This window comes from Acinetobacter lwoffii (assembly GCF_022967985.1).
Lineage (GTDB): Bacteria > Pseudomonadota > Gammaproteobacteria > Pseudomonadales > Moraxellaceae > Acinetobacter.
In genome coordinates this window covers 1-107,534 of sequence record NZ_JALJVC010000010.1, presented here as the reverse complement: position 1 = coordinate 107,534, position 107,534 = coordinate 1, and the positions used below count along the sequence as shown (strand labels likewise).

Sequence of the window (107,534 nt, the reverse complement as noted above, 5' to 3'; positions counted from 1 at the left end):
TTCAGGATTTCAGCAGCACGGACCTGGGTAATACGATGATCTCTAACGTCTTGCAGAACTGCAAGACGTTGAATTTCTTTATCAGACATAGTGATCAGCATCTATATTTTATATCCAGTCCATGGTGATAAAAACCATCATAAACCAGACATTTTTATTGGTGAGAATATAGACACTTTAAATGGGTTCTAACATGGATAGTTCGTATAACGCGTATTATGTTAATTTTAGAAAATCGTAATAGGATAATAAAAATCTATATTGTTTTAAGAAAACTCTCTTATGATTAAATCTCTATAGTTCTTTTAATATTTGCTATGTATCAAAGAATCAAGCAATGGGCTAAATCAATTAAAAAAGACATCTTGGTTGTTTGGCTTATTGCAAAAGACAAGCGAACGCCCAATTCTGTAAAGTTTTTAGCTTTAATTATTGCTGCTTATGCCTTCTCACCAATTGATTTAATTCCAGATTTTATTCCCGTACTTGGGTATTTAGACGATATTATTATTGTACCTTTAGGTATTTTATTAGTTATCAAGCTTACCCCACAAAACATTGTAGATGATTGTAGAATTCTTGGAGAAACCTTAGTTGAAAGGCCTATAAACCGTTGGGGAGCAGGAATTATTATCCTGATATGGCTTCTAGTATTAGGATATTTAACCATGTACTTCATGAACGATTCACTGTCTATACTGCCTATTTTTGACAAGTGAGATTTAGATACCCTCTCTCATTTGCACCCATTTAATATAATGGGCATTATTCGAAATTAAACTTTAAACCAAAATAGAAATGAAATATCTGCTTTCAGAGCATGACATTAGTTCTGTCGTTCAACTTTAAAAGTGACATTGGCCATGTCGATCCCGAATGATGATATGTAGGATAGCAGTAACTAGTTTCTTGGATTCTATTCACTAAAACTGACAACGTATGTATCGCATGAAGCAATGTTAAAGAATCTGGTTACTTTGTGCATAAGTATCCAGTTCACCTTGAGTCACGACACGCACCGCCTGCATTTCATCAATACGTACCAGTAGCAAGCCACCTAAAGCAGGCTGATAACGACGGGCACTGCCGAAAGGCGTATAGGCCACTTTCGACTGAATACTAAAGCTCAACCAGTCTTCATGTCCCAACATCACAGCAACCGGCTCAAGTCCCTGCTGCTGCATTAATTCAATTTGCTGATTCACATAGTCTTCAATGGTTAATTCAGTCATGGTGCGGGTATTCAGTTTGAAAATTACATTTCAGACAGTATAAAGCATGCAAATCGAGCTGAAGATCAGAAAACCAGCAGCCGGTATTCTTTTAATAAATAAGTCGATTGGATTTTAATTTTCTCATTCTAGATCTGAAATTTTCTATTTCATACGATTGATAAAATTAGGAAATAACCTGTTTCACTAATAAGCTATTGAATTAGAAAATTAATTATCCAAATTTATAGCTTATAAAAACTTAATATTTAGTTACAACCTATTCAATATGATAAAAATCATTTACTTAACGTTTAAATTGATTTTTTCTTAATCAACCGATGTTCACTATATACACAAATTCATTTAAATTAATTTAAATAAAGGCATTTGCCCTTTAAAAGATAATTTTTCACCCTTATTTAAGATTTAACAATGATGAAGGAGTGATCTCGTGAAAAAAGTGGTTAAAGCGAAAAATTTGATTGCATTTCGACTATGGTTAGAAAAATTAGGATATTCGGTACGCACCCTGGCGGATGATCGTGGTTTCAGTTTCAGCTTCAAGAAAGAATATGGCCTGGTGACCTGTGATCTGGCAGGTAATGCTCTGGCACTACAGTTAGGCGAGGAATTTGAAGATCATTTAAAAGCCTGATTGCTTCTATTTAAGAGAAGAAAAATAAATTAATCTTTCCACTGATTCAACAGCGCTATTCTCCAGTTATTCAGCCCATTTCGATGGGCTTTTCTTTGTTTAGTAAATTTGAGGCAATAAAAAAGCAAGGCATTTGCCTTGCTTTAATATGATGGTGGGGACGGAGAGACTCGAACTCTCACACCTCGCGGCGCTGGAACCTAAATCCAGTGCGTCTACCAATTTCGCCACGTCCCCATCAGGGTACCAACTTAGCGTTGGATTTTTTTCAAACTTTGGCAGAGGATCAAGGATTCGAACCTTGACGAACGGTTTTGGAGACCGTCATGCTACCATTACATCAATCCTCTACTTCCACCCAATATCCAGTTACCCAAATATCGATTGGTGGGGACGGAGAGACTCGAACTCTCACACCTCGCGGCGCTGGAACCTAAATCCAGTGCGTCTACCAATTTCGCCACGTCCCCAATGGCTGTGTATATTATAGAGATAGACCGGCATTGACAAGCGATTTTACAAGCAATCACAATCTATTCCGCTATAAAATAAACAGTTAGTTTAATTTTTTATAAAATTTATGTCGAAAATTTGATTGATTTGAAGATATGACTGCCCATTCGTTATTTTTAATCATTTCGATTCAATTCCAACATTTCAAATTAAAACTCAAATAAATTTCTAATCTTGATCAACATGAGCATTCAAAATACTGAAACTATTATTCATAAATTATTTTTGAAGCAGTGCATGGAATCAGAATACAACACAGCATAAATACAACGGCTTTGCCAAATTTCAGGCAATAAAAAAGCAAGGCACTCGCCTTGCTTTAATATGATGGTGGGGATAGAGAGCATATCGCCATTAAACTGAAACCCTTATCCTGTAAGGGTTTTTCTTTTAACTATTGATTTTTAATAAATTAATATTGTATTAGAATGTATTACAATGTGATTTAATACATCAATCAAATATCTGATTTGCACCAAATCTGCACCACGACATTATGAAGATACCAAAGGCTATTCAGCGCGGTGATAGTTGGCGCATTTGCGTCAATCATCAGAACAAGCGTCACACCTCTACCCATGATACAGAAAAAGAAGCACTGGAGTGGGCAGCTCGAAAAATTATCGAACTTAAGGATGCGGCAAAAGCGTCAAAAGGTGAATTACCTAAACACACCTATCAAGAAGCAATTGAATATTACCTGAAGAATGTGACACCAAAAAAGAAAGGTGCGCGCTGGGAAACTTTGCGCTTAAGAAAGCTGATCCGCGATAATCCTCAGTTAGTGTCAAAAAACCTTACAGATCTCAAGTCATTTGATTTTGTGAAATATCGTGATGCCAGAATCAAGGATGTAACCGCTACGACTGTTTCAAGGGAAATGGAATTGCTTAGTGCTGTACTGCATTGCTGCATCCGTGAATTGGGATGGTTACACTCCTCTCCCCTCACTACGGTATCCAGACCAAAGTTGCCACCACCGCGAAATAGACGTGCAGCAGATCATGAGATTGAAGCTATTTTGAATGCCTGCTCTTATGTTGAGGGTGAACCGGTTAAAACCAAAGGTCAGGAAGTGGCTTGGGCTATGCTTTTTGCACTTGAAACTGCAATGCGGCTTGGTGAAATCACAGCAATGACCTGGAAGAATGTTCACATTGATAAAATGTATGTGCATCTGCCAGACACCAAAAACGGCCTTACTCGGAATATTCCATTATCTGAACGTGCTGAAGAATTGCTACGCCACATGAAGGGCGTGAATAGCCCTCGCGTTTTGAGTATTGATTCAGATTCCCTTTCGGCTTTATTCAGACGGTACCGGGATAAGTGTGATATTCAGGATTTAAGATTCCATGACTTGCGACATGAGGCCACTACTCGCATGGCCCAGATTATCCAGAATCCGGCTGATCTAGCCAAGATTACCGGACATACGGATATTAATATTCTGGTGAATACCTACTACAATCCAACTGCTACCGAGGTTGCACAACGATTAAGAAACGGGCTTAGGGGATAATAATGAAAACATGGACCTACTTTTATATAGAGCACGCGATAAAGAATGGAGAGATTTTTAGGAAGGAATCTGGGTGGGGATTAAAGAAGTAATTTTGTTATAAAAAGGAAAGATACATGAGTAAAAAACAAGACGCTGGATCATCGGATATCGCACTATCTACCGCTGACGGGCTAGTTAAAAAAGTTCTTGAAGATGTCACAACTGGGGTTGGAGGAGAAATCTTAGCTGAAATTCCTTTTGTTTCTTCAATATTTGCTGTGGGCAGGGCTGTTTCTGCACTTAAAGATGCAAGGTATCGCAAAAACCTAATCGCCTTTTTTTATGAGTCTGAAGAAAATACAGAATTTATGAAGAGGTTTTTTGAGGACAAAGCAAACGCTGAAATTGGCTTGGAGATCTTAGGCTTGGTAGAGCAATCTTATCTAGAACGCCAGGCTGAGATGATCGCTAGAATAACCAGAATGTGGAAAGAAACCAAAGAAATTAGCAAGGAAACATTTGATGAATATGCAAACATAATATTGAATTTTGACAGTCACCTTATTCGTCAATTTGAAGAGTATATTAATTATAAAAAACCAACAGCTTCAAATTTGGATTATGGGTTGAAGATTGACGCAAGTGGAACATACGTTAATCCTTTATTATTCGAAACAAATTCTATGTTTTACAACCCGCCAATGGATTTTGTTAGCTTTGGCTTTTTAGAAAGGGAATTTATACCAAATCATTTTGAAGCAAATGGCTTAAAGAGAAAAGATTATTACTCGATAACTCAAAAAGCTCATGATTTCTATAACTCTATCTTTAAACAAAATCCTAAATAAGCTGTGCAGCCCTCACTTAGAGAGCCTTCACACATATCCCCACATTAACATTCGTCGTAATCGAATGAGCTGTGCAGCCTGATAGGAGGAGGCACAGCGTTAAAATCTTAATTACGCTTTTCATAGTCGATCAGCACTTTAGCCACAGCCTTAGCAGCCAGCCAGTAACGTGCATTAAATCGGGCAAGTTCGTCTTCATTGGAAATAAAACCAAGCTCTATAATCAAACCACCGGCATTCACGTATGCCAGTCGTCCACGCGCTGATTTAGATTGATCAATCCAGCCATTATCCCCACGTAAACGACTACCCAATGCATCTGCTACAGCTTTTGACAAATCCTGAGCCAGTTTCTTATCTTTTGGCAGTGCAATGGTTTCAATACCATTGGCCTGCTTTGATGTAGCAGCATTCATATGGAATTCAACCGCAACACTGGAACCTTTAATCAATTTGATCGCAGATGAAAGTGGATCATTCTTATTTCCAGCACCATCAGTTTTGACTTGCAACCCGGCTTCTCGCAAATAGTAAGACACAGCATTGCGGAAATTAACTACAAGATCAGCTTCTTTTACCCTGCCATTCACTGCACCTGGATCAGAGTTGCTATGACCAGCTGTCACCGCAACAAACTGATTAACCCCATGTAATTCGGGCTGTTTCTTCAAGCGTGCTAACACCATCGCCACACCTACAAACATTCCGATCCATTCAGCAATATTCTCAGGAATCTTGTTTTTTAGTTCTTGTGGAATCACATTCCAGATATTCAAAAACTGTTCTGATAATAAAATCAGAGCATAGAAGAATGCGCTTAACGCACCAACCTGCACTGACTTAAGTTTCCATGCCTGTTTCCAGTCATCAATTAATTTCATTTGCCTTCCCTCAGACGTTGTAAAGTTATTTCATGAAGTTCTGTTGCTCGGTGATTTTCCAGTCGCTTGTAGTACCAGTTCACCACAAAGCCACCCAAGGCAATGGTGATACCTAGCCAAGCCAGTACATCAATTGACGCAAGGTATGCCACAAAACCAGAAGCCGCCCCCGCATACGTTGTTTTTGATGCAGCGGAAGAAACAGTTGCTGCCATTTCCATTACTGCTGTTTTCTGATCGGACATGCCGCCCCCAATTATTTTTGACATTAAAAAACCCTGATCTAATTAAAGATCAGGGTTAAATGTGGTTTGTTGGGTGTTAATTAGGAAAAGTTATAACCATTGCCGTAAATAAAAATATTAGAAATAAACTCTATAGACTTATATGAGAAATAGAGCATAACTATCAACAGCATTAAATCCATTTTGTTTTTATAGTATAAGACCAAGCCAACATATAAAATAAAAGCAAGCATACCTATTCGGTCTGAACCAAGGAAATAAGCAAGAATGATTATTGGTAATCCCGCAATAATCGCTATCGACTTTCTTATTGATATAGCAGCAAAGACAATGAATACTGCTGTCTTTAATGCACCCATAATCCCAATGCTTCCACTTTCTAGAGTGCTATATGCGCTATATTTTGCTTGGATATGCCCTTGTAAGAAATAAAACATCCCACCAAAGAGAACCAAGCCGCCCAATGAAACAACTAATTTTGTAGGCCACCGGGTTTCTTTTGCAAAAATTCTAGATAAATAAAGCGGAGCAATCATGATTGCAACTTGAGCATGCGTCAATATAGCCAATATAAATAAAGCAATCCTTGACCTGTTAGCATATAGCAACCCTAGCACTAAAAAAATAAAGCCAAATTTTAGGCGTTCAGCCGAAAAAAGCATCACAATAAAATAATAATTACTCAATACTAAAAGTAGAAAAAGATGTCTGTGCCAAACAGCCTTGTAATATCTAAAAATAAGAATAGTTGAAATAAAAGTCAAAATGGTATTTGCTATTGCAATAAATATGTCTTTACTTATTGATATTGAGTTAAAAATTTTTGATAAAACAAAATAACCAGGCTCGGAAGAACCTAAGGTATTTTGAAAACAAAAAAATTGCTGCTCAAGAGTATATGCATCATAAAAACAATACCTATAGAAATCCCTATAGTGTGATTGATCTCCATTTGTAAAAAAAGGCATTACAATAATAGTGAAAAAGAATGCGATTATTGAATAGAGCGTTGCGAATACTATTGATTTATTTATCTTCATTACATAAACATTAATGTTTTGATTGGGGGAATTATCAACATAGTCCCAGTCTTTTGCAAATTAAAAAACTGAGACATGGTTATTTTTGATAAAAAGCCCCGAAGGGCTTTCTATTTAGTTAAATAGCCTTGCAAACACTGATCCACTCTTTGTGGTGGTATCTGTATTCGTGTCGCTAAAATCGAAAGACACACCGATAAAACGGTCGGTATGCGCCGAAGAGTTAAACAACTTCGCCGGCATTGGGAAGCTACCAAAAGCCGCCGCCGGATAGGACATCACCTCAATACCTGAAAAGTTTCTATTCCCATCGGTGCAGTAAAACTGTGCGCGCTTCGGATCACTGTTCAGTGGCTTCAAATAACAAGTCAACTTTTGATCAACGATAATCTTGTTATTAGCAAAAAATGGGGCGTTAGTGATAGACCCGAATCCTGAGATACCAGCAGTGATGTTAGTTTGACCATCGAACGTGAAAGATAGTTTATTCCCTTTCGAGTTATCAGGGTCAACAACACTGAAAGAACCGCCTGTGCGTGAAGGCAAACCAGTTGGATAGGTTTGCCCAATATGGTTCTCGAAGGTACATCCATTGAGGCGATGTACATTTAACTCAAGTATTGGCTTTGTGGACATTGCACCAGAGTAATCAACCGTGTTGTTCTTCCAGATGTAGTTTTTAATTACATGCGGGAAGTCCACACCCAAATGCGTAAACTGGTTCTTGATAGTGAATAACTTAGGTGTCTTCATGTAGTTGTCAAATATATGAATACCTTCATTCATCAGGATTTCCATATCATAAAACTGCTCTTCCAACTCAGGGCTAAAACTAGCAAAGAACTTGTTATCATGAAACTGGAGTGCCTTCTGCACAGTCATCTCGTAGTCTTTGGCAATAGCATTATTCGTTGACAAAAATGCACGCTTTAAAAGTTTACGCATATCCACAATACTGGCTTTAACGCCTGCTGCTATTAGTGCATCTCTTGATATGTATGGCATAGCTGTATGCACGTTATCAAAGGTATCCATAAAGCCATAAGGCTGGAAAGCTCCGCCTTTGTACCACAGTTGCATGAAGTACCATGATCTAGAGTTGTTGCCGTAGACGAACATATTATTTTTGGTGGGTTGGTTTGTAAGATCCCAGCCGTAGGCACATTGCAGAACGGACACAAGAAAACCGTCCACGGTGTTGTTATAGAAATAGTGCTCATTACCATGCGACTCAAAAGCGCACATTTGAATCTGTGCTTTTGGTGATGAGTCTGTAAATCTATTATTGTAGACTTTACAGTCCGGAGCGGTGGTCCAGATCGAACTATGGTCGTGGCTGCTTGAAGCGGTGACTGTTGTGTCTTTAACGTGGTTGTTGTAAAAACGAATCCCTTTAGCTTTGTTTCGACCCACAACAATATTGCCGTAATCACCACCAACAGTTGTCAAACCATACATATGGAAGTTGGTACAGCCGCCCAAAAACACCAAGTAACGGTTATTGTAATGTTGCGATGCCATGCTTCCAGCTTGAGTGCTATCAATCGTACCAGCACCGAATAGGTGGACATCATCTTGCGGAAAGAAGTCTGTCCAGTCGCTCGGGTTACTAGGATTCGCAGCACAGAAAACCTGAGTTTCACTATTGTTAAAATAGCTACCGATCTTTATTGATACTCCCGACTGAATCTCATAATGAACCCCACCAACAAGCCGGACACCACATTTAATCCCTGTAGACACATGCGTCATGCTTCCGGTACGCGGAAGTTCACTATTGATAAAAATGTCTTTATCGAATACCACGCGCCCTTTCAGTTTATTGTATTGTAATGCGTAGTTTAGCTTATCAAGCTTCTGTGCATCATCGGTCACGCCGTCACATGCGCAGCCTGCCATGTATGGTGAATAAGTATCAGACTCTAGGAATCGCTCCCAACCGTTAAAGACAAATACGCCATCGTTTTCAGCCGCTCTGGAAGACTTATAGATAAAGCAGTTACCGCCCTTGTACGGGGTTGCCTCGCCTAAGTACCCAACGCCATTACCAGGGCGGTAAGATTTTACAAAAACGCGCATGCCGTTGAATGGGTTTTGAATCGCCAACATTTCTGCGATTGAATCTAAGCCATCATTTATTTTTTTCTGAGAAATACCATGATAAACAACAAAAGAAGCATTCCATCCTTTATCAACGGCAATTTGTGCTAATCGCTGCATCAAGTAATTGTAATAATCATCTAGCTGGTCTAAAGCTACGCCCTGCTTGCGGATCTCCTCCATAAGATAAGCCCGCAGCTCATCATCTCGATCATCCACATAGTTTTTAAGAGCATCAATGCGATTACCTAGAATCCAATCCGCTACCCCTAACTCCTGAAGCTTTAACCAGATCCAATCGAAATCCTTGTTTACAGCAGGTGGACGGAATGAATTGTTATAAGACTGGTAATCAACTGTACGGCTGAATGGTGTATTTCGCTGTAAAATAATTTTGCTACCGGAAGCTGGTGCAGTGGTGAATACTATGTTGCCACCGGTTAAACTCCACGTTGCAATCGGTGGTTCAATTTCATCCACCAGCACAATTAAATGATCTTTTGATTCACACTGGAATTTCAGCGCGAAGCTGGTTGTGACACCATTTCCAGTATGTTCGATATACGGCGTTTGTTCTGGAACTGTCATGATCTGCCCCTTAATTTTCAAAATCTAAGGTGGCTTCAACAACACCACCGCTTGTCCTCCAATTAGGGCTTTCATTGACCTCATTATTTCTGTGTATTTTGCCTACTCGTTCCGGCTGGTCTACGATTGCACCTGCTGCTGAGTCCATGTAATCGTCAGGTTGGTTGGCAACGGCTGGATTCCATTCACGCATCTGTTTAGCTGCTGGTGCATCTTCTTCGGTGTTATCTGGATTTCTTACCACAAGGACAGAGATATGCGCCCAAAGTAGACCGGACATAAGCGGCCCTTCAAAACTTTCAAGAATGCGCTTATTTTTATTCTGGGATGCATGCCGTTCTTCCACGCCACAACGAAGTTTTCGCTTCTTCAAAGCCGCTTTAAGTGAGGAACCTGCAAAGCCACCAATACCATTGGTCTCAATTACAATTTTCGGTACATGGAATTCTTCTATCAAATCGCAAAGTTGCCATACCTGACCACCAATAATTTCACCATTTTCATTGGTAATAATATCGGGACCGGTCAATGCAATGGATCTGTGCCAGTACTTGTTCCCCAGGTCGTCATGCAGCACCAATGCAGTGGATGAAATATCTGATTTAAGCTTGCCTGATGATGGGTCCCACTTAGCGGACATACCGACAATACGGCGTTCCCCTAGCATCATGAAGTATTCACCATTGGCACGTTTCAGCACCGGCTCACAGTCATAAGCCAAAATCTTGTCTGGATCTAGACGTACATCACCAATCGGCTTGGCATGCATCTGGTACTGTGAATCCCATTCGTTCAGGGTTTTACATTCTTCGCGCCGGAACTCCATTTCTTCAGGTGTGAAGCGTTCTTCCCATAGCCCTTCAGAATAGAAATCCACAACATAGTTAGATTCAAGGAATGTAATTTCCCAGACATTTTTTAGCTTTCGGCATTCATAGTGTTCGCCTTTATGCAGATACTTTGCACCAACGCCAATGCCTGAGAATCCATGAACCGGCTCAAAATCAAGTAAAACCTTCTGGCCTTTCTGTGTATCCTCAAAACGCTTTTCGTGCTCAAACATTTTGAGAATTAATTTATCTACCTTTCGTTGTTTTTTGATTTTTTCATAAAGTGAATCGTGGGTATGTGGTGTACCGATCCAAAGCTTCTTTGCACCTGGTATCGCAATGTGTGTCTGCTCAGATAGTTTTTTCGGCAGCTTTTCGCGTTGTTCCGGATTGGCCGTGGTTTGCGGTGTCTCAACGTCATCATTCTGGATAAAGTGTGCACGGTGACCTGTTACACCTGAAAGAATTCCTTTGGCCAACATAGTGCCGTATCGAACATCTAACGTGCCATTTACAAACCAGCGTTCAATCTCACCCTGACGGATGCTGACATTATGATTATCAATACACAGTGGATGCTTTTCGAGGACATCACGCGTACCTTTTGAACACTTATATGCATCTGAGTCGGTTGTGCCCTGGTGTAGAATCTGTGTGTGTGGCCAGCAGTAAATTACCCAGGCGTTAAATACGTCCAGAATGCTGGACTTGGAATGCCCACGCGGCAGCATAAGCAAACCTGTACGACCTTTAAGATAGAAATCTTCAAGGAATATACAGACCTGAACATGAAATAGCGGAACCTTCCAGCCTTGTAGCTCAGCCCAAAGCAGAAAGAACGCTAAGAATGAAATCTTAGGTTTAGTCATTAGCTAAGGCGTTGTTTAAGTTTTGCGGCTGCTTCTTCGGCTTTTTTAATCAGTTGCTGTTCGTATTTCTCCTGAGTTTCTTTGGTGGCACTGATCGGCGGAATCTTGCCTGACTTCACATCTAAAACACGTTGCAGAGTCGCCATGACGCCAGCCTGATTTTTCACGATGCCATATAAAAAAGCTTTATCCCCACGTCCTACTTTTGTTCCGATATTGGTATCAATTGCAGCTTCCGCAGTACTGACCATGTCGTCTGCAATTTCTTCAGAAAGTAATTTGATTCGTTCTACTTGGTCATCACGCATAAAAAAATCCCCCGTATATAAGCCATATATACAGGGGGTTCGGTTGAGCTTAATTGGGTGTCCTACTTACTGCACGACACGTTCAAAATCAGGCATCTGAATGTCACCTACATCATCACCCCAGAAGCGTGTCCGGTCGTGCTGACGTTCGGCTTTACGCAATAATTTTTCACGGTAGTCTGGGGCAATCATGTCCTGAATTTCATCAAAGACTAGGCGATTAGTCGCGGCTTTGGTGTACCACAAGTTTTGTGCAGGGATCTTGTTCTTGAGTAAGCGGAATGCTTCATTAGATGCATTAGTGTCCTTGTCATCGTAGTACTGCGTCAGGTTGCCTACAGTCAAACCGAGCACAGCTTTAACGTCTGACCCCAATGGACCTACCATAAAATCTGAGGTACTACGCCCTGAAGTATCAGTACCCGCCACCAGAATATCACCAAGGATGGATAAGCCACCGCCTTGAACCGCTGAACGTGTCCAGAAATTCATAGCCTTTTGTGGATCATCACTATCCCACATGGTAGAAGGGTCATTACCATTGGCTAGCTCTTTAAGCTGCACAGCCAGTGCGCCAAGTAATGTGGTCATGGCAAATAATGAAACGCCATAAGCTGCTTTACCTTTCACCCCATCCTGCGCCATTGCGCGTGAACCATGGCGCATTAAAAATGCTGCTGGGAATGACTTAAACTGAAGCATAGACTTCACAAGTTCACCCATGCCTGTTCCTTTTCGCTGTCCTGCGCTCATCCATGTACGTTCACGCAATCCGGCTTCAACTACGGCCATCCCCTGTTCATCCAGCAAGTGTGCCTGAAACTGTGTGGCTACTTCGTCACGTACCTTTTGTGGGTCGCCAAACCTAGTTAAATCACTATCTGGAATTTCATAGATAGAACGCGCAGACATCAACTGATTGCCTTTACGATCCACCACCGGATCAGCCAGGCGCATGACTTCCCAAGCTCGTTCATTCAGTCCCGTTTTTTCTATGAGTTCACGGTCCATGGCATCCAGATCGGCCCATGCTTTATTGCGGGTCAAAGTGCCATATTTATGCATAAGCATCTTGGTAAAGCCGACTTTTGAAGCTGCTGTGAGTGCATTCAGGCCAGATATACGCATAACTTGTGAAGCAATACCACTGGACACACGTGCCAGTTTCTGTGACTTGCCATGTACGGAAGTCAATCCATCATCCGACCAACGTGCGATAGAGCCAAGCATTTCCTCTGTGGCCAGACCTAGGCTGTGCGCCAGCTCCCGATCTTCTTTATTTTTCGGATTGAGCTGTGAAATCAATTCACCAAAAGTTTTACGGTAGGCAATACCATGGATCGATGCAGTCTTTGCAATCATGGCCTGATCGGTGACGGATGAAATTGTGGTACCACCCAGCATGGATGCCACGTTCATAGATCGATATGCCAGACCAAGATTGGCGAGTACTTCGGATTGCGGTGTATTCTGGCCCGAGAACTCATCAAACATGGTCTGTGCACGTTTACGACTCTTGCCTGTCGTGTTCTGGTCTAAACCCTTTAACCAGTCCTTTTGCTCTGCTGCATCCATCAATATGCGCATGGCATTTTTAGGACTACTGCCCAGATTTTCAACCATAGCAATATCTTTAGATAAGCCATTAATATGCGCTTCCACCAGGTCTACAAACGGCATGCCACCGAACTCAGCCTGATATTCCATCCACGATTCAGCATCTTTAAAATGCAGTACCCGGCTTTCAGAATGACGGCTGGTGACTTTGGAATTACCACCAAAGGACTGACGGCCAATTTCAGTTTTATTTGCACCGTTGCTACTCAGGGTATCGAATGAATATTCGAGTAGTTCGCGGATCTCTTGCTGTGAATAGTACGTGCCATCCTCATGCGCGTATTTTGAAGTGTCGATTAAGCCTTCTGCCTTTTGCACCCAAGCTTGTTTGCCGGCTAATACAATCTTTTCCAAGCTATGTGTCTGCGGCAGTCCCCAATCATCCAGTTTTCCAATGTCACCGCCGGCACGGTTGAAGCGTTCGCGCATGCCTTCAAAGACTTCACCCATTTTGTCTGAAATCTTCTTGGCCAACGGATCACCGGTACTGTCATTGAATCGTTCACGTACGATCTTCTGAACTAGTTCTGCATCGGTGAATACACCTAAACCGCCTTTAACATTGGTATAGAAGTCCACCAGTTCACCACGGTAAATGGCTGCAATCGCGCGGGATTTAGAATCAATCGATTGAATGCCGGACATATCACCATGCGGTGCCACCATACGATCTACCACTTCACTGGCCGATAATGTTGGATGATCTAGCAAGGCAAGGTTCTTGTTTTGAGTCAGAATGTCACGTGCTGCAATGGCATGTTTTCGTTTTAGTTGTGCCTGAATATCTTCCGAGACAAACTCACCGGCTTTCACTAACTTTTCAGCATCGGATAAATTGCGCCAGTTCTGAATATCTTTTTTGGCCAAAGACTTCATTGCATCTTTAATGCGGTTTTCAATATCGGTTGCTTCTTGCTGGTTTAGTGTGGCCTTGCCGAGTGCTTTTGCTACGGCGGCCTTGCATTGGTCTTTCATAATAAAAATGCCCAGATAATTTTCATCATCTGAGCATTAATAAGAGTGTGGTTTGTTGGGTATGAATTAGGAATTAAACTCTGCTTCTGTCATTTCACCCAGATAAGAAACTGAATTAATATACACGTCATAAATTTCCATTTCAGGGTGTTTCTTCTGCGTTTCAGTTTGAATTTCTTGGGTGAAATTCTTTAGAAAAGATTTTGTAATTTTATTCGTTGGAATAGTAAAATTTAAACGAATATCTTGATTAAATTCATGTCCAGATTTTTTATCTTTGAAAGAGGCATGACAAAGATAATGATGTAACTTTTGAGCAACTGACATTCAAGTCTCTCCAAAATTCAAATTTAGAAAATTAATTTCAAACTATCCCATATATAAATTATAAAGTGAATAAAACATGTCTTTAAAGTTTGAAAAATAAAAATTATTCCCCAAACTGTAGAGCACAACTAATGGCAGTCTGTGCGGCCAAAGTATCTTCTTGTGCCTGACGTGCTTCAGCTTGCATTTCATCCAGTCGTTCACGCAAGGTCATTGTGATTTCTTCCATTTCCCCATCTGGTCGCATACGGCTAACAGAAATCTGCTGATCAGGATTCTGCATGATGATATCTAAAGCGGCTGACTCTTCTGGACCATCACCAAACAATGAACCCTGACGCGGATCGCCCATACCCTCGATCCGGTCAATCTCACTTTGAATATTGTCTGAAATGGCCTTAGCACTACGTTTGTTCTGATCAAAGACATTTAAGAAGTCACGCGCACCAGGTGAAAGTCCATCATCGATGAGCTGACCCTGATTTAAATAATCCGGTACGGTCTGGCCATTGGCTTTCAGGTCACTGAGCTTTTGCGCTGCCTGAGCCAAATCCTTGGCCAAAGTGTTTTGATGACGGCCACCTTGTTTCACCAGGCTATCAAGCTGTGCCAATTGTGGTGCAGCACGGAGCAAGGCATTCAATACTGTCTTACTGTCATCATCCAGATTCTCAGCCATACGGCCAATCAGTGACGAATCATCATAAGCACGTTGCATGATTGCAGATTCAATACGGCGCTTTCCTTCCTGGCTTAAACGTCCGTCACCGGTAATGACTGTGCCCTGTTCTGACTTTGGTAATGAGCCTACAAAGCCGCGCACAAAGTCCATCGATCCATCAAGGTTAATTGTGCCGTCATTATTGATTGTCAGCAAAGAAGCATCAGGCAGACGATCTGAGTCGCTCACAGCGCGTTCGGTTGCGGAGTACTGCGCAACATCGGATTCATTGGCCAGTTTTGCGAATTGCGTACGGTCTGTATCGGTTAAACGTGTTCGGACTAAAACAGGATTATTGATCCAGGCAATATCAATGCCGCGTTCTGCTGCATATTGCTCCAGGAATGCCCGATATTCTTCAGCACGGCCAGATTCATAAGCCTTTGCAAGGGCCAGTGTACGACCGTTGCCAGACTCCACCACATTATCCATGCCGATAATCGGTGCACCATCAGATAGCTTTGGAGATTCGCCAAGCAACTCAGGTCGTAGATCCTCGGCCATACGTTCAATCTGTTGGCGTGATGCTTCCCGGGTACGGTCACGCGGTTGCAGTTCAGCTGGATAAAGCGGATTAACCCCATAGGCCAGATCATTCGATGCAATCAGTTCATCCAGTGATTTGACCTCATAGGCCATGTCATAGCTTGAGCCATCCATGCCGATTGCAGTACTGGTACCATTACCACCATATCGAGCGCTTAGACTGTTCCACTTATTACGCCATTTGCCAATAGCCTGCCCGACTGTCATGCCCTCCATGGCATTGTTTTTCACAATGTCATTGGCATTCTTTGGATCATATTTGCGGACGACATCGATCAGCTTTGCATTTGGATCTGCTTTTAAAACTGCACTTGCTCCACCTGGTCCAAGTAAATGCCCTAAATAATGCTCATGTGGTTGCAGCTCACGGCCAATACTTTTCTTGATATGGCTTTCTGCCTGCTTCATGTGCTTGAAGCCGATACGGATCTGCTCATCAATATTGGATCGATCACCGCCGCCCAAGTTACTCCACGACTTATCCAGCACCTGAAACAGACCATGTGCGGATGATGTTGGATTCTTGGCTGTATGGCTGAATGAACCGCCCGTTTCAATATGGGCAATGGTTAAAGCTACATTTGGAGGAATCCCGGCCTGTTGTGCTTTAAGTGCAATCGTTTTGGCATTGGTTGGTAAGGCCATAGTGTCGTAATTGACTGGCTTCTGTTTATCCTCACCTTTCACCGGATGCACCACGTTTACCGGTCGACCCATGCGAATTGCTTCAACTGATGCATCTAGGTTTTTTAAATGGTTGTTGTGCTGGATTGGATCGGCTGGGTTTACTGGTGTCAGCGTTTCCTCAAACTCCAATTCATTTAAAACCAGTGCTGCCTGCTGCTGTTCTGGTGTGACATCGGGATTATTAAAATACTTGCCTGCACCACGTGCTGCACCGAAAAACATAGTATTCAGCAAGATATCCGTCGTGACTGATTCGGCTGTGACTTCGTATTTTTTAGCCTGTTTGTCGTAGCCTTCAGATTCAAGAATTGCACCGGATACAGCTTGGCCACCAATGGACAGACCAGATGCACCACCAACGGAAAGTAGGCCATCTTTAATCACGCCACCTGTGCCTTTAAAACCATAGGACATAGGCAATGCAGTTGATACCGCAGCCACAGCACCATCAGTCAAAGCGACTTTTAAAGCGGTTTCTTCGTCCACCCCGTCACGGGTTAAGTCACCATAGACATAGTTGGTCTCAGATCCACCGGTTACAGCCGCAGCACCAGCGATACCACCAACGGCGCTACCAACCACAGCACGTGTTGCATAGTCGCCCAGACTGAATGCGATATTGCCGACTGTGCCGGTATTCTCTTTGTCTTGCAGATAATCAATCGATTCATAGACCAGATCATCACGCGCCTTTTGCTTGCGCTCCTTATAGGCAGAATACGGCTCGCTAAATTCCTCCTTGCCCACATCATCAAGGGAATATGAAACACGATCCACAACGGCATCAACTGGTGCAGCAATCGCATCACCGACCTTGGCAAAGCCAGCTGCCGCACCACGAAACGGTGCAGCCACTTTAAACAGTGCGCCAGATTCTTCTTTTTGCTCAAGCGGCTTAAACGCCACACCTGGTGTATTCAGCTGATCGACCTGCTTTTGGTCATCAGTAGAGTATTCAGATAGCCAGTTACTCATTACTTGGTTGCTCCCTGCATATTGATCCGCCACATCACGCCACCCACTTGCAATGGCGCACCACGTTCATTGATCAAGTCATATTGGATCTCGCCTTTTTTAGATCGCTTGTCAGATCGGCGTAGGCGTAAATCTTGCAGTTCGGCCGTGCTGATACCAGTGGCCTGAGAAATCGCGGCATAGCCTTTGCTGACTTCACTTTCAAAACGGTCATCATCCATACCGTATGGCTTCGATACCTTCCATGTCTTTTGGTTGCCGTACTTCACGCCTTGTTCATATACGCCACCAGTCGCCATGCTTAATGCAGTCTTGGCCAGATCCTTGCTCATATCGTCTTTGTCTTTGTGCTGGTAGCCATTGCGCTCAGATAGATGCACATAGATCGACTTGAATGCCGAATAAGACATATTTGCCGTTTCTCCGGAGACAGAATTACCCACGTACTTATTGAACTCAGAACGTAGTAAATCATCCTTTGGAACAACCAAGGCTTTATTCTTTAATGCCTGAGTACCGGAAATAATCGCTGCTGCTACATCTTCACCATCACGTGAACGATAGTTATTAGCACGCGCTACACCCGCCATAAGGTATGTTAGATCACCACCCCCTAGCTGCCCCATGGTTGCAGACCAGATCTTACTGCCATTCGGTACGCCTTTTGATTGGTTGATCAGCTCCCCAATAAAGTCCAGTTTGTCATTCACAGACTTGGCTTCAAACGCTTGCTTGGCTTCTGCTAGATCTTCTGCAGCAATAGGTTTCACCACAATGTTTGGGTCTTTAAGCGCCAACTGACTCACGCCGTTATCAATCGCTTTCGCAGCAAATGATTTTGGATTGGCTTTTAGTTCACCAGCATTCAGGCTATGTGTTTCTAAACCTGCTTCGCGTACCGCCTGATTTGGATTATTTTTTAATGTTTCTGTCTTTTCCTTATGGATGGATTCATATACGCCTAAAATCTTTTCCTCATTCACAGCATCAGCGGTCTTGCTATTCTTGGCACGCGCCTTCTGTTCATTGATACGCTTTAGCTGCTCAGATGTAGACAGGTTAGAAAACTGCTGAAAATTATTGGACTGTGATTTGTAGAAGTTATATTCGGCCTCATGTTCAGTACCGACCACTGCACCGCCTACACTTGCCAGATAGTTATCATCCAAAGCACGACCAGTCAGCACCTGAGATTTAAAATCATTCAGAACTTTGCCGGCTAATTGCAGACGTTTATTTTCTTCTACCTCAACCTGTTTATTGATTGCATCGATCCGGCTGAGTGCCTGTGCTTTTTTCTGTTGCAGTGTCGGGCCGTCTGTATAACCAAAACCACCGTTATCCATTTCAGTGACAAGCTGCTGCAGGCTGGCCGTGTCCTTATTTTCAATGGCACTGGTGATACGTCCGTCAATATCTTGCAGATCACGTGTGCCTTGGTATTTATAAATCAGTGCCTGTTTTTGTGCTTCCGGTATGTTCAAGCTTTGAATATTGGATTTGACGTATTCCTCACCGGCTTCACGATCCATACGTGTACCAATCTCAAGATAACGATCAGCCAGTACTTCACCTTTTTTGTTATCAGCACTCAGCTGCAGCGGCAGGAATGCAGTAGCATTACGAGTCACATTGCTGGACCAGTGCTGACTTAATGCCTGGTGTGCATGCCCGGGCAGCTCACCTTCCATATCTTTGAAACGCTTTTCAGACCATTGCTGTAATGTTTTATTGGCTACATCTGCATTCATTGCGCCGTTGGCCACATCGTTTTTAAGCAATGTTACCTGCTCTGATAGCTCGGTAGTCAGTACATCATCTAGCTTAACCTTGGCTTCTTTCTCGGCCAGATCATTGTGATAAAGCTCTGCACGTTTGGCAGATACATCGGCTTCATCAGATTTTCTTCTGCGCTCCTCAATGATGCCGTCTACTGCCTTACCAATACTTCCGAGTCCGGTCATCGGCGTATGCTGCTGCATGACTGGTCGAGACACATCCCGACCTTGAGATTTTGGAATTAACGCCATTATTTCCATCCTCCTGATGATGCTGCACCCATAAAGTCAGAGGCGGCTTGCATTGCATAATTGTTACGTTGCATTTTGCCCTGCATGCGAACCTGTTTAGCCTGATAACCTGCATCTGAAATATTGAGTGATGCGTTATAGGCTGCATCAGAAATATGCTCATCCTGAAGCATTGCTGCTGCACCTACATCAACATTCACACCATTTTCCGCAGCCTGTGCACGCGCCGTTGAAGCATTGCTTTTGCCTTGCCGCTTCATCTTTTCGGCTTCTGCACGTGCGACTGAGTTGATAGTTTTGGCATTACCTTTGGACACAGCATCCGCCATTTGGGCATTTGCCATGTTTTGAACGCCTTGCATGATTCCGCCTGGATTGCACATGATTAGACCTCCATTTCCAGAACATAGCCGACCAGTTCAAAGCCTAGAGATTCATACAGCTTCACAGTACGTTCAGCATAAATGCCGGTGGTTGTACCGACTTGAATACGATCTGCTTCATTCATCTCTGCCCATACCTTAAATGTTTCAATCAAGTCACTGGCTGCACCTGATTTACGATACTCAGGCAAAACATAAAGACCCTGCTCATAAGCAAGCTTCTGGCCTGTTCGCCAATCAATATCAATCGCACCAATTAATGTGCCAACTGGATTTTCATACTCATCGATCACGATCAGGATAGACTCAAGCTCATTAATTAAATGCGCAAATACATTACGCGCCCGCTTTTCATCAAAGCCCTGTTTCTTAAACCGTGGGGATTCATTGGTTAGACGCTTGCCCCAGTCAACAAGCGTGTCTAAATCTTTTAGTGTTGCTGCACGTACAAGCATCTTTATCTCTCATTCATTGATACCAACATAGCTACACTCTGGACGTGGAAAGGTAGCGGTTTGTTGTGTGTTATTTTTAATTCCATTTCGTGCAAGGTAGCCCAGCCATTCATGCTGACACTGACCGGCCCTGTGTAGGTCAGGTTCTGGAATGCAGACTGATTAAATGACTTATGTTCCAGATCGTACTGATTACACTGGCCACCAATCGAATTACGCACATATAAGACCGTTTCATGCGCCTGAATCTTATGGAACATTGCAGTATTGGGAACTTGACTGTGATCCGGTGGCAGAAACTCAACTTCCATATTGAACGGCTGACCAGCAAACCAAGTGCTGGATGTTGGCTGATTGTCATCGTAGAAATAGCCATCTGCATTCTGGAATCGGTACTGTGTGCTGTTATGCAGGTTTCTGTTTACCAATGCGCCGTTATGCGCAATCTCACAATCCATGAATGATGTTTCGTCCAGCTGCTCAAGCACAACCGCTGATTTACGCGCAACCAGCATGAAGCACAGATCATTGCCGGCAGCTTGAGGCAAGGCACAGATTGAGCGAACAGCTCCACCAAAGTCATGCTGTGCCCAGGCATTCATCTCCTGATCGCGGTTTAAGGTAATACTGGCCACCTTGCCATCATTGAGCACCATCCAGACCAAGCTGTACGGCGTTTGCTGATAAGTCAGTTCCTTGATACCGCCATGATCCTCTGCAATGTGTGGTGCAATGGCTGACAGTTCAGGACTGACCAGACCATCTACCTCATAGCGATAGGACAAAGCACGCAAGCGGTTACCGCCACGCTGGACAAATAGCAGCTCATTGCCCACCAGACACGGACGGACGTTGGATTGTGCGCCGTAGGTTGTGTGCTGTTCAATCTGGGCAGATGCTGGTGTAAATGCACCGGCTGAACTGATCAGGAACTCAGAGCCACCAGTAAGTGCTACCACACCACCACGTTGTGCTAGATGCAGAATGTTGTCTGCCTGTGCAGAAGATGAAGCCATGCTGAATGCACTGGCATCGTCCGTTGCTTCCAAGAAATCACCATCATTCCCGATTGCACTAACCCATAACTGGTTCGGATTGTTCTTTGTATTGGCAAAGACCAGGCGCTGTTTGAAGAATGTCACCGTGGATGGGTAGCCAGTCTCTGCAGTAAACGCTGCAGTATTTAAGATCCATGATTTGGCAATGGCTTGAACGTCTGCATTCAGCTTAACAATGACTTCTCCCAGCACACCCGTTGGAGAAACATAAGAAGTAATTTTGACTTGGCCACCATTAATCGAAATGATTGCCCCCACATGCGCAGGAATGAATACAGACGCATCACCTGCAGTCACAGATTCCCAATCGGTACTATCGACTGCTGGAACCTTACCAGTGCTATCCGCTATTGCACGCCATGTCTGGCCAAGATAAATAACACGCTCACCAATGATGTAGTTTTCTGTTGAACTCCAGTTCGGAAAAGCAGCTGCATTCAGTGAAATGGTTTTACCCACTTCCACGCCAGTCGGCGTTAATGCCACGTTAGGTGTGGTATTGATTTCATCCACCGGTGCGGTGACAAAAGTGAATTGATCAAAATTCCAGTTGTCAAAGTCCTTGCTACATACCAGACGATGTACCGGATGATCGCCCTGGACAAAGAACATGCGATAGCGTGAGTGTGCCACCTGGATCTGTGAAACTTTGGCCACTGTGTTATACGGCGTACTGCCTGTATGGACCACAGATTGCGTTAAAGGGTCATACACCTGCAGTGTATTAATGCCCAAGATCAATAGAAATGGATTATCTGAGTTCGGAACAAAAGGAATTAGGCGCAACGCACCAGCGAAGATGCCGCGAAACTTAGTACCTGGTCGTTTCTTTGCGCCACCTTCTACCAATGGAATTGCATTTAATAGTTTTTTAGCGCCGTTGGCATATTGCTGCACATCAGTTCGCGTATGCAGTAACGGTGACAGCTCACCACTGGACAGGTTATTTTTGAGTAGCCATTGCTTCATTAGTAGCGACTCCCGATATAGCGTGATTCCTCATACACGATGTCTTCAGAAGGTCGTTCTTGCGCATTGATCGTACGTGCACGCTTGATCAGATCACGATATTGCGCTTCTGCCGATTGTCCTGCTGCATCGCTACCAGTATTCGGTTTGCATAGCTTGGCGGCCATTTTAAGTGACATGGCTTCCACCAGCATCGAATCCCAAGAATCTTCGTTATCGTTGTCAAAGATATATTCAAGGTTGATCTGCTGCTGATTGGCCAGAATGTAGCGATTCTCTACTTCATATTTTTCAGTATTGGCACTCACGATCCGGATGTAATCACGCGGCAAAGGAAAGGCATGCTTATAGCCAAAGGCCGGATAAGTGGTCACTGGTGCCAGAATGGTACGCGCTTTCGCACATGACCAAGGATGATCACGCAGGATGGATTTGCGCACCTGGTCATAGATATTCCGGCAGCGCTCAGCACGTGCTGTGTTCTCATCAAATGAAGCGATATTCTGATCACCGATCAGGCTTAAAGCATGGTTGCAGATAGAAGTTCTGGTTGTAATAGACATAAAAAAGCCCTCAAGTTTTAATGATCTTGAAGGCTTTTAAGGACTGGTTTGTTGGGTATCAAATACCGGCTGGCTGTGCTACGGCGCGAACTAAGGCCATAATTCCAGTCTGAATATCAGTCTTACCAATCGTTGCCCAGCGTTGTGGTTCTGCTGCTTTAAATCGGTTGAACTCTTGATATTCAACGCTTGCAAAATCATTTGGAGCGACTTGCGAGCGAATAGCATTAGCTTGTTTGTATTCGAAGTCAGTGCTTAATCGATTAGCTAGTTCATTTTGTAAAGCAAGTAATTCCGCACCTTTCTCTTTGATGCGATTCATTAGATCAATTTCTTCTTTGGTTAGCTCACGATAACCATTAATTTTACGATGTTGATTTTCCATATTCTTATTCCAGTTCTTTCAAACAATTGCGGCACTCTGGCTTGGTATCAGTTCCAATCTCAGTCGCACCATGAAAACCAAAAAGACACATCAGAAGTTGAATCATTTTGGCTGCTCCTTATAAAAAAGACCCGACACCCCATGCCCAAGATGCCGAGCCAAAGCCCCTTAATTAGGCTGGTGTGTAGTCGATTGCTACGACTTTCAGTTCATTGGCACGTGCAGCACCAAATGAATGAACACCACCAACCTGTTTTGCGTTCTTCTTATCCGGACGATTCGAGATATCGAAGCTTGTAATATCTGCATCACCGAAATGGACAGCAGACTTACAGTACATTGCTAGACGCTTGGTTCCGACTGTAGCGCCTTGACCTACTTTTTCATAAGCCACCCAAGTCACACCTAACCACTTGTGACCTATGGCACCATTTCGAAGCATCTCAATGTTTAAGTGATCCGAGCTGGTCAGCACGGTGTCATTTAAGAACTCATTCAGCACATCCGAGGTGTACGTGATAAAGATTTCTTCGCCATTCTGTTCATCACATTCGTTCGCACGGAATAATGTTTTTGCTTTGGTGATCTGCTTTTTCAGCGTACCGAAAGCCGGCGCAATGATTTGACCCGCTGGCAGGTTCACTGTTGAAACAGTTGTGGCACCGGCATCGTCTACTACTTTGCGAGTCACTGGACCAACAAGCGCTGCATAAATAATGTCGTCAATCTTGCGCTCACGTGCGCTGATCAAAAGCTTCATGTATTTGTCTTGCGGCATTGCCTTCAGCTTAGGCAGGTCACGCGGTTCAATTGGAATGAATAGATCCCAATCAGACATTAATGCAGTACGCACACCTACATCTGGATGACTCCAATTAGTGTCACCAAAGCGAGCACCAGAAGCCTGCATTTCCACTGAGCCCATGTCATTGACGGTGAATGACTCACCTTCAATTTTTCCACGGTTCACAACGGTTTTAAGTAGTCGTGATTCGTTTTGCTGTGCCGCAACGTCGTATGTGTCATGGAACTGTTGAACAAACGCCGCTGTGATTTTGTTTTGGTTAGCCATTGGCTAAATCCCCCTTATTGATATTGCTTCGCATAAGCCTGTTCAACCTGCGCATAGACGCGTTTATGGTCTGGATGCTTGTCGTTCAAGTAGGCTTCCGACTGCATTAATTGTTGAATGGATTCTCCACCGTTTTGCTGTGTGTTAGAAGGTGGTAAATCTTCCTGAATGTGCTTACCAATAGCGGCTGCCAGCTTTAACGCACCGATTGGTGAGTCTAGATCCGAAGCCTGAAAACCCAATGCTTCAATGGCCTGTTTGGCCAAGTTCACATTTGCGCCAAAGTCATTACCCCATTCTTCCTGTAAGGCTTCCATTTGCACGGATTGATGCTGTTCATAGGCTTTAACGACTGCTTCAACCTGCTTATTGGTCATGCCTTCATCATGGAATGATTGCAGTACTTCAGCGTTATCCGCTTTAAATGCATCAAAATCGAAGCCATCAATTGAAACGCTATAGGCATCGGCAGATTCTGGTACCGCTTTTGCTGGATCTGTTTCAGTTGTTTGCGTTTCTTGCTCACCAGGGTTCTGCTGTGTTGTCTCAGTACCCGGCACCGTTTGCGTTTCTGTTCCTGCAGGTGGTGTTGTAGTGTGAGTTTGTTCAGTTGTTTGAACGTCTGGTGTGTCTGTTGTCTGTTGTTCATTCATTGTTTTGCTCCATGTGTGCTAGTTCTAGGCTCTCGTCATAGCGAGGGTCGTTTGCTGTGTTAATTCGGTTGATAATGAAGTCCACGACTTCGGCACGGCCCAAACGGCGGCATGTCTCACGTTCGTTGTCAGTGAAAGCATTGCGTTTAAACCGCACGGTGAGTTCTTCTAAAATTCGCTGGCCATTAACGTCCATATCAAAGTGAATCTGGTAGGTTTGCGCCGTTGGCTTTCGATGTGAGCGCCATTTGACGTGGTGACCAAAACCTAATTCGTCCTCTTGCTCCTGAATCAGTTCTTTGAAGTCAGATTCAGGATTAGATAATTGTTCCTTGAGAGTCGATAATTCCTCTCTAGCTTCATAGAGGAGTATGGAAAGCTCATTATTTCCCTCCCTCTCCTTGATCAATTGACTGCGAAACTCATTTACTTTGTTTTCAGCCGCATAAAGCAAAGCGCAGGCAATCAGCGCAAGAATGGCCATTACTGCAAAACCTAAAATCATTGCATCACCTCACTGACCATTTGCGCTTCCAAGCCTTTACCCATACCTTGAGCAACTGCGCCTGTCATCTGCTGCGCCATAGCTGCCTGTTGCTCCTGTGCTGCTGCCTGTTGCTGTTGCTGGGCTTTCTGTTCACGGTATGCCTGAAGTTCATCTGTGGTACGCATGATTGAAGTTGGTGCGCCTAGACCAGCTGCTAGTACTTGTGGTACTGCATCAAGATTGATGTTGTCCAGTGCATCCGGTGCGACTTCAATAATTGATCCAAGTGAAGCCATCAGACGTTCAATACTGGCCACTTCCTCAAGCTTCTGAGCACGTGCCAGTGGTGAAATAAACTTGAATGAAAGGTTACGACCTTGTAGATCCTCTGGTGCTTCGCCTAATGCTTCTGCCCGATATGCCAGACCAAAAGCACGATCAAGGATAGGAACAAGTAACTCAGCCTGCGCACGGCCATACAATGGGCCAAGCTGCTGCCGGATCATATCGACACGTGCATAAATCTCTGCTGCTGTAGGCGGTGTGTTGTAGTGTTGCTGCAGGCTGTCCGCCATCAACTTACGGCGTATGCTGGACTGAATGCGATCCAGTAACGGATCTGCGACCTGAAAGCCCCGACCACTATCCAGACGTTTCATTGCATCTACTTTTCCTGCAGTAACGATCTTGCCGCCACCGATACGTACAGTACGTGGGTTTAAAATCCCGTCATCCTCAGCAATCCAGAAACCCAACACATCAATCTCAGCACTGCGCAAGGTGTCACGCATCAAAGCATTGGCTGATTTGGCATCTGGTAACGCCGTAGACATGATGCCGATTCCGTACACGCTGCCCGGGATCTTTCTAAAACGTGGTACCGCACAAGGGAATTCGTTATAGCCAGATTCTTTCAGGATATTTTTTCCATCTACTTCCACATGATATGAAGCGAACGGCATATTCTTTGGCAGCAATACACGGTTGGTCATTGATGCTTTGACCTTGCGTGGTTCGATCACATGCACAACCTTGAAACGATCATCTGGCCGAGTCTGGTAAGTGTTACGCACTGCATCACTTACTTTGTGTTCACCAAATTCACTGACCAGCTGTGCAGCGGTTTTAGTGTATTCACGATAAATCGTATCCACTTGACCATCTGGACGTGTAGACTCAATAAAGCACTCCCCAATTGGCCAGCACTGATAAGTGAAGCCACCGCCTTTCTCACGGTCAATGTCTTGATAGACCACACCCCAACCAGCAACGGCGAAATCAATGATCATGTCGTAGATTTCACTGTCAAAGTTTGCGCCGTGGATATTGCGGAATAAGAATTGTGCGACCTGTTCAAGCCAATGTTCACCTGGTGTGAGTTCGGCTTGATCGTCCATGCCATCAGGCACAGCTTTAAACCAGATCGCGTTTGCAGGTGTGGTACCTGCAATCAGGTTAGATACAAAGATCAGGATTGATTCGGCAGCAGTAGAATCCAGCAAATCAGCACGCTGTTTCTCTCTGGTGCCTTCAGAACCTGAGCTACCACCAAAACACTGTTGGCGCTCAGGTGCTCCGTACTTGTAGCATTCAGTCCAGTGCGCTTCGTATTTGGCACGTTCTGCCCGAAGCTCACCTAACCGTTTGCAAATTTGACTTGCTCGATCACTCATGCCTTATCCGCCTAGTGTTGATTTCTTTTCATCATCAGATGCAGAAGAAAGCACCTCAGATGCCTTACGCTTTTTACGCTGTGCAACCTGTTCGTTTTCTGCTGTCTGTGCCTCTGCTCGGGCTTTGGCTTCTGCTGCCTGAGCGTCATAGCCTTTGGATGCTGCCTTGGTATCTGTCAGGCCAATGGCATCCGTTACGGTGCTAATGGCCTTGCCTACGAATCCACCACACATGGTTAGTACTCCTCGGTGATCCAGCCGTTAGGGCCTACAACTTGGCGCGTACGCTTTGCTGTCGGGTCGGTAGGTGCATGCTGTGTAGCTGGTTGTACTGCTTCACCTTTGTTTTTCCGCCATTGAAGGAATTCTTCATATTCCTTTTTGGCTGCCAGATCTTCGACAGGTTCAACTGGTGCACCTAGTGAACTGGTTTCATTAGTAGACTGGTCTTGTGGTACTTCAGGTGCTGGATCGTTGCCAGTGATATGCTCTAACGCTGCATCGGCCTGTTCGGCTGTGCTGACTGGTTCCGGTGCCTTCTCTGTTGCACCTGGTGTATTTACTTTGCGAGTACCCATAAAAAACCCTATTCAGTGGTTGATTGAATAGGGTTACTGTGGGGGTATGGGTGTTGGGGTTTGTTGAGTGATTTCTATGTTAGATAATGAGAATTTAATTATGTAATTGTCTAATTTGAATTTAGCAGACATAATGAAATAGGATCACCCATTATTATCAACCTTTAAATTTTTAAGCTTTAATAAATATTTTCAAAGAGGGCATATGGCTACTATAATTCGTGGAATTGATCCACGCTATATTTCCACCCTACCATCTTTAGAAGAAAGAATTGAACAACGTTATAAGATTAATAACGAAACAAAAAAACCTTTCAACATTCAAGAGCTATCTAAACGTATCGGAGAGAAACCAAGCCTTCTATTATGTGCGATGCTATCGGATCCGCATTGTAGTAAGTTTGGTGTTGAATGCTTAATTGAAGTGCTTGCTGGTATTGCTGATAATAATCCAATATATGTTAGTAGTCTTGATTATGGTCCAAATCAAACTAGACCATTTAATTTCACGCTAATGACCCAAGGCTTCCTAAATGAAGAATTTATTAATGTTAACAATCTATTAGGTGAGCGCGATCATGCATGTTTTAGTTTTACGTTTATACCAGAGAATAAAATTTCACAGTCAGATTTACGAAATGGTCAATCAAACATCAAAGGAAAATTTTCGCTTGATTTGACAATAGAGCTACATATGACAATTTTTGCTGATCAAATAAATCATAATACAAAGCAACATGAAAGAATAGTCGAGGATTTTTTAATAGGGAAAGTGGTCATTGAGTTTGATGGCATAAACCACCTTAATGATGAACAAGTTAGAAAGGATAAGCTCCGTGACTCAATGATTCAGGGTGAAGGTTTTACTGTTTTTCGTATTCAAATGCCATACCAACATGCAGGTAAAGGTAGTAATAAAATTAATAAAGAAAATCTTTCAATTTTACTCAAAGGTCAAATTGAAGATATAAAAAATTACTTTAAAAATACATTTCATAATGCTATTTCTGTCAACTACTTACTACACTCATTAATTAGAGAGGGATTTTTAAAAACCGCCCCCCCTATTAAATGATATGGCAAATGATCCCTTAATTAGAACGGATCTCCTGATCCAACTCATCAATCACCTGGTCACATAGGCCGCCGTCTTCAAAAATATCCATCTGGCCAATCTTGTATTTGTATGTCATCCATTCACCTTCCAGTGGGTAGCGTACAATGCCTGTCTCTGTTTGCCATAGCAGAATGAATGCATGGCCATTGTCATAGTTCGGAACGCCACCACGCGCCCATTCTGAAACTGTAGAAGCACCAGACACCGGCAGAACGTCTGCAATCTTTTCGTGTGTCCAGCCGCATTTACCTAAGTCCAAGATCATGCGATTGAAGTCTGGACGCTTGTAATTTCGAAGTTTTAACTTGAACTCTTTGACCTTCTTTTTGGTATGCAGATTGATAAAACGCGCGCGCGCGCGAGGGGAGTTCGTATATACCCCATCTCCACACTCACCACCGACTAGTTGCAGCCCCATAGAACTTCCCATAGCAACCCCTATATTCATTAGATTTCCATCACTTTTATTTTGAGTAATCCGCCTTTAACCACATTGCCCCGGCGTACTATCAGCTCATCAAACTGTTCGTCATCTACGCAAAATTCACACTTCACCAGGCTATCAATCGTTGCTTTCAAGTAATTATCGATATCCCGTCTTAACCGATTTGGAAAATGAAATGTCACCTCCAGTTTTAACCGTGCTGCTGTTTTGATTCTTGGTACCAACATGCTCACCAGGTCATGAAAATCTCTTGCCTCATCACTCAACTTGAAACCGCGTCCAGATTTCTTCCAGTAGTGGTTTACGCTTGGAGGAATGGCCGGCAAATTAAAATCTAAAATAACTTTTTCACCCCCTACGCTATTTCGCTCTAATTTCGCGTCTACGGCGTTTTTTTCTGCTTCATGTATCTTTGCTTCAATTTTGTTTTTAAATTGCACTGTCGCGCATTCCTTGCGCAAATTGTGCTTATTCAAGTGAACTTCTAACTGTTTTTCGCTCCAACGGGTTCCAGTCATGTACCAGCCTCAAATAATTGTTTAGCTTTTTCGGTTGGCAGGAATCCTTGTGGGTATTTTTTATCGCCTGTGATGTATCCAAGCTTCTCAAGTGATGCCAGATACTTCTGCACAGTTCTTTTGCTTACGTCTGAAACCACATCATCCAGAACATCCTGCACATAGGTTTTCTGCCTACGGAACGTAATGAACAAAACGATTTCAATCGTGAGTTCAAACATGTGGCCGTGTGATTGACTGATACTCATGCTGCACCACCTGTACGCTGATCATTCCAATTGCATTCGACTACGCTTAAACCACCTTGCTGAAAACGAGACCAAAGACGATCACCTAAGTCTTTTTGCAGTTCTTCCAGGGTTAAATTTGAAATCAGCATGGTCGGCTTCATGCGGTCATAGCGTGCATATAAAACTTTGTGCACCAGCTCCCGGCGCTTATCACGGTCATGCAATCCATATTCATCCAGAATTAATAAATCGTATTGAGTGAAATCATGGATTACAGATTTCTCTGTAGCGTCTGGTGCATCCCATGCGTGCATGATTCGTTGTGCCAGATCCTCACTGGTGATGTAGCGTGCGTATTTGCCATTTTTCAGCAGTGTTTTCGCCGTTGCGCAGCTCAGATGGGTTTTTCCTGTACCTGTAGGGCCAACCATCACCAGATTGTTTTTATGACCATCCAAGATGTTTTGAGCATGAGAAACAACAAGTCTTAAAGCGTTCTGGTGGCCAGCGTGTTGAACGTTGTAATTCTTAAAACCTGACTGAGCATGACGCTCTGGCAGTTGAGCACCTGCAAAATGCTTTTCACGTACCTGACGATCCACTTCGGCCTGTGCTTGTGCGAGTTGTTCTTCATGGAACTCTACGGCGCATTTAGGGCACTTGTGATATGGACCTGCTTGAACCATGGCGACCTGATGCTTGTTGCAGATCTCTTGAACTTTTTTCAGTCCAAACGAAAACGATGACATTGCGTTCATACGAAGTCCTCCGGGATATCCACTTGGAAGTTTTCAACAGGTGCGTGATAAGTTGCCTGATCTTTCCATGCATCATTCACGTTCAGATTTGCGTTAGATTTCTTGCTGGCTTTTGGTTTTTCAGTCTTCGGTTTTGCAGGTTGGTAATTGCGTAACCAGTTCAACCAAGTGGTCATCCACTTTTGAGAAATACGTTCAGGTTGACCAACTGACCATTGCGCCAGCTCTTTGAGTTGTTCAAGTACGATGTCTTGTGACAGCTTTGGAAAACTCAGAGCTGCTTGCGCCATGAAATCCTGTTTGATTGGGTAGGTCCCAGAAAGATCTTTCAGCGTGTACAGCTTTGGATCCTCAGAGTGGTAATCAATAAAATTCAAAGCACCACGATCCTGAGGAACAAATTCAGACGGCGCTTTATTCTTATTATTTTCTAAAGATTCTATTGGAGTATCTATTGTGTGTTCGGTTTCCGAACTAGTTACTGGTTCGGTAGTCGAACTAGTATGGTTCACTTTCCGAACTGGTTCGGTAGTCGAACTAGTCCTGTTAGTGAACTGATCTTTTAGTGATATCTCATTTAAAACGTATTTTTTTACGCCCCTTGAACCAGTACCAGCAATTGAAACAACCTTGAGTTTTAATAGCTCATCTATGCCATTCCTAACAGTTTCACGGCTTAATTTACGCGCACCTGGTAAGTCACCACCCTGAAGTTGTGAATAGCTGACAAAATCAGACTCCTTGTTATGTCCGTTAATGCGGTTTTCCAGCTCCGCATAGACGTTACGTGCAGCATCACTAATGAATGGCCACACTTCTTTTCGATACAAGCGACTAGACATAACATAGCCCTGATCGAACTTATCGCTATACATGTTCTTTCCAGCCCCTTGTGCTGGTTGTGAAGGCTTCTTAAACGGAATTACTTGTGCAGTATTCATAGCTTCACAACCTCCCCGATACGTGTTAAATTCAACATTCGTTACATGCCTCATTTACTTTCTGAGTGAATGGCAAAAAAAGCTCATCTGGTCGCACACATGGGCTTTTTTTGTGCCGGTAGGTTTCATCAATGGTTCAGGTGTTAATTCAAAAATAGGCGTGTCTACGGTATCTGTGGTCAGACGCATAAGAGATGCGAGATTATTTAAACGTTCCCGAACTTCAGAAATATTTGATATGCCTAAACTTCTAATGTGCTCAGACAAAGTTTTGTTTTCAGATCTAGCAATTGCCTCTAAGTCACGTTTTTCTTCATACGTGCATTTGAACGTGATACTTTCAGTTAATTTCTCGGACATGCCTTCTACCTCACACAGCCTTATCACGCAGCTCAATCCAAATATCTTGATAGGTATCTGGAAAAAGTTCTTTTCTGGTCGAAAGGCCACGATCCTCAGCAATAACAGCAAGTCTGATTTTTCTTTCAGTAGGGATTTTCTTCCATCCACTTACTGATGGAACTCTGATCCCAAGTAATCGAGCAACGGCAGCTGGTCCACCAAGAGCTTCTATAAGCTGTGCATCATTCATGTTGTTCTCCTAAATAATTATCCAATTATTAGGCATTCCTTATTTTTATTCAATAGGAATACCTAATTTATTTCGTGTTAGGATTTCCTAATGAAAACACTTGCTGAACGTCTTAAATATGCCATGGAAGTTTTACCACCTAAGAAAGTTAAGGGGGTCGAACTTGCACGCGCCGTTGGGGTAAAGCCACCATCTGTTAGTGATTGGCTTTCTGGTAAATCGAAAAATATGGAAGGCCCGAACCTGATTCGAGCGGCCCAATTTCTAAAGGTAAATTCAAAATGGTTAGCTACCGGTATCGGCAAACCTACTGATGAAGAAATAAAATCTGAGTTCAGCAACGTAAGTTTTAATAACCTGCCAGTTATGGAAATTCCTGTTTTGGACTTTGTTCAAGCTGGTCTATTTGGAACCGTTGAATATGACGGACTCAATCCTAAAGATAAAACCTATACGACTTATCAAAGTGCAAAACCTTCTGATGTCTTTGGTTTGACGGTTGAAGGAATGAGTATGGCACCCGAGTTTTTACCAGGTGACTCACTTGTAATTGATGCATCTTTAGCACCACAACCCGGTTCATTTGTAATTGCCCAGAATGGATCCTATGAAGCAACTTTCAAAAAGTACCGGGTAATTGGATATGATGAATATGGCCGCGAAGAATTTGAATTGGTGCCATTAAACCCGGATTATCCAACACTATCTTCAAGAGAACATAAAATATCGATCATTGGTGTCATGGTTCGTCATGAACGGAGTTATAAATAATTATGAAAACTAAATTAATTATTGCAGCAATCTTAGGTTTTATATTTTTACACATTATTGATTTCGTTTATTTTAAAAATGAAAAATTCTCTCCTTTTGATGATGTTAATTATCTTGATCAGCAAATATCTTTAAAGCCGGTAATAGTTGATAAAGAAGTAAGTAAATAATATTAATTCTCAATATCGAGTCAATAGAATAAGTTGTTTTTAAGACCCACTGGATTGTGGGTTTTTTTATATCTAAAAAAATAAATCAAAAAAATTAGGAATACCTATTTACTTATTTATTAGGATTGCCTAATATTTGTCTCGTACCTAACAAAAAGCCCGCAGGGACTGGAAATCTAGCGGGCTTGCAAATATGCGAGATAAGTATGGAACAAAACCCTATTCAAAGCAACCTGCCAGAGTTCGGCCAATCGCGCATGACTTCTGAGCACCTGTATCAACACCCAGAGCCGAAATCAGTAGCGAAAGAAATCGCTTCAAATGTCGCTGCTTGGATGCTCCTGTTTTCAATCTTCTTTGGTCTGTCAGTCATGATTTTGCATGCAGCGGAAAAGCAGTCTGCGTATCAGGCGGAAGCGATTGTTAAAGCTGTTGGGGGTGCAAAGTGAATGCCTTTATCGAACTACCAACGGCACAGCTCATTGAAAAAATGAGCAATGATGAATATCACGCTCGTCCTGAGTTCAGTTCAAGTCAGTTAAAAGACATGCTGCGTTCTGGTGCCCACTTTTATTCAAAAAATATCATCAAGGAAGTTGAGCGCGAAACTAAGAAGCACTTAGATTTTGGAACCTTGGCCCATACGTTATTTCTTGAGCCTGAGCAGTTTCATAATGAATTTGCTGTTATCCCTGCGGATGCACCGAAGCCACCAACGGACGTAATGCGTAATGCAAAGAATCCATCTGAGGATTCAATGAAGCGTGTGCAGTGGTGGGATAAATTTGCGGCTGAACATGGCACAAAGATCACCATCACGGAAGATCTTCTCGAAGGCGCTCAACGCATAGCAAATAATTTGTGTTCATTGAGCTCATACAAAGACATGCAAAATAATTATGGCATGGCCGAAGCAAGCATTTTCTTTACAGATCCAACCTACGGTTTAAAGCTTCGAGTCCGTCCTGACTACCACATTGCGCCTTGTTCAGCATTCCCGAACGGCCTGATTCTTGACTTGAAGACCACAACGGATGCACGTGCACACGGATTCGCTAAAAAGTGCGGTGACTTTTGTTATGACCTATCAGCGGCCATGTACCGCGAAGGCTTCCAGGAGTACTACAGCACAGCAGAAAAGCCAGACTTCATTTTCCTTGTGGCTGAAAGTGCTTTGCCTTTCAACGTCAAACAGTACAAGGCATCTGACCTGTTTTTAAGTGTTGGTGAAACCCGATACAACAAGTCCAAAGCCCGACTGGCTGAGTCGCTACTCATTGATGAATGGGACGGCTACCCAACCGAAATGGAAGAAATATTCTTGCCGTCTTACATGACCAAACAAGCTTTAGAAAACGATTTTAACTAATTTAATTTATAGGAATTTTTATCATGAATACTCAAACTCAAGTATCTGCTGCTCCACAAATGAATTCTGTTGGCCTGTTAAACCTTGAAGCGTTTGAACTATCTCAACGTGTGGCGAAAATGCTGGCTAGCTCTACCCTGGTACCAGAACAGTACCGCGCAGTGATTAAGGTCAAAGCCGGTAAAGATCAAAACGGCAACTGGCAGTACCGTGATGAAGAAAATCCGAACGGCCTGTCGAACTGTGTGATTGCACTTAACATGGCAAATCGTATGGGTGCAGATCCGTTAATGATCATGCAGAACCTTTACCTGATTGAAGGTCGTCCGTCTTGGTCTTCACAATTCATCATGGCATCAATCAATAGCTGTGGTCGCTTCTCATCCCTACGTTTTGAAATGCAAAATCTAGGCGAAAAGGAAGTCGAATATCAGGAAACAGCTTGGTCAAATGGTCGAAAACAGAACGTAACCAAGAAGATCAAAATCCAGAATCTGACTTGTGTGGCTTGGGTAGTTGAACGCGAAACTGGTGAACGTCTGGAATCTTCAAAAATTAGTATTGAAATGGCTGTGAAAGAAGGTTGGTACGGTAAAAACGGCAGTAAGTGGCAAACGATGCCTGAGCAAATGCTTCGCTATCGTGCTGCTTCATTCTTTGGCCGTGTGTATGCACCTGAATTATTGATGGGCTTACGTTCTGCAGAAGAAGAACAAGACCGTATTGTTGACGTTACACCGGATCAGGAGGTTGTGACCAAGGCAGATATCAATCAGCTAAAGCGTGCAATCCTTGCAGTGAAATCCCCTGCTGAATTAAATGCTTTGGAAGAACAGGTATTTGATATTGCAGATGATGAACCACGTAAGGAATTGATGAAGCTGGTACAAGCCCAGGCTAATAAGTTCCAACCCGCAAACACTATTGAACAACCAGCTGTGGAAGAAAAGCCAAAAGCTAAACGTCAGCCTAAGGCTGTGGAAGCAGCACCAGTCGAACAACCTGAAAATGCCCGAAACCAAACATCAAATGCGGCAGTTGATGGTGAATTAAGTGTTGATGAACTCAAACGTCTACAACAAGAAGCTGAAGCACTGGTTGAGCAAAAGAAACAGCCAAGCTCTGCGGAAATGAAAAAGGAATATGCCAAAGCTCTAAACACAGCTAAATCACTGGGCGATATTCTGGATATCGAAGAACAGATCGAGAATGACAGTGCTTTGACCCAAGCAGACTTCCAGAACCTGCAAGCCAATATCGAACAGGTACGCGCCAAGTTTGAAACATCACAAGCGCCAGCTGTAGATCCAATTAAAAGTGGATCAGTTAAAAACGGTCTTACCCTCCTGATATCTGATGCCAAGAACGGTGAAGACATTCGACAAGTTGCACAGCAAATGAATGCAGCTAAACCAAACTTGACCGATGAGCATCAACAGGAATTACTGCAAGCCTACGCGCAGAAAAAGAAATTGATCGAAGATCAGTTCGATATGTTCCAAAGCAACTAATACGGATCTGGCCACTCCTTCGGGAGTGGTCTACAGGAATAAATTATGAAAGTTATCCCATTTAATTTATTGACTCCGTTTAGAAACTGGCTGGTGAGAAACGGATACCGTGGCGTGAATCTTGGCGACCACATGACAGCCTGGAAGCCTAAGCACAAACAGATTGAGATCATCGGACTGCAAATGAATAAACCTTGTCAGCCGGTATTTAAAACGTTCTTGGGTCAGTACTTGGAACGCGGAAAAGAATTTTTAGAGGATTTGGAGTGATGGATATTCTGGAAGAAATAGATGTTTTTTTAAGTGCATGTCAGCTGACACAGGATGAATCCAATAACTTAGTTTTTAACGGTAAAACTGGTTGTTTTGAGTCTAAATATCTTGCTGATTGGTTTGTAAACCAGATTAATTTCGGGTGGAAATTATGGCAAGCAGCCAAAGTTAAAACGGTGCCGGAATGGACTGAGTATGAGATGAAGTCGCCACGTATAGATGGTCGTTATCAAATCTTTATTGATGGTGAGCAAATAGCAGCCGACTGGGAGTGTGGTTTTGGATTTTCATGTCCAATTAGTGGTGAAGCATTGATTCAGAAAAAATTACGCATTGGTCTGTGCTAGGTGGAGATCCAAAGGAGCCAGCCAATGAACTTTGATGAGGCTCAATTTCTCTGGTGCACCAACTGGTGCAAAGAACAAGGTTTAAACCCATACGATGCAAAGAATTGGGCAGCGGCAAAAGCAGAATATTTAAAGGAGGTGTCATAATGGAAATTGGCTCAAGCCGATGGATGCCTGAGATTTTTGCAATGTTCGAGGAGCTTAAATCTCAGAATCAATATCTGGTTGAGAAAGTCGAGCGCCTGGAAGAAATTGTAGACAAGAAGCCTTTGACACTAAATACTGCTGAAGCAGCAAAAGTTTTGGGTTATTCAGCGGAATATATCAGAAAGCTTGATCGTGATGGTAAAATGCCAAAACGTGTGTCGAAGGATGGACAGCGCTCTCGATGGAATCGATCAGATATTGAAAAAATGGCTAAATCTAGAAAAACTGGAAGACCGAGAAGCAACTCTTAAAACTGAGGGTTGCACCAAAACTGCACCAAAGAATTATAAGTTATTGATTTTATATGATGTATGGTGGGGATAGAGAGACTCGAACTCTCACGCCCAGAAGGCGCTGCGACCTGAACACAGTGCGTCTACCAATTCCGCCATATCCCCATGGCTGTGTATATTATAGCGATCAGACCTGATTCACAAGTAGTTCTATAAAAAGCTAAATACTTTTATATCAAAAATTAATCAGTTAATTCCCTATTAAGCAAATACTGCTCTATTTAGACCAATATATAAAATTGTTAGACACCATGGGACTGATCCATATAACATTTAAATTATTGAATATACAGATCGCATGAATTATTGCAGCAATACAATGAAATTTACTAAAGCCCTGCCCTTGCAATCATTCGCTAGATAATTTAAGCCCAGAACGCATTGATGTTCATCAATCTTGACAGCAAAAATCTGATACTAAAAAAACCGCCCTCAAATTTCAGGCAATAAAAAAGCAAGGCATTTGCCTTGCTTTAATATGATGGTGGGGACGGAGAGACTCGAACTCTCACACCTCGCGGCGCTGGAACCTAAATCCAGTGCGTCTACCAATTTCGCCACGTCCCCATCAGGGTACCAACTTAGCGTTGGATTTCTTTCAAACTTTGGCAGAGGATCAAGGATTCGAACCTTGACGAACGGTTTTGGAGACCGTCATGCTACCATTACACCAATCCTCTACTTCCACCCAATATCCAGTTACCCAAATATCGATTGGTGGGGACGGAGAGACTCGAACTCTCACACCTCGCGGCGCTGGAACCTAAATCCAGTGCGTCTACCAATTTCGCCACGTCCCCAATGGCTGTGTATATTATAGAGATCATTTCCAGCTGACAAGCCGTTTATCATAAAAAAACACTCGTTTGATTAAATAAGAAACAATCCGAGTTTTATTGTATTTTTCTCATTCAATTTCAGTCATTAAGTAGTCTTTAACCGCTTGAAAATCGGCCAATCTATGCTGCTTCTGCTTACTTAACATTTCTTCTAATAAGTCTTGAAAAGCCTGTAAGTGCTGCGGTAACTTAACTTTCAGACGCTGACAATGCAAAAAGGCCCAATCCAGATAATCTGTCGCCTGTAAACGCTGACCACTCAACCACTCATAAAAAATAACACCCAAAGCATAAACTTCACTTTGTAAGCTTTTAGCTTGGCCTTGAAACAGTTCAGGTGCCATATAACGCGGTGTCGCATTCAGTTCATGCAGGCCATTCTGATGGAGTGTTTGAACATGCTCAAAATCAAGCAGGCAGACCCTGCCCTGATTATTTACAAAATGCTCCTGCTTTAAATCGGCATGCAAATAACCCAATTCTTGCAGACAGATTAAAGGCTCCACAGCTTGCAGCAAATGTTGCCAAATTTGCGTGATAGATTGCTGATGCGGCATGACCTGAAAATGCGCCGGCGCATCGACCAGAATCAAGGCCTGTTCAAAGTTTTCGTGATTAATCGTGAAAGGTTGTTGAATAATTCGATGCGGAAGGAAAAAATTCAGATCCCTTGATCTGGCATAAGCCTGATAAAAATCCAGCTCATATTGCCAGCCTAGTTCAGCATGTGGAGATGATATTAAACTATCAGATCTATGCGATATCTGGGTTTTTAGCCAGAGCGCATTTCCCTTGGCATAATAAAGACGCCGACCAAAACCCAGACTACGGGCTTTGGTTCGTAGTTCAAAATCAGAAATATCGAGATGATCTAAATTAAGTCGTGGCAATGTATTCAGGTATTGGATTAAGTGTATGCTGATAATTTAGCAGCTCCAGACAATGCTGAATAGTTTTCCCGACCCGTTCCTGAGTCTCAATGAGGGAGATTTTTGGCCAAGTAGCCCGCTCCCCTTCACGCTGTAAAATTTTAAACAGATACGGCCGCGGATTTTGCAACATATAGCTATAGTGGCGTAGGCTATATTTACCGACAATATTCACATCACCATAATAACGCTGGTCAACTACACCATAGCCATGATCCAGTAGACGGCGTACAGGAGGCAAGCTACCGGCATGTTCCCGGGCGAAATCCATCATTCCTTTGGTAATCACCGCGCCCTGACGGCGAACAATTCGTTGTGGCCAGCTCAAAGTACCTTTACGGAAACGTGAAATATCATCCTGCATGAATGGCACGATATGCGGGTTGGTCTGACTGGCAATGGTATAATTGATATTATACAGGCGTGCCATTTTCTCCTGCGGAAAATCACTGCGCACGCTGCCATCCACCCAGCGGGTTGAACCCATATAAGGCGTATATTGATCATCATAGCGCTTACTGGTCAAACGAACCGGTGGAAACAGAACCGGCACCGCACAAGACGCCAGTACCGCACTCCAGACCAGCAAATCCGGAGAAGTATAGGCATTTAAAATGCGTGCATCCTGTCCAGCATCATAAGGTGCAACCGCAATATTGATATGCAGACCTGAGGTTTTGAGTGCTTCTTCGAAGGTCAGATCACCCAGATTTTCGACCAGAAATTTTTTTAGATATTTTACATCCGCCAGACCACCATTACCTTTCATCAATTCACTCATGGTGCGGAAATGAAAAGCCTCATGAAAGAAATTATGGCCTTTCAAAATATCAATATATTGCGAAGGTTTGGATACACCTAACATGGCGGTCATGATGGCACCCGCACTTGAACCGGACATTACCTTCGGCAACAAGTCCTGCTCCATTAAGGCTTTGCATACACCAGTATGAAACAGACCCAGCGTCGAACCACCGGAAAACATCAGGGCTGGCTGGCCATAGGCGCGCTGACAATGCTGAAAATATTCGATTTTTTCTTCCATACTGAGACAGGTACAGTCTATTGAAGCAATATAGGCTAAGCCTTGGCTGACTTCTTCGACATAATCTTCAATAATTCTTTTAGTGCCCACATAGGCTTCGGTAAACAGTAGAGGATGGGCAATGTTGGCAATATCGTAGCTCAGGCCTTCGCGCAAAATATACATCAGGTCACGGGTGCGCTTTTGTTGTCGATAGCGTCGTAATTTACCCAGACGATGTGCGATCACTTCTGCATCAAAGTAGGGTGAACTGTTATCAAATTTCCATTCCTGTGCACCTGATTCTTCATCTATTTTCAGGGCAATATATTTCCATTCCTCATAGGACTCAGCCTGTTGCAGCTGCTGCTTGAGCTTTTTAATACGATAGGCCTGATGTGGATTAATATCCTGAGTAAAATCTTTAAACAGCATCTGCCTTTTCCCTATATTTATTCTTGATACAGCTCGTACCCAGAGCCAGAAAATGTGTACAAATTTTCTATCCTCTACAATAACGAAAATTCTCTACTTTAAGCAAATTATCATACTTTTCTGGCTTTGACTGTGAATTTTGCAATGGTACTATCTTAGCCATAATTTTAAATCTGTAATGTTAAATCATGGCGAAAATTGAGTTACCTGACCATATTTTAAATGCCCTTTCGACTGTTCTGCAGCAACTTCAGCAAAGTCTGCCCGAACTAAAACAAATTCCTGATTTTTCTGCTCATGCCTATAAATGGCAACATGGTGAACTCAAACCTATTCATCAGCTTAGACAGATGGAACTGGCCGATTTAAAAGGGATTGAGCGACAAAAAGAAAAAGTCATCCAGAACACGTTGCAGTTTTTAAACGGCTTACCTGCCAATGATGTCTTACTGACCGGTTCACGCGGTACGGGTAAATCCTCCATTGTTCGTGCCCTACTCACCGAGTATGCAGATCAAGGGTTACGATTAATTGAAATCGAACGGGATGATTTATCCGATCTGCCTCAAATTCAGCAACTCATTGCAGAGCGTCCAGAGAAGTTCATTGTCTACTGTGATGATCTGGCCTTTAATGCCGAAGATGAAAATTATCGCAGTTTAAAGAGTGTTCTGGATGGTTCTTTACAGTCCGGTTCCAGCAATTTTGTGATTTATGCGACCAGTAACCGTCGTCATTTATTACCCGAATTCATGCATGAAAATACGCCCGTTACCCGAGTTGATGTGCCGCAATATACTGAATTACATCCTCAGGAAGCGATTGAAGAAAAAATTTCACTGTCTGACCGCTTTGGTTTATGGCTGTCTTTCTATCCAATGGATCAGAACCTGTATTTGGAAATTGTCGAACATTACCTCAAAAAGGCAGGCATGGAACTCACGCCAGAAACCCGTGCTGAAGCCCTACGCTGGTGTCAGGCACGCGGTCAACGTTCAGGACGTGCTGCCTATCAGTTTTCCAAGCACTGGATTGGTTCAACCCAACTAAATGCCTCTTAACAACTTAAAAGCGACCGGCTCAGGTCGCTTTTTTCATATAAATCATTTATATAATGATGATACTCAAAAGAAAATTAAAATTATGGATGTCGGCGCAGTTCTCATTCAACTTAAGCCCTTACACATGCAGCAAGTTCATGACTGGCAGCGTACTTTGAAAGCACGTCAAGACGAAGTAATTGAAACGCTTAAGGCTGAACAGGTTCATGTCGAGTCCTGGTTTTATCTGCAACTTCATGGTCAGGACTATTTGATTGCATATATGCGCGCCGACAATATTCAAAAAGCGCAAAATATTGCAAAACTCAGTACTTTCCCAATTGACCAAGTGCATAAACAGTTTAAAACTTCATGGCAAGCGGTTTATCCCGCCGAATTGTTATTGGATGCTACAGTTACCTGATTTATTAGCACGGCTATTCAAAATAGTTTTGTAATAAAGACTTCTCCCCAATCAATAATAAAAAAAGCCCTGGAAATACAGGGCTTTTTTGACATCTCGAATTATTGTTTATCACCGATAATGGTAGACCATAGCAGGTCATCAATTTCACTGCCATTGAAATAAACAGTAGCCTTCAATGATTCAGGCTGGTTCTGTTTGACCTCAATTACCTGATCATCGCTGTCCTTAATTCTAAGCACGCCCTCTTTTGGCAAATGCTTATAGTTATTTAATACGGTTTCATCCATTTTAAATGGTGTCGTGGTATTAAAATCAAAACTGTAACGATAATCTGCCAGATCAGGCTGACCGATAATCGTACCACGACTGGTTAAGGTACGAATCCCATTACTGCCACTGCCATAATCATCGACCAAGCTGTAATTATAATTACGCACCTGCAGATATTCTTTGCTCTTTGTATCAAACGCGATTCCAGAAGTACCTGCCTGACCGGTCTCGGCGATACGCTGAAATTCCAACTGATCGATTTGATAAGATTCGGATTCACCCATTTCATTTTTAGTTTTACGATGCACAATTGTGCCAGAAATCAGGTAGTCGTCCTTGAGATTAAAATCTACATTTGAACCATAACGGACATTGCTAAAGCTTAAAGTCGTCGTGTCACCATTCACCGTCTGAGTAATGTTTGAGCCTTTACGGTAAGTTTTATCCAGAATAATACAGTTATCTTTATCTGTTTTTAATTTCAGGGTTTTGACCGAACCAGTGGTATTGACTTCCGAACAGATCAGATTTGGATATTTAATACTATTGATGCCCAAATTATAAATTTTGATAATACGTGCAGTACGCCCATAAGGATAATCTGCGAATACTTCTCCAATCATGTGACCTAGAGCAACATTATAGTCGGTATCATTACTGGTATTTCCGGAAATTTTATCGCGAATTTTCTTTACAATATCCTGATCTTCAAACGGGACAAACTCCTCTGAAAGCTCAGGGGAAATACTTTCCTTAGGAACATTTGGAGGTGTAGTGACAGTAGGACTGTCTGAGCTACTTCCCTCACCACCGCCACAGGCACTCATTAAACCCGAAACAAGAGCAAGTCCAAAGATAGAAATCTGCTTTTTCATAAAATTTATTCCCTAAAATTTCTTTGCATTTTTATTTGGTGATCACTAAAGATTGGCCTTCTCGAAACTGAACAGCTCAAATGCTATTTCTGCCGGTGATATTTTTTCTTGGCAGCCAGCTTTATCCTTCGATATCGCTTTATCCTTAAACAAAGAAATTTTTGGTTCTATAATTTTAATGTATATTTCAAACAACAATTATCATAAGAAATGAAGTGCTTATTTGAATCTTGTTCCTTACCAGTGTCACTTTTCAATACAATTAAAGCGCATTTAATTAAATCAATTTACTTTGCAACAAAGCTTATAAAATTTGTAATTGTTAAGTTAAAGATGGATTGAATTTTCTTTTTATGGAGAATCATGTTCAACTTTTATACAGAGCCATGAAAGAGAATATTGAAAGATAGGATGACTTTAGAGCATATAAAATGATCATTTTTATGATATGAAATACTTAATTATTTACAGAAGATTTAAAGCGTCGATTATTTTAGATTGGTCACGGATTCACTGAATTTTTTCCGACGCTTATATTCAAACATATTCTGATCCGCTTGTGCGAGCGCTGCAAATAAACCATGACCAGGATGACGCATCGCCATACCAATCGCTGCGCCAATGTTTGCTGCTGCAAAGGCATTAATTAAACGATCCACTAAACTTTCAGTACCCGTTTCATCATTTTCTACGCTAAGAATCACAAACTCATCACCACCCAAACGGGCAACAATATCGTTGATCCGTACATTATCTCGTAATACTTGAGCCGCATTTTGAATCAGCCTGTCACCTTCATCATGACCCAAACTATCATTCACCTTTTTTAGGTCATTTAGGTCAATAAATAATACAGCGGCGGGATGACCATATTGCTTGCAACGCTCTTCTTCTGCTCGCAGCAGTTTTTCCCAGGCACGGCGATTATAGAGCCCGGTCAATTCATCTTTACTGGCTTCTTCCTGCAATAATTCATGCTGTCTTATCTGCTCACTCTGACGTAATTCTGCCTGCAATATCGAACTGAGCAATTGTCCCAACAACTCGACCAGTTGCATATCTTGCACAATAGCTTCCGATTTGGTTTCTGGATCAATCGCACAGAGCGTTCCAAACAAACTACCATCTTCTTTAAGGAGTGGCTGACCAATATAAGATTTTATACAGACCTGCTGATTAATCGGCGCTGTGGCGTATAAAGGAATTTCTTCAGAGCGGGGGGCAATTCTCGGGGCCTTACCTGCGACCATATGAGAACAAAAAGAATCAGCCCACTGAAACACTTGACCGGGTCGTATATCATAACCATGATCTTCACTTTGCAGCACAATCCAGTCTTGGCCTTCTACCCGGGTGATCATCCATAAATTAAAGCCAAAATGCTGATGCAGAAACTTTAACACTGCCTCTCCAGCATCCTGAAAACTTTTGAAATTTATATTTTCCATCCGAGATTGCCTCTGCTACAAACCTGTAAAAATATGCATGATATAAACTTAAGCTATTAAACTATTTTTCCGGTTTCAATAGAATATACAAGCTCTAAATACAGGTATAAAACTATATATTTACAACATACCGTTGCTATAAGTTTTCATTTAAAAATTCACAATAAAAAAGAGGCCTTAGCCTCTTTTTTTCAAGCCTGAAATCTATGCCTCTGTCGGATTAGTCAATTCCGTCATTGGCCAGCGTGGTGTGGTGGTCACCGCCAAGCCATCATGCTGCCCTGCTTTTAAACGCTGATAGCCCGCAAAAGCAATCATTGCACCATTGTCTGTACAGAGTGCAGGTTCAGCATAATAAACAGATGCACGGATCTTGGCTAAATCTGCTTCTAAACGCTCACGTAAACGCTTATTGGCACTGACACCGCCCGCAATCACCAGACGTTTAAGCCCCGTTTGCTTCAATGCTTTCACCGACTTTTTCACCAGAGTATCGACAATGGCTTCCTGAAAACTGGCAGCGATGTCGGCATCGCGGTTTTCATCACCCAGTTTTTTCATCTGTACAGAAACTGCCGTTTTTAGACCACTGAATGAGAATTCCAGACCTTGATGCAGCATTGGGCGTGGGAATGCAAATGCATTTGGATCGCCCTGTTCCGCCAATTTAGAGATATTCGGACCGCCCGGATATGGCAAGCCCATCATTTTCGCGACTTTATCAAAGGCTTCGCCTGCCGCATCATCAATGGATTCACCGAGCAATTCATACTGGCCAATGCCATAAGCAGCCATGAGCTGAGAATGTCCACCCGATACCAATAATGCAACAAATGGAAACTCAGGCGGAGTTTCTGACAACAAAGGTGCCAGCATATGACCTTCCATATGATGCACACCAATTGCGGGTTTATTCAGTGCAAAGGCCAAAGTACGACCAAACAATGCGCCTGTCATGAGTGCGCCCATCAGACCCGGGCCACGGGTATATGCGACTGCATCAATTTCTGATTTTTTCACGCCGCTCTGTTCAAGCAGCTCATTGATGAGTGGAATCAGTTTACGCACATGATCACGTGACGCCAGCTCTGGAACTACACCGCCATATTCTGCATGCAGTTTAATCTGGCTATAAAGCACCTGTCCGCGCAAACCCAACTCGCTGTCATACAGCGCAAGTCCTGTTTCATCACACGACGTTTCCAAGCCTAAAACGATCATTAAACTGCCTATAACCTGTATCAATTCTATTGCAGCAACTATTATAGACTTGTGGTATGAGATGTAAATGAGTAAAATACTGACCTTCACTTGTGATTGAGGGCAATTCAGCCCGAGATCTTACCCTAACTGATATGAGGATTCTTCATGCCACAAGTTAAATTGAAAGAAGGCGAGCCAGTAGACGTAGCTATCCGTCGTTTCAAACGTTCATGCGAAAAAGCGGGTGTTCTTGCTGACGTACGTAAGCGTGAATTCTACGAGAAACCAACTCAAGAACGTAAGCGCAAAAAAGCTGCTGCTGTTAAACGCTACCAAAAGAAATTGGCGCGTGAATCAGTACGTACGACTCGCCTTTACTAAGATTAATTTGTGATTGATTGCCTGGAATAAATAATGACGACTTTAAAAGACCAAATCACGGATGTTTTGAAAGCAACAATGCGTGCCAAAGAAATGTCCAAGCTGACGGTCATTCGCAGTCTACAGGCAGCAATTAAGCAAATCGAAGTCGATGAGCGCAAAGAACTTGACGACGCTCAGGTTCTTGCGGTCATTGAAAAACAAATTAAACAACGTAAAGAATCGGTTAAAGCCTTTGCAGGCGCTGGCCGAGATGATTTAGCTAGTAAGGAACAAGCCGAAATTGAGATTTTGTCTCAGTTTCTACCAGAAGCTATGACTGAGGAAGAACTTGATTCCATGATTGCGCAAGCTATTGCAGCGCAACAAGCTACTAGCATGAAAGATATGGGTAAGGTGATGAATTCTCTGCGTCCGCTCATAGCCGGGCGCGCCGATCCTGCACAAGTTTCCGCCAAAATCAAAGCGCAACTTGCTTAATCCCTACTTTCTAGCATCTTGTCTTTAACGTTGAACTGCCTTTAATCATCAAAGACAGTTCTTGACGTATTCTTATTACAAATTACAATCGACCTGATAACGCTTAAGTAATTGCATCTCTTTAGACGATTTCACTTCTACAATTACATCCTGTTTACTCATATTTTGAAACTGACGATCCAGATAAGCACGATTCTGGTCAGCGGCCTGATATAAACGATCAACATAGCGTCCTACAATTCCACAAAATTTTGCATTCTGCTCAGGACTAAATCCCTGTTGCTGCGGATTTAACCCACTTAAAAATTGACGCGATTCCTTTTTATAATCTGCATTAATTCGCTCTATCGCTTCTATATATTCAACTGCACTCGCAGCAAAAATCCCATAACTCCACCCCAGTAGACACACACCCAATAGTATTTTTTTCATATTATGCTTCAGTTTGATTCACGCTGATCTTTCAAAAAGATTGTAGCCTGATTGAATATATTCTTGCTATATCATCCTGATACAAAAACTTAAAACCCAGTGCAACCTTAAATCTTGTATTGATGTGCCTGCTGCATCTGTTTCAGACGCTGGCGAATGGTGGACGATAAAGATTGATTGTTTTTCACGCTACGCTGGGCATGTAATAAGGATTTGATCGCGGTTTCTTCATATCCCGACCAATATTCTACTTCTGCACGATAGCGCAGTACATTAGCAGCCTTGATCGGCGAATCTGGCTCTGCATTGGCAGCCACTTGCATCAGTCGCCAGCCACTCACATCACGTGAATTGGCATTTAAAAATCGCTGCACTAAAACTTTTGCTTTATCGGGTTGCTTGGCACGAATCAACACTTCTGCATATTTATAATTGAGCGCTCGATTCTCTGGCATGATCCGCGCTGCTGACGCTACACTTTTCAAAGCTGCATCAAGCTGGTTCTGGGCTAAATAAATATCAGTCTGGAATAAAACCTGTAAAGGATGCTTCTGGTTATGCTTTTTTGCTCGATCTAAAGTAGCCTGCGCGGCCTGAAAATCACTTTGCTGTATTTGATAGGCAGTTAAGGCAAGCTGGCCTGCAAAATTATTTTGCCGGTCCATCAGGATAAGCTGCTCTGCATTGGTCTGACCAGACAACACCCTGCTATACCACTTGATAATTTCAAAGTCTTGATCATTGAGATTACGTTTCACCGCAGGAAGCTGGTTGGCACGTAAACGCGCTTCACTCATACGCTCGGTGGTCAGCGGATGAGTAAACCAGAAATCCGGCAGAAAGCTTAATCGGCTGGTCGAGCGATGCATGACCTCAAAGAAATCTGCCATACTATGCGGGTTATAGCCGGAACGATACATATATTGCATACCAATCCGGTCTGCCTCACGTTCCTGATTACGACTATAAGTGAGCTGTTTATCCAGAAGTGCTGCCTGTGAACCCATCATGACCGCTGTGCCGACATCGCCATCTGCCTGAGAAGCGACCAAAGCACCGACGAGAATTCCGGCTAGCGCCAGTAAACCTTGCCCTTTAAATGCATCCTGAGAGCGACTGTAATGACGTTGTGTGACATGTGCAATTTCATGCGCCATCACTCCTGCCACTTCATCCATGTTTCGGGCTGAATTAATCAGACCAGCATTAAGTGCAAAGAGGCCACCCGGTACGGCGAAAGCATTAATTTGGGGATCATTAATGACCAGCAAACCGATCGGCTGTTGCAATTGAGTCTGACTCAGGATATGAGAAAATACTGAAAGCAACTGATCTTCAAGCCATGGATTTTGCAGGACCGGCATTTGTTTATGCACTTCACGATAGACTTTTTCACCGATCATTTTTTCTTTTTGTTGATCGAGTAAGCCGACGCCTGTACCAATATCAGGCACAGAAAATTGTACATTTACTTGATTAAAATCATGGTTAGAGCCGTGCCCTGCTACCATATACAGACTTAAGCCACACGCCAGCGCCAATCGTTTCAATGAAAAATCTCTAATCCTGCCGATCTAATTTATCTTGAATATAGCATTAGAACAATGAGCAGAGACGCAAGAAAATGTTATTTTTTAATACCATTTAAACGACGAATCAGATGCATTTTAAAATTCCGGATTGACCACATAACGGGGCACTCGTCCTTCCAAGGCATCAACAAGATTCTGATAAGCCAGTTCTGCCATTTTTTTACGGGTGGCTGCAGTGGCCGAACCCACATGTGGCAATGTAACCACATTATCCAACTGGAATAATTCCGATTCCTTTAACGGCTCTTTCTGATACACATCCAGACCGGCAGCAAAAACCTGCTTGGCTTTTAAAGCTGAAATTAATGCCTGTTCATCAATGACCGAGCCACGTGAAATATTGACCAATACTGCATGGGATTGCATTTTAGCCAATTCCGCTGTCGCAATCAGCGCCTTGGAATCCGCATTCAAATCTACTGCAACGACCACAAAGTCAGAACGCTGTAACAGTTCCTCAAGCTGGCAATATTTCGCATTCAACCCTTGAGCAAGTTCTGGTTTTTCCCGACGATTATGATACAGAATATTCATATTAAAACCGTAAAAACCACGACGTGCGATTGCAGCTCCAATATGACCGAGACCAATAATTCCGAGGGTTTTTCCAAAAATATCCATACCAAATTGTGCTTCGCCCACGGTACGCTGCCATTGTCCCTGCTTGGTCCATTGATCCAGGTAAGCCACTTTGCGTGCTGCTGACATCAGTAAAGTGAAAGCCAGGTCAGCAGTGGTTTCAGTCAGTACATGCGGCGTATGACTGAGATAAATTTTCTTTTCATTTAAATAATCCAGTTCATAGTTGTCATAACCGACACTGACACTGGAGATAATTTTTAACCGGGTGGCACTGGCCAGATTATCGCGATTCAACAAGCGCCCTGCGCCAATCATGCCATCAGCATCCTGAACCTGCTGCAAAAGCTGTTGATTCACATCGCCTAGCTTCGGTTGTATATAACTAACCTGATAATTTTGTTCCAGCTTGTTTTGAATATCAGTATCAATTTGACTAAATACAACCACTTTTTGTTTCATCTATTTTTATTCCACAGCAAGATTATTCCAGACTGGCAGTCCTATTTTGCATAAACTGCCATAAACGTTTTTTTAGAATCGGCTGATCCAGCATTTCTTGTAAAGATGCCAACTGGATCATTTTCGTATTTGATATATGCGCTACAGGCCCGAGGAAAATAATATTTTTCTCTGCACTCATTCCATCCAGAAAACCCTGAATATAGGATTCTACACCACGTCCATCCTGAACATTGGCCCAGGGAAATGGCCAGTTCAGCTCATGAAACTCACCTAGGACTGCACGCTGGATATTGCCCCATAGATTCTGGGTGTCTTCGGTCATTTTAGTTGCATCAATCATGATACTGCAATGCGCCAGACTTAAAGCCTGCAAACTGAATGGCGGGATCTGTACGATTTCACGCTGTTCCTGAACAGGTGCAATGTGAGTCGGTGCCGCAGGTGGTGTATCAACCTTAAGCGTAACAATTGGCTCTGGCTCAGGAATCGGTAGATCAGCCAACGCCTCTACGGAAGCAGGCTGTGGTAAGACGATATCGGTGTGAAATTCAGGTGCAGCCTGATCACGCCAGATCGAAACCTGGTGCGGCTGACATGCGCTGTCCCTAGGAATCCAGAGATCGATTCCTAATGTTGCCAGTATGTCACGCTGATGCCCAATCATCTTTTCATCATCACCAATTTCAGGCTGAACATTTTAGCCGGATTGCCTGTGCTTTGCCGAACTTTTTCAGCTTTTCTTTTTTATCCTGATGGATTCTAGTACAAAGTTTAGCTGTCTGCTAAAAACCGTGCTTTTAATACACAATTAAACCATTCCTGCTGTTATAACAGATTCCGGCTAAAGCTGCGCGTTCTCATTTATTTTCTACAGAATGGTTAAACTGTTCTTCTTTAACATTTGCTGAACGACCTGTTCTGCCTCAAAACCCAAGCGCCAATACAACAGCTCCATCACGTCCAACTCATCCTGTGTCACGATACGATCACTCCACAAACAGGCCTCTGCAATACCTAAAATACTGAGGCGATCACGCAATAACAGCCCCGCAATATCATTCAGGATTTCTGCTAGATCAATCGGCTCATCAGAAATTTCATTATATAAGTCCAGTTCCTGAGCGGTCAGAATCCGGTTTAAAATCCGCTCCCGCACCTCAAGCTGGTTGCCGCTATTAATCTGCTGTACATGCAGCAAGGCGTCGATCAAACGCACAATCTGTGGCTTGACCTCATCGAGTGCTGTAGGCGTATGTGCAGGAAGCAAATTCAGTTCGTATTTCACACATTCCAGTAATAATGCATCCAACAGGCCAATTTCGCCATCTTCCTGAATAATCCGTGCCAGCTTCATCAAAAACTGGCGTGCAACAGTTGTCGGCATGCCACCAATATTGTTACAAGCTTGCTGGAAAATCGAGATATGCACCCGCCCGTCCAGATTGAGCAATGAATCTACAATGGCACGGCTAACTTCAGCCTCAGTCGGAATAAATTCACGATATTGACGGATCATTAAAATGGCGACCATCACTTCACGAGAACCAGTTGCGGTTTGTAATGCACGCTCAATCAGTTCCGGACGTGGCATCTTGAGCCGAAGTTCCGGATTCAGTGGTTTGATCGCATCTTTAATCGCAAAACTGATCGGAGACAGCCGCAATAATGGCAAAGGCTGTGGCGAGCTCCAGCTCATTGCAGTTTCAGGCACCACTTCTTCTAAAGAACGGAACAAACTAAACAAAGGCTGATTTTTGAGTTTTTTCAGATTCTCAAGCTGTAAGTCCTGAATCAAGGCAGGATTTAATTCATAAATCCGCTGATTGATATTGGGATGAATATTCAGCCAGTTTTGTGGGCTCAAGGAATTGGCAAAGCACATATGTGAAATGGATTCAGCATATTCACTATAAATCTGGGAGCCAGAATGATGCACATGGATTCTGAGTAAAGTCTGGATATTGGCATCATTTTGAATCAGGCGACGGGTCTTCCGATCATTTTTATAGGTTCGACCACCCAGTGAAATATATTTAATAAAACGGGAAATCAAAACACCCAAACTACCAATCAGCCAGATCACCGCGCCCACTGAAACATAGAAAGTTTCGAACTTGTTTTCACGAGGACTACCCGCTCGATAAAAACCGGACTTGGCAATCTTACTGCCACACTGACTAAACGTAGTTAAACTGCTATACAGAATTTTCAAACGGGTATTTTCCGCAGCTTCACCAGACAGGATTTTATTGAATTCATGGCTGAGCAAGCCATACAGCTCGACTTTATCCAGTGTTTGTATCGCACCCCAAGTCAGGATAATTGCGGTATCCCGCGGACTAAACCCTGCCGTCAGCGCATTAACACCGACTTCATCGGGCAACACATATACCGCCGGAACATCAATCAGAAAAATCTCTGCCAGCTGCTGGTTAATGTGCAGTACAGCACTTTCTTCTGGAATACTGTCCATCGGACTCAACCGACGTGCACCCAACTGCTTCGCCAGCGAATAACCACCATTCCGAAAAATATAAAATTCATAGATGACCGAGATCATCATGGCACATAACAGCAAAGCAATCAGATAGGGACTCAACGTATGCCAGAAGATCGACTGGCTAGGATCAGTATAAAAAACAAAGAGACCAACAACGGTATTAATAATAAAAATAGTCAACAGAATTGCAATCAGGCAAAAACTTACAGGCAGTACTATATTTTTGTTTTTTATAAAATCGTATCCTACGTTTCGCAATGCAGAACCCTAAAATGATGATTTTCAATGGGCTCATCATAAAACAAAAAAGCGGGAAATTCCCGCTTTTTCATGATGATTTTAACTACTTAGACTTCACGCACACCGGTCAAATCCACTGAGGCTGCATCAATATTGACATCAATATAATTGCTTTCTTTCATGGCGCTGTCACTACGTTTTTGCTGAAGATCATCCAGATATTGCGCATCAATGCCACCCGAAACATAGATACCATCAAACACTGAACAATCAAAGTCTTTGACGTCCGGCACCTTGGTGGTTCTTACCGCATCTTTCAAATCTTCCAGATCTTGGAAAATCAGACGATCAGCACCAATAATTTCACGGATTTCTTCTACGCTACGTTCCGATGCAATCAATTCTGATTTTGCTGGCATATCAATACCGTAAACGTTTGGATATTTCACCATCGGTGCTGCAGAAGCGAAGAATACTTTTTTCGCGCCAGAATCACGAGCCATCTGGATAATTTCATTACAGGTTGTACCACGGACAATCGAGTCATCCACCAACAGTACGTTTTTACCTTTAAACTCAAGCTCAACCGGGTTCAGTTTCTGACGTACCGATTTTTTACGCAGCTGTTGCCCCGGCATAATGAAAGTACGACCGATATAACGGTTTTTCATGAAACCTTCACGGAATTTCACGCCCAGCATATTGGCAAGTTCCAGTGCAGAAGTACGTGAAGTATCCGGAATCGGAATTACCACATCAATATCATGCTCTTCACCCCACTCGCGCAGAATCTTTTGCGCCAGCTTCTCACCCATTTTCAAACGTGCTTTATACACTGAGATTCCATCAATGATGGCATCTGGACGGGCAAAATAAACATATTCAAAAATACAAGGACGATATTCAGCATTCGCCGCACATTGCTTGGTAAAGAAATTACCTTCCAAATCAATAAATACTGCTTCACCCGGTAGAATATCACGCTCAACTTTAAAGCCCAGCGCAGTAATCGCAACAGACTCAGAGGCAATGATATATTCCATACCCTGTTCAGTTTCACGTGAACCGTAGATCAGTGGACGAATACCATTTGGATCACGGAAGCCCACCAGACCTTGACCGGTAATCATCGCCACCACGCCATAAGCGCCTTTACAACGCTCATGCACACGTGTCACCGCATGGAAAATATCTTCTGACGTTGGCACCAGTTTGCCATGTTTTTGCAATTCATGCGCAAATACGTTTAATAGCACTTCTGAATCAGAATCAGTGTTCATATGACGCAAGTCAGTTTTGAACAAGTCATCATGAATTTCTTCGGCATTGGTCAGGTTACCATTATGTGCCAAGGTAATCCCGTACGGTGAGTTCACATAAAACGGCTGTGCTTCAGCACTGCTCGATGAACCGGCTGTTGGATAACGCACATGACCAATACCGTAATTTCCTTTCAAAGCACGCATATGACGGGTATGGAATACATCACGCACCATGCCGTTGTCTTTGCGCAGGAATAAACGTCCTTCATCACATGTCACGATCCCAGCTGCATCTTGTCCACGATGTTGTAACATCGTTAATGCATCAAACAACATTTGGTTAACGGGTGATTTACCAGCTATACCAACTACTCCACACATAGCAACCTCGCAGACAAGCTAGGATTAATAAAAAGGATTATTTGTAGACTCATCTGCAGCTCCAGACTTGGACGATGTTTCAGATGATGAAGCTGAAGGTTTCGATGTCCCTTCAGGCTTGATATGTTGTAGTGCGCCATTCGCGGCTTCTTTCGACATTTGAGTCGCCCAAGGTGCATAAGGCAATAAGGCTTGAATAAACTTGGACTGTTTCCAGTGAGGTGAGCTTTCTACCCACGGGCCAATTCCCTGCATGGTAATCAGAACAATCAGCAAACCTTTCAGGCTACCAAAGACACCACCCGCCAGACGGTTGAGAGGGCCCAGTTTAAGACTCTTTAAAATACGGTTCAACAGTGCAGTAACGATCCAGGTCAGAACTACAATCAGCAGGACGATAAAAGCGAAGGCCGCAATCTTTTGTACGACTGGATCTGTACTCAGAGCAACCATAGACGGCGCAAGTAGCGTTGAATATTTTGCCGCAACAATCAGGGCAAAGATCCATCCCACTAAGTTCGCAAAGGCTTTAATAAATCCTTGACGCAAACCGTTGAGCCCTCCAATGAGCAAGATAATCAGTAGAAAGATATCAATGGCATTCATAGGATTTAAAGTGCGTCTACACAATCTTTTACAAGTTTAGGTCCAGTATAGATGAGGCCACTATAAACTTGTACAAGGCTGGCGCCTGCCTGTTTCTTGGCAGCAGCATCTGCACCTGAAAGAATACCACCCACACCAATCAATGGAATTTGTCCTTTTAATACCGCAGCAAATGCAGCCAGACATGCGGTACTTTTCTCAAATACTGGCGTGCCAGACAAACCGCCTGCTTCCTCTGCATGCTCCAGACCCTCTACACCTTCACGTGACAGTGTGGTATTGGTCACGATCAGGCCATCAATCTTGAATTGCAATAATTGCTTGGCAATAAAGGCAATATCGCTGTTATCCAGATCAGGCGCCACTTTCAGTACCAAAGGTACATAATGCTGGTATTCCTGAGCCAATTCAAGCTGACGCTTCTTCAGTGTTTCCAGCAGTTCGGTGAGTGCATCACCACTTTGCAGGCTGCGCAGGTTTTTGGTATTGGGAGAAGAAATGTTGACGGTAATATAAGAAGCATAATTATAGACTTTTTCTAAACAGATGAGGTAATCATCTACTGCTTTTTCTACCGGAGTATCAGCGTTTTTACCGATATTAATACCGAGAATGCCTTTAAATTTGGCCGCTTTGACATTTTCAACCAGCTGATCCACGCCATCATTATTAAAGCCCATACGGTTAATAATGGCTTTGGCCTGTGGCAAACGGAATAAACGCGGATGAGGATTGCCGGCTTGCGGTCGCGGGGTAATGGTACCAATTTCAATAAAACCAAAACCTTGACCGGCAAGGGCGTCAATATAGGCACCATTTTTGTCCAAACCTGCCGCAAGACCTACCGGATTGGGAAATTCGATTCCCATACAGGTCACAGGTTTCGCAGCAACGTTTTGACGCATCAAGCCCATTTTATGGGATGATTTCAATAGTGATAATGTCAGCTCATGTGCACGCTCTGGTGCTAAAGAAAACAACAAAGGGCGGGCTAGAGAATACAACATATCCAGAAAAGTCTACTGCTTTTTAAGTCGGCATATTATAGGCATAGGCTGACAAAAAAACCATGCTTTGCAAATCTTTATTTTTACCGTTTATTGTATGGTCGCCGTTAATTTAATCTGTCCTGCCTCATTATTTAGTTCCATTTTCTCGATACTTAGCCCCATTTGCGCCAGTTGAGTCAGGAAATTTGCCAGCACTGCATAATTTTCATGCATGACTGCCAATTGAATTTTTCCTTCCATTTGCTGGGAAGCCACCGACAATCCTTGCTGCTGTGCGACCCGCTGTACTTTTTCTGCAGCATCCAGTTGCGTGTCCCCAGCCGGTTTCATGGTTACTGCATTACTTTGCATCCAGACAATGGTATCTTTCAGCTGATTTAAGCGTTTTTGCTGGGTGTCTGCCGCCTGATGCATATACCAGAGTGCAGAACCGACTGCCGCCACAATTACAAAAACAGTGGTAAAAATCACCAGAATGCGTTCACGTGCTGACAAACGACCCAGATAATCGGTCAATTTTTCAATTTGCAGATCCATGCGGTTCTGTAAGGTTTCAATGGCTTTCATTATTGTATTTTCACCAGTCCTACGGCGCCTGTTCCATTCGCCTGTATATTCCCCAATTCTACTTTAAAGCCCTGTTGCCCCAGCTGCTTGGTCAAAGTATTTAGACTTTCAGATGAATTGGACTGTAATTGTAGACTCAATCCTGACGGGTCATAATTGACGCGCTGTGCCACAATCTGATTTTGCATCAAGACAGGCCCCACCTGACTAATCAGCTGTAATGCATGCGTATCTGCGATCTGGCTTTGACGCAACTGCCCTTCAAACTGACTTTTGATATTCTGCTCAGTGACCGGATAATTTTGTCCAAACCAATATTTAAACTGGTCAATGGCTTGCGCGGCGGTCTGATTTGCCACTTTCTTATATTGATACCAGCGCACAGCATCATAACTAAACTGCAATACCCAAATACCCAGAAAAACTGCCGCGCAGGCTTTCCAGTAGCCGGAAATAGCGCCATCGGATTTTGCTTTAGGCAATACATTAAATGGATGCTGTTTCGGTTTTTTCAGTACAGGAATACCATATTGGAAAGACTCCAGTTGCTCCTGAGTGATGCGTGCTTCAAGACTACGCAACTGCTCCTGATTCAGGTTGCTCACCTTATAGCTGAGATCCTTGGGCTGATAATCCAGATAAAGGCTTAGATCATCTAGCGACTGGCCGATATATTCCGACTCGCGCACCAGCAAACGTCCACCGATTTGCGCAGTCACACGCTGATTGACCTCAGGAATCGGCAGCACTAAAAAGTCCGGCAACAAAGCTGCCAGCTTGACTGGAATCAGGTTTAAAACGTGTTGCAAGGTTTCAAGCGTAGAATTCGCAATCCCCATAATGCTGATCTGATCCGGCTGCTGAAAATGATGCAGCACTTTCATGGCATCTACCGGCAGCACCACGTATTCTTCGAGCAAATATTTGATGCCATCATTGCCCATTTTCTTATATTGGCTCTTGGGCAGGGTCTGCTGCAAAATTTGCACATGACGGCTCGGGAAAAATACTACCGCCTCTTCGCCATGATGAGCCTGTATATCCTGAATCAGCTGTTCTAATGTGTCCGCAGTGTTCCAGAATTCCCCAGTTGACCATTGCCAAACCCCATTGGCTTCAGGCATCCATAAATACAACATTGATTGTGTTCTGCCGTTTTAATTAATTTTTTATAGTGTAGGACTAAAGCTTTTTATCTGTGTGGATAAGCCAGGGGCAATCACCGCCTGATCATAAATACGTGCTTCTGCCAATGCATAAGGTTGAAAAGATTCAGCCAGCAGAATGGAAGACATATGTGCCACCACATTCATATGGCATACCACTGCAATCGACTCATAAGGCAGTTGCGACAACCATTCCACTGCGACTTTGGCATCATCATCCGGTTTGATGGTATTACAGATCACCACCGGCACATCTTTAAAATACTGCTGCAAATGTGCCAGAGTTTCCTGCGCACGCAATAACGGACTGACCACAAAGACTTCAGGCTTAATCAGATCCTTTAAGAACTGTGAAGTCTGCTCAGCCTGTTGATGACCACGCTCCGTTAAAGGTCGCTTGGTGTCATTACCATTGACCGGTGGTGCGGCCTCGCCATGTCGAACTAAAGTCAGTTGCATTTGATTTCCTTATATTCTTTTGCCTGCATGTTAACTAGCTGATATGACAATTCGCAGACAGTCCCTGTGTTATAGATCAGACTTGATGATGTGGCAAGACAAATTCAACATCACTGCGATGACCATTTTTCATCAATGACAAGGCAATATTGAGTGGCGGCGCACCTTCAAAAATCACATCATACAAGGCCGAAGTAATCGGCATATACACATCGAGTTCTTCCGAACGTGCCTTGACCTGCAAAATGGTATTAATCCCTTCTGCCGTTTGACCCAGTTCAGTTGTTGCCTGCTCCAAAGTCTTACCTTTACCAAGCGCATAACCCACCTGATAATTACGGCTGAGCGGGCTGCTACAGGTTGCAAATAAATCACCCACACCTGAAAGCCCAAGAAAGGTCAGCGGATTGGCACCGAGTTTTACTGCAAAACGGCTCATTTCGGCCAAAGCACGGGTCAGGATCATACTCTTGGTATTTTCACCCACGTTATACGCAGCGGCCATGCCCATCGCGACAGCATAAATATTTTTTAATGCGCCCCCGAGCTCTACGCCATGCACATCATCACTGGCGAATACGCGGAACAAGGCACTATGTAAGGCTTGTTGTACCGCATAACGCACCAGCTCGGATTGGCTGGCAATCACGGTTCCTGCTGGCTGTCCTGCCACAATTTCTTTGGCTAAATTCGGTCCTGATAACACGCCATAAGGCACTTCAGGCAACACTTCACGAATAATATCGCTCATGAAACTAAAGGTTTTGGCTTCAATACCCTTGGTCAGCGAGATCACGGCTTGCGAGGTAATAAAAGGTTTGATTTGCTGCAAGACATCCCGGAAAGAATGGCTCGGAATAGCGACTAAAATAATATCTCGATCACGCACAGCCTGTTCTAGTTCTGACACCGCCAGCAGATTTTCTTCTAACTTAAAGTCTGGCAAATAGCGTTTATTGATATGCGTGACATTAATATCTGCCGCAACTGCTTCATCACGAATCCAGATCATGGTATTGCAACCATTACGCACTGCAGTATTGGCCATTGCAGTACCGAAGCTGCCCCCACCCAATACCGTGACTCTTAAAGCTGTCTTATGATCAACTGCAACCGGTTCTACCAGTTTTGAGAAATTTAATTCTGACATCTTATTTTTTAATATCCTGTTATACCGTGCCAACTAGCTGTTCTGGTTCCAATAACTTACAAAATCACTGGTTCGAATCTCTGCACGTGCTGGAATTGCTTTTGCTGCAGTGCCAATATAAATAATACCCGAGACCAGATCGTCTTTTGAAATTCCCAATGCCTGCTTAAACAGACCAGACTCGACTACAGCACCACTACGCCACATGGTCGAGAAACCCTGAACCTGAAGTGACAACAGAAAATTTTGAATAGCTGCGCCTGAACTCAGGATTTGCTCAAAATGCGGAACTTTAGGATGATCCTGCAAACGCGTTAAGGCAAGCACCAATAAAGGTGCACGAAATGGATGATTCTTGACCCGCTCAATCTGCGCTGTTTCAGTTTCACCCAAATCGACGAGCGCCTGTGACAGCAACTCTCCAAAAGCTTCACGCTGATGATCTGGAACCACCACAAATGTGGTCGGCTTGAGCCGATGATGATCGGGTGCAGTTAATGCTGCCTGAAAGGCTTTTTCCAGTTGTTCTGCATTCGGTGCCGGTGCCAGCAGATGACCAATCGATTGCCGTTGGTGAATATTTTGATGAACGATGTCAATCGCAGATTCCGTCATTGCCTTGTATATCTACACTTAAAAAACCATACTCAAGATTAGCATATTCAAAGAAAAATACGCTAGAAACTTCATAGGGATTCAGCACGCTCATCACCACTCGAAAATAAACTTGTTTGGTTTTTCAATCCCGTACTGCTCTATTTTTCACCTAACTCACATAGAGCTACACCAAAAATTGCCAAACCTATACAACAGCTACAAAATCTGCGCTGCTTGCTGTGTTGAAATATTCAGCATCGTATTTACTTGAGATTTCATGATGAAAAAAACAATCGCTTTCAGCGGATTAGCTATTTCCGCATTACTGCTTACTGCCTGTGCCTCAAATCCGACTGCATTGGCAGTGCAAAAGGAAAATAACCAGTATGAGGTGACCGGATTAGGTAAAAATCAACTGACCTCGAAAAACAATGCGATTACTGCGGCCAATAAAGCCTGTGGCTCTCGATCAACCCCCATTATTGTGGATGAAAAGACAGCTTATAACGGCGCTTTAAAAGGCGTAGTCGATGAACAAACAGGTCAGATGATTCAGGCAGCCGCCACTGTCCTTGGCAATATCGCAGGTACCAATACTGGTTTAAACCAGAATGATGATTATCAGACGGTGCTTACATTCCGCTGTCAGGCCAAATAAGCCTTAAACCATAGCGCAATAAAAAACCGCTCTTCAAGAGCGGTTTTTCTATGGTCTGGATTAACAATAACCTTCCAGACGGGTCAAAGGCAATTTTTGCCCAATGGCTTTTTCAATTTCTGGCAGATAGAACGCATCATCCTCTGCAAGGAAACTGATACTCACACCGCTGGTTCCCGCACGACCGGTACGGCCAATACGATGCACATAATCATCCGACTGTTCCGGCAAGGTGAAGTTCACCACATGCGATACACCATCGACATGGATACCACGACCTGCAACATCCGTTGCAATCATAATATTATGTTTACCATTTTTGAACTGATCCAGCATTTTCAGACGTTTGTCTTGAGCAATCTCGCCCGACAACATTACCACCTTATAACCATCACGTTTTAAATGATCATAAAGTTTGCGCACCTGATCACGACGGTTGGCAAAAATCATGACTTTTTCAATCGGCTCATCACGTAGGATTTCTTGCAATAATTTATATTTGTCCGCCTTGGCGACCATATAAACCCGCTGCTCGACATCGGCATTGGTTTTCTTTTCCGGTTCAATTTCAACTGTAACCGGTTCAAATAACCATTGCTGCGCAAGATTCAATACATCGTAGCTAAAAGTAGCAGAGAACATCAGAGTCTGACGTTGTTCTTTACGCGGCGAGAAACGTACAATGCGCTTTACTGAAGGAATAAAGCCCATATCCAATAGGCGGTCGGCTTCATCAATGACCAAAAATTCAATCTGATCCAACCAGACTTCTTTTTGTTCTACAAAATCGATCAAACGCCCCGGTGTAGCCACCATAATATCGACAGGCGCTTTATTCAGCTGGTTCTTTTGCTTGTCAAAATCCACACCACCCAGCAAGGTCACCACATTGAGACCAGCATATTTCGCCAGATCCTGTGCATCGCTTTCGATCTGTAACGCCAGTTCACGGGTCGGTGCCAAAATCAGCGCGCGTGGCTCACCACGATAGCGTTGTTCCTGAATCGGATTATTTAATAGATCATTCATGATACTAATTAAAAAGGCAGCAGTTTTACCTGTACCTGTCTGTGCACGGCCAATGGCATCATGTCCTGCCAGCGTGAATTTTAAAACCTTCTGCTGGATAGGCGTCATGGTGGTAAAGCCTAAAGCATCAATCGCTTTTTTTAGATTGGGATGTAAATTTAAGGTTTCAAAACCAGATGACATAAAGCGGTGCTCTAATTGGGTAATCACTAAGATAGGGATAGTATAAACAAAAAACGCCCCAAGTTATATTGGAGCGTTTTCTTTTTAGCTTAATCCGAAGATTAGTCTAATGGTTGAACTTCTTCAGCTTGAAAGCCTTTTTGGCCTTTAACAACACTGAATTCAACACGTTGGCCGTCACGAAGTGAACGGTGACCGTCACCTTGGATAGCACGGAAATGAACGAATACGTCATCGCCGCCGTTACGTTGAATAAAGCCGAAGCCTTTAGTATCGTTAAACCACTTAACTACGCCTTGTTCGCGAGCAGCTGTCATAAGTTAATCCTCATTGAAACTAAAAGAAGGACCACCCGGTGTTGCAAACAGCAGAGCAAACAAGTTTGAAAATATTATTTTTAAGCTTGTAATCATTCTGTAAAACTATCAACAAAATCCCGGTTACATCCATTTATGTAATAGGGTGAAAAACAATCACTTTGTTTATTCAAAGTCCCAAATACGCAACGAGCTTAACATGGGTTTATCACAATTAATAGATTTTTTTTAGCATGTTCTGTTTGATTTAGTTATTTTTTTCATGAAAATTGTCAAAAGACTTTATAAAGTCATTTAGATCTTCTTTTTCTTAAACTAGTTTGGTTCTGGCATCATATTTGCTACTATTTATAGCCTTTTCTGCTACCTAAATGAAACCGTAATGCTCGAAGATCCAGCGCATTTCAGCCTTATAGACGCCATGGGAAAACCGTGCCCGATGCCGCTATTAATGTTAAAGCGCGCATTAAAGGCCGGAAATCAGAAAACATTCCTGCTGAAATCATCTGATCCGCATAGCCAGACGGATGTCAGCCGCTATTGTCAGCTGCATCAGCTCAAGCTTGAATTTAAAAAAATTTCTGATACAGAGTTTCACTACTTAATTGAATCTTAAAAAATTTCAATTAAACTGTTGATCCTCACTTTCGTATACTTTTTTACATTTCTCTACCCAAATATCCATTATTTGTGGAGAGATTGGATTAAGATAAAACCTAGTTTAGGGTTATCCCGCACTTCAAGGAGAACACATGAGTGACAGCCGCAATCAGTTGATGCCCCTGTCATTATCGGCGCCAGGTGTCAACCTCGGTGCTTATATCAGCACTGTCAATCAGATTCCGATTTTAACAGCCGAACAAGAAAAAGAGTTGGCTGAACGCTATTACTATGACCAAGATTTAGATGCAGCGAAAATGCTGGTCATGTCGCACTTGCGTTTTGTGGTACATATTGCGCGTAGTTATGCAGGTTATGGTCTGCCACAAGGTGACCTGATTCAGGAAGGCAACCTGGGTCTGATGAAAGCTGTGAAACGTTTTGACCCGAATATGGGCGTACGTTTGGTGTCATTTGCCGTGCACTGGATCAAGGCGGAAATTCACGAATACGTGATCCGTAACTGGCGTATCGTGAAAATCGCCACCACTAAAGCGCAACGTAAACTGTTCTTTAATCTGCGCAGCCTGAAGAAATCATCGAAAAAGTTGACGCTCGAAGAAGCCCAGTCAATTGCGAATGACTTAAATGTTACTCCAGAACAAGTACTGGAAATGGAAGGCCGTCTGACAGCATATGATGCTGCTTTTGATGCATCAAGTGATGACGACGATGAAGGTTCCACCCATGTAGCACCAGCGTTGTATCTTGAAGACAACCGCTATGATCCGGCTCGTCTGATTGAAAATGAAGACTATGAAGAACAAAGTACTTCTGCCCTGCACGAAGCCATGGACCAACTGGATGATCGTTCACGGAATATTCTGCAACGCCGTTGGTTAGACGACGAGAAATCGACCCTGCATGAGCTTGCAGCCGAATATAATGTTTCTGCGGAACGTATTCGTCAGCTGGAAAAAAATGCCATGGAAAAAATTAAAGTAGCAATGTCATCCAATTAACACCAAATTCTGTTACTGATTTATTTTTAAAAAGCCTTCCTTCAGGAAGGCTTTTTTATGTCCGCATTTTGAATTTATGCTAAGGTTAAGCGCAAACTTTATCAGGAAGATCAATTCAAATGTGGATTGCGATTTCAGCACTCAATCTGGCCCTGGCAGTCATGCTCGGTGCTTTTGGTGCACATGGTTTAAAAGCACGTGCAACTGAGGTACAGCTCGGCTGGTGGCAAACGGCAACAGATTATTTTTTCTATCATGCCTTAGGACTACTGATTCTTTCTCTGCTCGCGAAAGTCATTCCTGCACTACCGATTCAGTGGAGCTTCGGACTGATTCAGGTTGGTATTTTACTGTTTTCTGGCTCACTGTATATCATGGCCTTAGGATTACCCCGCGGTTTAGGGGTGATTACACCTATTGGCGGTGCTTTAATGATTGCCGGATGGTTAATTCTGGCCTGGAATGCTTTAAAATACGCCAGATAAATCTGAACAACACTTAATCATGGAGGGTTGCTAGAATGGTGATTTACATCAATGGCGAACAACAGGAAACTCACTGCAAGAATCTGCTGGAACTGATTCAGAGTATGGCGCTTGAGGGTAAGCGTTTTGCAGTTGAAATCAACGAAATGATTATTCCTAAAAGCAGATTGGGCGATACGCCGATTTGCGATACAGACAAAATCGAAATTATTCACGCAGTCGGTGGCGGCTAATACTCGGGACAATTATGCAAGATTTATTACAGATTGGTTCACGCCAATTCCAGTCACGCCTTTTGGTAGGCACAGGCAAATACAAAGATTTAAATGAAACCCAGCAGGCCATTGAAACCAGTGGTGCAGAGATTGTCACTGTCGCTATTCGCCGGGTCAATATTGGCCAAGATCCTGACCAGCCGAATCTGCTATCAGTGATTTCTCCGGAAAAATATACCATTTTGCCGAATACTGCAGGTTGCTTCGATGCCAATAGTGCCGTCCGCACCTGTATGCTGGCGCGTGAGCTGCTCGATGGCCATAATCTGGTCAAACTGGAAGTATTGGGTGACGAAAAAACGCTTTACCCAAACGTGACCGAAACACTAAAAGCTGCTCGTACCTTGATTGATGATGGCTTTGAGATCATGGTCTATACCTCGGATGATCCGATCGTGGCGCAAGAACTGGAAAGCATGGGCTGTGTCGCGATTATGCCATTGGGTAGCCTGATCGGTTCAGGTCTTGGTATTTTAAATCCACACACCCTGTCAATCATCAAGGAAAATGCCAAAGTGCCGGTTCTGGTCGATGCCGGTGTCGGTACAGCAAGTGATGCCGCGATTGCGATGGAACTGGGTTGTGATGGTGTACTCATGAATACAGCGATTGCAGCTGCACAAAATCCGGTATTGATGGCATCTGCGATGAAAAAAGCCGTTGAAGCAGGCCGAGAAGCTTTTCTTGCAGGCCGTATGCCACGTAAACGTATGGCCAATGCCAGCTCGCCGGAAACCGGCTATTTCTTTAAATAAATTTTCATAAACAAAAATAAAGGACTCGATTGAGTCCTTTATTTTTTCCAGTAATTAAGGAATCAGACCTTCATCACGCATGGCAATCTGGACAGATTGACGTTCTGCCACTTTATTACGGATATGAATAATATTTTCATATGGACTCAGATCATGCTCAATCTGGTTCGACCAGTTGGTCAAGACAAATAGATAGGCATCCGCAGGCCCAAAGTTATCATCCACCAGATAATCATTGTCCGATTCACCGATAGCTTTATCGATATAACTCAATAGTCGATCAATCTCTGCATAGGCTTTTTTCTTTTCATCTTCGGATAACTTGCCACCGAAGAACACCGCATAGGCATCATGTAGTTCAGAGTTCAGATAACCTAACCATTCCAGCACTTTGGCACGTCCCATGCCCGATGGTGGAATCAGATCTTGTTTTGGATCGTGTTGAGCAAGAAACGGTAGAATTGCAACATTTTCTGTCAGGATCAGACCAGGGTTAATTTCTAACGCTGGTACATAGCCTTTAGGATTAACTTCGTAATAATCCGTACCTTTTTCTGTTTTATGTGTTTTTAAATCAACACGTTCCAAATCAAAATCGACATTAATTTCATTTAAAATAATATGAGCTGCCAGTGAGCAGGCACCTGGCGAATAGTAAAGCTTCATTTCTGATCCTTGTTATACACTTCTCAATGTTTTAAATCGCTTCTGACAAACTTTCAAGTGATCAAACCTGTAAATTGCAAAAAAGCGTAACTGTGATCTCAAGACAGTTACTCATTCAATATTCAGGATATTCCGGGCTTTTGCAAGTCAATCTTGTGTAGATTTTTATCTCTATCTGTTTAACATACACAGGTTTTCCAAATTTAGATGATATTTCGTGATTAGCCTGAAAAAAGAAGAATGGTTTTCCAATATCCGCACAGATGTACTGGCAGGTCTGGTGGTGGGACTTGCCCTGATTCCTGAATCAATTGCCTTCTCTGCCATTGCCGGTGTTGATCCGCAAGTCGGTTTGTATGCCTCTTTCTGCATTGCAGTATCCATTGCCTTTTTTGGCGGCCGTCCTGCCATGATCTCTGCGGCTACAGGTGCTATGGCGCTTTTGATGATTACCTTGGTAAAAGAACATGGTCTGCAATATCTGTTGGCTGCCACAATTCTGACCGGTATCATTCAGGTCATTGCCGGTTATTTTAAAGTCGCTAAATTAATGCGCTTTGTATCGCAGGCTGTGGTCTATGGATTTTTAAATGCCTTGGCGATCCTGATATTTGTGGCACAAATCCCGGAAATTAACCGGATGGATAGCACCGGTTATCTGTTTATTGCGATTGGTCTGGCGATTATTTATCTGTTTCCTTATATCCCTAAAATCGGTAAAGCCATTCCCTCACCTTTAATCTGTATTATAGTTTTAAGTGGGCTAGCGCTGTTGTTGGGTGCAGATATGCGTACCGTGAGCGATCTGGGGCAATTCCCGGATACTTTGCCAGTATTCCTGATTCCAGAAATTCCACTCAATCTGGAAACCTTGCAAATTATCCTGCCTTATTCCTTTACCTTGGCAACTGTCGGTTTGCTGGAAAGCATGATGACCACTACGGTCATTGATGAAGTGACTGGAACTGAAGGTGACCGGCATCAGGAATGTCGTGGTCAGGGTATGGCCAATATTGTCAGCGGCTTTATGGGCGGGATGGCCGGTTGTGCCATGATCGGCCAGTCAATTATCAATGTGTCTTCAGGGGCACGTACCCGTTTATCGACTCTGGTCGCTGGTGTGTTTCTACTCTGTCTAGTGGTTTTTTTGAAAGACTGGCTGGCTTATATCCCAATGGCAGCGCTGGTTGCGATCATGATTATGGTGGCATTTACCACCTTTCAATGGGGAGCGATCAAACAGTTTGGCAAGCATCCACTGGAATTTAATATCGTGATGATTGCCGTGATTATTGTCGTGCTTGCCACTCATAATCTGGCACTCGGTGTATTTGTGGGCGTATTACTCTCTGCTCTGTTCCTTATTAATAAACTGGAAAAAAGTGTCCATGTCGAAACCTATTTAAAAGATGAATACTCACGTTGTTATGTGATTTCCGGTCAGATTTTCTTCAGCAGTACAGAAAAATTCTATCAGTTCTTTGATTTTAAAGAGGAGCTTGAACACGTGGAACTGGATCTGACCCACGCGCATATCTGGGATGTGACCTCAGTGAACATGTTGAATAATGTGATCCAGAAATTTAAAGCCCAAAATATAGACGTAACAGTGATCGGTTTAAATGAAGCCAGCAGTACACTGATTGACCGGTTTAGTAGCTGATGAACGGTGATTAATAAAAGAGCCTCAATTGGCTCTTTTATTTTATCTGGAAGATCTCGCCAATTTTTATGGAGAAATACCGAGAAAAGTTTGACTTGCTCGGCTCAGGACTTAAAATACCGCATTCTGAATTTTTAGATTTGCCAAAGTTATGTCGAACGATCAATTAGACCAGCAAGTCGTGGAGCTGGAAAACTTAAGCGAGCACCGTGAAATCGTGACGTTTATGCGCCGCTCAATGCCGTTAAACACCTCTCAACGTACTGCGCTTGAACAATATGGTCACTTAATTTTGGAATATCCAGTGGGTGATTTGCGTCAGCACTTTGAACATCCAGAGCGCCCTTTGACTGTAGAAATCGGTTTTGGGATGGGCCGTTCACTGGTATTGATGGCCAAAGCCAATCCTGAGCGTAACTTTGTCGGGATTGAAGTGCATGTACCGGGTATTGCGCAATGCATTTACGAAGCAGGTGTTGAAGGCCTAACGAATTTACGTGTACTGGATGCAGATGCAATTCAGGTATTACGTGAAATGCCAGACAACAGTATCAATACTGTGCAATTGTACTTCCCTGATCCATGGCAGAAAAAGCGTCATTTTAAACGCCGTTTTGTTTCGCATGACCGTATGCTACTGGTGGAGCAAAAGCTGGAGCTTGGCGGAACTTTCCATGCTGCAACGGACTGGGAACCGTATGCAGAGTGGATGATTGAAGTATTGGAAGAACGTCCACGACTGGAAAATCTGGCGGGCAAAGGCAACAGCTACCCTCGTCCAGAATGGCGTCCGCAAACCAAGTTTGAACGTCGCGGGATTGAAGCCGGTCACAAGATTAATGATTTTATCTTCAAGAAAATTTCTTAATCCAAGATTCAAAAAAAGCGCTGATTAATCAGCGCTTTTTTATGGGAGAAATTTTGCAATCCACTTATATATAAAGACAAATGCACCCGAAATAACACTTAAGAAGAAAAATAGATTTTCATCTTTATACTATTTCCATTTTTTATTATTTTTTCTTTTCATTTTTCACCAAAATTAAAGAGGAAAAAGAATTGAGTATTTTATTTTAGACTAAAAAATCCGGCTCTTTTATTTTCGATGACGTTCTAGGATTTGCTGGCTCAACAACTGATAGACATTTTGCAAATCTTCCCGCTGCATATTAGCTAACATCTGCTGATGCATATTCAAGATATTCTGATCACCACGCATCGCTGGGCCGGTCTGCATTTGTTTGGGATCATTCTGCGTGGCTTTACTGGCGGTTTCCAGCATCAAGGGATACAACAAACTAAAATCGACCTGTTGTGCATCAACCACCTGCTTGCCCATGTCATAACAATAATTGGCAAAGTTACAGGCAAATACCGCTGCAAGATGCAAACTGAGACGTTGACTAGAATTATAAATATAAACACGATTGCTTAGGCTATTTGCCAGTTCTAATAACAGGATTTGGTCCTGTTCATTCTCCGCCTCAATAAATAGTGGCGTCTGCTGCCAATCAATCTGGCGTTCCAGACTAAAGGTCTGTAAAGGATAAAATACGCCTGCACGCGCATGCACATTTTTCAGTAAATCGAGATGGGTACTGCCAGAGGTATGTACGATCAGATTCTGCTGCAGATGCGGATGAATCCGTTCAATGACGCTGGCAATCGACTGATCACTGACCGCGATAATGACCAGATCCACCTCATGATCCAGCTGTTGAGGCTGAGCGATGGCCTGAGCGTTGAATTGCTCAGCCAGATATTGTGCTTTTTCTAGGGTTCGACTGTAGATCTGTACGATCTCATGGTGTGCTGAAAATACACGGGCAAGATGATATGCCACTCGCCCTGCCCCAATCATACTGATCCGCATCTTGTGCTGTTCCTGACTCATTGCGCACAGCATGCCAATAAATACAGATTGAGGCAATTGGCCTTGATGTTTTTGAATAGGCTTTAGAACTTTCGCAGGGTCAGAATCTGTTCACTTCGGCCAAAAGGTCCATGAACATCATGCAGAATCCCGCTAGTCAGACCGATACCATCTTCACCATATTGCTGCACCACTTCCAGTCCCAGCCATTTACCCTGCGGCAGACGGTGCATATGAATCTGCAGGTCCAGATTCGGAAATCCCCAACCGGAATTCGGGTCCTGACGTGGCACAATGCCATTGGCCGTATCGACCATACCGAGCAAACGACTAAAGTCTGTCGTCGGTTGACCTTCTACCATGTCCAGCGAATTTCTTAGCCAGACAATGCCCTTGCCTGCACGATGGTCAGCATGTGCCCGGGTTTCAATACTCTGGATATAACCGCCCGGCCAGCAGCGCATACCCTCCCAAACCGGTAAATATTCTGGACTTTCGATCGGAAAATCTTCCACTCCAGCAATGGCCGTGGTATTTGAAGTTAGCATTCTCCACGCGCGTGCCACGATACAGGTTTTACCATTGGCACACATTTCAGCTTCAACCAGTTCAATGGTTTTACCCGGACGGATCATGCGTGTGGTAATCGAAAATTCACCAAAGGCTATAAGGCCAAAAATATCCAGCCCGACCCGACCAATACGCATGTCAGCACGTGGCTGAAACTGTTCCAGTTCGACGCATAGAATACCGGTGGCTGGCGCCATGTGCTGCTCATGCGGATTCCACGCACCTTGTGCATGAATATTAGAACGGTAATAAGCCGTAGTACTGCCATCTGCATGCTGTTCGCGCTGAATAAAACTGTAATATGCCGACATTGTTTTAATACTTCCCTGAATATTCTCTTAAACTTTAGAATTTGCAAAAAGTTCTTTGATCTTTATTTTCTGAGCAAAAAGCCATGATAATTCATGATTTGACAATAAATTTTGCACTGTTTAAATCCGACTTTGGTTAAAAGTGCTGTAAAATTTTGCGCAGATAACAAGTGAAAATCCTGCTCCAAGCGTTCAATCATCTTGCCACTTTGCACCATGCTTAACCCTGTCTGCTGTGCCAGCTTCTGCATAATTTTGATGTCTTGCTGATCTTCGGGTTGCATCAGGTCATAGGTCAATGCAAGACCGTTGGTTTTAAGACACTGATGGATAGCCTGAAAAAATCCGTTTTTTTCGGAATTTGGAATGAAATGAGCCACCAGAATGGCCAATGCGGCATCGAAAGTATCCGGCTGATTCAAATCTTGAATCGTGCTTTGGATGAATTGCACCCTTTGTCGATCTATAGAATTCAGATTTTTACTAGCCTGTTTCAGCATGGCTGCTGATGGATCAATTGCAGTAAAGGTCCAGTCTGGATGTTGCTCTAATAAATACGACAATTCATAACCTGTTCCGCAACCCACTATTAATATATGTGCGGTTTCTGGGAGTTCAGTGCTGAGAATTGCTTCAATCTGCTGATGCACCAGTTCATAACCGGGAATCAGTTTACGGATATGATTGTCATAACTGACGACCACGACTTCACTGTGAAAGTTTTTTGCCATATTTTTACTCTAAATCTATGCACGAATCTAAAACTCAGGCGGGTATTTAGATAGATTGAATATTTAAATCTTGTAGCTTGATCTTATTTACTGTTTTCTTGAAATTTGATCATAGACCCGGCGACATGGATGTCGCCATTTTGCTGAGGGACATGGAAGTCCCTTCAGCAAAATAAAGGGATTTTGCTTACTTTTGGCCCATCAAAAGTAAGAAAAGCCTAAACATTGATATCGAAACCGTTATACAAATGGAGGCAATGCATGCATTAAATACTGCTTTGCCCCATTTAAGAATCACATCAATACAATTTAAGCAATCTCTTTCAAGTTCAGCTCTTCACGCATAAATTCACGCAATTTGAACTTCTGCGCCTTACCGGAAGCCGTCATTGGAAATTCCTGGAAGAAACGCACATAACGTGGCACTTTATTGTGAGAAATATGCTCCTTACAATACTGACGGATAGTTTCCTCAGTACACGGATCATTTTCATGCAGGATGATGCAAGCACAAAGTTCCTCACCATATTTATGGTCTGGCACACCGATCACCTGTACATCTGAAACGGCAGGATGGGTATAAAGGAAATCTTCGATTTCTTTCGGGAACAGGTTTTCTCCGCCACGAATGACGACATCCTTGATTCGACCCTTGATTTTCACAAAGCCTTCATCATCCATTTCAGCGATATCACCGGTATGCATCCAGCGTGCAGCATCAATCACTTCCTGAGTTTTGTCCTGGTCTTCCCAGTAACCGAGCATGACGGAATAACCGCGTACACATAGCTCGCCCAATTGACCGCGTGGCACCACCTTGCCATTTTCATCGACAATTTTAACTTCCAGATGCGGATGTACTCGGCCAACCGTACTAACACGTCGCTCGACACTGTCTGCCGTTGAGCTTTGTGCACTCACTGGCGCAGTTTCGGTCATGCCATAACAAATCGTGATTTCAGACATATGCATGCGTTCAATCACGCGCTGCATAATTTCCTGCGGACATGGACTACCCGCCATAATCCCGGTACGCAGACTGGACAGGTCAAATTCGTCAAACTGTTCATGCTCAAGAATAGCGATAAACATGGTTGGCACACCATAAGCCGCGGTACATTTTTCCTGCTGAATGGCTTTCAAGGTTTCCAGCGGATTAAATACAGCTGATGGATAGATCATGGCAGAACCATGCGTAATACAGGCCAGATTACCCATCACCATACCAAAGCAGTGAAATAAAGGAACTGAAATACAGACGCGGTCTTCTGGACCTAAATGAATCGCTTCACCGACAAAGTACCCGTTATTTAAAATATTATTATGGGTCAGCATGGTGCCTTTCGGATTGCCCGTAGTGCCCGAAGTAAACTGGATATTAATCGTTTCATCGAACTGCAATTCACTGGAGATCTGTTGCAGTTGTTCCAGCTCTTGGGCGCTTGGCGAGCTTAGTAAATCCTGAAAACGGTGGATACCGGTATGCTGCTGATCATCAATTTTAATCACATGCTTTAAATGCGGCAAGCGCTCTGCATTGAGGAATTTACTTTCAGTCTGCATCAGCTCAGGTGCAATTTTAGTCAGAATTTCCTGATAGTCCGTCGTCTTAAACTGCGCTGCAATCACCAGTCCCTTACAGGAGACCTTGTTTAGCACATATTCAAGCTCATTGCTTTTATAGGCCGGATTCAGGTTCACCAGAATAATGCCTGCCTTGAAGGCCGCAAACTGGGTAATGGTCCATTCCACACAGTTCGGCGACCAGATTGCCAGACGGTCACCTTTTTGCATACCCAGTTTCAGCAGCTGACAGGCAAAGGCATTGACCTGATCCTGTAGCTGCCGGTAACTGAGGCGTATGTTCTGATGCAAACTCACTACCGCATCACGTTCTGCATACTGCTCGCAAGCCTGATCAAATTTTTCACCAATCGTCATGCCCAATAAAGGCTGGCTGCTGGTTCCATAGGCATAGCTTAACCGTACTTGTGTCATTGAATCGATCTCCTTGATTCTTTGTAATTCTGATTTTCAACTTTACTAATTGTTTTATGACCACGACGACCTTGTCTGTGTACCGGTTTTTTGTGTGTTTATGCTTGTAAATTTTCCTCCTGCCCACGTACTGCGTTGACACAAAAATCGGCAATCTGTTTGACAAAGTGATCCTTATACTTCTGATCAAACATGACATTTCGGGACGGATTTAAAGGTTCAATCACGACAAAGGTCATGGCACCAACCACACCTAATGCTGCCGTATTCAAATCTTCAAATTCGAATTCTCCATTGACCTTTCCTTCGGCCAGAATTTCCTTAATGCTCTGCTTGAGCAGCTGCTTACTGCGAAAACGCTCATGTTCCATTTCCGGATCGACCGGTTCGAACATCAGTGAATACGCCAATTGGGGGCTATTCATGGCACGCTTGACAAAAGTTGTAACAGATTTTTGCAATTTCAGTTTTGGCGATAAATCTGACTCGGCAATATGGTTCAGAATTCCGACTTCATGCTGAATCGCGGCCGACAAAACCTCAATTAAAATCTGGCTTTTGCTTTCGAAATATCGATAGACCAGCCCTGTAGAAACGCCTGCGCGTTCTGCAATCGCCTGAATCGATGCCTCCTTCAAGCCCCCTTGAATAATCAGTTCACGAGCAGATTCCAAAATCGACAGGCGATTTTGTTCCATTCGTTCCTGCATCAATGATGATCTTTTATAACTCATAAAATTAATCTCAACAAGATAAAATGAATTGTAAATCATTTTGTGAATATAGATTCACTTTTTTATTTTTTCGTTGTATGTTAAAACCACAAGCACAACAACAATGCTTTTTTGGACACAACAAATATAACCTCAGGATGGATGAAGAATGAATTTACAAAGCTTGGATTTCGGTTTGGATGAAACTCTTATTGCGCTTCGTGATTCAGTGGCCGCATTTTGCACCAAGGAAATTGCCCCAATTGCCCAGCAAGTTGACCGTGACAATGAATTCCCGGCTCACCTCTGGAAAAAATTTGGTGATATGGGTCTACTTGGTTTAACGGTCAGTGAGGAATATGGCGGTACCAATCTGGGGTATCTGGCCCATATTATTGCCATGCAAGAAATTTCCCGTGCTTCAGCATCCATTGGTTTGTCCTATGGTGCCCATTCTAACCTATGTGTAAACCAAATTAAGCGAAATGGTAATGAAGAACAGAAGCAGCGTTACCTGCCAAAACTGATTTCTGGCGAATATGTCGGTGCATTAGCAATGTCTGAGCCAAATGCCGGATCAGATGTAGTCAGCATGAAACTGAAAGCTGAAGATAAAGGCGATCATTATCTACTCAACGGTTCCAAGATGTGGATTACTAATGGTGGTGATGCCGATGTACTTGTCGTCTATGCCAAAACCGATTTACAAGCAGGTGCCAAAGGTATGACCGCCTTTCTGGTTGAAAAAAATATGCCAGGTTTCAGTCATGGCACGCATTTGGACAAACTGGGTATGCGCGGTTCCAATACTTATCCGCTGTTTTTTGACAATGTCGAAGTACCGAAAGAAAACGTCATGGGTGGCGTCGGCAATGGTACCAAAGTGTTAATGAGTGGGCTGGATTACGAGCGGGCTGTATTGAGTGCTGGCCCACTGGGGATTATGGATGCCTGTATGGATACCGTGATTCCATATATTCATGACCGTAAACAGTTTGGTCAGGCGCTGGGTGAATTCCAGTTAATGCAAGGCAAAATTGCCGACATGTATTCGACTTGGCTGGCATGTAAGGCACTGGTTTATGCGGTCGGCGCTGAATGTGACAAGGCCGAACATAGCCGTAGCCTGCGTAAAGATGCTGCCAGTGCCATTTTATATGCTGCTGAAAAAGCAACCTGGATGGCGGGTGAAACTATTCAGACTTTAGGTGGTAACGGTTATATCAACGAGTTTGCTGCAGGCCGTTTATGGCGCGATGCCAAACTGTATGAAATTGGCGCCGGTACTTCAGAAATCCGTCGCATGTTGATTGGCCGTGAACTTTTCAACGAAACAGCCTAAATCTTAACACTTAGAATAAAACAAGGATGTTCGTCATGAATCAGTTATCGAGCAAAATTAATACTCGTAGTGAAGAGTTTAAAACCAACCAGACTGCCATGCTGCAACTGGTGGATGACCTAAAACAGAAAGTCGAAAAGATTGCTCTCGGTGGCGGCGAAACTGCCCGCCAAAAACATTTAGATCGCGGCAAGCTGTTACCACGTGAACGGATTAATCACCTGATTGATCCAGGAACCGCTTTTCTGGAAATTGGTCAGCTGGCTGCCTATCAAGTCTATCAGGATGATGTTCCTGCCGCAGGTGTGGTCGCGGGTGTTGGTCAGGTCAACGGTGTGACCTGCATGATCATCGCCAATGATGCTACGGTGAAAGGCGGTACTTATTATCCATTAACAGTGAAAAAGCATTTACGTGCCCAGGAAATTGCCGAACAGAACCATCTGACCTGTATCTATCTGGTGGATTCAGGGGGTGCATATTTGCCTTTACAGGATGAAGTTTTCCCGGATCGCGATCACTTTGGCCGTATTTTCTACAATCAGGCACGTATGTCAAGCCAAGGTATCGCCCAGATTGCAGTGGTAATGGGTAGCTGTACTGCGGGCGGTGCGTATGTTCCCGCGATGTCGGATGAAACTATTATTGTGCGCAATCAGGGCACGATTTTCTTGGGTGGCCCTCCTCTAGTTAAGGCAGCTACTGGTGAAGTGGTTTCCAGTGAAGACTTGGGTGGTGGTGATGTGCATACCCGTTTATCGGGTGTAGCTGATCATCTGGCTGAAAACGATGAACATGCGATTGCGATTGCCCGCAACATCGTGGCCAACCTGAACAAAAAGCCAAACAAGACCGCAGATGAAATCGAAGCGCCGCTATTTGACAGTTCGGAACTGTACGGCATTGTGCCGAGTGACGCGCGTAAGCCTTTTGATATCCGTGAAGTGATAGCCCGTATTGTCGACGGTTCACGTTTTGACGAGTTCAAGGCACGTTTCGGCACTACCCTGGTGACCGGTTTTGCCAAGCTCTATGGCATGCCGGTCGGGATAATTGCCAATAATGGCATTCTATTTTCCGAGTCTGCCCAAAAAGGCGCACATTTTATTGAACTGTGTACCCAGCGCAATATTCCGCTGATTTTCCTACAAAACATTACCGGCTTTATGGTCGGTCGCCAGTATGAAAATGAAGGCATTGCCAAAAATGGTGCCAAGCTGGTGATGGCCGTCGCCAATGCCAATGTTCCAAAACTGACCTTGGTAATTGGCGGCTCTTTTGGTGCCGGTAACTACGGTATGTGTGGCCGCGCCTATTCGCCACGCTTCATGTGGACCTGGCCAAACTCGCGTATTTCAGTGATGGGCGGTGAACAGGCCTCTAGCGTATTGTCGACTTTGAAACGCGATCAGATTGAACAAAAAGGTGGAACATGGTCTGCTGAAGAAGAAGACCAGTTTAAACAGCCGATTCGTGACCAATATGAACGCCAAGGCCATCCTTACTATGCTTCTGCGCGTTTATGGGATGACGGTGTCATTGATCCAGCGCAATCGCGTGAAGTCCTAGCCTTGAGTCTGGCTGCGGCACTGAATGCGCCAATCCAGCCAACCAAATTCGGCGTGTTCCGCATGTAAGGGGTGACAAAATGACATATCAATTTTTACAGCTCGAACAGCAGGATCAGGTCGCGACAGTCTGGATTAACCGTGCCGAACTGCACAATGCTTTTAATACCCAGGTGATTGAAGAACTGCATGCCTGTTTCCGGTCTTTAAATGACCATGATGATGTGCGTGTGGTGATTTTGGCAGGCCGAGGCAAGAGTTTCTCTGCTGGCGCGGATCTGAACTGGATGAAACAGGCAGGTCAGGCATCACAGGCAGACAACGAAGCGGATGCTCTCAAACTGGCAAAAATGCTGCAAAGTCTGGCGACCTTAAAACAGCCAACCATTGCCCGGGTACACGGCATTGCCTTTGGTGGCGGCATGGGGCTGGCCTCAGCCTGTGATATTTGTGTGGCCAGTACAGATGCCAAGTTTGCGACGTCAGAAGTACGTTTAGGATTAGCCCCTTCGACCATTAGTCCGTATGTGATTCGTGCGATTGGCGCCCGTCAGGCGTCACGTTATTTCCTGACTGCTGAGCGAATCTCAGCTGAACAGGCGAAAACCATTGGTCTGGCACATGAAGTGACTGCACCAGAACAGCTCGACAGCAAAATTGATGAGATTGTGGAAGCGCTCTTACTCGGTGGACCAGCAGCGCAAAACGCCTCAAAACAGCTGATTCAACTGGTCGATCAACAGGTCCTGACTGAAGATCTGCTGTTTAAAACCGCACAGCATATTGCCCATGTTCGCCAGGGAGATGAGGCGAAAAATGGACTGAATGCATTTTTAAACAAACAAAGCCCGGCCTGGATCAAGACCACGGCATAACAACAAGAAGGATCGTAGGATGTTTGAAAAGATTTTAATTGCCAATCGTGGTGAAATTGCCTGCCGTGTGATTCGTACAGCGAAAAAGTTAGGGATTGCCACCGTTGCCGTCTACTCCGATGCCGATGCTCAGGCACAGCATGTGAAACTGGCAGATGAAGCCATCCATATTGGTGAATCGCCTGCTGCACAAAGTTATTTACAGATTGAACGTATTATTCAGGCAGCAAAAACTACCGGTGCTCAGGCCATTCATCCAGGTTATGGTTTCCTGTCTGAAAATGACCAGTTTGCCCTGGCCTGTCAGGATAACAACATTGTCTTTATTGGTCCGCCAGTGGATGCCATTCTGGCAATGGGTCTAAAGGCCACCTCTAAAGCGCTGATAGAAAAAGCCGGTGTGCCTCTAACCCCCGGCTATCATGGTACCAATCAGGATGCCGACTTCCTGAAACAGCAGGCAGACAATACTGGCTATCCGGTACTGATCAAGGCCAGTGCCGGCGGTGGCGGTAAAGGCATGCGTCTGGTGGAACGCAGCGAAGATTTTCTTAGCTCGCTTGCTTCATGCAAGAGTGAAGCACGTTCAAGTTTTGGCAATGAAGACGTTCTGATTGAACGTTATGTGATTCAGCCACGTCATATTGAAGTGCAGGTGTTTGGTGATACCCACGGCAATTATGTACATCTGTTCGAACGTGATTGCTCGGTACAGCGTCGCCATCAGAAAGTGTTGGAAGAAGCGCCTGCACCGAAAATGCCGGAAGACAAACTGGAGGCGATGCGTCAGGCGGCAATCGATGCTGCGCGTGCAGTAAATTATGTCGGTGCCGGTACAGTCGAGTTTATCGTGGAGCAAGACGGCACAGCTTACTTCATGGAAATGAACACCCGTCTTCAGGTTGAACATCCTGTCACTGAAATGATTACCGGACAGGATCTAGTGGAATGGCAACTGCGCGTGGCCTTTGGTGAACCTTTACCGAAGCAGCAGCATGAATTGCAGATTCATGGACATGCACTCGAAGCCCGTGTTTATGCCGAAGAACCGGAAAAAGGCTTTATTCCTGCGATTGGTCAGATCAGCTACCTGCATTATCCGGAGCAAAATGACCATGTCCGCGTTGATAGTGGCATTGTCGAAGGCGATGAAATCAGCACCTATTATGATCCGATGATTGCCAAACTGATTGTCTGGGGTAAAAATCGTGAAGCAGCCTTGACCCAAATGCATCATGCACTGGGTCAGTTCCATGTCGATGGTCTGGGTAACAATATCGCTTTTCTAGATCGCTTGGTGCTGTGTGACTCTTTTAAAAATGCACATTTAGATACTGGCCTGATTCAGCGTGAAGAAGAATCTCTGCTCAAACCTTCTGCGGATATCCGTGCCGAACTGGTAGTTAGTGCCGCACTGATTGAACTTCTGTCACGTCAGGCACAGAATCCCGCTCCAAGCAATCCGGTATGGCAGCAGCAAGCATTCTGGCGCCTAAACCAGCAAAATAGCCATACAGTGCAATTACAACGCAATGGCATCAACCTGAAAGTTCAGTTCCGCACTCAGGATCAAGGCTTTGTCGCCAGCTATAACGGTCAGCAAATTCAAATTCAGGGTCAACTCGTCGATGCCCATACTTTAGCGTTACAACTGGCGGGTAAACAGCAAAAACTGGCTTTTAGCCAGACTGAGCAAGGCATTACCCTATTCCAGAATGGTCAAAGCTATAAGTTCAATTACCTGAAGTCTGATTTTAATAATCAGGATGAACAAGGCACGGAAAATAACCTGATCGCGCCAATGCCAGGCGTCATTACCCAGGTGCTCGTGGCAGCCAATGACAAAGTCAAAAAAGATGATGTGCTGATGACGCTGGAAGCCATGAAGATCGAATACTCGATTCGCGCACCGCATGACGGCATCATCGCAAGCTCATATTTCCAGAAGGGTGATCAGGTTAAAGCCGGTGATGAACTGGTCGAGTTCCAGCCGCTGGCGGAGGAAGTGGCATGACGGATTTTGTCAAAATCGTAGAAGTCGGGCCACGCGATGGCCTGCAAAATGAAAAAACACCTTTGACATTGGATGACCGGAAAAACCTGATTTTGGACCTGATGAAAACCGGTCTACAGTCCATCGAAGTCGGCTCCTGCGTTTCAGCCAAATGGGTACCGCAAATGGCAGACAGTGATGTGCTCTTTGCCAGCCTACCCCAAGATCCGAATATTCAGTTCAGTCTGCTGACCCCAAATCTGAAAGGTTTTGAATCGGCACTGGCTGTGGGTTGCAAAGAAGTCGCGGTATTTACCGCTGCTTCTGAAAGCTTTACCCGCAAGAACATCAACTGCTCGATTGATGAAAGCTTCGAGAAGTTTGCCGATGTCATGGCAGCAGCCAAAGCCAATGATATTAAGGTGCGCGGCTATGTCTCCTGCATGGTGGACTGTCCTTATGAAGGTGCGATTGATCCGAAGCAGGTGGTGAAAGTCACCCAGCGTTTGCTGGAGATGGGCTGCTATGAAGTGTCATTGGGTGAAACCATTGGCACAGCAACACCGGATCGGGTGAAAAATGTCTGGGATGCTTGTCTGGCTGAACTTGATGCCAAAGTGTTGGCGGGACATTTCCATAATACCTACGGCATGGCAATCGCCAATATTTACCAGTCTTTACTTCAAGGCATTCGGGTCTTTGACTCCTCCATTGCTGGACTGGGTGGCTGTCCTTATGCCCAAGGTGCATCTGGCAATGTCTCGACCGAAGACCTGTATTACCTGCTCTCGAATATGGGCTTTGAAACCGGTATTCAGCTGGATGCACTGATGCAGGCCAGTCGTAATATCAGTGAAGTCTTGCAGCGCAATAATCCATCCAATTATGCCAATGCCTACTGGCAAAAAGCCTGTGCTTAACAATAATCATGCTTGAGCAAAATAAACTTAAGCAACCCATAAGGATATAAACAGCAGATTTAAGTCTGCTGTAATAACAATAGAGGTGACAAGATGTCAAACAAGGTTTATGACAGCGCTCAATCCGCCTTAAAGGATGTGGTGCAAGATGGTCATACTCTGGCTGTCGGTGGTTTCGGCCTATGTGGTATTCCAGAAGCTTTGATCACGGCCCTAAAAGAAACTGGTGCCAAAAATTTGACCTGTATTTCCAATAATGCCGGTGTAGACGGCTTCGGTCTGGGGCTTTTACTGGAAACAAAACAGATTAAAAAAATGATCTCCTCTTATGTCGGTGAAAACAAGGAATTCGAACGTCAATATTTAAATGGCGAACTGGAAGTTGAGCTGACCCCACAGGGTACACTGGCAGAAAAATTACGTGCTGGCGGTGCCGGTATTCCGGCTTTTTATACGGCGACGGGTGTCGGAACCGTGATCGCTGAAGGTAAGGATGTCCGTGAATTTAATGGCAAGTCTTACATTCTGGAAGAATCTTTAACAGCTGATGTTGCTCTGGTTAAAGCCTATAAGGCCGATAAAGCCGGCAACCTGATTTTCCGTAAAACCGCCCAGAACTTTAATCCGGTCTGTGCCATGGCCGGCAAAATTACCATTGCTGAAGTCGAAGAGATTGTCGAAATTGGCGTGCTGGATCCGGACGAAATCCATCTTCCGGGAATTTATGTGAACCGGATAGTCCTGAATGCTCAACCGGAAAAACGTATTGAACAGATGACTTTAAAGGCGGAGGCTTGATCATGGCTTGGACACGTAATGAAATGGCGCAGCGCGCGGCACAAGAGCTTGAAGATGGTTTCTACGTCAATCTAGGGATTGGCCTGCCGACGCTAGTCGCGAACTATATTCCGGAAAATATCAATGTCTGGCTGCAGTCGGAAAATGGCCTGCTGGGGATTGGCGAATTTCCAACCGAGGAGACAGTGGATGCCGACCTGATCAATGCCGGTAAACAGACGGTTACCGCGCGTAAAGGTGCTTCATTTTTCTCAAGTGCCGACTCCTTTGCCATGATCCGTGGCGGTCATGTCAATATTGCCATTCTGGGTGCTATGGAAGTGTCCGAAACTGGTGATCTGGCCAACTGGATGATTCCAGGCAAAAAGGTCAAAGGCATGGGCGGTGCCATGGATCTGGTCGCGGGTGTACAAAAGGTCGTGGTCTTGATGGAACACTGCGCCAAAGATGGTACACCGAAAATTGTACCGCAATGTAGCCTGCCGCTGACCGGCCAGGCTGTGGTGAACCGGATTATTACCGATCTCGGTGTACTGGATGTTACTCCTGATGGAATTCAACTGGTTGAACTGGCACCAGAGGTAAGTTTTGAAGAGATTCAAAAAGTCACGGGGGTAGCGCTACTACGTAACGCTGCCTGATCCAGCCAGCCCTTAAGAATGAAGCATCTTAAGGGCTTTTTTATATATAGCTGTTTCATTTCAAAATAATAATCGCAGAATAAATGGATTTTAATCATGCAAACTCAACAAAATATTTTGCAGCGCTTCGCCTTGCGCGTCAGCGACTGGTCTGAAAAATGGTTTCCGGATTCTTATATTTTTGCCCTGCTTGGCGTCATCATTGTGGCGATTGCCGCCATCGGAATTGGTGCACCCGCACAGGATGTCGCGATTTCCTTTGGAGACGGCTTCTGGAGCCTGATTCCCTTTACCTTGCAGATGTGCATGCTGATCGTGGTCGGTTATGTGGTTTCCGTATCTAAGCCTGTCCAGCTTCTGATCCAGAAAATGGCGCGCCTGCCACATTCCGGTCGTGGTGCGATTGTCCTGGTCGCCACGGTCAGCCTGTTAATTTCTCTGATTAATTGGGCCATGAGTACTGTACTGACTGCACTCCTAGTGATTGCACTGGCACAGCGTAAAGAGCTTAACATGGATTACCGCGCTGCTGCGGCTGCCGCGATTATCGGGATGGGTGCGACCTGGGCACTGGGCATCAGTTCTTCAGCTGCACAGTTACAGGCCAATAAAAGCAGTCTGCCTGAACCGATTTATAATCTGACGGGCGTGATTCCATTTACCGAAACCATTTTCCTGCCGCAATCCATGATCATGACGGCGGTACTGATTGTAGCTTCAATTGCGATTGCTTACTGGTCAGCACCTAAAGGGTCTGACATTAAAACCATTGAGCACTTCCCGATTCAGATTGAAGAAGAAAAACCGGAAGTATCTGCCGAAAAAAGACCGGGGGATTGGCTGGAAAATTCACCCATTTTAAGCATTCTGATTGTGATTCTGGGTGCAGTCTGGATGTTTAACGAATTTTCCAAAAGCAATCCGATTCTGGCCATTTCCAGCTTAAATACCTATAACTTTATCTTCCTGATTTTGGGCGTGGCCTTACACGGTACACCGCGAAATTTCCTGAATGCGGTATCCAAAGCCGTACCCGCCATTTCTGGGGTACTGATCCAGTTTCCGCTGTATGGCAGTATTGCCTTTATGATGACCAATGCGCTAAACCCGGCCGATCTGTCATTGTCACATTACATTGCCGAGTTCTTTGTTTCCATTGCCTCGCAGGAAACCTTTGCCATTGTGATGGGCTTATACTCGGCGATTCTGGGTTTCTTTATTCCTTCTGGCGGAGGGAAATGGATTATCGAAGCGCCCTATGTGATGCAGGCTGCGCATGACCTGAAAGTGCATCTGGGCTGGTCGGTACAGATTTATAATGCGGCAGAAGCCTTGCCGAATCTGATTAATCCATTCTTTATGCTTCCGATGTTGGGTATCCTGAAATTAAAAGCCAAAGATGTGATTGGATTTACGGTGACCCAGTTGATTTTCCATCTGCCTTTGGTACTGTTCCTGCTATGGTTCCTTGGTCGGACATTGACTTATAGCCCGCCGGTATTTTCTTAATTTAAGATAATAAAAAAGGACGAAAATTCGTCCTTTTTTATTTAGGCCGCTCTCTTAATTTCCTGTCTTCTCAACTACACCTTCATCATCTACTTCACGTACAATTCCCGTTTCGGTATTCACGACCTCAAAGGTCACGCGACGATTCTGAAACTGTCCGGCAGGTGTGGCATTGGGTTCAACCGGCTGATCCTCTCCCATGCCAACTGCCTGTAACTGTGCAGGATTGACCCCTTTTCCAACGAGATAACTGGTAATCGCTTGAGCTCGTTGCACAGACAGCACCTTATTTTCTGCTTCACTACCCTGAGCATCGGCATGTCCTGTAACCTTCAGAATGACATGCGGTGCTCGTTGCAATAATGCAGCAGCCTGATCCAGCACCAATTTATTGACCTCGGGAACTTCAGTCGATGCCGTATCAAAATTAATGATCTGTAAATTCAGTGCAGTCGCCACATCCAGCGCTTTAACATTATCGGTCTTGATACTGGCCAAAGCTTGTTCTGCTTCGCTATTGGCCGTATTAATCACGTCACTTCTGTTGAGCGGCTGTTGGGTAACCACCGTGACATTCTTGGCCAGACTACGAATTTGTGCTGCCAGACGCTCGGCTTCTACATTGGTTGCTGCACGCACCGAAACCTGATTGCCAATCCAGTCCAGTGATACATTTGGCATTCCTTGGATTGTTCTCAACACAGTCGGAATAGTATCTTGATCGGTGAATTCTGAATGATAAACCTCACTGCTCAGCGCACCACAACCAATATTATAATTAAAGATCTGTTTGATCTCATTTTGTAGAATTTCCATATACTGCGGATTATTCAGCTGTAATTGGCAACTGACAATTTCGCCATTACTGCCGGTACTTAATCGCAAGGATGCAGGCTGAGCTGCAGCAACTTCGCTCGTTGCCTGGGTATTTGAATCTTCAACATCATCCTGCATGCAGCTACGAACCAGAAACAGGATCAAACCCGCCAAGATCAGAAAAATAATAAACGGCCATAAAAAGCCGGTTTTTCTCTCTTCCTGAACAATGATGGTCTGCTCCGCCAATACAGGCTCCTGATTTAAATTCTGCCCTGCCAAGGGTGAAACTCCTAGCGCTGCCAGAATAGGGCCAGCCCAAACGGGTAATGCACGCTGAATCGAATCGGCGTGGGTTTCCAGCAAATGGCCAATCGCTTCCGGACTTGAAGCACCCGCTTCGGTCTGTAAAAAATTCATGGTCGGTACAATTGACCGGTTCAAGGTATGCTCTATTTCATCTTGTGGCGCGCTCTGATCCACTTGATCCAGAAACTGCTGCTTGAGTGCCGGATTTGCATTGAATAATTCATGAATTTTTGGATTAAGTTGCTGACCAAGATTCTCAATCCAGGCGGGACGTGCACGCAATATACTTAAAAATATGGGATAGAATTGAGCCAAAGCTTGATCTTTGGCAAATAAATGCTCGGTTTCACCTTGAAGCACAATAGCCGTAACATCGCTTTTTAAGCGTTCTATAAAGTCTATATTCATAATCGTCACCATTCTTTTGATTTTTCTAATGTTTAATATTTAATCAGTGTAACGATCCCCATTTTTTTAAAATGTAAATAATTGTATGAATATCATAAAGTTTCACTATTTTTATTGAGCACTCATTTTACTGATACAGAATTTAAAAATAAAAAAAGCCAGCCGAAGCTGACTTTTATAAAATTGGGATCACTTAAGCAGTAAAAGTTTGAACAACTTTACCCAGCACTTTTTGATTAATTAGCGGGGTATTTTTACCTTGTGACACGATGCTTTCTTTATTCAGGGTCCATTCCAGTTCCGGATCTAGCAGCACCCAGCCTGATTCATTTACCCAGCGATCTGCCATTTGCGCAACACGAGCCGGAGCCAAGGTTACTTTTTCTACCCATTCCAGTGGAGTCAACAATCCTTCACGAATCAGTTGCAGACCAAAAGGCACATAAGTATCAAAAGCTGTGAATCCTGGCTGTGTTTCAGCAAACGGCGCCATTTTCGCAGAGCTGCTTAGCGGTTCATGATGAGTACAAATCGCATCAATCACACCTGATTTTACACCCTGACGCAGTAATTCTTTGTCCTGTTCAGAACGAAGCGGTGGACGCACATGTGCAAGAGAGTTAAATCCATCAATCAAATGATCAGTTAAATGTAACTGATGCATGGCCACATCACAGGTCACTGGCAAGCCTTTTTCCTTGGCAATACGGATCAATTCGACAGATGCACCACAAGACAACAGACCAAAGTGTGCTCGTACTTTGGTTGATTCAATCATCAACAGATATTTGGCAATTGCCACGGTTTCAGCCAGTGCCGGAATCATCGGCAAGCCCTGACGTGAAGCAATAAAACCTTCATGCACACAGCCGTCTTTGGCAATTTGTGGTTCTTCTGCATAGAACACCACCGTCAGGTCTAAACCTGCAGCATATTCAAGGGTACGCAGTACCACGTCATCATTGGCAAACGGCGCACTGGCATTGGAGACGGCTGTACAACCGCCCTTTTTCAAGCCCGCCATATTTGCCGGTTGTTGACCATTTAAGCCTTGGGTTTGCGCACCAATCACTTGAAGATAGATACCACCATCCAGCATGGCTTTTTCGACCAGACCGTGAATCAGCGCACCGTTGTCTTGTACGATTGGCTTTGAATCGGGTGGCGTAAATACATGCAAAATGCCATTTTCACGTGCCGCTTTTCCTTCAGACTTAAGCGTACCATGTTGCTGTTGACCCGGTTCACGTAAACGCGCACACAAATCGACCATGGTTGGCATTAACCATTTGCCTTGACCATCTATCGTTTCAGAGATATCTGCTGTTTCTGCAACGAATTTGCCATTTTCCAGATACACGGTCTGGATAGAATTAGTGTTTTGGATCGGATCAAGAACACGGACATTTTCAATTTTTACAATAGTCATGACTTATTCCTTAACCCGCAATCGCTTCAATCAAACCTTGTTCTTGCAACTGGCCTTGCATCGACAAAGCCAACACCGCCATACGCACTGCAATGCCATTGGTCACCTGCTTCAAAATCACAGATTGCGGACCATCCGCAATACTTGAGTCGATTTCAACGCCGCGGTTCATTGGTCCCGGATGCATCACGATACAATCCGGTTTGGCCATGGCAAGACGTTCTTTATTCAAGCCATACATTTTGTAGAACTCAGCTTGCGAGGCCAGTGCCGGAGAATCAATACGCTCATTTTGAATACGAAGCGTAATAATCACGTCGCAGTCTTTAATGCCGTCTTCCATATTGTTAAATAGACGAACACCATCGCCATATTCTTCAAAGCCTAATGGCAGCAAGGTATTCGGTGCAATCACCCGGATATCCTGGCAGCCTAAAGTTTGCAAGGCGGCTACATCTGAGCGCGCGACACGTGAATGCTTGATATCGCCAATAATGGCAATCGACATTTCTTCGAATTTTTTCTTGGTTTCACGGCGAATGGTCAGCATGTCCAGCATCGCTTGAGTCGGATGCGCATGACGGCCATCACCGGCATTAATAATTGCCACCGTTGGGCAGACATCTTTGGCAATAAAATGCGCTGCCCCTGAAGATGAATGACGTACCACGAAAATATCGGCCGCCATAGCTTCCAGATTCCATAACGTGTCACGCAGGGTTTCACCTTTGGAAGTACTCGAACGGGCAATATCGATATTGAGGACGTTGGCAGAAAGGCGCTTGGCAGCAGCTTCAAAGGTGGTGCGGGTACGGGTAGAATTTTCGAAGAACAGGTTCATCACCGTTTTGCCTTCGAGCAAATTATTGGTGATCAGCTGATTTTGGTCATTAAAAAAGGACTGTGCAGTGTCCAATATTTTTGTCAGGGTTTCTTTAGAAAGACCTTCGATGGTCAAGAAGTGTTTTAGATTACCTTCTTTATTGAGTTGAATCTGGCTCGGTGTATGCAATGCCGCCAAGTGCATGAGAGATTCCTTATGCGTTAAGTCAACATATTATACAGAGATTGGCGAATTTTTATAGTTGGCCACGCTGCTACTTGTACAAAAAGCATCTGAACAATAAAAATAGAAAAGCAGATTCCTTTGTATTTTTTCAATAAGATAATTTAACCCGATTTGCATCTTGCTGATTTTAAGTACAAAACCAACGGGCGCTTCAGTCTGGAGCATTCACACCCATCTCAGGTTTAACGCAGTGCACCAATATAACGATGTGACACCTGTGCACGATAGATATCGTCTTCATCCGGTTCGACCGAGATCAGCCCTTCCTGCTGGCTTGGGTGTGCAGATTCTGTTGGTGAATCTTGTGCTGTTTCCGAAATCTCCAGTACCATTTTCAGGCGCTGGATCAGATGATTCAAATCTGGGTCTTGGGTCTGCTCTGCCAGTTGAATCACATGCCGGGCATAATCCAGGTTCTCTGCCAGATAAATTGCATCAATCACCCGACCTGAAACACGTCGTAAACGTGCATAAATTAAAGTGGCCACTGAAAAAGCGTCATGGTTGCGTAACTGATTCTCTAACATCTTAACCCCCATTATAAAATTGAAAAATCAGGCAGCCATCGCTCCCCATCGACTGACCGCCTGATTTGCCATGTATAGAGCAAAATGCGTACCAGTTCCTCAATTTATAGTGTGAATATTATTTTTCTCTATCACATGCCACGGCCTTTCAGAGAATTTCAAAAGCTTTCAATATAAAAATACGGTAAACTTAGCGCAGTTTTTTATTTATCTTTTTTGGTCTCTCTATTATATGAATACCTCTCCACGTTTAAGCAATTATTGGGTCACCTGTGCCGATGGTCTGGAAACCTTATTAGAAGAAGAAATACAAGGCTTAGGTGTTCAGAATATTGAGCGTTTTCCGGGCCGTTTGACCTTTAAAGGCACACTGGAAAATGCTTATCGTATCTGCATGTGGTCACGTCTGGCTTCACGTGTTTTGATGCCGATCCACACGCATGAAATTGAATTTTCTCATGATGCCCGTGATGTGGCAGAAGAACTCTATGAAGGGGCTCTCAGCTTTGACTGGTCGCTGATTTTTGCACCACAAAGTACCTTTGCGATTCGTTTGCATGTCGAACGTGATATCAAGGTCAATACCCAGTTTGCGACTTTACGTGCCAAAGATGGTGTCGTAGATTCCTTTATGGAAGCCGTAGGCAAACGTCCAAGCATTGATACCAAACAGCCTGAAATTACCATGTATATTCTGGCAGGCAAGAAAGAACATACTTACTGCCTGGACCTGTCTGGCGACTCTTTGCATAAACGCGGTTATCGCCGCTTTATGACTGACGCCCCAATCAAGGAAAACCTGGCCGCTGCGATTCTGCAAAAAGGTGGTTTAAAAGCGTTAAATCCGGACATCATTGTCGATCCAATGTGTGGTTCAGGTACCTTTATTATTGAATCCCTAATGATTTTGACCGACCGTGCACCGGGTCTGGTCCGTCGTTTCGGTTTTAATGGCTGGAATGGCCATGACCATGAACTGTGGATGAGCATCAAGGCCGAAGCTGCTGAACGTCATCAAGCGGCAATGGAAAATCCATTACCACAATTCTATGCCTTCGATGCGGACTGGGAAGCGGTTAAAGCCACCAGACAAAATATTATCGCGGCGGGTTTTGAAGCTGCTCTCGACAATATCATGATCGAAGAACGGACTTTAAATGACTGGCCTGATTTCCATGCAGAAGGCAAGAAAGTATTCTTCGTGACCAACCCGCCATATGGCGAACGTCTCGGCGATAAAGCGCAAAACCGTTCTTTATACCTGGGTTTATCGGCTTTATTGCAAAAGAATTTCCCGAATCAAAAAGCGGCTGTGATTGCCTCCCAAGTGGAACAGGCCGATGTGCTGGCGTTCAATGATCCGCAAATCCTGCGTTTGATGAATGGTAAATTGCCGATCTATATCCGCTTCGGTACGGTTAAACCGGCCGCAGTGGTACGTCCATTCCTAGAAAGCTGGCAGCCTCAGCAGTTTGAACCGATTGAAGGTGCGATGGAGTTTGCCAACCGTCTGACCAAAAATATGCAAGCTCTAAAAAAATGGGCAGTCAAGGAACAGATCCATTGTTTACGTCTCTATGATGCAGATTTACCTGATTTTAACGTCGCAGTAGATCTGTATGGCGAGCGTTTGCATGTACAAGAATATGCGCCACCTAAAACTATTGATCCGGAAAAAGCCAAAAAACGTTTCAACCTGGCCTTACAGGCCATTCGTGCCGTGACCGGTTTGGGCCGTGATGCGATCTTTATCAAGACCCGTGCACGTCAGGAAGGTAAAAACCAGTACACCAAACAAAGTACAGCATCCAAGCGTTTTATCGTTCAGGAAGGTCAAGCCAAGATTCTGGTCAACCTGACCGATTATCTGGATACCGGTCTGTTCCTGGATCACCGTCAAATGCGTTTACGTATTGCACGTGAAGCAAAAGGCAAACACTTCCTGAACCTGTACAGCTATACTTCAACCGCGAGTTTACACGCTGCTTTGGGTGGTGCTGCGAGCACGACCAGCGTCGATCTGTCGAATACTTATTTGAACTGGTCGAAAGAAAACTTTGTCCTGAACGGTTTAACTGTGGATCATGCTGATGAACAGCACCAGTTCTTTGCCTCTGACTGTTTCGAATGGCTGAAAGAAGGTCATGAGCAATATGAGCTGATCTTTATTGATCCGCCAACCTTCTCAAACTCGAAGAAATTCTACGGGACCTTTGACGTACAGCGCGACCATTTGTCCCTGTTAAAACGTGCGATGAACCGCTTAACCACTGATGGTACCTTGTATTTCTCAAATAACTATCGTGGTTTTGAGATGGATGAAGAAATTCTGGCCTTCTTTGATGTTGAAGAAATTACCCAAGAAACTATTGGTCCTGACTTCAAGCGCAATCAAAAGATTCACCGTGCCTGGAAAATCCGTCATCCACAAGTGTAATTTGATGATGAATTAACTGTCTTCATCACGATTGATATCTTCTTTATTTTTTCCTGAGGTGAGTTTTAAGCAATGCTTTAAACCTCGCCGCAACGAGAATACAAAAGTGTTGTGATGCTCGAAGTTAAAAATAAGATTAAAAAACCCAGCCTAGGCTGGGTTTTTTGTTGCAAGGAGAAGCGGTTTAGTTAAGTTTCATTTTTTCAAAGATTAACTCACCTGCTTCAGCTTTCACCAGAATGGTATCGCCCGGCTGGAATTCTCCGCCCAGGATTTTCTGCGCCAGACCATTTTCAATCCGCTGCTGGATTGCACGTTTCAGTGGACGTGCTCCATACAATGGATCAAAACCGGCCTCAATCAACTGATCGAAGGCAGTATCATCTACCGACAAGCGCATATCACGCTCTGCCAGACGTTGACGCAAACGGTCCAACTGGATATCGGCAATACCGCGAATCTGGTCTTTTTCCAGCGCATGGAACACTACCAGTTCATCAATACGGTTGATAAATTCCGGACGGAAATGTTCCGATACCGCATTCATCACCACCGTACGGACTTCTTCTTTAGTGGCATTACCGCCCAATTCACGTACATCCTGCGAACCCAGGTTCGAAGTCATGACGATCACAGAGTTTTTAAAGTCCACTACCCGGCCTTGCGAGTCAGTTAAACGGCCATCATCCAGTACCTGTAGCAAGATGTTAAATACGTCCGGATGCGCTTTTTCGACTTCATCAAACAAGATCACACTATACGGTTTACGACGTACGGCTTCAGTAAGCACCCCACCTTCTTCATAACCGACATAGCCCGGAGGCGCACCAACCAAACGGCTGACCGAATGTTTTTCCATAAATTCTGACATATCGATACGCACCATGGCATCGTCGCTGTCAAACAGGAAATTCGCCAAGGCTTTGGTCAATTCTGTTTTACCGACACCCGTTGGCCCCAGGAACAGGAATGACCCACTTGGACGGTTCGGATCTGACAGACCGGCACGTGAACGGCGTACTGCATTGGATACCGCCACCACGGCTTCATCTTGCCCTACTACACGGTTATGCAGGAATTCTTCCATATGTAGCAATTTGTCACGCTCGCCTTGCAGCATTTTCGCAACCGGAATACCGGTCGCAGCACTCACTACTTCAGCAATTTCATTGTCGGTGACTTTGTTACGCAGCAATTTTGGCGTTGCGCTTTCATCGGCTTTTTCAGCCAGTTCAAGCTGCTTTTGCAACTCTGGTATCACGCCATATTGCAAACGCGCGGCCTCGCCCAGATCACCTTCACGTTGCGCTTTTTCAAGTGCTGTACGCGCCTGATCCAGTTTGATCTGTACGTCTTTATTGCCTTCGACCAGCGCTTTATCTGCACGCCAGACTTCTTCCAGGTCATGATACTCTTTTTCAACTGTGGCGATCTGATCGGACAAGTATTGAATCTCAGCTTTGGCACCTGAGTCTTCATCTTTTTTCACCGCTTCCAGCTGCATTTTTAACTGAATCAGACGGCGTTCCAGTTTATCTAAAGCTTCTGGCTTAGAATCGAGTTCCATTTTGATGCGCGATGCTGCTTCATCAATCAGGTCAATGGCTTTATCCGGCAACTGACGGTCGGTGATATAACGATGTGACATTTTCGCAGCAGCAATAATGGCTGAATCCAGAATCTGTACCCCGTGATGGGTCGCATAGCGATCTTTCAGACCACGCAGAATCGCAATGGTATCTTCCACGCTTGGCTCATCCACCAGCACTTTCTGGAAACGACGTTCCAGCGCTGCATCTTTTTCAATATACTGACGATATTCATCCAGTGTGGTGGCACCGACACAGCGCAGTTCGCCACGGGCCAGCGCAGGTTTAAGCATATTGCCGGCATCCATCGCGCCATCACCTTTACCAGCACCCACCAGGGTATGCAACTCGTCGATAAACAGGATGATTTCGCCTTCGTGTTTGGCAATATCTTTCAGAACGGCTTTTAAGCGCTCTTCAAACTCACCGCGGTATTTGGCACCGGCCAGCAAAGAACCCAGATCTAGAGATAAAACACGTTTCCCTTTGAGTCCTTCAGGCACTTCACCATTAATAATCCGCTGCGCCAGACCTTCGACGATGGCAGTTTTACCCACACCCGGTTCACCAATGAGTACCGGGTTGTTTTTGGTACGACGTGACAGAACCTGAATGGTACGGCGGATTTCATCATCACGGCCAATCACAGGATCAAGCTTGCCTGCCAACGCACGTTCAGTTAAATCAATGGTGTACTTATTCAGTGAATCACGCTGATCTTCATGATTATTGCTCATGACTTTTTCATCGCCTCGAAATTGATTAATCACTTGGCTTAAAGTCTCTGCCTTTACGCCAACACTATTTAATAAGGTTTTTGTATTTCCTGTTTCTGCCAGTGCCAACAGCACCCAATCTGTAGATAAAAATTCATCTCCAGCTTTTTGCGCAAAGCTGTCTGCCAAATGCAATACTTTTGCCGCTTCAGGACTGAGGTTGATATCTGCTGATGGATTAGTCAGGGTGGCCGCATTGCTCAACGCTGTTTGCAGCTTGGTCTGTAACTCACGCAGATTAGCACCAGCTTGTTGCAGCAGGCTGACATTGGATGCTTCATCCATCAAGGTGGCTAAGATATGGATTCCATCAATCGAAGTATGGTCCTTACTCATGGCCAGCGATTGCGCATCGGAAAGGGTTTGCTGCAGGCGATTGGTAAATTTTTCAAAACGCATTCTTGTTATTCCTCACAACAAATTTTCTACTTGATGGATATATGGGTACGCTTGATAAAATTTCAAATCATTTTTATATATTTTTCAAAAACTTAATTTATATTAGGAGACAGATATCAGTAATAATATTGGTATATATAAAGCAGATTTCAAGAGCGCCAAATAGAATTTTTATTTGCTTGTTCAAATGACCTGTATTGAATTTCCTTTCTGATCGGAATTAATGGTTTCTTCGGGAAATTTAATAGAAGACGACTTAAATGTGTCGCATCCGTTCCAGAAGATCGATTACTTTGCTGAATCCTTGCGGCGTTTGGATCAGCGTGCGTGGTAACTGATCATCTAGATAGCGATTTGGTGAATTGATAAAAAGGTGCATTACTTCAAAATCGCCACCAGCAAGCTTAAACAATTGCTGATAAAGCTGCACTAAAGCGAGTGCCTGTTTTCCTTCACTCGTATGCGGAGCTAAATCATCCATGTGCACAAGCGATAATACATCTTTCTCTGAGATGCCGAGAATGGCAGCAAGTTCCGCTTCCGTAAGCTGTAATTGCTCGGCTATACGACTCGTGGCTTTCACTAATACTGTAATTGGTAATGTCGTGGCTTCTGGATTCATTTGTTAAGACCCATCTTCTTATTTCTTATGTTCATTTGATTATGCCGTTTTTAGTTTCCGACATCTATGTTTATGTTGTGTGGACTCAAGTTTGTTAATTTATAAAAATAAAAACACCCTCATAGGAGGGTGTGTTTCAATCAGCATAAAGTTAAGGTGCCGGATTCGGCTGCTGACGGTGAATATCTTCAATACCTTTAAGAATTTCTTCCGATAGATCAATTTCAAATGCCTGAATATTTTCTTTCAGTTGATCTAGATTGGTCGCACCAATAATAGTACTGGTCACAAAGAACTGCTGCTTGATAAAGGCCAAAGCCAATTGGGTGAGACTTAAGCCATGCTGTTCTGCCAGCTGGGCATATTGCTCGGTTGCCCATTCACTTTGCGGATTGCTATAGCGGCTAAAACGTGAGAACAAAGTGACGCGCGCATTGGCAGGACGGGCGCCATGACGGAATTTACCGGTCAGATAACCAAATGCCAAAGGTGAATACGCCAACAAGCCTACATTTTCATATTGGGCAATTTCTGACATACCAATTTCATAAGTACGGTTCAGCAGGTTATAGGGGTTTTGCACGCTGACGAATTTGGACAAACCTAACTTCTCTGCAAGGTGTAGGAACTTCATCGTGCCCCACGGGGTTTCATTAGAAAGACCAATATAACGGATACGCCCTTTTTTAATTTCATCCTGCAAGGCAGTCAGGGTTTCTTCGAGATCTGTCACGGCACGCTCTTCTGTCGCTTCAGCATTGCCATAACCCAGCTTGCCAAAGAAATTGGTCGGGCGTTGCGGCCAGTGCAATTGATACAGGTCAATATAATCCGTTTGCAGGCGTGACAATGACTGGTCAATTGCTGCTGAAATTTCATCGGCAACAAAACGGGTTTTACCATCCCGGATATGGCTACCACCTTGCGATGGTCCGGCAATTTTTGAGGCTAAAAAAAGTTTGTCACGGCCACCACGTGCAGCGATCCAGTGACCAATAATACGCTCGGTGGCACCTTGTGTTTCAGGTTTTGGCGGTACCGGGTACATTTCCGCAGTATCCCAGAAATACAGTCCCTGATCTAAAGCATAATCCAGTTGCTGAAAAGCCTGTTCTTGCGTGTTCTGCTCACCAAAGGTCATGGTGCCCAAACAAATTTCTGGCAAAAGAATGCCGGTATCCGCCAACGGTCTGAATTGCATAAAAACATCCTGTGAATTTTATTCAGTGAATTGAGATTAAGTGGGCTATAGCCTATCGGAATTCTAAGGGAGACTTAAATCATCTTTTCTGAGAAGCTTGTTCTAAATTTTTATGTATTGAGTAATGACGCATAAAAAAAGCAAATCCGAAGATTTGCTTTTTAATATCTGGATTATTCGTCTATGGCACCATCTGCCACTGCTTCAGATGCTTCTTCTAATGAAGCATCAAAGATCAGGATGGCTTTACCATCGGTTTCGATCATGCCCTGCTCTTCCAGGGTTTTTAGTACACGTCCGACCATTTCGCGGGAACAGCCAACAATGCGACCAATTTCCTGACGGGTAATACGAATCTGACGGCCATTCGGCAAAATCATCGCTTCTGGCTGTGAAGACAGGTCGATCAGACAACGTGCAATCCGGCCTGAAACATCAATAAATGCCAGATCAGTGACTTTACGTGTGGTATTTTTCAAACGACGTACTAATTGAGCAAATACCGCATAGCTCAGATCAGGATATTGCTTGCTGATTTCGTGAAAGTTTTCATAGGTAATTTCGGCAATTTCACACACATCACGCGTACGAACTTCCGCAGTACGTTGTGGATTAACCTCGAATAGACCCATTTCCCCAAAGAAGTCACCCGCATTTAAATAAGCCACGACAATTTCACGATCATCATCTTCACGAAGAATGATAGATACAGACCCCTTCAGAATTAAATATAAAGATTTAGATTCTGATCCTGCATCAATGATCGTGGTACGTTTTGGATAACGATTAATATATGCACGTTTTAACAATGCTTTCACGGATTCTGGTAATTGCCCCGGAGAAAGCGCATCAGTGCTTAATTGTGAAAAGTTTGAAGTCATGCTAACAGTTCCGATTATGGATAATTTATAGATCGCACAAGACCTAATGTGAACTTGTCACACAGTGGGATTGAAATTCCGTATCAACCCAATTTATGTTAGTGTACAGTTACTTGACAAATTTATAGCTTTTTTTAGGTAGTTGCAATGCAAACAAGCGTTCATTGGTTAGAGAATGTTGCTTTTGAAGCAAAAACTCAAAGTGGTCATAGCCTTATCATGGATGGTTCAGCTGAATACGGTGGTGAAAACCGTGGTCCCCGTCCTATGGAACTGCTTTTAACGGGTCTGGGCGGTTGTGCGTCTTTTGATATTGTTACCATTTTAAAGAAGGCTCGTCAGGATATTACCGATGTACGCTGCGAATTAAAGGCTGAACGTGCAGATACAATTCCGGCAGTATTCACGAAAATTCACTTGCATTTTGTAGTGACCGGCAAAGCGATTAAAGAGAAACAGGTCGCAAAAGCCGTAGAACTTTCTGCTGAAAAATATTGCTCTGCCAGCAAAATGCTGTCTGATGGCGGTGTTGAAATCACCCATGATTATGAAATAATCGAAGCAGAATAAAATCTAGATTCTGTAAAAAAAGCGGCTGGAAAAGCTGCTTTTTTTGTATCAGAAAATTGCCTTTTCTCAGAACCGCTGAACTGAATACTGATTGCCATCTTCAAAGCTCAAGATATTTTCTGGAAATCTTAAGGCGCCGAGTCGATGTCTGAACGCGACACCCTGTTGACGATCGAGATAGCGTTTACCCACTGAATAATCCACACAAAATACGTTTTGTTGCTGTCCATACCATTGCAGTGCATCGATCGATTTGAGTAAACCGGTTTTTTCTTCAGTAGATTTAAAGTTCCGCCAATAATGTCCAGTAATGACTGGAATTTGGTCGGTATAGCTGTCCCACCATGGCACGCGGTCGATCATCCGCCACCTTCCACCGGCATAAATCGGTTCTAAGGCGATTTTTTCCGCACCAGAAGTAATGACCCGAATCGGATTGTGCATTTGCTCACGTAGCTCTTTTTCTGCGAGATGTTGCAATAAAGGTAAAGTTGCAGCTGGGTTTTTGAACTGGTGTTGGTATTGTTGCTGTTCATTCTGTATTAATTCATTAATACCTAAGGCTTGCAGATCCAGCGCTGTATGCTGAGCAAAATTAGCATAGGCTTCACCAAGTGAAGTAAAACCAGAATTGCGTAATTGATCAATTGATCCTTGATGCCAACAGGCATGTACAACACGCAGCTGCTCCGACTCCAAGGCCAACGGTAAGCTATTTAAAAAATCCAGAATCCATTGTCGATCTTTGATTGAGGCTTGGATCGAATCAAAAGGTTTCAGATCATCCTGATGCGGTGAACCAAAAAACCAGCCATTGCCTTCCCGCAAAGTATCGGTCAATAGGTTCAATTCATGATTACCCATCACACATTGTGCATAGCCTTCATCTACCAGCTGTTTGACGCGTTTGATCACCGCAACACTGTCTTGCCCCCGGTCACATAGATCACCGACAAAAATTAGTTTGCGCTGTTCTGGATGATGACCATTCCGGTCATAACCTAATACCTGGATCAGTTGTTCCAGCGCGGCAATCTCACCATGAATATCCCCCACGATGTCCACGGGACCAGTGAAAGCCTGCTGTATAAATGAGTACTTCATTTATGCATCCTGAATTAAGTCTAAAACAGAATATATCCCTAATAAGTATCCTTTAAATTTATGAAGATCTGAATACAGAATGAATCATCATTTAAATAATTTAACCCGAATCACGGATAAGAAATTGACTTGAAAAATAAGAGGACTAGAGCCATCAGTTGAGTTACCAAACCAAACTCACAACTCTAGTCCTGATGTTCAATAGTACCGATTCTGCTTAATTGATGATTTCTTTCTTAAATTTGAAGCAACTTATTGGAAGTTCCTCAAACAAAGTCATCATTCTCTAAGAATCAGAAATGCTCAGCTCACAATTTCAGAAATCTGCTTTATCACCATTTGGTACAAATGTTCTCATTTCAATAATTTCAAAGCCTTTTTTACATGGCTAAAGCTGGATAAAAGCTTTCTATTTAAGCACTTGCCTTGCTGCCAACGCATGATTCACTTGATCAATAGGCATGAATTAGCACTACATGCCCTGTATGTAGCTTTGATGAAAGGCAAAGATAAACAATACTTATAGATTGATTCAACAACGCTACCTGTTTGTAAAAATCAACGTATTCAATGGCATAAATCATTAGCCCAAATCGCATCACGTGGCAAAAGTTCTATGGGTTGGTTTTATGGCTGTAAATTACATATCATGATGAACCAATTTGGTGAAATTAGTTGTTCTGCTTTATCGAATGGACATGTTGCTGACATAAAAATGGTTGAGCAATTGGTTGATGGTTTTGCATCGCTTCAAACAGTTCATTTACGCTGACTTCCTGAATTCGGCTTTTTGCATTCTGGATCAATTGCTCTGCAGTTTTCATCATTTTCATTCTTCCTCGGCCATTAAAATTATATTTTGTATAAACGATGCTCAGGTAGATTGAAAGCGTTTGAGTTGAAGTTCCAAACCGGTTGGTTTAGCCCATGAGTGCTGAATAGATTAAATACATCGCCACTCCAACCACGGTAGTGGCAAATATTTTCTGTACCTTGTTACTGTCAATCCGCTGCATCAAACTGCGTCCAATTAACATTCCGATAATACAGGCCAGGACAAAGGTCAGCGTAACCGAAACAGGATATTGAAAGCCATCCAGCACGTGTGCAGAAATACTGACCCCACCAATCAGGAAAATAATCATCAGGGAAGTCGCAACGATACTGCGCATATCAAGGTCGGTGAATTTACGCAGGGCTGGAACAATTACCCCCCCCAACCCCCAATAGACCGGTTAATAAACCTGCCACGATACCAATACCTGCCAGGAACGAAGCAGTTTTGACATTCCAGATCAAACGACCGGTGGTTTGATTGACCTTACACGGTGCATTGCCATGATCATGGACTTTATTAAAGAAGATCCGATAAGCCACAATTAACATGACCAGACTGAAAGCCAGCGTCAGCCAGACCGGAGAAACGATATCGGCCAGATGCACGCCATAACGGGCTGAAGGAATACTGATCAGCGCGATCCAGAGCGCAGCGCGATAACGTACAATACGCTTGAATAAACCTTCGAATGTTCCAACCAAAGCCGACAGCGTGACTGCCAGCAAGCCTACCGGTGCAGCCTGTGCCACAGTCCAACCCTGACTCGCCATCAGTGCCGGTATAGCCAGAATGCCGCCACCGGCACCGGTCAAACCCAATAGCACTCCGATAAACCAGCCCTTCAAGTATTAATGCCCACATCGCCCTCTCCCTTATCCACAAAAGTGATTCAATAAAGGTTGAACTTTTTGTTGAATCACGACACAAGCTTATTTGAAGTAGTTAAGAGGAAGCTTGAGGTAAGAAACACCATTTTCTTCTGGCTCAGGAAACTGCCCTGCTTTCATATTGATCTGAATCGCCGGTAGAATCAGTTTAGGTATACTCAGTCCTGAATCCCGCTGGTTGCGCATCTGAGCAAATTCAGCTTTGCTGACTCCCTGATGAATATGAATATTCTGTGTCTTTTGTGTCTGGATATCAGATTCACACACATACGATTCACGTGTTTCAGGCAAATAGTCATGACATAAAAAGACCCGGGTATCTTCTGGCAACTGAAACAGGTTTTGTACCGAATCATAAAGCTGTTCTGCGCTGCCTCGCGGAAAGTCACAACGTGCTGTACCATAATCTGGCATAAACAGGGTATCACCCACAAAAACCGCATCCCCAATCACATAACTCAGACAAGCAGGCGTATGTCCCGGTGTTGGAATGTTATAGGCCTTCAATGTTCCGATTTGGAACGACTCATGATCTTCAAATAAATAATCAAAGAGCTGCTGAGCATTCCATTGTTTAATATCCAGATGATAAATCGCGCCAAAAGTTTCCTGAACAATACTAATTTTCTGGCTCATGGCAATTTTGCCACCTAACTCAGCTTTAAGATATTGCGCTGCAGTCAGATGATCAGCGTGGACATGGGTTTCGAGAATCCACTCAACCGTTAAATCCTGCTCTTTAATATAGGCAATAATCTTATCGGCATGAACAGTTGAGGTACTTGCCGATGCCGGATCATAATCCAGAACGCTATCAATAATAGCGCAGGCTTTGGTCGCCGGATCACGTACAACATAACTGAAGGTATTGGTATCTTCGTGAAAAAAATCTTTTACTATAGGTAAATTTGACATCGTTAAGCTCCTGACCATTTACGGTGAATCCATACACCCACCAGCATTGCTACAATAAAATAGAGCACTTGATAGTGGCCCAAACCGATCAAAGTGAAACTTGGCGCCGGACAGATGCCGGCAATGCCCCAACCTGCACCAAATAAAACCGCACCCGTGATCAGCTTCTTATCTATCTGATTATTTTTAGGTAAATCAATAGGTTCATTAAATACTGTTTTCGGTTGCGCCGTACGTAATGCTTTCTGGAAAGGAATAAAGGCCACCGCAATCGCGCCCATCATCACAAAGGCCAGACTGGCATCCCAATCGCCAAACAGATCCAGGAAATCGAGTACTTTTTCCGGATTGGACATGCCCGATACCATCAATCCCACAGAGAACAGCGCACCAAATAAAAAGGCAAACACATTTTTCATTTTAGAATGCTCCTGTGATATGACGGATAATATAAACAGCGACAAAACCTGCAAACATAAAAGTCATGGTCGCGATGATAGAACGCTTAGACAGGCGACTGATGCCACAAATTCCATGACCACTGGTACAGCCCGAACCCAGACGTGTCCCAAAACCCACCAGCAGACCTGCCACAATCATCATCAGTGGGCTGGCGTTCAATTCGATTTCAGGTTGTACAAACAGACCATAAATAAACGGTGTGAGAATTAAGCCTAATAAAAACCAGATTGCAGGTGTTTTAAACATGGTTTTTGAGTTTAAGACTTGCCCAATCAAACCACTGATTCCTGCAATACGGCCATTGACGTAAAGATAGCCAACTACAGAAAGCCCGAGCATTAAGCCTCCAATAAATGCGATGAGGAAGTCATGCATGATGAATTAATCCCTATACAATATACTTTTTAATATTATATAATAAAAAATATTAATCAAGCGGTTTTATGGTAAAACTGCATGGGCTACATCAAAAGTTGTGAGGACGTTTATGGATATGATTGCTGAAAATGCCAAAATTGATTTTTCTCAAGTCGATTTCGTCAGCCAATGCCTAAAAGTTTTGGCCAATCCTGATCGTCTGAAAATCTTATGTGTCTTGGTCGATGGGGAAATGAATGTTCAGGAAATTGAAGAATCTACCGATATTCATCAACCTACACTTTCACAACAGCTTACTGTATTGCGTAAGGCCAACATGGTTGGCACCCGACGTGAGGGTAAACAGATTTTTTATCGTCTGAGTGATCCCAAGGTCTTGAGCCTGATGCAAAAGCTGTACGAGCTGTATTGCGCCTAGCCCTCCTCTTAGTGCAGCCAAAAATAAATGATCAGAAGCAGCCCACTAAAAGCAGTAAACAGGTTTAGCCATCAGGATGCTGGGCATAATAACCATTGATAAACTCCGCCGGTCACAATGATGCCCATCCCCGTCGATATTGCAGGATTGAGGCGAAATTTACCAACATACCAAATACAATCACCGCAATTCCCAGCCATTGTGAATAAGCTATTTTCTGTGCATAAGTGTCTGGGTCCACCAGTTGCACTAGCAGGTTGGATTTTTCAATCACAAAACCAAAAGCAATTAATGCCAAACCACTCCGGTTCCACGCCAGAGCGGTTCGTTCCAAAGCAAGCAGTACCCGTGGATCATCCAAATTTGACATTTCTTATCTGCTCTTCATGCTTAGCCTATCCACCAATGTAAATCTGCCTCCCTATCATGTATAGATGTTTTAAGTAAAAATTACTTTTTTATCATGCAGTTAAAATATTATTGTTCAAAAATTTCCTTGACATCCATCGCCAGGCCTTGAGTAGATTTAAATTCACCCTGATTGTTTTTCCAAGCCATCGACGGTGTGGAGAAAAAGCCGTATTTCCCCATTAGGGCCTGGTTGGCATCAATTTTTGCAGCAATTTCGACAGGAATCTTTTCCATTTTCTTGAGCTGCTTTTTGCCTTTATTCTTGTTTATATCATTAAAAACTGCCGCTGGATCTTTCGAATTCAATAGTGTTGCCACCTGGCCACGGCTTTCTTCACGGATCACACCGACCTGAATATGACGCAGCTGTACCTTCCCTGATTCTACCCAAGGTCGGGCCGCCTGCCAGAATTTATAACAATATGGACAATTTGGATCGGAAAAGACATAGACCACCCGTGGTGCATCTGGCTTGCCGTCCTGGATCCAGGTCGATTTTTCCAGGGTTTTCCAGACATCGTCCAATACCGCTTTTTTCATATGCTTTTCAATCTGCTCATTGGACAGGCTTTTCCCTTGTGCATCAAACAGTTCGCCCTTGATATAATATTTGTCATCGTTGGAGATAAATACCGTATTGGAATACTGGTCTTCATGCCCCACCCAGCCGGTCATTCCTTGCGGTGCCGGAATCTGTTTTACAAACACAAAACCCTGTTGTTCAATATGCTGTTTAATATTTGCCTTCGTGTGCATGCTCATGATCAGGAACATACCTGCACCAAGCACCTGGTAAATTTTGTTCATACTAAGTTCTTCCGTTTTTTAAGGTTGATCTGAAATTCTGTTTAAATATTGCTGCAACATGGCCGGACTGAGTTCCCCCATATGCCGCTCGACCAGCTGGCCTTGAGCATTAAAAAACAGCGTCGTTGGCAAGCCAAAACTATTCAACTGCTGGGGGAGTTCACCATATGGATCCAGCAGGACATGTTTAAATTGAAACTGATGTTTTTTTAAATAGGCATTTACAGTTTCAACCTCCTCACCCTGATTGAGCATGACAAAATTCACTTGAGGATGTTGCTTGGCTGCTTTGGCCAACACCGGCATTTCGCGATGACACGGCGGACACCAGCTCGCCCACAAATTAATTACCGTAGGCTGGCCAATGAATTGGCTGAGTGAAATCTTGTCTGTACCCAGATGCTCCTGTTCTAATCCAGCAAAGACTAGATCAGGAAACGCTGCTTCAGTTTTTAGACTGGATTTGAACGCGAGCCCAAGCCCGATCCAGAGTACAAAGATGATCAACAAGATGGCTTTGAATCGGATCTGCAACTGTCTGTTTCGAATGACATACCACAAAGCACCAATCAGCACCCCGCCCCATAAATGAAAACCCTTATCCTGGATTTTCAGTATGTCGATGGGTGCTGCAAAATACAGCTCGGCATTGAGCAGGACGAAAACAAGACGTGCACCCAGCATCCCCAGCAAAAAACTGCTCCAGAGTACATCCTGACTTTGTCCAAGCTGCTGTTTAGACCATGAATACTTTCTGGCTAATCCAAACAGGACGGCAGATAACAGCATCAAGCCAGTGGCAACAATTATGAGTGTCCAAGGCAACATCAAAGGTCCCAGATGCAATGCATCACTGGAAATCCTCATGGTTGTTCCCCTTGCAGTTGCTGCAATTTACCGAGCAAATGTGTCGCGCTAAAGCTTCCGGTCAAGCGCAACTCGCGCTGTTCCTGATGCGCTGCATTTAAAAATATAAAAGTAGGTGGACCCAGGATTTGCCATTCTCTTAGCAGCTCATCCTGACTTGGATGATAGTGGGTCAGGTCTAATTTGATACGAACCACATTTTGTAAAGCAGCTTGAACATCACTACGTGGAATCACTTCCTTTTCAATCGGTTGACAGGCTACGCACCAGTCTGCATAGACATCAATCACCACCGGCTGTTCGCGATGCTTGGCTAAAACCTGTTGCAATTGTGCGGCTGTGCTGACCTTCTGCCATTCAAGACGTGCTTCCACATGGGCGACCTGTACCTGACTCCAGACATGATAGAGCTGCATGCCTCCTGCATAGACCAGTAAACCACTGAGCAGCATCAGGACTATTTTCGATACAGACCGATGCACATGGGGCAGCATCTTGAACAAGAAATAGCCTGAACAGGTGATCAGTACCACACCCAAAAGGCTCAGGTATAAAATGCCGGGCAATAGAGGGCGGGCAAAATACAAAGCCAAGGCCAGCATGACAAAGCCAAAACTAAACTTCAGGCGATCCATCCAGATGCCAGGCTTGGGTAAAAGATGAGATCCAAATACGGCTGCAATAAATAGCGGCAAGCCCAGCCCAAGACCTAAGACGAACAGATAACTGGCTCCCAGCATCGGTTGATTGAGCTGAGACACATAGATTAAGGCACCGGCCAACGGTGCACTCATACATGGCCCGACAATCAGTGCGGCGATCATACCCATAAGACCAGCACCAATCAGCGTGCCACCCTTCTGCTTTTGCTGCCATTGATCCAGACGCTGTAACATTCCTTGGGGTAAGGACAGCTGAAATGCTCCGAACAGATTAAGCGCAAACAAAACAAACAGAATGCTGAGAATACTGATGAATACCGGACTTTGAAACCAGCGCTGAAAACTGTAACCGAGCTGTGCCACAGCAAATCCCATGACCGCATAGACCAGTGCCATACCCAAAACAAAGACCAGCGCAATCAGTGCAGCACGGTAGCCCCGGTGCTGCTGGACCAGAATTCCCGTTAAAATTGGAATTAAAGGTAAAGAACACGGTAAAAATGCCAGCAGAATGCCAAGCCCAAGAAAAATCAGGGCATTAATTAACAGACCTTGTTCCGACAGCAAACTTAAAAAATACTGGTCATTGTTCCATTGGCTATTTATGCCTGCTGACGAAGTTTGATTTTTAGAGTCTGCAATGAGCTGGTCATTTTTCTCTGTTAATTCCACCTCAGGCTGCACCATTGGTTCAGAAACTGCAGCGACTTGTATTTCCTCTACCTTTTCTTCAGTCAGGGCTTGATCTGTACTTGGAGTTTTCCCTATCGCCTCTGGCTTATCTTTCCGAGCGGTCAGAATCTGTTCGTTTGCTTCTGGCTGTACAGTACTGGCCAGCAGTTTTGGGGTTTTGCTCAAGTTTTGCGCTGGAAATAAACCATCTGCATCAGTTTTTATTGTGGTACGTTGCACCGGATAACATAAACCGCTTTCTGCACAGCCCTGCCATTGCACCACAAACTGCTGGTTAGGCTGCACATTCAGATTGGTTTTGACTTGCCCATAATGCACCTGAGTCAAACCGAAATTAGGATCGTCTTTGTCTTCGGGTTTGGGCAATGTCAGCTTGACTAGGGTCTGCTGAGAAGACACTTTAAGCTGGTCATGATACAGATAATAACCATCTGCGATTTTCCAGCTAAGCTCTGCCTGATCCTGACTTGTAGAAACCACCTGAAACTGAAATGCCTGATCCGGTGGTAAAAAGTCTGCATGTACGGTTCCCGTCATGATTCCACCGCCAATCACGGCACCCAATATCCACTTCAACATCCAGCTGATCTCCTCCTGTTAGGACTGCATTATTGAAAAACTAAAATTAAGGCAACATTAACAGCCCAAATCATTTATAAAATAATGGCAGTTTGATCAGGATGTTCTATGTTTATTGTATTGGTTGAGGATGATCCCTATATCGCACAGAGCATTTGTGCTGCTCTGAACTATTTAAATATTTCAGTGGAGCATGTCAGTCACGCACGTGCTGCAGATTATTTTATCCGGCATAGTGCAGTCGATTTGTGTTTACTGGATTTAGGCCTGCCCGATCAGGATGGCTTGGACTTGCTGCACAGCTGGCGGCGCGACCAGATTGATCTCCCGGTACTGGTATTGACGGCGCGGCTGCGGACCGATCAGTGTGTTCAGGCCCTGAATGCCGGTGCCGATGACTATCTGACCAAACCCTTTGAACTGGAGGAACTGATTGCCCGGATTCATGCCCTCACCCGTCGCCACCGCGGCTTTGCCTCCAATACCCTGCAATTTGATGAACTGGTTCTGAATCGGGATACCCAGACTGTGATCTATCAAGACCAGACCGTGAATTTATCTTGCCGTGAATTCAGCCTGCTGGAAACCCTGATGAGCCACCCCAACCAGATCCTGAAAAATGAACAGCTTATTGACAAGCTCTATGGTTTTCAGGACTCTATAGAGAGCAATGCCCTGAATGTACACATTTATCATCTGAGACAAAAACTGCATCCAGATTTAATTCAGACCATTCGTGGTGTGGGATATATTTTCAAACCGTTTGAGCAGCGTCATGTTTAGTCACAGCTTGAAATGGCGTTTGGTCACGAGTCTTTTGGCCGTGTTTATTGTGCTGTGGAGTGCAGTATTTTCATGGCTGTATATTGACTTGAAACAGCGTTTACAAGACACACTGGATCAACGCTTATCGGCATCTGCACAAATGGTTGCCCGGCTGATTCAGCAGTTACCGCTGGATAGTCTAGGGGATGCAACCTTATCCAAATTAGCCAAGAATGATGATGCAAACCAGTTAATTGCCTGTGAAGTTTCTCTTTTTAGCTCTGACATCTCGTTAGGTAATCAGGTGATTGCCAAAACACGCGGTGCCCCCCAAAATTTAAGCCAGCGACCAGAAGGATTCAGCACCTGGCAGCAGGGTGATACGGAATGGCGCAGTTATGTTCTGCGTCGTGGCGATATTCAGGTGGTGGCAGCAGAACGTATGTTCTTGAGGGATACCTTACTACAGCAGATTCTGCAGTCCGTACTGATTCCCTTGGTCTTCTCACTGCTGATCTGTATTGCCCTGATCATCTTTATTATCCGCAGACAGTTCCGGTCTTTGGATCAGCTCAGTCAATACCTGAACCAGAAAAACCTTAACTATTCAGAGGCGGCAGATTTTTTAATGCAGCTAAAGCCTGCAAGTATTCCTCAGGAAGTACAGCCTTTTGTCAACAATTCCACGCAGTTGATTCAGAAACTCAATGACAGTCTGCAACAGGAGAAAGCCTTTAGTGCCTAGGCTGCACATGAGTTACGCAGTCCCCTGACCGCAATTAAAACCCATGTACAACTGGCCCAGCTGATCGGTCAGCAGCAGAAGCTGCCTGAATCTATTCAGTACAACTTACAGCAGGCCAATGAGAGTATCCGGCGTTATACGCTGTTACTTGAGCAGCTTTTATTACTGACCCAATCAGAAAACAGTATCCAGGAAATGACTGAGGCCATCTGGCTTCACCCCATACTTGAGAAAGTTCTTGCAGACTTAGGTACACGCTATCCAGAAATGAACAAAAAAATACAGGTGAACTGGGAAAGTCTAGGCGAAATTCAGCTACCTGAATTTGTGCTGTATACCGTACTGAAAAATCTGCTCGAGAATGCCCTGCTGCATGCTCAGGCTGCCCATATCTGGATTTCCATGCAGTCTGATTGCCTGGTAATTGAAGATGATGGACAACAACTTACAGCAGAAGATATCCAACATTTAGGACAACGCTTCTGGCGCAAATCTGCTCAGCAGCACGGCCATGGTTTAGGACTGGCATTAACTGCTAACCTGTTAAAACAGTATGGCTATCAGCTCTCTTTCAATCCCCGACAGCCCTATGGGCTTCGCATTAAAATCAAGTGCGATGTGTCTAAGCGTGACCTGCAAGCTTGGACATAAAAAAATACAATATGGCTAAAAACCAAAGAGATTTCTATTGATAAAAATATCGAATTTTCAAGAAACTATCTAACACTTACTATTTTAAATCATTCTTTCTTATTTTTTAAAAACACACTTTTTCCAACAAAAACCCTCGATGTATTCCCAATGTTCTGATCAGGCGATCACAACAC

Annotated in this window: 108 protein-coding genes, 7 tRNA genes and 4 pseudogenes; 40 read left to right on the top strand and 79 right to left on the bottom strand. The window is 43.8% G+C overall.

Annotation, left to right across the window (positions count from 1 at the left end):
* Nucleotides 1-317: 317 nt before the first annotated feature.
* On the top strand, nucleotides 318-719 hold the full coding sequence (locus MWG72_RS08085; RefSeq protein ID WP_247143700.1) for a YkvA family protein: 402 nt from the start codon (nucleotides 318-320) through the stop codon (nucleotides 717-719).
* A 240-nt stretch (nucleotides 720-959) separates the two neighbouring features.
* Here MWG72_RS08085 and MWG72_RS08080 read toward each other — a convergent pair whose 3' ends face one another.
* Entirely contained in the window at nucleotides 960-1,232 is a 273-nt protein-coding gene (locus tag MWG72_RS08080) for a hypothetical protein (protein ID WP_243474950.1), read from the bottom strand.
* Between the two features lie 433 nt (nucleotides 1,233-1,665).
* On the opposite strand from MWG72_RS08080, the gene MWG72_RS08075 reads away from it, so the two are divergent.
* Entirely contained in the window at nucleotides 1,666-1,869 is a 204-nt protein-coding gene (locus MWG72_RS08075; RefSeq protein ID WP_004280022.1) for a hypothetical protein, read from the top strand.
* Nucleotides 1,870-2,021: 152 nt separating this feature from the next.
* On the opposite strand, the gene MWG72_RS08070 is transcribed toward MWG72_RS08075, so the two are convergent.
* The 3 genes from MWG72_RS08070 to MWG72_RS08060 all read right to left on the bottom strand — a co-directional run bounded on the left by MWG72_RS08070 (nucleotide 2,022) and on the right by MWG72_RS08060 (nucleotide 2,339).
* Nucleotides 2,022-2,106, bottom strand: a tRNA-Leu gene (locus tag MWG72_RS08070).
* Between the two features lie 39 nt (nucleotides 2,107-2,145).
* Nucleotides 2,146-2,219 (bottom strand) — tRNA-Trp (locus MWG72_RS08065).
* 35 nt (nucleotides 2,220-2,254) lie between these two features.
* Nucleotides 2,255-2,339 (bottom strand) — tRNA-Leu (locus MWG72_RS08060).
* Between the two features lie 539 nt (nucleotides 2,340-2,878).
* Between MWG72_RS08060 and MWG72_RS08055 the strand changes: the two genes are divergently transcribed.
* Together MWG72_RS08055 and MWG72_RS08050 are read left to right on the top strand one after the other, a co-directional pair.
* Nucleotides 2,879-3,904, top strand: a complete 1,026-nt coding sequence (locus MWG72_RS08055; RefSeq protein ID WP_247143698.1) for a site-specific integrase — start codon at nucleotides 2,879-2,881, stop codon at nucleotides 3,902-3,904.
* Between the two features lie 116 nt (nucleotides 3,905-4,020).
* Nucleotides 4,021-4,734: a hypothetical protein gene (locus tag MWG72_RS08050; RefSeq protein WP_247143696.1), complete on the top strand. Its 714-nt coding sequence runs from the start codon at nucleotides 4,021-4,023 to the stop codon at nucleotides 4,732-4,734.
* Nucleotides 4,735-4,841: 107 nt separating this feature from the next.
* Here MWG72_RS08050 and MWG72_RS08045 read toward each other — a convergent pair whose 3' ends face one another.
* From MWG72_RS08045 to MWG72_RS07945, 21 genes are all read right to left on the bottom strand, one after another.
* Nucleotides 4,842-5,615 carry an N-acetylmuramoyl-L-alanine amidase gene (locus tag MWG72_RS08045; RefSeq protein WP_247143694.1) on the bottom strand — a complete coding sequence of 258 codons (774 nt, stop codon included), beginning with the start codon at nucleotides 5,613-5,615 and terminating at the stop codon, nucleotides 4,842-4,844.
* A complete protein-coding gene (locus tag MWG72_RS08040) occupies nucleotides 5,612-5,884 on the bottom strand; it encodes a holin (protein WP_247143693.1) in 273 nt (90 codons plus the stop codon). The genes MWG72_RS08045 and MWG72_RS08040 overlap by 4 nt, the downstream gene beginning before the upstream one ends.
* Nucleotides 5,885-5,940: 56 nt before the next feature.
* A complete protein-coding gene (locus MWG72_RS08035) occupies nucleotides 5,941-6,900 on the bottom strand; it encodes a hypothetical protein (protein ID WP_247143691.1) in 960 nt (319 codons plus the stop codon).
* A gap of 114 nt (nucleotides 6,901-7,014) precedes the next feature.
* Complete coding sequence (locus MWG72_RS08030; RefSeq protein ID WP_247143689.1) at nucleotides 7,015-9,588, bottom strand: hypothetical protein; 2,574 nt, start codon at nucleotides 9,586-9,588, stop codon at nucleotides 7,015-7,017.
* A gap of 10 nt (nucleotides 9,589-9,598) precedes the next feature.
* Nucleotides 9,599-11,287, bottom strand: a complete 1,689-nt coding sequence (gene terL, locus MWG72_RS08025; protein WP_247143687.1) for a phage terminase large subunit — start codon at nucleotides 11,285-11,287, stop codon at nucleotides 9,599-9,601.
* Entirely contained in the window at nucleotides 11,287-11,595 is a 309-nt protein-coding gene (locus MWG72_RS08020; protein WP_247143685.1) for a hypothetical protein, read from the bottom strand. Before MWG72_RS08020 ends, terL begins: the two co-directional genes overlap by 1 nt.
* 66 nt (nucleotides 11,596-11,661) lie before the next feature.
* Nucleotides 11,662-14,187, bottom strand: coding sequence for a hypothetical protein (locus MWG72_RS08015; RefSeq protein ID WP_247143683.1), 2,526 nt, complete (start codon nucleotides 14,185-14,187; stop codon nucleotides 11,662-11,664).
* Nucleotides 14,188-14,253: 66 nt separating this feature from the next.
* Entirely contained in the window at nucleotides 14,254-14,514 is a 261-nt protein-coding gene (locus MWG72_RS08010) for a hypothetical protein (RefSeq protein ID WP_247143681.1), read from the bottom strand.
* Between the two features lie 103 nt (nucleotides 14,515-14,617).
* Nucleotides 14,618-17,443, bottom strand: coding sequence for a lytic transglycosylase domain-containing protein (locus MWG72_RS08005; RefSeq protein WP_247143679.1), 2,826 nt, complete (start codon nucleotides 17,441-17,443; stop codon nucleotides 14,618-14,620).
* Entirely contained in the window at nucleotides 17,443-19,473 is a 2,031-nt protein-coding gene (locus MWG72_RS08000) for a methyl-coenzyme M reductase (RefSeq protein ID WP_247143677.1), read from the bottom strand. The genes MWG72_RS08005 and MWG72_RS08000 overlap by 1 nt, the downstream gene beginning before the upstream one ends.
* Nucleotides 19,473-19,856 (bottom strand): hypothetical protein, encoded by a 384-nt coding sequence (locus tag MWG72_RS07995; RefSeq protein WP_247143676.1) that lies wholly within the window; start codon nucleotides 19,854-19,856, stop codon nucleotides 19,473-19,475. Before MWG72_RS07995 ends, MWG72_RS08000 begins: the two co-directional genes overlap by 1 nt.
* A gap of 2 nt (nucleotides 19,857-19,858) precedes the next feature.
* Nucleotides 19,859-20,311 (bottom strand): GNAT family N-acetyltransferase, encoded by a 453-nt coding sequence (locus tag MWG72_RS07990; RefSeq protein ID WP_247143674.1) that lies wholly within the window; start codon nucleotides 20,309-20,311, stop codon nucleotides 19,859-19,861.
* 2 nt (nucleotides 20,312-20,313) lie between these two features.
* Nucleotides 20,314-22,338 carry a phage tail protein gene (locus tag MWG72_RS07985; RefSeq protein ID WP_247143672.1) on the bottom strand — a complete coding sequence of 675 codons (2,025 nt, stop codon included), beginning with the start codon at nucleotides 22,336-22,338 and terminating at the stop codon, nucleotides 20,314-20,316.
* Entirely contained in the window at nucleotides 22,338-22,901 is a 564-nt protein-coding gene (locus MWG72_RS07980) for a phage connector family protein (RefSeq protein ID WP_247143670.1), read from the bottom strand. Before MWG72_RS07980 ends, MWG72_RS07985 begins: the two co-directional genes overlap by 1 nt.
* A 58-nt stretch (nucleotides 22,902-22,959) precedes the next feature.
* Complete coding sequence (locus MWG72_RS07975) at nucleotides 22,960-23,286, bottom strand: Acb2/Tad1 domain-containing protein (RefSeq protein WP_224215522.1); 327 nt, start codon at nucleotides 23,284-23,286, stop codon at nucleotides 22,960-22,962.
* A gap of 172 nt (nucleotides 23,287-23,458) precedes the next feature.
* Entirely contained in the window at nucleotides 23,459-24,358 is a 900-nt protein-coding gene (locus MWG72_RS07970) for a phage capsid protein (protein ID WP_247143667.1), read from the bottom strand.
* Nucleotides 24,359-24,372: 14 nt separating this feature from the next.
* Nucleotides 24,373-25,011: a hypothetical protein gene (locus MWG72_RS07965; protein ID WP_247143666.1), complete on the bottom strand. Its 639-nt coding sequence runs from the start codon at nucleotides 25,009-25,011 to the stop codon at nucleotides 24,373-24,375.
* Nucleotides 25,004-25,516, bottom strand: a complete 513-nt coding sequence (locus MWG72_RS07960; RefSeq protein ID WP_247143664.1) for a Bbp19 family protein — start codon at nucleotides 25,514-25,516, stop codon at nucleotides 25,004-25,006. Before MWG72_RS07960 ends, MWG72_RS07965 begins: the two co-directional genes overlap by 8 nt.
* Nucleotides 25,513-27,171: a portal protein gene (locus MWG72_RS07955; protein ID WP_247143662.1), complete on the bottom strand. Its 1,659-nt coding sequence runs from the start codon at nucleotides 27,169-27,171 to the stop codon at nucleotides 25,513-25,515. Before MWG72_RS07955 ends, MWG72_RS07960 begins: the two co-directional genes overlap by 4 nt.
* 3 nt (nucleotides 27,172-27,174) lie before the next feature.
* Complete coding sequence (locus MWG72_RS07950; protein WP_174894504.1) at nucleotides 27,175-27,405, bottom strand: hypothetical protein; 231 nt, start codon at nucleotides 27,403-27,405, stop codon at nucleotides 27,175-27,177.
* A 2-nt stretch (nucleotides 27,406-27,407) separates the two neighbouring features.
* Nucleotides 27,408-27,749: a hypothetical protein gene (locus MWG72_RS07945; protein WP_247143660.1), complete on the bottom strand. Its 342-nt coding sequence runs from the start codon at nucleotides 27,747-27,749 to the stop codon at nucleotides 27,408-27,410.
* A gap of 205 nt (nucleotides 27,750-27,954) precedes the next feature.
* Between MWG72_RS07945 and MWG72_RS07940 the strand changes: the two genes are divergently transcribed.
* Nucleotides 27,955-28,824, top strand: coding sequence for a DUF559 domain-containing protein (locus tag MWG72_RS07940; RefSeq protein ID WP_247143659.1), 870 nt, complete (start codon nucleotides 27,955-27,957; stop codon nucleotides 28,822-28,824).
* Nucleotides 28,825-28,840: 16 nt separating this feature from the next.
* On the opposite strand, the gene MWG72_RS07935 is transcribed toward MWG72_RS07940, so the two are convergent.
* The 7 genes from MWG72_RS07935 to MWG72_RS07905 all read right to left on the bottom strand — a co-directional run bounded on the left by MWG72_RS07935 (nucleotide 28,841) and on the right by MWG72_RS07905 (nucleotide 32,350).
* Nucleotides 28,841-29,284 (bottom strand): hypothetical protein, encoded by a 444-nt coding sequence (locus tag MWG72_RS07935; RefSeq protein WP_420908504.1) that lies wholly within the window; start codon nucleotides 29,282-29,284, stop codon nucleotides 28,841-28,843.
* Nucleotides 29,285-29,313: 29 nt separating this feature from the next.
* On the bottom strand, nucleotides 29,314-29,829 hold the full coding sequence (locus MWG72_RS07930; RefSeq protein WP_247143657.1) for a RusA family crossover junction endodeoxyribonuclease: 516 nt from the start codon (nucleotides 29,827-29,829) through the stop codon (nucleotides 29,314-29,316).
* The gene (locus MWG72_RS07925; RefSeq protein ID WP_153566352.1) at nucleotides 29,826-30,077 is read right to left on the bottom strand and encodes a hypothetical protein; all 252 of its coding nucleotides are present in this window, start codon (nucleotides 30,075-30,077) and stop codon (nucleotides 29,826-29,828) included. The genes MWG72_RS07930 and MWG72_RS07925 overlap by 4 nt, the downstream gene beginning before the upstream one ends.
* Entirely contained in the window at nucleotides 30,074-30,817 is a 744-nt protein-coding gene (locus MWG72_RS07920) for an ATP-binding protein (protein WP_247143655.1), read from the bottom strand. The genes MWG72_RS07925 and MWG72_RS07920 overlap by 4 nt, the downstream gene beginning before the upstream one ends.
* Complete coding sequence (locus MWG72_RS07915; RefSeq protein WP_247143653.1) at nucleotides 30,814-31,659, bottom strand: hypothetical protein; 846 nt, start codon at nucleotides 31,657-31,659, stop codon at nucleotides 30,814-30,816. Before MWG72_RS07915 ends, MWG72_RS07920 begins: the two co-directional genes overlap by 4 nt.
* Nucleotides 31,660-31,812: 153 nt before the next feature.
* Nucleotides 31,813-32,118 carry a hypothetical protein gene (locus MWG72_RS07910; RefSeq protein ID WP_247143652.1) on the bottom strand — a complete coding sequence of 102 codons (306 nt, stop codon included), beginning with the start codon at nucleotides 32,116-32,118 and terminating at the stop codon, nucleotides 31,813-31,815.
* 10 nt (nucleotides 32,119-32,128) lie between these two features.
* Nucleotides 32,129-32,350, bottom strand: coding sequence for a Cro/CI family transcriptional regulator (locus MWG72_RS07905; RefSeq protein ID WP_064096023.1), 222 nt, complete (start codon nucleotides 32,348-32,350; stop codon nucleotides 32,129-32,131).
* A 90-nt stretch (nucleotides 32,351-32,440) separates the two neighbouring features.
* Between MWG72_RS07905 and MWG72_RS07900 the strand changes: the two genes are divergently transcribed.
* From MWG72_RS07900 to MWG72_RS07865, 9 genes are all read left to right on the top strand, one after another.
* Entirely contained in the window at nucleotides 32,441-33,121 is a 681-nt protein-coding gene (locus MWG72_RS07900) for a LexA family protein (protein WP_247143651.1), read from the top strand.
* A 2-nt stretch (nucleotides 33,122-33,123) separates the two neighbouring features.
* Entirely contained in the window at nucleotides 33,124-33,291 is a 168-nt protein-coding gene (locus MWG72_RS07895) for a hypothetical protein (RefSeq protein ID WP_247143650.1), read from the top strand.
* A gap of 206 nt (nucleotides 33,292-33,497) precedes the next feature.
* Complete coding sequence (locus tag MWG72_RS07890) at nucleotides 33,498-33,740, top strand: hypothetical protein (RefSeq protein WP_247143648.1); 243 nt, start codon at nucleotides 33,498-33,500, stop codon at nucleotides 33,738-33,740.
* Nucleotides 33,737-34,660 (top strand): PD-(D/E)XK nuclease-like domain-containing protein, encoded by a 924-nt coding sequence (locus MWG72_RS07885; protein WP_247143646.1) that lies wholly within the window; start codon nucleotides 33,737-33,739, stop codon nucleotides 34,658-34,660. Before MWG72_RS07890 ends, MWG72_RS07885 begins: the two co-directional genes overlap by 4 nt.
* A 23-nt stretch (nucleotides 34,661-34,683) precedes the next feature.
* Nucleotides 34,684-36,171, top strand: a complete 1,488-nt coding sequence (locus tag MWG72_RS07880) for a recombinase RecT (protein WP_247143644.1) — start codon at nucleotides 34,684-34,686, stop codon at nucleotides 36,169-36,171.
* Between the two features lie 45 nt (nucleotides 36,172-36,216).
* Complete coding sequence (locus tag MWG72_RS07875; protein ID WP_247143642.1) at nucleotides 36,217-36,441, top strand: hypothetical protein; 225 nt, start codon at nucleotides 36,217-36,219, stop codon at nucleotides 36,439-36,441.
* Nucleotides 36,441-36,791 (top strand): hypothetical protein, encoded by a 351-nt coding sequence (locus tag MWG72_RS07870; RefSeq protein WP_247143640.1) that lies wholly within the window; start codon nucleotides 36,441-36,443, stop codon nucleotides 36,789-36,791. Before MWG72_RS07875 ends, MWG72_RS07870 begins: the two co-directional genes overlap by 1 nt.
* Nucleotides 36,792-36,815: 24 nt before the next feature.
* Nucleotides 36,816-36,938 carry a hypothetical protein gene (locus MWG72_RS15530; protein ID WP_276520266.1) on the top strand — a complete coding sequence of 41 codons (123 nt, stop codon included), beginning with the start codon at nucleotides 36,816-36,818 and terminating at the stop codon, nucleotides 36,936-36,938.
* Nucleotides 36,938-37,249, top strand: a complete 312-nt coding sequence (locus tag MWG72_RS07865; protein ID WP_247143638.1) for a helix-turn-helix transcriptional regulator — start codon at nucleotides 36,938-36,940, stop codon at nucleotides 37,247-37,249. The genes MWG72_RS15530 and MWG72_RS07865 overlap by 1 nt, the downstream gene beginning before the upstream one ends.
* Before the next feature lie 61 nt (nucleotides 37,250-37,310).
* Here the strand turns inward: MWG72_RS07865 and MWG72_RS07860 are convergent.
* The 6 genes from MWG72_RS07860 to MWG72_RS07835 form a co-directional block, all read right to left on the bottom strand.
* Nucleotides 37,311-37,396 (bottom strand) — tRNA-Leu (locus MWG72_RS07860).
* A gap of 377 nt (nucleotides 37,397-37,773) precedes the next feature.
* A tRNA-Leu gene (locus MWG72_RS07855) sits at nucleotides 37,774-37,858 on the bottom strand.
* Nucleotides 37,859-37,897: 39 nt separating this feature from the next.
* Nucleotides 37,898-37,971: transfer RNA gene (locus MWG72_RS07850), tRNA-Trp, on the bottom strand.
* A gap of 35 nt (nucleotides 37,972-38,006) precedes the next feature.
* A tRNA-Leu gene (locus MWG72_RS07845) sits at nucleotides 38,007-38,091 on the bottom strand.
* Between the two features lie 107 nt (nucleotides 38,092-38,198).
* On the bottom strand, nucleotides 38,199-39,020 hold the full coding sequence (locus tag MWG72_RS07840) for a protein kinase domain-containing protein (RefSeq protein WP_247143636.1): 822 nt from the start codon (nucleotides 39,018-39,020) through the stop codon (nucleotides 38,199-38,201).
* Nucleotides 39,007-40,518 carry a DUF3336 domain-containing protein gene (locus MWG72_RS07835; RefSeq protein WP_247143634.1) on the bottom strand — a complete coding sequence of 504 codons (1,512 nt, stop codon included), beginning with the start codon at nucleotides 40,516-40,518 and terminating at the stop codon, nucleotides 39,007-39,009. Before MWG72_RS07835 ends, MWG72_RS07840 begins: the two co-directional genes overlap by 14 nt.
* Nucleotides 40,519-40,706: 188 nt before the next feature.
* Between MWG72_RS07835 and MWG72_RS07830 the strand changes: the two genes are divergently transcribed.
* Together MWG72_RS07830 and MWG72_RS07825 are read left to right on the top strand one after the other, a co-directional pair.
* Nucleotides 40,707-41,579, top strand: a complete 873-nt coding sequence (locus MWG72_RS07830) for an ATP-binding protein (RefSeq protein ID WP_004280026.1) — start codon at nucleotides 40,707-40,709, stop codon at nucleotides 41,577-41,579.
* Nucleotides 41,569-41,982: a DUF6176 family protein gene (locus MWG72_RS07825; protein ID WP_004646620.1), complete on the top strand. Its 414-nt coding sequence runs from the start codon at nucleotides 41,569-41,571 to the stop codon at nucleotides 41,980-41,982. Before MWG72_RS07830 ends, MWG72_RS07825 begins: the two co-directional genes overlap by 11 nt.
* A gap of 101 nt (nucleotides 41,983-42,083) precedes the next feature.
* Here the strand turns inward: MWG72_RS07825 and MWG72_RS07820 are convergent, their stop codons facing one another.
* The 3 genes from MWG72_RS07820 to tsaD all read right to left on the bottom strand — a co-directional run bounded on the left by MWG72_RS07820 (nucleotide 42,084) and on the right by tsaD (nucleotide 45,799).
* Entirely contained in the window at nucleotides 42,084-43,130 is a 1,047-nt protein-coding gene (locus tag MWG72_RS07820; RefSeq protein ID WP_243474840.1) for a hypothetical protein, read from the bottom strand.
* Nucleotides 43,131-43,618: 488 nt separating this feature from the next.
* Complete coding sequence (locus MWG72_RS07815) at nucleotides 43,619-44,578, bottom strand: sensor domain-containing diguanylate cyclase (RefSeq protein ID WP_247143632.1); 960 nt, start codon at nucleotides 44,576-44,578, stop codon at nucleotides 43,619-43,621.
* A gap of 204 nt (nucleotides 44,579-44,782) precedes the next feature.
* The gene (tsaD, locus tag MWG72_RS07810; protein WP_004280030.1) at nucleotides 44,783-45,799 is read right to left on the bottom strand and encodes a tRNA (adenosine(37)-N6)-threonylcarbamoyltransferase complex transferase subunit TsaD; all 1,017 of its coding nucleotides are present in this window, start codon (nucleotides 45,797-45,799) and stop codon (nucleotides 44,783-44,785) included.
* A gap of 147 nt (nucleotides 45,800-45,946) precedes the next feature.
* Between tsaD and rpsU the strand changes: the two genes are divergently transcribed.
* Nucleotides 45,947-46,162 carry a 30S ribosomal protein S21 gene (rpsU, locus tag MWG72_RS07805; RefSeq protein ID WP_001136722.1) on the top strand — a complete coding sequence of 72 codons (216 nt, stop codon included), beginning with the start codon at nucleotides 45,947-45,949 and terminating at the stop codon, nucleotides 46,160-46,162.
* A gap of 33 nt (nucleotides 46,163-46,195) precedes the next feature.
* Nucleotides 46,196-46,642, top strand: a complete 447-nt coding sequence (locus MWG72_RS07800; protein ID WP_004280076.1) for a GatB/YqeY domain-containing protein — start codon at nucleotides 46,196-46,198, stop codon at nucleotides 46,640-46,642.
* A gap of 75 nt (nucleotides 46,643-46,717) precedes the next feature.
* Here MWG72_RS07800 and MWG72_RS07795 read toward each other — a convergent pair whose 3' ends face one another.
* From MWG72_RS07795 to MWG72_RS07735, 13 genes are all read right to left on the bottom strand, one after another.
* Nucleotides 46,718-47,074, bottom strand: a complete 357-nt coding sequence (locus MWG72_RS07795) for a hypothetical protein (RefSeq protein ID WP_247143631.1) — start codon at nucleotides 47,072-47,074, stop codon at nucleotides 46,718-46,720.
* A gap of 107 nt (nucleotides 47,075-47,181) precedes the next feature.
* The gene (locus tag MWG72_RS07790) at nucleotides 47,182-48,624 is read right to left on the bottom strand and encodes a M48 family metalloprotease (RefSeq protein ID WP_224216353.1); all 1,443 of its coding nucleotides are present in this window, start codon (nucleotides 48,622-48,624) and stop codon (nucleotides 47,182-47,184) included.
* Between the two features lie 117 nt (nucleotides 48,625-48,741).
* Nucleotides 48,742-49,707 carry a 2-hydroxyacid dehydrogenase gene (locus MWG72_RS07785; protein ID WP_005246738.1) on the bottom strand — a complete coding sequence of 322 codons (966 nt, stop codon included), beginning with the start codon at nucleotides 49,705-49,707 and terminating at the stop codon, nucleotides 48,742-48,744.
* A gap of 22 nt (nucleotides 49,708-49,729) precedes the next feature.
* Complete coding sequence (locus MWG72_RS07780) at nucleotides 49,730-50,374, bottom strand: hypothetical protein (RefSeq protein ID WP_247143630.1); 645 nt, start codon at nucleotides 50,372-50,374, stop codon at nucleotides 49,730-49,732.
* 204 nt (nucleotides 50,375-50,578) lie between these two features.
* Nucleotides 50,579-52,468 (bottom strand): M48 family metalloprotease, encoded by a 1,890-nt coding sequence (locus MWG72_RS07775; RefSeq protein ID WP_247143629.1) that lies wholly within the window; start codon nucleotides 52,466-52,468, stop codon nucleotides 50,579-50,581.
* A gap of 89 nt (nucleotides 52,469-52,557) precedes the next feature.
* Entirely contained in the window at nucleotides 52,558-54,093 is a 1,536-nt protein-coding gene (gene purF / locus MWG72_RS07770; protein WP_004729956.1) for an amidophosphoribosyltransferase, read from the bottom strand.
* 24 nt (nucleotides 54,094-54,117) lie between these two features.
* Nucleotides 54,118-54,699 (bottom strand): CvpA family protein, encoded by a 582-nt coding sequence (locus MWG72_RS07765; RefSeq protein WP_005246742.1) that lies wholly within the window; start codon nucleotides 54,697-54,699, stop codon nucleotides 54,118-54,120.
* Between the two features lie 5 nt (nucleotides 54,700-54,704).
* On the bottom strand, nucleotides 54,705-55,706 hold the full coding sequence (locus tag MWG72_RS07760; protein ID WP_247143628.1) for a quinone-dependent dihydroorotate dehydrogenase: 1,002 nt from the start codon (nucleotides 55,704-55,706) through the stop codon (nucleotides 54,705-54,707).
* Between the two features lie 90 nt (nucleotides 55,707-55,796).
* Nucleotides 55,797-56,276: a type II secretion system protein GspM gene (gspM, locus tag MWG72_RS07755; RefSeq protein ID WP_247143627.1), complete on the bottom strand. Its 480-nt coding sequence runs from the start codon at nucleotides 56,274-56,276 to the stop codon at nucleotides 55,797-55,799.
* Nucleotides 56,276-57,415: a type II secretion system protein GspL gene (gene gspL, locus MWG72_RS07750; protein ID WP_247143626.1), complete on the bottom strand. Its 1,140-nt coding sequence runs from the start codon at nucleotides 57,413-57,415 to the stop codon at nucleotides 56,276-56,278. Before gspL ends, gspM begins: the two co-directional genes overlap by 1 nt.
* 30 nt (nucleotides 57,416-57,445) lie before the next feature.
* On the bottom strand, nucleotides 57,446-57,901 hold the full coding sequence (locus MWG72_RS07745) for a phosphoglycerate mutase family protein (RefSeq protein ID WP_005246746.1): 456 nt from the start codon (nucleotides 57,899-57,901) through the stop codon (nucleotides 57,446-57,448).
* Nucleotides 57,902-57,977: 76 nt separating this feature from the next.
* Nucleotides 57,978-59,051: an NAD(P)H-dependent glycerol-3-phosphate dehydrogenase gene (locus MWG72_RS07740; RefSeq protein ID WP_219309656.1), complete on the bottom strand. Its 1,074-nt coding sequence runs from the start codon at nucleotides 59,049-59,051 to the stop codon at nucleotides 57,978-57,980.
* A gap of 33 nt (nucleotides 59,052-59,084) precedes the next feature.
* Nucleotides 59,085-59,666: a nitroreductase family protein gene (locus tag MWG72_RS07735; RefSeq protein WP_219309659.1), complete on the bottom strand. Its 582-nt coding sequence runs from the start codon at nucleotides 59,664-59,666 to the stop codon at nucleotides 59,085-59,087.
* 259 nt (nucleotides 59,667-59,925) lie between these two features.
* Here MWG72_RS07735 and MWG72_RS07730 point away from each other — a divergent pair, with 259 nt between their 5' ends.
* On the top strand, nucleotides 59,926-60,306 hold the full coding sequence (locus MWG72_RS07730) for a hypothetical protein (RefSeq protein ID WP_004646604.1): 381 nt from the start codon (nucleotides 59,926-59,928) through the stop codon (nucleotides 60,304-60,306).
* A gap of 60 nt (nucleotides 60,307-60,366) precedes the next feature.
* On the opposite strand, the gene rhlB is transcribed toward MWG72_RS07730, so the two are convergent.
* Both rhlB and MWG72_RS07720 read right to left on the bottom strand, forming a co-directional pair.
* Nucleotides 60,367-61,518: an ATP-dependent RNA helicase RhlB gene (rhlB, locus tag MWG72_RS07725; protein WP_004280098.1), complete on the bottom strand. Its 1,152-nt coding sequence runs from the start codon at nucleotides 61,516-61,518 to the stop codon at nucleotides 60,367-60,369.
* 101 nt (nucleotides 61,519-61,619) lie between these two features.
* A complete protein-coding gene (locus tag MWG72_RS07720; protein WP_004280099.1) occupies nucleotides 61,620-61,835 on the bottom strand; it encodes a cold-shock protein in 216 nt (71 codons plus the stop codon).
* A 382-nt stretch (nucleotides 61,836-62,217) separates the two neighbouring features.
* Between MWG72_RS07720 and MWG72_RS07715 the strand changes: the two genes are divergently transcribed.
* The 5 genes from MWG72_RS07715 to MWG72_RS07695 all read left to right on the top strand — a co-directional run bounded on the left by MWG72_RS07715 (nucleotide 62,218) and on the right by MWG72_RS07695 (nucleotide 64,972).
* Entirely contained in the window at nucleotides 62,218-62,451 is a 234-nt protein-coding gene (locus MWG72_RS07715; RefSeq protein ID WP_035335151.1) for a sulfurtransferase TusA family protein, read from the top strand.
* Between the two features lie 136 nt (nucleotides 62,452-62,587).
* Nucleotides 62,588-63,457 (top strand): RNA polymerase sigma factor RpoH, encoded by an 870-nt coding sequence (gene rpoH, locus MWG72_RS07710; RefSeq protein WP_064095849.1) that lies wholly within the window; start codon nucleotides 62,588-62,590, stop codon nucleotides 63,455-63,457.
* Nucleotides 63,458-63,576: 119 nt separating this feature from the next.
* Complete coding sequence (locus MWG72_RS07705; RefSeq protein WP_064095848.1) at nucleotides 63,577-63,942, top strand: DUF423 domain-containing protein; 366 nt, start codon at nucleotides 63,577-63,579, stop codon at nucleotides 63,940-63,942.
* Nucleotides 63,943-63,977: 35 nt separating this feature from the next.
* Nucleotides 63,978-64,175 (top strand): sulfur carrier protein ThiS, encoded by a 198-nt coding sequence (gene thiS / locus MWG72_RS07700; RefSeq protein ID WP_064095847.1) that lies wholly within the window; start codon nucleotides 63,978-63,980, stop codon nucleotides 64,173-64,175.
* Nucleotides 64,176-64,189: 14 nt separating this feature from the next.
* Nucleotides 64,190-64,972, top strand: a complete 783-nt coding sequence (locus MWG72_RS07695) for a thiazole synthase (RefSeq protein ID WP_064095846.1) — start codon at nucleotides 64,190-64,192, stop codon at nucleotides 64,970-64,972.
* A 54-nt stretch (nucleotides 64,973-65,026) separates the two neighbouring features.
* On the opposite strand, the gene MWG72_RS07690 is transcribed toward MWG72_RS07695, so the two are convergent.
* A complete protein-coding gene (locus MWG72_RS07690; protein ID WP_247143625.1) occupies nucleotides 65,027-65,638 on the bottom strand; it encodes a glutathione binding-like protein in 612 nt (203 codons plus the stop codon).
* Between the two features lie 217 nt (nucleotides 65,639-65,855).
* Between MWG72_RS07690 and MWG72_RS07685 the strand changes: the two genes are divergently transcribed.
* Both MWG72_RS07685 and trmB read left to right on the top strand, forming a co-directional pair.
* Entirely contained in the window at nucleotides 65,856-67,301 is a 1,446-nt protein-coding gene (locus MWG72_RS07685; protein ID WP_247143624.1) for a SulP family inorganic anion transporter, read from the top strand.
* 151 nt (nucleotides 67,302-67,452) lie between these two features.
* Nucleotides 67,453-68,169, top strand: coding sequence for a tRNA (guanosine(46)-N7)-methyltransferase TrmB (trmB, locus tag MWG72_RS07680; RefSeq protein ID WP_247143623.1), 717 nt, complete (start codon nucleotides 67,453-67,455; stop codon nucleotides 68,167-68,169).
* Nucleotides 68,170-68,397: 228 nt separating this feature from the next.
* Here trmB and MWG72_RS07675 read toward each other — a convergent pair whose 3' ends face one another.
* From MWG72_RS07675 to MWG72_RS07655, 5 genes are all read right to left on the bottom strand, one after another.
* Nucleotides 68,398-69,174 (bottom strand): Rossmann-like and DUF2520 domain-containing protein, encoded by a 777-nt coding sequence (locus tag MWG72_RS07675; RefSeq protein ID WP_247143702.1) that lies wholly within the window; start codon nucleotides 69,172-69,174, stop codon nucleotides 68,398-68,400.
* Nucleotides 69,175-69,257: 83 nt separating this feature from the next.
* Nucleotides 69,258-70,055 carry a thioesterase family protein gene (locus MWG72_RS07670; RefSeq protein ID WP_004280113.1) on the bottom strand — a complete coding sequence of 266 codons (798 nt, stop codon included), beginning with the start codon at nucleotides 70,053-70,055 and terminating at the stop codon, nucleotides 69,258-69,260.
* Nucleotides 70,056-70,117: 62 nt separating this feature from the next.
* A complete protein-coding gene (locus MWG72_RS07665) occupies nucleotides 70,118-70,786 on the bottom strand; it encodes a class I SAM-dependent methyltransferase (protein WP_247143622.1) in 669 nt (222 codons plus the stop codon).
* Nucleotides 70,787-71,095: 309 nt separating this feature from the next.
* The gene (locus tag MWG72_RS07660; protein ID WP_247143621.1) at nucleotides 71,096-72,784 is read right to left on the bottom strand and encodes an AMP-binding protein; all 1,689 of its coding nucleotides are present in this window, start codon (nucleotides 72,782-72,784) and stop codon (nucleotides 71,096-71,098) included.
* 98 nt (nucleotides 72,785-72,882) lie between these two features.
* Nucleotides 72,883-73,518, bottom strand: coding sequence for a TetR/AcrR family transcriptional regulator (locus MWG72_RS07655; protein ID WP_005251442.1), 636 nt, complete (start codon nucleotides 73,516-73,518; stop codon nucleotides 72,883-72,885).
* A gap of 148 nt (nucleotides 73,519-73,666) precedes the next feature.
* On the opposite strand from MWG72_RS07655, the gene MWG72_RS07650 reads away from it, so the two are divergent.
* The 8 genes from MWG72_RS07650 to MWG72_RS07615 all read left to right on the top strand — a co-directional run bounded on the left by MWG72_RS07650 (nucleotide 73,667) and on the right by MWG72_RS07615 (nucleotide 83,143).
* Entirely contained in the window at nucleotides 73,667-74,839 is a 1,173-nt protein-coding gene (locus MWG72_RS07650; RefSeq protein ID WP_247143620.1) for an isovaleryl-CoA dehydrogenase, read from the top strand.
* 35 nt (nucleotides 74,840-74,874) lie between these two features.
* Nucleotides 74,875-76,476: a carboxyl transferase domain-containing protein gene (locus MWG72_RS07645; RefSeq protein ID WP_247143619.1), complete on the top strand. Its 1,602-nt coding sequence runs from the start codon at nucleotides 74,875-74,877 to the stop codon at nucleotides 76,474-76,476.
* Between the two features lie 11 nt (nucleotides 76,477-76,487).
* Nucleotides 76,488-77,282, top strand: a complete 795-nt coding sequence (locus tag MWG72_RS07640) for an enoyl-CoA hydratase/isomerase family protein (RefSeq protein WP_247143618.1) — start codon at nucleotides 76,488-76,490, stop codon at nucleotides 77,280-77,282.
* 19 nt (nucleotides 77,283-77,301) lie between these two features.
* On the top strand, nucleotides 77,302-79,296 hold the full coding sequence (locus tag MWG72_RS07635) for an acetyl/propionyl/methylcrotonyl-CoA carboxylase subunit alpha (RefSeq protein WP_247143617.1): 1,995 nt from the start codon (nucleotides 77,302-77,304) through the stop codon (nucleotides 79,294-79,296).
* On the top strand, nucleotides 79,293-80,195 hold the full coding sequence (locus MWG72_RS07630) for a hydroxymethylglutaryl-CoA lyase (RefSeq protein WP_247143616.1): 903 nt from the start codon (nucleotides 79,293-79,295) through the stop codon (nucleotides 80,193-80,195). Before MWG72_RS07635 ends, MWG72_RS07630 begins: the two co-directional genes overlap by 4 nt.
* 93 nt (nucleotides 80,196-80,288) lie before the next feature.
* Nucleotides 80,289-80,993, top strand: coding sequence for a CoA transferase subunit A (locus MWG72_RS07625; protein WP_004729993.1), 705 nt, complete (start codon nucleotides 80,289-80,291; stop codon nucleotides 80,991-80,993).
* Nucleotides 80,994-80,995: 2 nt separating this feature from the next.
* On the top strand, nucleotides 80,996-81,634 hold the full coding sequence (locus tag MWG72_RS07620) for a CoA transferase subunit B (protein ID WP_247143615.1): 639 nt from the start codon (nucleotides 80,996-80,998) through the stop codon (nucleotides 81,632-81,634).
* 96 nt (nucleotides 81,635-81,730) lie between these two features.
* Nucleotides 81,731-83,143, top strand: coding sequence for a short-chain fatty acid transporter (locus MWG72_RS07615; RefSeq protein ID WP_004646585.1), 1,413 nt, complete (start codon nucleotides 81,731-81,733; stop codon nucleotides 83,141-83,143).
* A gap of 54 nt (nucleotides 83,144-83,197) precedes the next feature.
* On the opposite strand, the gene MWG72_RS07610 is transcribed toward MWG72_RS07615, so the two are convergent.
* The 4 genes from MWG72_RS07610 to MWG72_RS07595 form a co-directional block, all read right to left on the bottom strand.
* A complete protein-coding gene (locus MWG72_RS07610; protein WP_247143614.1) occupies nucleotides 83,198-84,688 on the bottom strand; it encodes an OmpA family protein in 1,491 nt (496 codons plus the stop codon).
* A 181-nt stretch (nucleotides 84,689-84,869) separates the two neighbouring features.
* A complete protein-coding gene (locus tag MWG72_RS07605) occupies nucleotides 84,870-86,105 on the bottom strand; it encodes a dihydroorotase (protein ID WP_247143613.1) in 1,236 nt (411 codons plus the stop codon).
* 10 nt (nucleotides 86,106-86,115) lie between these two features.
* Nucleotides 86,116-87,132: an aspartate carbamoyltransferase catalytic subunit gene (locus MWG72_RS07600; RefSeq protein ID WP_004730000.1), complete on the bottom strand. Its 1,017-nt coding sequence runs from the start codon at nucleotides 87,130-87,132 to the stop codon at nucleotides 86,116-86,118.
* A 224-nt stretch (nucleotides 87,133-87,356) separates the two neighbouring features.
* Nucleotides 87,357-87,701, bottom strand: a complete 345-nt coding sequence (locus MWG72_RS07595) for a hypothetical protein (protein ID WP_004280135.1) — start codon at nucleotides 87,699-87,701, stop codon at nucleotides 87,357-87,359.
* Nucleotides 87,702-87,933: 232 nt separating this feature from the next.
* Here MWG72_RS07595 and rlmKL point away from each other — a divergent pair, with 232 nt between their 5' ends.
* Nucleotides 87,934-90,138, top strand: a complete 2,205-nt coding sequence (gene rlmKL / locus MWG72_RS07590) for a bifunctional 23S rRNA (guanine(2069)-N(7))-methyltransferase RlmK/23S rRNA (guanine(2445)-N(2))-methyltransferase RlmL (protein ID WP_004280136.1) — start codon at nucleotides 87,934-87,936, stop codon at nucleotides 90,136-90,138.
* 184 nt (nucleotides 90,139-90,322) lie between these two features.
* On the opposite strand, the gene clpB is transcribed toward rlmKL, so the two are convergent.
* The 4 genes from clpB to crp all read right to left on the bottom strand — a co-directional run bounded on the left by clpB (nucleotide 90,323) and on the right by crp (nucleotide 95,606).
* Entirely contained in the window at nucleotides 90,323-92,902 is a 2,580-nt protein-coding gene (gene clpB, locus MWG72_RS07585) for an ATP-dependent chaperone ClpB (protein WP_247143612.1), read from the bottom strand.
* A gap of 256 nt (nucleotides 92,903-93,158) precedes the next feature.
* Nucleotides 93,159-93,524, bottom strand: coding sequence for an antitoxin Xre/MbcA/ParS toxin-binding domain-containing protein (locus tag MWG72_RS07580; protein ID WP_247143611.1), 366 nt, complete (start codon nucleotides 93,522-93,524; stop codon nucleotides 93,159-93,161).
* A 151-nt stretch (nucleotides 93,525-93,675) separates the two neighbouring features.
* Entirely contained in the window at nucleotides 93,676-94,725 is a 1,050-nt protein-coding gene (locus MWG72_RS07575) for an NADP(H)-dependent aldo-keto reductase (RefSeq protein WP_247143609.1), read from the bottom strand.
* A gap of 173 nt (nucleotides 94,726-94,898) precedes the next feature.
* Nucleotides 94,899-95,606, bottom strand: a complete 708-nt coding sequence (crp, locus tag MWG72_RS07570; protein ID WP_004280141.1) for a cAMP-activated global transcriptional regulator CRP — start codon at nucleotides 95,604-95,606, stop codon at nucleotides 94,899-94,901.
* 147 nt (nucleotides 95,607-95,753) lie between these two features.
* Here crp and MWG72_RS07565 point away from each other — a divergent pair, with 147 nt between their 5' ends.
* Nucleotides 95,754-96,176, top strand: a complete 423-nt coding sequence (locus tag MWG72_RS07565) for an OsmC family protein (protein ID WP_004280142.1) — start codon at nucleotides 95,754-95,756, stop codon at nucleotides 96,174-96,176.
* Nucleotides 96,177-96,242: 66 nt separating this feature from the next.
* On the opposite strand, the gene MWG72_RS07560 is transcribed toward MWG72_RS07565, so the two are convergent.
* On the bottom strand, nucleotides 96,243-97,280 hold the full coding sequence (locus tag MWG72_RS07560) for a metallophosphoesterase (RefSeq protein ID WP_247143607.1): 1,038 nt from the start codon (nucleotides 97,278-97,280) through the stop codon (nucleotides 96,243-96,245).
* A gap of 220 nt (nucleotides 97,281-97,500) precedes the next feature.
* Here MWG72_RS07560 and MWG72_RS07555 point away from each other — a divergent pair.
* Nucleotides 97,501-98,031 (top strand): annotated as a pseudogene (locus MWG72_RS07555) (transposase); the annotation flags it as partial.
* 169 nt (nucleotides 98,032-98,200) lie between these two features.
* Here MWG72_RS07555 and MWG72_RS07545 read toward each other — a convergent pair.
* The 4 genes and pseudogenes from MWG72_RS07545 to MWG72_RS07530 all read right to left on the bottom strand — a co-directional run bounded on the left by MWG72_RS07545 (nucleotide 98,201) and on the right by MWG72_RS07530 (nucleotide 100,757).
* Nucleotides 98,201-98,979, bottom strand: a pseudogene (locus MWG72_RS07545) (sulfite exporter TauE/SafE family protein).
* A 68-nt stretch (nucleotides 98,980-99,047) separates the two neighbouring features.
* Nucleotides 99,048-99,920 (bottom strand): MBL fold metallo-hydrolase, encoded by an 873-nt coding sequence (locus tag MWG72_RS07540; RefSeq protein WP_247143606.1) that lies wholly within the window; start codon nucleotides 99,918-99,920, stop codon nucleotides 99,048-99,050.
* Nucleotides 99,921-99,922: 2 nt separating this feature from the next.
* Complete coding sequence (locus MWG72_RS07535) at nucleotides 99,923-100,339, bottom strand: DUF6691 family protein (RefSeq protein ID WP_005404969.1); 417 nt, start codon at nucleotides 100,337-100,339, stop codon at nucleotides 99,923-99,925.
* 1 nt (nucleotide 100,340) lies between these two features.
* Entirely contained in the window at nucleotides 100,341-100,757 is a 417-nt protein-coding gene (locus MWG72_RS07530) for a YeeE/YedE family protein (RefSeq protein ID WP_016659403.1), read from the bottom strand.
* A gap of 112 nt (nucleotides 100,758-100,869) precedes the next feature.
* On the opposite strand from MWG72_RS07530, the gene MWG72_RS07525 reads away from it, so the two are divergent.
* On the top strand, nucleotides 100,870-101,178 hold the full coding sequence (locus MWG72_RS07525) for an ArsR/SmtB family transcription factor (protein ID WP_005247061.1): 309 nt from the start codon (nucleotides 100,870-100,872) through the stop codon (nucleotides 101,176-101,178).
* An 8-nt stretch (nucleotides 101,179-101,186) separates the two neighbouring features.
* On the opposite strand, the pseudogene MWG72_RS07520 reads toward MWG72_RS07525, so the two are convergent.
* From MWG72_RS07520 to dsbD, 4 genes and pseudogenes are all read right to left on the bottom strand, one after another.
* Nucleotides 101,187-101,548 (bottom strand): annotated as a pseudogene (locus tag MWG72_RS07520) (YidH family protein).
* A 107-nt stretch (nucleotides 101,549-101,655) separates the two neighbouring features.
* Nucleotides 101,656-102,396 carry a thiol:disulfide interchange protein DsbG gene (dsbG, locus tag MWG72_RS07515; protein WP_247143605.1) on the bottom strand — a complete coding sequence of 247 codons (741 nt, stop codon included), beginning with the start codon at nucleotides 102,394-102,396 and terminating at the stop codon, nucleotides 101,656-101,658.
* 18 nt (nucleotides 102,397-102,414) lie between these two features.
* Nucleotides 102,415-103,263 carry a TlpA disulfide reductase family protein gene (locus MWG72_RS07510; RefSeq protein ID WP_247143604.1) on the bottom strand — a complete coding sequence of 283 codons (849 nt, stop codon included), beginning with the start codon at nucleotides 103,261-103,263 and terminating at the stop codon, nucleotides 102,415-102,417.
* Nucleotides 103,260-105,197, bottom strand: coding sequence for a protein-disulfide reductase DsbD (gene dsbD, locus MWG72_RS07505; protein WP_247143603.1), 1,938 nt, complete (start codon nucleotides 105,195-105,197; stop codon nucleotides 103,260-103,262). The genes MWG72_RS07510 and dsbD overlap by 4 nt, the downstream gene beginning before the upstream one ends.
* A gap of 108 nt (nucleotides 105,198-105,305) precedes the next feature.
* Here dsbD and MWG72_RS07500 point away from each other — a divergent pair, with 108 nt between their 5' ends.
* Both MWG72_RS07500 and MWG72_RS07495 read left to right on the top strand, forming a co-directional pair.
* Nucleotides 105,306-105,980: a response regulator gene (locus tag MWG72_RS07500; RefSeq protein WP_247143602.1), complete on the top strand. Its 675-nt coding sequence runs from the start codon at nucleotides 105,306-105,308 to the stop codon at nucleotides 105,978-105,980.
* A pseudogene (locus tag MWG72_RS07495) lies at nucleotides 105,973-107,358 on the top strand (sensor histidine kinase). The gene MWG72_RS07500 and the pseudogene MWG72_RS07495 overlap by 8 nt, the downstream one beginning before the upstream one ends.
* Nucleotides 107,359-107,534 lie beyond the last annotated feature (176 nt).

Coding starts and splice junctions, on each gene's coding strand:
- MWG72_RS08085 (WP_247143700.1), top strand. CDS start 318: ATGTATCAAAGAATCAAGCAATGGGCTAAATCAATTAAAAAAGACATC.
- MWG72_RS08080 (WP_243474950.1), bottom strand. CDS start 1,232: ATGACTGAATTAACCATTGAAGACTATGTGAATCAGCAAATTGAATTA.
- MWG72_RS08055 (WP_247143698.1), top strand. CDS start 2,879: ATGAAGATACCAAAGGCTATTCAGCGCGGTGATAGTTGGCGCATTTGC.
- MWG72_RS08050 (WP_247143696.1), top strand. CDS start 4,021: ATGAGTAAAAAACAAGACGCTGGATCATCGGATATCGCACTATCTACC.
- MWG72_RS08045 (WP_247143694.1), bottom strand. CDS start 5,615: ATGAAATTAATTGATGACTGGAAACAGGCATGGAAACTTAAGTCAGTG.
- MWG72_RS08040 (WP_247143693.1), bottom strand. CDS start 5,884: ATGTCAAAAATAATTGGGGGCGGCATGTCCGATCAGAAAACAGCAGTA.
- MWG72_RS08035 (WP_247143691.1), bottom strand. CDS start 6,900: ATGAAGATAAATAAATCAATAGTATTCGCAACGCTCTATTCAATAATC.
- MWG72_RS08030 (WP_247143689.1), bottom strand. CDS start 9,588: ATGACAGTTCCAGAACAAACGCCGTATATCGAACATACTGGAAATGGT.
- terL (WP_247143687.1), bottom strand. CDS start 11,287: ATGACTAAACCTAAGATTTCATTCTTAGCGTTCTTTCTGCTTTGGGCT.
- MWG72_RS08020 (WP_247143685.1), bottom strand. CDS start 11,595: ATGCGTGATGACCAAGTAGAACGAATCAAATTACTTTCTGAAGAAATT.
- MWG72_RS08015 (WP_247143683.1), bottom strand. CDS start 14,187: ATGAAAGACCAATGCAAGGCCGCCGTAGCAAAAGCACTCGGCAAGGCC.
- MWG72_RS08010 (WP_247143681.1), bottom strand. CDS start 14,514: ATGTCAGTTGCTCAAAAGTTACATCATTATCTTTGTCATGCCTCTTTC.
- MWG72_RS08005 (WP_247143679.1), bottom strand. CDS start 17,443: ATGAGTAACTGGCTATCTGAATACTCTACTGATGACCAAAAGCAGGTC.
- MWG72_RS08000 (WP_247143677.1), bottom strand. CDS start 19,473: ATGGCGTTAATTCCAAAATCTCAAGGTCGGGATGTGTCTCGACCAGTC.
- MWG72_RS07995 (WP_247143676.1), bottom strand. CDS start 19,856: ATGTGCAATCCAGGCGGAATCATGCAAGGCGTTCAAAACATGGCAAAT.
- MWG72_RS07990 (WP_247143674.1), bottom strand. CDS start 20,311: ATGCTTGTACGTGCAGCAACACTAAAAGATTTAGACACGCTTGTTGAC.
- MWG72_RS07985 (WP_247143672.1), bottom strand. CDS start 22,338: ATGAAGCAATGGCTACTCAAAAATAACCTGTCCAGTGGTGAGCTGTCA.
- MWG72_RS07980 (WP_247143670.1), bottom strand. CDS start 22,901: ATGTCTATTACAACCAGAACTTCTATCTGCAACCATGCTTTAAGCCTG.
- MWG72_RS07975 (WP_224215522.1), bottom strand. CDS start 23,286: ATGGAAAATCAACATCGTAAAATTAATGGTTATCGTGAGCTAACCAAA.
- MWG72_RS07970 (WP_247143667.1), bottom strand. CDS start 24,358: ATGGCTAACCAAAACAAAATCACAGCGGCGTTTGTTCAACAGTTCCAT.
- MWG72_RS07965 (WP_247143666.1), bottom strand. CDS start 25,011: ATGAATGAACAACAGACAACAGACACACCAGACGTTCAAACAACTGAA.
- MWG72_RS07960 (WP_247143664.1), bottom strand. CDS start 25,516: ATGATTTTAGGTTTTGCAGTAATGGCCATTCTTGCGCTGATTGCCTGC.
- MWG72_RS07955 (WP_247143662.1), bottom strand. CDS start 27,171: ATGAGTGATCGAGCAAGTCAAATTTGCAAACGGTTAGGTGAGCTTCGG.
- MWG72_RS07950 (WP_174894504.1), bottom strand. CDS start 27,405: ATGTGTGGTGGATTCGTAGGCAAGGCCATTAGCACCGTAACGGATGCC.
- MWG72_RS07945 (WP_247143660.1), bottom strand. CDS start 27,749: ATGGGTACTCGCAAAGTAAATACACCAGGTGCAACAGAGAAGGCACCG.
- MWG72_RS07940 (WP_247143659.1), top strand. CDS start 27,955: ATGGCTACTATAATTCGTGGAATTGATCCACGCTATATTTCCACCCTA.
- MWG72_RS07935 (WP_420908504.1), bottom strand. CDS start 29,284: ATGGGGCTGCAACTAGTCGGTGGTGAGTGTGGAGATGGGGTATATACG.
- MWG72_RS07930 (WP_247143657.1), bottom strand. CDS start 29,829: ATGACTGGAACCCGTTGGAGCGAAAAACAGTTAGAAGTTCACTTGAAT.
- MWG72_RS07925 (WP_153566352.1), bottom strand. CDS start 30,077: ATGAGTATCAGTCAATCACACGGCCACATGTTTGAACTCACGATTGAA.
- MWG72_RS07920 (WP_247143655.1), bottom strand. CDS start 30,817: ATGAACGCAATGTCATCGTTTTCGTTTGGACTGAAAAAAGTTCAAGAG.
- MWG72_RS07915 (WP_247143653.1), bottom strand. CDS start 31,659: ATGTCTAGTCGCTTGTATCGAAAAGAAGTGTGGCCATTCATTAGTGAT.
- MWG72_RS07910 (WP_247143652.1), bottom strand. CDS start 32,118: ATGTCCGAGAAATTAACTGAAAGTATCACGTTCAAATGCACGTATGAA.
- MWG72_RS07905 (WP_064096023.1), bottom strand. CDS start 32,350: ATGAATGATGCACAGCTTATAGAAGCTCTTGGTGGACCAGCTGCCGTT.
- MWG72_RS07900 (WP_247143651.1), top strand. CDS start 32,441: ATGAAAACACTTGCTGAACGTCTTAAATATGCCATGGAAGTTTTACCA.
- MWG72_RS07895 (WP_247143650.1), top strand. CDS start 33,124: ATGAAAACTAAATTAATTATTGCAGCAATCTTAGGTTTTATATTTTTA.
- MWG72_RS07890 (WP_247143648.1), top strand. CDS start 33,498: ATGGAACAAAACCCTATTCAAAGCAACCTGCCAGAGTTCGGCCAATCG.
- MWG72_RS07880 (WP_247143644.1), top strand. CDS start 34,684: ATGAATACTCAAACTCAAGTATCTGCTGCTCCACAAATGAATTCTGTT.
- MWG72_RS07875 (WP_247143642.1), top strand. CDS start 36,217: ATGAAAGTTATCCCATTTAATTTATTGACTCCGTTTAGAAACTGGCTG.
- MWG72_RS07870 (WP_247143640.1), top strand. CDS start 36,441: ATGGATATTCTGGAAGAAATAGATGTTTTTTTAAGTGCATGTCAGCTG.
- MWG72_RS15530 (WP_276520266.1), top strand. CDS start 36,816: ATGAACTTTGATGAGGCTCAATTTCTCTGGTGCACCAACTGGTGCAAA.
- MWG72_RS07865 (WP_247143638.1), top strand. CDS start 36,938: ATGGAAATTGGCTCAAGCCGATGGATGCCTGAGATTTTTGCAATGTTC.
- MWG72_RS07835 (WP_247143634.1), bottom strand. CDS start 40,518: ATGCTGTTTAAAGATTTTACTCAGGATATTAATCCACATCAGGCCTAT.
- MWG72_RS07830 (WP_004280026.1), top strand. CDS start 40,707: ATGGCGAAAATTGAGTTACCTGACCATATTTTAAATGCCCTTTCGACT.
- MWG72_RS07825 (WP_004646620.1), top strand. CDS start 41,569: ATGCCTCTTAACAACTTAAAAGCGACCGGCTCAGGTCGCTTTTTTCAT.
- MWG72_RS07820 (WP_243474840.1), bottom strand. CDS start 43,130: ATGAAAAAGCAGATTTCTATCTTTGGACTTGCTCTTGTTTCGGGTTTA.
- MWG72_RS07815 (WP_247143632.1), bottom strand. CDS start 44,578: ATGGAAAATATAAATTTCAAAAGTTTTCAGGATGCTGGAGAGGCAGTG.
- tsaD (WP_004280030.1), bottom strand. CDS start 45,799: ATGATCGTTTTAGGCTTGGAAACGTCGTGTGATGAAACAGGACTTGCG.
- rpsU (WP_001136722.1), top strand. CDS start 45,947: ATGCCACAAGTTAAATTGAAAGAAGGCGAGCCAGTAGACGTAGCTATC.
- MWG72_RS07800 (WP_004280076.1), top strand. CDS start 46,196: ATGACGACTTTAAAAGACCAAATCACGGATGTTTTGAAAGCAACAATG.
- MWG72_RS07795 (WP_247143631.1), bottom strand. CDS start 47,074: ATGAAAAAAATACTATTGGGTGTGTGTCTACTGGGGTGGAGTTATGGG.
- MWG72_RS07785 (WP_005246738.1), bottom strand. CDS start 49,707: ATGAAACAAAAAGTGGTTGTATTTAGTCAAATTGATACTGATATTCAA.
- MWG72_RS07780 (WP_247143630.1), bottom strand. CDS start 50,374: ATGATTGGGCATCAGCGTGACATACTGGCAACATTAGGAATCGATCTC.
- purF (WP_004729956.1), bottom strand. CDS start 54,093: ATGTGTGGAGTAGTTGGTATAGCTGGTAAATCACCCGTTAACCAAATG.
- MWG72_RS07765 (WP_005246742.1), bottom strand. CDS start 54,699: ATGAATGCCATTGATATCTTTCTACTGATTATCTTGCTCATTGGAGGG.
- MWG72_RS07760 (WP_247143628.1), bottom strand. CDS start 55,706: ATGTTGTATTCTCTAGCCCGCCCTTTGTTGTTTTCTTTAGCACCAGAG.
- gspM (WP_247143627.1), bottom strand. CDS start 56,276: ATGAAAGCCATTGAAACCTTACAGAACCGCATGGATCTGCAAATTGAA.
- gspL (WP_247143626.1), bottom strand. CDS start 57,415: ATGTTGTATTTATGGATGCCTGAAGCCAATGGGGTTTGGCAATGGTCA.
- MWG72_RS07745 (WP_005246746.1), bottom strand. CDS start 57,901: ATGCAACTGACTTTAGTTCGACATGGCGAGGCCGCACCACCGGTCAAT.
- MWG72_RS07740 (WP_219309656.1), bottom strand. CDS start 59,051: ATGTCAGAATTAAATTTCTCAAAACTGGTAGAACCGGTTGCAGTTGAT.
- MWG72_RS07735 (WP_219309659.1), bottom strand. CDS start 59,666: ATGACGGAATCTGCGATTGACATCGTTCATCAAAATATTCACCAACGG.
- MWG72_RS07730 (WP_004646604.1), top strand. CDS start 59,926: ATGATGAAAAAAACAATCGCTTTCAGCGGATTAGCTATTTCCGCATTA.
- rhlB (WP_004280098.1), bottom strand. CDS start 61,518: ATGTCATCTGGTTTTGAAACCTTAAATTTACATCCCAATCTAAAAAAA.
- MWG72_RS07720 (WP_004280099.1), bottom strand. CDS start 61,835: ATGACAGCTGCTCGCGAACAAGGCGTAGTTAAGTGGTTTAACGATACT.
- MWG72_RS07715 (WP_035335151.1), top strand. CDS start 62,218: ATGCTCGAAGATCCAGCGCATTTCAGCCTTATAGACGCCATGGGAAAA.
- rpoH (WP_064095849.1), top strand. CDS start 62,588: ATGAGTGACAGCCGCAATCAGTTGATGCCCCTGTCATTATCGGCGCCA.
- MWG72_RS07705 (WP_064095848.1), top strand. CDS start 63,577: ATGTGGATTGCGATTTCAGCACTCAATCTGGCCCTGGCAGTCATGCTC.
- thiS (WP_064095847.1), top strand. CDS start 63,978: ATGGTGATTTACATCAATGGCGAACAACAGGAAACTCACTGCAAGAAT.
- MWG72_RS07695 (WP_064095846.1), top strand. CDS start 64,190: ATGCAAGATTTATTACAGATTGGTTCACGCCAATTCCAGTCACGCCTT.
- MWG72_RS07690 (WP_247143625.1), bottom strand. CDS start 65,638: ATGAAGCTTTACTATTCGCCAGGTGCCTGCTCACTGGCAGCTCATATT.
- trmB (WP_247143623.1), top strand. CDS start 67,453: ATGTCGAACGATCAATTAGACCAGCAAGTCGTGGAGCTGGAAAACTTA.
- MWG72_RS07675 (WP_247143702.1), bottom strand. CDS start 69,174: ATGCGGATCAGTATGATTGGGGCAGGGCGAGTGGCATATCATCTTGCC.
- MWG72_RS07670 (WP_004280113.1), bottom strand. CDS start 70,055: ATGTCGGCATATTACAGTTTTATTCAGCGCGAACAGCATGCAGATGGC.
- MWG72_RS07665 (WP_247143622.1), bottom strand. CDS start 70,786: ATGGCAAAAAACTTTCACAGTGAAGTCGTGGTCGTCAGTTATGACAAT.
- MWG72_RS07660 (WP_247143621.1), bottom strand. CDS start 72,784: ATGACACAAGTACGGTTAAGCTATGCCTATGGAACCAGCAGCCAGCCT.
- MWG72_RS07655 (WP_005251442.1), bottom strand. CDS start 73,518: ATGAGTTATAAAAGATCATCATTGATGCAGGAACGAATGGAACAAAAT.
- MWG72_RS07650 (WP_247143620.1), top strand. CDS start 73,667: ATGAATTTACAAAGCTTGGATTTCGGTTTGGATGAAACTCTTATTGCG.
- MWG72_RS07645 (WP_247143619.1), top strand. CDS start 74,875: ATGAATCAGTTATCGAGCAAAATTAATACTCGTAGTGAAGAGTTTAAA.
- MWG72_RS07640 (WP_247143618.1), top strand. CDS start 76,488: ATGACATATCAATTTTTACAGCTCGAACAGCAGGATCAGGTCGCGACA.
- MWG72_RS07635 (WP_247143617.1), top strand. CDS start 77,302: ATGTTTGAAAAGATTTTAATTGCCAATCGTGGTGAAATTGCCTGCCGT.
- MWG72_RS07630 (WP_247143616.1), top strand. CDS start 79,293: ATGACGGATTTTGTCAAAATCGTAGAAGTCGGGCCACGCGATGGCCTG.
- MWG72_RS07625 (WP_004729993.1), top strand. CDS start 80,289: ATGTCAAACAAGGTTTATGACAGCGCTCAATCCGCCTTAAAGGATGTG.
- MWG72_RS07620 (WP_247143615.1), top strand. CDS start 80,996: ATGGCTTGGACACGTAATGAAATGGCGCAGCGCGCGGCACAAGAGCTT.
- MWG72_RS07615 (WP_004646585.1), top strand. CDS start 81,731: ATGCAAACTCAACAAAATATTTTGCAGCGCTTCGCCTTGCGCGTCAGC.
- MWG72_RS07610 (WP_247143614.1), bottom strand. CDS start 84,688: ATGGTGACGATTATGAATATAGACTTTATAGAACGCTTAAAAAGCGAT.
- MWG72_RS07605 (WP_247143613.1), bottom strand. CDS start 86,105: ATGACTATTGTAAAAATTGAAAATGTCCGTGTTCTTGATCCGATCCAA.
- MWG72_RS07600 (WP_004730000.1), bottom strand. CDS start 87,132: ATGCACTTGGCGGCATTGCATACACCGAGCCAGATTCAACTCAATAAA.
- MWG72_RS07595 (WP_004280135.1), bottom strand. CDS start 87,701: ATGTTAGAGAATCAGTTACGCAACCATGACGCTTTTTCAGTGGCCACT.
- rlmKL (WP_004280136.1), top strand. CDS start 87,934: ATGAATACCTCTCCACGTTTAAGCAATTATTGGGTCACCTGTGCCGAT.
- clpB (WP_247143612.1), bottom strand. CDS start 92,902: ATGCGTTTTGAAAAATTTACCAATCGCCTGCAGCAAACCCTTTCCGAT.
- MWG72_RS07580 (WP_247143611.1), bottom strand. CDS start 93,524: ATGAATCCAGAAGCCACGACATTACCAATTACAGTATTAGTGAAAGCC.
- MWG72_RS07575 (WP_247143609.1), bottom strand. CDS start 94,725: ATGCAATTCAGACCGTTGGCGGATACCGGCATTCTTTTGCCAGAAATT.
- crp (WP_004280141.1), bottom strand. CDS start 95,606: ATGACTTCAAACTTTTCACAATTAAGCACTGATGCGCTTTCTCCGGGG.
- MWG72_RS07565 (WP_004280142.1), top strand. CDS start 95,754: ATGCAAACAAGCGTTCATTGGTTAGAGAATGTTGCTTTTGAAGCAAAA.
- MWG72_RS07560 (WP_247143607.1), bottom strand. CDS start 97,280: ATGAAGTACTCATTTATACAGCAGGCTTTCACTGGTCCCGTGGACATC.
- MWG72_RS07540 (WP_247143606.1), bottom strand. CDS start 99,920: ATGTCAAATTTACCTATAGTAAAAGATTTTTTTCACGAAGATACCAAT.
- MWG72_RS07535 (WP_005404969.1), bottom strand. CDS start 100,339: ATGAAAAATGTGTTTGCCTTTTTATTTGGTGCGCTGTTCTCTGTGGGA.
- MWG72_RS07530 (WP_016659403.1), bottom strand. CDS start 100,757: ATGCATGACTTCCTCATCGCATTTATTGGAGGCTTAATGCTCGGGCTT.
- MWG72_RS07525 (WP_005247061.1), top strand. CDS start 100,870: ATGGATATGATTGCTGAAAATGCCAAAATTGATTTTTCTCAAGTCGAT.
- dsbG (WP_247143605.1), bottom strand. CDS start 102,396: ATGAACAAAATTTACCAGGTGCTTGGTGCAGGTATGTTCCTGATCATG.
- MWG72_RS07510 (WP_247143604.1), bottom strand. CDS start 103,263: ATGAGGATTTCCAGTGATGCATTGCATCTGGGACCTTTGATGTTGCCT.
- dsbD (WP_247143603.1), bottom strand. CDS start 105,197: ATGTTGAAGTGGATATTGGGTGCCGTGATTGGCGGTGGAATCATGACG.
- MWG72_RS07500 (WP_247143602.1), top strand. CDS start 105,306: ATGTTTATTGTATTGGTTGAGGATGATCCCTATATCGCACAGAGCATT.